We start from the raw sequence: 81,489 nt of genomic DNA on the forward strand, positions 1-81,489 counted from the left end.
GCGCGCGGTCTGCTCCGCAGACACGACGCGCCGCCACTACGTGGCGGAAAACGGCCACGCTCCGCGTGGCCCACTGGCCGGCTCCGCCGTCCAGTGCGTCCGGCTCCGCCGTCCAGTGCGTCCGGCTCCGCCGTCCGTTGCGGCCAACTCCGTTGTCCGCGGCCTGAATTGCTCCGCAATTCAGGCTACAGAAATTCGCTCCGCGAATTCCTGAACCTCATCGACTGCAGCGCCCGGGTTCCACCCACCAACCGCAACTGGGGATCCAACTCGGCTGCTCTCAAAAGGAGTTGACGAGTCAACACCGAATACTGACACAACGTAAAATAACGAAGTGTCAGATACGGATAACACAGGCCTCACGCCGCGAACCCGATACTCGACACATACTCGTACTCGCCCCACTGCGAACCCAGATCCACGACCACGTCATAGATCCACGCTTCATCCAGTGCCCGCGCATCCCCCGCCGCCCACGCCCGCACGATCCGGTCCCAGTTGCGCACGTTCAACGAGCGGTAGTCAATGACCCGCTGACGCGGGCGCGGAACCTGGGACTGGTTGAGCGGGTGGAACTCGACGCGGGTACCGCGGCCTTGGCGGTTGAGGCGTGCCAGCAGGTACCTGGCCACGTTCGCGCGGCGCACCGTCCGGTACGCCGCCTCGATGCGCTCGAGGTTCTTCCTCGACGGAGAACGCTTGCCCTCCAGCCACGCCTTCAGCGTACGGTCCGTCACCGTCAGACCCGCCTCACGAGCCGCCTGCCTCGCGTGGCCCGTGCGCGTGAGGTAATGCAACCGCGCCATCAAGCCCCGGCGTTGGGTGACCGGTGTCGCGATGAAGTCCGCGAGGCGGTCGAGCTGACGGGCCACCGCTTCGAAGCCCTTGATGCCCTGGGCACCGAACTTGCCGAACTCCTTGTTTCGTTCCGGCATTTGCTCACCCTCCGCGCCTGGACTCCTGTCACCGCCGTCAGTTCTGACAACGGCACAAGCCCTGGAGAGGAAACGGCTGCCGAGAAGCGACCGACGTTGCCGACATTGCCTCAAAGAGCCCCGCTGAGCCATTCGCACACGCGTACCTATGCGTGCACATGACCCCACGGACAACAAACCAGCACCTGCCCCAACCCACCCGGACCCAACTCGGCCAAGGGCCCGGTTCCGGAAGGGGGTCGGCGGAGTGGTGCTCAGCGGGCGCTCGATCCCGGCTAGGCGCGGGGCGGCGGAGGATGATCCTCCAGGTCGGTTCCTCCTGTCGCCAATGGCCTGCCGACCCGCGGATTCTCCTTGCTTCCTGCGGCCGGAGAGACCCCTTGGGCCGCGCCTGCCTCGTACTTGAGCGCCCTGGCTCTCCGTCACCGGAGGTGGTTGTGTTCGCCGCGGCGTGAGGCTCGATCAGCGCTCACGTCCACGGCTCGTACCACCGTCATCCGGCACGGGTCCGCACACACGGTCGGCCCTCGCCGACGCGAGGCCGGTCCGGAGGACCTCGGGGCCGATCCATCGCTCACTCAACCGAGGAGTACTCATGATCACGGCAGTACTGGACGACTTCGAGCAGTCGACGGTCCAGGCAGAGGACGTCTTCGACCTCGATCTGCAGATCGAGGCCGGGCCGGTTGTCGCTCCCGACGCTGCGATCACCGGCACGTGTATCTGCAGCATCCTCAAGACCAACTGCACCTGCTGAAAAAGCAGTTCAGAGCGTGTCTGCAGTGTGTTGACACACCCCTCAGACTCAGGAGAATCCCATGATCACTTCTACGCTCGACCCCATGGACGCCGCGGACGCCGCCTCCGGGGACGTCTTCGACCTCGACCTGCGCATCGAGGCAGGCCCCGTGGAGGCCCAGGGCGCCTGGTCCGTCTCCAGCTGTATCTGCATCAGCTCCACCACGCAGGCCGGTAACTGCTGACGCCTGTGGCGAGCCCGGCCGTTCGCGCGCCTCGGCCGCGGACGGTCGGGCAGGAGAACCGGCCCCTTCTCCACCCTCTGTCCCGCAGTGCCGAAGTGCCGAAGTCCCAGGAGAGGAAGGGCATTTGATGTCCTCGTCGCCAGGCCCGCGCTATCGCCCCACGTCGGTCGCCATGCTCCGTAGCCCGTTGCGCGGTGGTCCCCGTCGCATCCCCGCTGCGGGGCCGAGGCCGGTCACCGACGACATCTGCCGCGAGGTGCTGCGGGCTGCCGCCGCCGACGCCGTGTTCATGGAGGCGCTGCGCGTGGCCAGTCCCACGCTGGCGGACCTCGCCGAGGCGAGCACCGCGCCGGGCGGTCCGGCGGGCAAGTCGTCGGCGCAACTGCGGCGCGCGGCCCTGTCCATCGCCCGCTACGAGGCGCGCATGCGCTCGCGGGCGACTCCCTTCGGTCTGTTCGCCGGGGTGGCCCCGGTGCGTATCGGGGCCGCGCCCAAGGCGGTCTGGAACGAACCGGCGCGCAGCCGCACGCGTGTCGACCTGGCGTGGCTCGCAGAGGTCATACGGAAGGTCGAGGGGGATCCTGCGCTGTTCCCCCGTCTCACCTTGCACGCCCACGCCGGGCTGGTCCGGCGCGGCGGCCGCATCGCCGTGTGCGCGCCCTCTCGCATCGACGAGGCGCCGGGTGGTGGGGTTCACGAATCCCGCAACGAGGTCACGGTCCGGATCACCCCCGTGGTCGAGGCGGTCCTCGAACTCGCCGCGCATGGCGTGGAGTCCGGTGTTCTCGTGAGTGCGCTGGAGGAACGTTTTCCGCAGGCTGCTCCGGGTGCGGCGGCGCGCATGGTGCGCTCGTTGACCGATCAGGAGTTCCTGATCAGCACGTTGCGACCGGCGCTCGACGGCTCGGACCCGCTGGCCCAGACGCTGCGTGCTCTTGAAGCGGTGACCGGCCGGTCGGGCGAGGCGCCGCCGGTTCTCGGTGCGTTGCGGGCGGTGGCCGAGGCCCGGGACGCCTACGACTCCGCGGCTTTTGCCGAGCGTGCGGAGGCGTTCGCCACGCTGGTGCGGCGGATGCGTCGGGTGCATGACGGGGAGCGCCTGGTCCATGTCGACATGCGGCTGGGCACGGATGTCACCCTGCCGCGGGAGGTGGCCGAGGAGGCGGCTCGCGCCGCGCGGGTGCTCTGGCGGCTGTCACCGGCCGGGGTCGGTGCACCGTATCTGCGCTCGTACCACGGGGAGTTCGTGGAGCGTTACGGCACCGGGCGGGTGGTGCCGCTCGCCGAGCTCCTGGACGACACCACCGGTCTGGGTCCGCCCGCCGGGTACACCCGTCCGGGCGGCTCGCGCGGTGAGCCCGCGCTGCTCGCGCCGGAGGACGACCGGGCGGACCGGCTGCTGGCCGCGTGGGCCGCCGAGGCCCTGCGCGACGGTCGACGGGAAGTGGTTCTCGACGATGCGATGGTGGACCGGCTGGCCGAGTTGCGCGGCACCGACCCGGCCTGGCGGGCGCCGAGCAGCTGCGAGTTCTTCGGTACGCTCCTCGCCGACTCCGAACAGGCCCTGGCGCAGGGCGAGTTCCTGCTCGCGGCGGGTGTGTTCACCGGCCCGCGCGCGGGCTCCAGTTACGGACGCTTCGCCGGGCTCCTGGACACCGTCAACGACGAGCTCGCCGAAGCCTGCCGCCCCGGCGACGGTGAACCGGCCGTGCTGACCGTGGCCTTCCACCCGCGCTCGATGCGGGCCTCCAACATCGCCAACAGCCCCACCCCCGGCACCTACCGGCTGTCCCTGGGCGTTCCGCCCTCCCCCTCCGCCGCCGAGCTCCGCCTCGACGAGATCGGTATCACTGCCGACGGCAGCCATCTGCACGTCCTGCACCTGCCTACCGGCCGGCGGCTGAGCGCCCAGCAGCACACCGCCATCGACAACCACCGCCAGGCGCCCGACGCGGCCCGGCTGCTCCTCGAACTCGGCAACGCCAACCGGCGCATGCTGCGCCCCTGGAGCTGGGGCACGGTGGCCACGGCGCCCTACCTGCCCCGGGTCCGCCACGGGCGCACCGTCCTGGCCCCGGCCCGGTGGTTGCTCGACGAACTGCGTGGCGGCAGCGACCTGGAGCCGGCTGCCTGGGCCGCGGCGGTCGCCGACTGGCGGCGCCGCCTGGACGTGCCCCGGCACGTCGTGCTCGGCCACGCCGACCGCTGGCTGGCCCTGGACCTCACCGACGCCCTCCATCTGGAAGTGGCGCGCGACGAGATGACGAAGCACGCCGACACTGTCGTACAGGAACCACCCGGAGGGCAGCCGGCGACGGACAGCTGGCTGCGCACCCCCGAGGGCGACCCTTGTCTGCCGGAGTTGTCGATCCCGCTCGTCCGCGACCCGGCCGTACGCGATCCGCGGCCGCACCTGCCCTCCGCGCCACGGTCCGGTGCCGCGCGACAGCGTGCCGCCGTGCCGGGCGGGGAGTGGCTGTACGCCAAGCTGTACCTGCCGGGCCGGCACACCGACGCGTTCCTGTGCGAGCAGTTCGGGCCATGGCTGCGCCAACTGCCGGAAGAGGTACGGGACTTGGTGGACCGGTGGTTCTTCATCCGCTACCGCGACGGCGAGGACCATCTGCGCCTGCGCTTCCACGGCCTTGCCCAGGGGCTGTGGCAGGGGCTGCTGCCGCAGCTGCACGAGGCGGCCGGGCGGTGGACGGCGCGGGGTCTGGCCGGCCGTCTGGTCCTCGACACCTACGAGCCCGAGTGGGAGCGCTACGGCGGACCCGAAGCCCAGTGCGCCGCCGAGGAGTTCTTCTGTGCCGACAGCGGGGCCGCCCTCACGCTCCTCGCCTTGGCCCGCACCCACGGCACGGTCTGGGACAAGGACACGCTCGCCGCGATCGCGCTGGCCGACTGCGCGACGGCCATCGGCCGGGCCCCGGAGGGAGCCGATGCCTCGGACGGCCGTCCGCTCGACCCCGCGGCCGCCTGGCTGGAAGGCTGGTCGGGTCCCGGGGACCTGCCCGTGGAATTCCGGGCCCGGCGCCGCGCGTACCTGCGCCTCGTCGACCCCGTCGGCGGCTGGCCGGAACTGGCGCAGCGCCCCGAAGGGCCCCGGGTGCGCGCGGCGCTCGACCGGCGTGCGGCGGCCCTGCGCGCCTACCTGGCCCGTCTTGACGAGCTCGCCGCGACGTCCTGGACACCGCTGGAGACGGTCGTCCCCAGCCTGTTCCACATGACCTGCAACCGTCTGCTCGGCCCCGACCGGCCGCGCGAGCGACGCGCCCACGCCACCGCCCGCGCCTGTCTGGCGGGCAACGCCGACCGACGGAGGCACCTCGGATGAGCATCCCCGTCCTGGCTCCCGAGGACCGGCCCGCGCCCGACGCCGTGGCCGGGGTCGTCCAGCGGGTCGCCGACGCACTCGCCCGCCCCGACGGGCTCGCCCCGCATGCCCCGCCCGGCGGGCGCAGAGCGGCCTCGCTCGACGGCAGCGCGGGCGTGGCGCTGCTCCACCTCGAACTCGCCCGGCACGATTCCGCCCACCTGGGGGTCGCCCACGCGCACGTGGCCGCGGCCGCTCGCTCACTGACCGCGGACGCCCGTGCCGTGGGTCTGCACTCGGGGCCCGCCGCCGTTCTGGCGGCCGTCCAGTGTTGCGCCCGGCTCGGCGGCCATTACCCCCAACTGCGTGTGAAACTCACGCAGTTGGTGGCCGAGCAGCAGCTCGTCCTGCTGGCGCGCGAGCAGGCGCAGGCCGAGCGTGACGGCGGTGTCCGGTGGGCGGCGTACGACGCGATCGTGGGACCGGTCGGCACCGGCCGCACCCTGCTGACCGCCGTCGTCGAGGGTGGCACGGGCGAGCGCGCCGCCGCCGAACCCGCGCTGCGGGCCACACTGGACCACCTGGTGCGGCTGACCGTTCCGGTCGAGCGTGCGGGGCACCGGATACCGGGCTGGTGGGTGCCGGGGCACTGCCTGATGACCGAGGCGGACCGTGAGGACTTCCCGCGCGGGGAGGTCAACACGGGCCTGGCGCACGGGATTTGCGGCCCGCTGGCGCTGCTCACCCTCGCCGCCGAGCAGGGCGTCACCGTCGAGGGCCACCTCGATGCCATACGCACCATCGGCGACTGGCTCGCGGCACGGGTACGCAACGACGCGGCGGGCCCCTACTGGGAGCCGCGGCTCTCCTTCGACGACGAGGTGGCAGGCGGCCGCACCGGGGCCTCGGGGCACGAGGGCGCTCCCACCATGGCTTCCTGGTGCTACGGGCCTGCCGGTATCGCCCCCGCCCTGCACCGCGCGGCCCGGCTGGCCGGCGACGACCGGTGGCGTCGCGTCGCCCTTGACAGCCTGCACGCGATCTTCCGCCGCGACGAGGCTCCCTGGCAGCTGAGCGGGCCCACCGTGTGCCACGGGCTCGCGGGGCTGCTCCCGGCGCTGTGCCGCCTGGGCCGGGCCGAAGGGGACGCGGGTCTGCTCGGGCACGCGAACACCGTGGCCGGGAGCATCGTGCAACTGGCCGAGGACGACGCGCCGTTCGTCTTCCGCCACCTCGGCGTCGCCGATCCCAGCACCTGGCGGCGGGGAAAGAGTCTGGAGCGGCTCGACGCGCCGGGGGTTCTGGAAGGTGCCGCAGGCGTCGCGGCGGCCCTGCTCGCACTGTCCGAAGCCGGCGGCGCGTACTGGGACCGCGTCCTGCTCCTGTCCTGAACCTGCTCGCCCCTCACACCCACTGCCCACTGCCCATTGCCCGCTTGCCACCTGCCGCTTGCCGCCTGCCGCCTGCCGCCTGCCGCCGAGGAGACCGCGTTGACCACCTCAGCCGACACCCCGACCGCCGCCGCGACCGACCTCCCGGCTGCCCCTCCGGGGCTCCCCCTCCCCCGCAAGCAGCTGCTGCTCGTCGGCACCGGCGCGTTCGACGTGATTCACCTGCCGTACTGGGCGCTGACCTTGCGGGTGAAGTTCGGCTGGGACGTCCGCGTCTGCCTCACCGCGTCCGCGGACGCCCTGGTCTCCCGGCGCGCCATCGCCGCCGCGTCCCGGAATCCGGTGAGCGGGCCGGACTGGGACACCGAGCGGGGCCTGGTGCCGCACCAGGAGCTCGCCCAGTGGGCGGACCTGGTGGTGGTGCTGCCCGCCACCACGAGCTTCATCGGCAAGTGCGCCGCGGGCATCCCCGACTCGCTCGCTCTGACCGTGGTCCTCAACAGCCCGGCCCCGGTCGTGATCGGCCCCTCCATTCCCGAGGTGGCCCTGAGCCGCCCAGCCGTCAGGCGCAATCTGCGTACGCTCGAGGAGGACGGCTTCCACGTCGTGCCGCGGCGCAGCGGCATCTCGGTCCACGCGGGCGCGGCGGCCGACGGATGGAGCTGCAGTCTGGGCGCGGCATTGACCACCGCGGCCAAGGCACTGGCGTCCCCAGGGCATTGATCCCAGACCTACGTGGATGACCGGCCGGGGCGCTCAGCCGGGCCGTGGGCGGCTCCTCAGAACGCAGCGAGCCGGTCCACCACCAGCTCCACCCTCCGTTCGGCGTCTCCCGCCGGCAGTCGCCCCGCTCGCGTGAGGGTCGCCAGGCCGTGCAGGGCCGCCCAGAACGTCTCGGTGAACAACGCCGGGTGGACGCCGTCGCCGGCGACCTCGCCGAGGCACTCCAGCATCGCGGCGAAGGCGTCCTTCAGCGGCTGCGGGGTGTCCTCGCGGGCGTAGGCCAGACCGCCGTCGAGCTGGAACAGGGCGTCGTAGACCGCCGGGTTGTCCGCGGCGAAGTCCAGGTACGCGCGGGCCAGCGCGGTGACCCGGGCCCGTGGGCCGTCCGCGGCGGAGGTCGCCGCCCGCATGGCCACGGCCATTTCGGAGGCGCCCTCGAGGGCGACGGCGCCGATGATTTCGCGTTTGCCGCGGAAGTGGCTGTAGAGGACGGGCTGGCTGTACTCGATGCGCTCGGCGAGCTTGCGGGTGGTGACCGCGTCCCAGCCCTGCTGCTCGGCGAGTTCGCGGGCCGTGGCCACGATGAGGCGCTCGCGAACCGTCCGTTCGCGTTCCTTGCGTTCTTGTACCGACATAATTGAATCCTAGCACCGCTAGACAAGCGAGCGGCAGTAGGACTAGCGTTGCCTCATCAGCTAGCAACGCTAGATACCCGGAGGGGTCATCATGCTCAACGCACTTGAGGTCATCACCACCGTGAGCGTCGGCCTGATGGTGGGTGTGGAGTTCTCCGTCGCCTTCGTCATGAACCCGATCTTCAGCGCCCTGCCCGACGACAGCAATCAAGCAGCCCGCAGCCACGGCGGCCGCATGCTCGGCGCCCTCATGCCGGTCTGGTACATCAGCTCGGTCATCCTCGTCGCCATCTGGGCGATCGCCGGGCGGGACCACGACGGCACCGGGCTCGTCATCACCTCCGGCGCACTGCTGATCGTCAGCGTGATCATGTCGCTCCTGCTGCTGGTCCCGATCAACAACCAGGGCAAGACGTGGACCGCCGAGAACCGGCCCGCCGACTGGAAGCAGCAGATGAGCCGCTGGGACCGCTACCACTACGCCCGCGTCGCCGTCATCGTCGCCGCCTTCGCCTTCCTGGTCAGCGCCCTCGTCTGAGCCCGCGCACTCACCCAAAGCCCGACACCGACCGACTCGCGAGGAGAAGAACCATGTCGCTGAAGAAGATCAACACCGTCCTGACCGCCGCCATCACCCTGTTCGTCCTCTACCTCGGGCTGTCTTTCATGCTGACTCCCGAGACCTCCACTCAAGGCGTCGGCCTGCCGCACTGGCCCTCCGGTGACGGCGGCGGCTTCCTCGTCATGAAGGGCCTGCGCGAATTCGCGATGGGCCTGGTCCTCGGCATCCTGCTGCTGACGGGCCACCGTCGCGCCCTCGGCCTGGTCCTGCTGATGGAGGCCGTCGCCCCGTTCGGCGACATGATCAACGTCTTCACCCATCACGGCTCCGCCGCTGCCGCGCTCGGCATCCACGGGCTGACCGCGGCGCTGATCGCGGTCACGGGCCTGCTGATACTGCGCGAGACCAGCACGGCCCGTAAGACCCTCGCCTCGGTGCCCGCCCAGCAGCCCGCCCCGCAGAGCGTCTGAGACGTAGGCCTCAAGTGGCCGACGGCGTGCGGGAGTTGGGGGAACCGTGAACGTGTCCGACCAGGATCGCCCGTTCGGCCGCGGTGGCCCGGGCGGTCCACGCCGGGGCGAGTGCCGCGTAGGTGGTGACGTCGTGCCAGTGGCCCTGGGTGTGGAACAGCTCGCGCAAGGTCGCCTCGGGGTGCAGGCCCGCCGCGAGCATGACCGCGCCCATCCGGGTGTGGTCGGCGCGGTGTCCGGCCCAGATGCGGTGCAGGCCCAAGGGGCCGAAGCCGTAGGCCATCAGGAGGCGTCCCGCTTCGTGGCCGTGGCCGCGGACGGGGGCGTCCGGGAGCAGGACCAGGCTGGTGAGCATGGCGTTGCGGCCGTACTCCTCGACGAGCAGGCCCATGGTGCCGATCATGTCGTCCTGGCCGGGTGGGCAGACGGCGAGGGTGTGTTTGCGCCGTGGGTGCGTGTAGGGCTGGGCCAGGCACTGGGCGAACGCGTCCTGGGCCTGGCGGGCGTCCATGCGGTCGATGCCGAGGTAGCGGGTGAGGAGCGGGTGGGTGTGGATGCGTTCGAAGGGGGCCAGGTCGGTGGCGCGCATTTCGCGCAACCACAGGTGTTCGCCGTGCAGTTCGGGCAGGTGGTTCGTGCGGTTCATGAGGCGGCCGCTCCCGCGAGGGCGCGCTCGGAACCGATGAGTTCTTCGAGGTCTACGTAGTAGCGCCCGGACGCCACCGGGGCGCCGAGCAGGATGCGGCGTGCGGTGTCGGTGACCAGGGCGCCGCCCAGCATCACGCCGCTGGCCAGCTGCGGCCAGCTCGACAGTGTGTGTCCGATGCGGCCGAGGGCGTCGGTCATGGCGGGGCTGAGACGGGACTCGTCGCAGATGCGCAGGAGGTGGGCGAGGGCGGCCTGTGCGTCGAGGGCTCGTACGTCGTGGGCGGTGAGGTCGCCGTCGCGGCCGTGGAAGAGCGGGCGGTCGGGTTCGAGGTCGAAGCGCTCGACGTCGAGCAGACCGCGGTCGTTGGCGTCCATCAGGACGGGCACGCGGTGCCGGCGTGCGTGTTCGCGGGCTGCCGTCTTGACCCAGGGGGTGTCGCACTCCTCGACCAGCAGGTCGAGGGGGTGGTCGGGGTCGCCGAAGAAGGCTTCGGCGGTGTCGTCGGTGAATCCGTCGTGCCACAGCTCGATGTCGAGGTAGGGGTCGATCTCGTACATCTGCCGGGCGCACAGCACCGTTTTGGGCAGGCCGAGGTCGTGCACGCCTGCGCGCAGGCGGTTGAGGTTGCTCAGTCCGAGGGTGTCGAAGTCGGCGAGGCGGAACGATCCTCCTACGCCTTCCATGGCGCAGGTGAGTGCCGCGCTGTTGCCGACGGACAGGCCGATGACGCCGATGCGCCGGCCGAGCAGGTGCTGCTGCTGGGCGGTGGTGATCTTGTCGCGGTTGCGGTCGGTGCGGACCCGGCGGAACTGCGGGCGCGGGAGCAGGTGCACCAGGCGGCCCGACCACGGGTACCACGCCCAGGTGCCGTATCGGCTTCGCTCCGCTCCGTCGGTCAACTCCTCGATTGTGCGCGTGAGTTGATGACCCGTCAGGTTCTCGCCCGGGTGCAGGCAGCGGGCGAGTTCGGCGAGTTGGTCGTCGATGCGGTCGTGGCGTTCGCGTACGGCGCCCGAGGTGAGCAGTGCGTCCAGTGCGGCCCTGTCGTCGGTCTCGGCGGGGTGCAGGAGGACGGGGCGGGCGGCGGTTTCCCGCCCTGGGTGTCCCGGCGCCGGGCGCGGCTCATTGCCCGGGATGTCGGAGTACGAAGTGGTCACGAAGCGGGAAGCTACCAGCGCCTGATCTTGGAAAGCCCTTGCACAAGGGGGCGCGTACGGTCGAATTCACGCGCGGGTGTTCACCACCTCGCGCCCCTGCCCGCCCCCGGCACGGCTGAGGCCCGGTCGGCGCCCCTCCGGTCATACGGATGGCGTCGGCCGGGCCTTTGATCGGATCGCGGGTCAGCCGCGCGCGTCCGCCAGTTCCTCGGTGAGGGGGTGCGTGGCCAGTGCCGTGACCTGGATGTCCGCGTAGGGGCGGATCGGCAGGGAGGCAAGGACCTTTTCCAGGGCGTCCGCGTCGGGGGCCGACCAGATGCCGACGTTGCCGCGCTGGCCGGGCATGCGCCAGATGTGCTTGAGCACGCCGGTGGCCATGAGGTCGTGGGCGTGGGCGTGTTCGCGCTTGACGATCTCGGCGCGCTCCTCCTCGGGCAGGTCGTACACGCGGGAACCGTCGAGGTGGATCATGAAGTCCATGGGAGTCCTCCTTGGTGGGATGGATTCTCGATGTGCCGTCAGGCGGGGCGGCCGGTCTCGGCCTTGGCGTTCTGTGCGGGTTCCACGGGGTCCGCGGGGTCCGCGTGGTGGTGGCCCGGCGGCAGGAAGCGGGCCACGGCGAGCATCGTGGCCACCAGGACCGCGGCCCCGATGATCAGGCTGATGCGCATGCCCCTCATGAAGTGGGTGGAGTCGGCGATCAGCGCGCCCAGGAGGGCGACGCCGATGGCCCCGCCGAACTGCCGGGCCGCGCTGAGGACTCCGGAGGCCAGGCCCGCCCGCTCGTGCGGGACGGACTCCAGCATCGCTGTCGTCAGGGGCGGGATGGCCAGTCCTCCGCCGATGCCCAGGGGAACAAGCAGCAGCAGGAGAAGGGGAGTTGGGGTGTCCTGGGTGACGAAGAGCAGTCCCAGGATCCCCAGGGTCTGGATGATCTGGCCGAGGAGCAGCGGGAAGCGCGGCCCGTGGCGGTTGGTGAGTTTGCCGGCCAGGAGGTTGACCACGGTGGTGAAGGCCGTCATCGGGATGAACATGAGGCCTGCCACCAGGGCCGAGGCGCCGCGGTGGTCCTGGAAGAAGATCGTGAAGACGAAGACCAGGCCGTAGTAGCCGAGGTTCAGGGCCAGTCCGGCGCTGGTGCACACGGCCACCGCGGGGTTGCGGAACATGCTCAGCGGTACCGCCGGATTGCTCTGGCGGGACTCGGCCGCGAGGAACACGGCCGCGGCGACGACCGCGACCACGAATCCGGCGACGGTGCCCACGTCCGTCCAGCCGTGGGAACCTCCGTTGATCACCGCGAACACCAGGGCGGCCAGGGCCAGGACGGCCGTCACCTGGCCGAGCGGGTCCATCGGGGCCGGGCGGCGCGGGGACTGGGGGGCGCGGAGCATGCCGACGAGCGCGACGATGCCGACGGGGATGTTGATGAAGAAGATCCAGCGCCAGCCGAGTCCGGTCGTCAGTGCCCCGCCGACGACGGGTCCCGCGGCGACCGCCGCGCCGCCGCCGGCCGTCCACCACGCGATGCCGCGGGCGCGGTGGGTGGGCTCGTCGTACGCCTGGCGGACCAGGGCGAGCGAGGCCGGCATCATCACCGCTGCCCCCGCGCCCTGGATGGCGCGGGCGACGATGAGCACATCGAGGCTGGGCGCGAGCCCGCAGAGCACGGACATCAGGGTGAAGACGGACAGGCCGATCGTGAAGGCGCGGCTCGCGCCGATGCGGTCCGAGATGGCACCTGCCGACAGCAGCAGCGCCGCGAAGAGCAGGGTGTACGCCGTCACCACCCATTGCAGTGCCGAGACCTGGCCGTCCCACTGCGCGCCGATGCTCGGCAGGGCGACGTTCACCACCGTCGTGTCCAGCGTGATCACGAAGAACGCGAGGCAGGCCACGAGGACGGTGGCGTTGGGGCTCAGCCTCGGCCGGACGTCAGCCGCCGTTGCCCCGGGGGAAGAGCCAGCGGCAGGTCGCCTGCTCACAGTGTCCTTTCGAAGTGGGCCCTCACCGAGTCCAGGGCCGGGGCCACCGTCGATTCCTGGTCGTAGAAATCGAACTGGCTGCCCGTCGTCCACTGCAGTTCCTTGGGGGCCGTCAGCGCCTCGTGGAAGCGGCGGGCGCCGTCCGGGACGGCGGCGTCGGGGCTGTGCAGCATGTACGTGGGTGCCGTGCACCGGGAGGCGACCGCGATGGGGTCGAAGGTCAGCCACTCCGGCCAGCTCATGACGGCGAACCGGTTGCCCCACTGCGGGATGGCTCCCCGGTCGGCGTTCAGGTAGTAGTCGAACGGGCCGTACATGGCCGCCCGTTCGTCGGTGTCGCTGGCCGCCGGGATGTAGTCGACCTCGCCCGTCGCGTCGTACTTCGCCCGGGCCGCCTCGCCCAGGGCCATCCGCTCGCGGATGCCGTCCACGCCGCCGTAGATGTCCTGGACCAGGGTCGCGTCGTGCAGCCACGGGGCGACCATGGCGACGGAGCGGATCTGCGAGGTGCGGGAGCCGGCGACCGCGACGTATCCGGCGCCGGCGCAGATGCCGAGCGCGCCGATGCGGGAGGCGTCCACGTCGGGCCTGGACTTCAGGTAGTCGACGGCGCTCACGATGTCCGCGATCTTGCGCTCGGGCGACTCGAAGTTCCGCGGGTCGCCCTTGGACGCCCCGTAGCCGCGGAAGTCGAAGGCGAGGGCGGTCAGGCCGCGCCGGGCGAGCCCGGCGGCGTAGTGGCCCGCCATCTGTTCCTTGACCGTGAGCCACGAGCCGACCACGAGCACTGCGGGTAAGGCGGCTCCGGCCTGCTGCGACGCCGGCTGGTAGAGGTCGCCGCGCAGGTCGACCCCTTCGCTGGGGAGTGCCACCCCCTCGACGCGCACATCACCGTTGGGGTTCATGGGGGTCTCCCTTCCAGGTCCTGCCAGCGCTCGCTGCGCTCCTCGATGCATGGTAACCAAGTCGATTGACTCACTGTCAAGTCAAGAGTCATTTTCTCATGATCGAATATGACTGGCTTGTTGACATCGCGTTCGTGGCGCGGTCACTCTCGATCGATCACCGAACAAGGAGTCGACTATGACGACGCAGGGTCAGCTCGCCCCGTCGCGCGACGCCCAGTCAGTGGGGCGCTACTTCCTGGACCGGATCGGGGGCGGCCAGCTCGACGCCGCGTTCGCCTGCCTGGCCGACGACGTGGTCATGGAGATGCCGTTCGCCCCGCCGGGCAGCCCGACCCGCCTCGAGGGGGCCGACGCGCTGCGCAGCCTGTACACGGGAGTCGTGGGCGCGGCCCAGTCCATCGAACTGCCGGTCAGCACCACCTGGCCGTTCGCCGACCCCGAGTGGGCGCTGGTCGAGTACTCGGGCCGGATCGTCCAACCCGGCGGGCAGGAGTACACGAACGTCTACCACGGCCTGTTCCGCGTCGTGGACGGGAAGATCAAGGTCTTCCGGGAGCTCTACGACACCTACCGGTTCGCCGAGCAGGTGCCCGTCGAAGCCCGCCGGGCGATGTTCCCGACCACCGACTCGACCACCGACTCGACCACCGACGAGGGGTGACCGCGATGACCGGGACCGCCGCCCGCGCCCTCGGCGTGGGAGTCCCCCTGTCCGGAGCGTGGGCCACCCCCGCCACCCAGGTGCGGGTCGCCCAGCAGGCCGAGGCGCTCGGCTACCAGTCGCTGTGGACCTTCACCCGGCTGCTCTTCCCGATGCAGAGCAACGACGCCGAGTGGTCCTCCGACTTCCAGCCCGCCTTCCACCACGGCGTGGCCGAACCGCTCATCACGCTCGGCTACCTGGCCGGCCGCACCGAGCGGATACGGCTGGGCATCTCCGTGCTCAACGCGCCCTTCTTCGCCCCCGCGGTGCTGGCCAAACAACTCATCCAGCTCGACCGGGTGTCGGACGGGCGGCTCGACGCCGGACTCGCCCAGGGCTGGTCCGAGGAGGAGTTCCGGGCGGTCGGCCTGCCCATGGAGCGACGCGTCGCCCGCACACTGGAGTACGTCGAGGTGCTGCGCCGCATGTGGGAGCAGGACCAGGCGGAATTCCAGGGCGAGTTCACCGAGCTGCCGCGCACCCTGGTCCGCCCCCGCCCCGTCCAGCCGGCCTTCCCGCTGCTGCTCGGCGGCTCCACCGAGAAGGCCTTCACACGGGCGGGACGGCTGGCCCAGGGCTGGGTCAGCCCGGGCTTCGTCGGCGTCGCGGAGGTCGCCGAGGCGGCGACCGGGGTCCGCGCGGCCGCCGAACGCGCCGGGCGCTCGCCCGAGGACATGCGCATCGTCGTACGGGCCACCGTCTTCCTCGGCCCCGAACTCGCCGCAGGGCGCGCCCCCTTCCACGGTTCGCTCGGCCAGATCCGGTCGGACATCGAGCAGATGCACGACGCCGGAGCCACCGAGGTCTTCCTCGACTTCAACTTCGATCCGCGGATCGTCGGTCCCGACGCGGACCCCGCCGACTCCCTCGGCCGGGTCGAGGAAGCCCTGGGCGCGCTCGCTCCCGTCGCACTTCCCGCCGCGCGCTGAGGCGTGCACCAGGAGACTTTGGAGAGACCATGATCGATGCGATTTCGCGGCTCGTCGCGGGCTGCCGGCCCGACGGCACCTCGGTGGTCGAGGCGAGCGGGCCCGTCACGCCGCTGAGCGTGGGTGCGCTGCCCGGCGTCGAGTTCTACCAGGTCTGGGGGCGCAACGACGCCCCGGCGATAGGCGACGGCGGCGCCGAGGCGGCTTTCGCCCCCTACTTTCCCGGGGTCGAGGGGACCCGCTTCGTGATCCTGCGCTGGCCCCCGGAGACCGGGCGCGGCCCGCAGGGCGATCCCGAGGCGCTCTCCGCCGAGGTCGAGCAGGTCTTCCCCGGGCTGCTGCAGGCGCTGGCGCCGGACGAGAAGGGGCACCACGCGACGGACACCGTGGACATGTCGATCGTTCTCGAGGGCGAGCTCTGGCTGCAGCTGGAGGACGGCTCCGAGACCCGGCTGATGCCCGGCGGTTGCGTCGTCCTGCGCGGCAACCGGCACTCCTGGTCCAACCGCAGCGCCGAACCGGCCGTGATGGCCAGCATCTTCATCGGCGCCAACGACGGGCTCCGCCAGGCCAGTTGACCGGTCTCCTCAGCGTGCGCCTGCCCGGTCGGTGGAGGTGAGTCGGCCGGGCAGTCCCGCGTCGTTCAGGGCCTGTTGGTACGCGCCCGTGGCCTCGGCCGCGTACCCGTGCTGCTGCCAGATGTCCGCGATCCGGCGCCACGCGGCGGCCGACGAGCGGGCCGCGGGCAGCTGGCCGAGCTGCTGCTCCGCGGCTCGCAGCGTCTCCTGCGCCTGGCTGCTCTCCCCCGCAGCGAAACGGGCCTGGGCCAGCACGGCGCGGGCCTCCGCCGACTCGGTGCGCGGTTCGTCGCGCAGCAGGCCCAGCGCCTTGGCCGCGTGCTGCTCGGCTTCGGCGGTGCGGTCCAGGCGCAGGCACGCGAGCGCGAGTGCGGTCTGCGCGGAGGCCTGCTCCAACACCGTTCCCACATCGACGAGTTGGGCGTGTGACCGCTCCAGCAGCTGATGGGCGCGCTCGGGGTCGCCGGGCTCGGAGGCGAGCAGCAGCGTTCCGAAGGCACCCGAGAGCAGGGCGTGGTGGCGTACGTGGTCGCTCTCGGCCAGCAGTGCGCGGGCCCGCTCGGCCAGGGCGAGGGCCTCGTCGATACGGCCCTGGGACTGTGCCACCAGCGCCGCGTTCCAGTAGGTCTCGCGCTGTGCGGTGCGGCCGCCGCGGTCGTCGGCGATCCGGATCAGGCGGTCGGCCACGAGGCGGGCCTTGGCCAGGTCGCCGCGGGCCCGGTAGCAGCCGACCAGCACGGCGCCGAGCTGGATGTGGTCGTCGGTGGCCTCGAGGCCCAGGCGGTCGAGCCGGCGCAGGGCCCGCTCGCCGATCTCGACGCTGAGGACCTGGTCGCCGAGGGCCTGGTGGCAGCGGCACAGCGCGGTGGCCAGCCGGCTCCACTCCGCCGAACCGGCTACGCACGCGGGGTCCTCGTACAGCAGGGTCAGGGCCTGGACGGCGGCCTCGAGGCGGCCGAGCTGCTCCAGGGCGAGCGCCTGGCCCAGGCGTGCGCGGCGCACGGTGGCCTCGGGCAGGACGGGCGTGGAGGCGAGGACCTCGCTGTAGGCCTGCAGGGCCTCCCCGCCCGCGCCGTTGTGCAGGGAGAGGTCGGCGAAGGACGCCTTGAGCTCCAACTCCCGTGTCCGGGTGTCGTCCTGGCCCGTGAGCAGGTAGCCGGTGGTGCAGCCCAGGCGCTCGGCGAGGAGGGCCACGACCGTCGCGGAGGGGGTTCGCTTGCCGGATTCGATCAGCGAGATGTAGCTCACCGAGACGTCGTCGCTGGCGAGGTCCTGCTGCTTGAGCCCGCGTGCACGGCGCAGTTCCCGCAGCCGTCGGCCGGTGCCTTCACCGTCTTCGGCGGTGCTGTCCACAGTGTCTCCTCGGGGCCTGCTGGGTGTGCGGTCGGCGGGGCGAGTCAAATTTTACAGGAAGTTTGACAACTGTCGCCATTTCCGGTGAACGAAGTCACAGCCGGGGTGCTGCCCGTGGCCACGCATCGCGACTTCAGGATGTACAACGCCCCTTTTCGCGGCCTCCCCCGGCCTCTGGTTATGGTCACGGCGAGTGACGACAGTGCTCGGGTTCGAGACGGGAGCGGGGCATGTTCCGACCGATGCGGCGTGCGGCCTTCTTCGACCTCACCCATCCGGAGCGTCCCGGGCACCAGGACGCGGCCCTGTGCAGCGCGCTGGCGGACCACCGGGCGGCGGGGGACCTCGTGGTCCTGGTCGCCGACGCCCACCGGCTGCTGCCGAAGCGGCTGTCCGCCGAGGGGACCCTGCTGCGGCTGCCCCCGTCCGCGACCGGCGACATGGACAAGTGCACGGCGGTCGTGGAGGCGATGACGCGGCTGTGCATCGACCCGGCCAGCTGTTTCGGCTACGGAGACCTGTGCGCCGGGACGGGGCTGCTCAGCGTCGTCGGCAACCCGCGTGTCATCGCCTGCAGCGCGGACAGCAGCAGGCTCGCCCAGGAACGGGGCTGGCCCGTCGTCGTGCCGCCGTCTCCCGTCTAGACCTCAGGAAGTCGCCATGCATGTGCAGCAGCCCGCCCCCTCGTCCCGGTTGCGCGTCGATCTGCTCACCAAGGAATTCCCTCCGGAGATCTATGGAGGCGCCGGTGTCCATGTCGCGGAACTCGCCGGGGAGTTGGGCGCACTGGTCGATCTGCGGGTGCACTGCTTCGGTGCGCCGCGCGAGGCGCCGCACGTGAGCGCGTACGCGGAACCCGAACTGCCGGGGGAACCGAACCCCGCGCTGCGCACCCTCGGGGTGAACGTCGAGATGGCCGCGGCGTGCGCGGGCGCGGACCTGGTCCACAGCCACACCTGGTACGCCAACGGGGCCGGCCGGCTCGCGCAGGTGCTGTACGGCGTCCCCCATGTCGCCACCACCCACAGCCTCGAACCGCTGCGCCCCTGGAAGGCCGAACAGCTGGGCGGCGGCTACGCGTTGTCGTCCCTGGTGGAGCGGTCGGCGCTGGAGAGCGCGGACGCGCTGATCGCCGTGTCGCACGGGATGCGCGCGGACATCCTGCGCGTGTATCCCGACGTCGACCCGGACCGGGTGCACGTGGTGCACAACGGCATCGACACCCGCGCCCACCGGCCCGACCACGGCACCGCGGCGCTCGAACGGCACGGGGTGGACCCCGACCGGCCCATCGTGCTGTTCGTCGGCCGCGTCACCCGGCAGAAGGGGCTGCCCCAACTGCTGCGCGCCGCCTTCGAGTTGGACCCGCGCGCCCAGCTCGTGCTGTGCTGCGGGCAGCCGGACACCCCCGAGATCGGGGCCGAGACCGCGGCGCTGGTCGACGAGCTGCGCCGGGTGCGCGACGGGGTCGTACGGATCGACGGGATGCTCGACCGGACGTCCCTGCTGCAGTTCCTCACCCATGCGTCGGTGTTCGTCTGCCCGTCCCTGTACGAGCCGATGGGCATCGTGAATCTGGAGGCCATGGCCTGCGGCACGGCCGTGGTGGCCACCGCGACGGGCGGCATACCCGAGGTCGTCGCGGACGGCGAGACGGGACTCCTCGTACCCATCGAGCAGGAGCAGGACGGCAGCGGCACCCCGCTGGACCCCCGGCGGTTCGCCGCCGACCTCGCGGCCGCGGTGAACCGGCTCCTGGCCGATCCGGACCACGCCGCCCGGCTCGGTGCGGCCGGGCTCGCGCGGGCGCAGAAGGAATTCGGCTGGGACGTGGCGGCGCAGCGGGCGCACGCCGTGTACCGCTCGGTGCTTGACCGCCGGCCGCAGCTGTCCCGTACCGCGACCTCATGATGTGTGTTTGATTTCTTTGACCCGGCCACCGCTTTCGCAGATACCTTCAGGAACATGTCTCAAACGACTTCCGCGCACCAAGTAGAAGGCGTCCCGGACAATTCGAGTTCCTCGTACGGAAATTCCCCGTTCGAGGGCAGGGAATTGAAATCCGGGGGGTCCGCTGCATCCTCCGTGGAGTCCTCCCCGAAAAGCGGGGCACGGGTCACGACCCTGGAGCTCTTCTTCGACCTCGCGTTCGTCTTCAACTTCACCCAGCTCGCCCGGGTGCTGAGCCGGGACATGACGCTGCGCGGAGTCGGCCAAGTACTGCTGATCTTCTGGCTGTTGTGGTGGATGTACGGCGGGTACGCGTGGCTGACCAACCACCTGCCGCCGCACCGCAGGCACCACCGGATCCTGCTGCTGCTCGGCATGGCCTCCTTCCTCGTCATCGGCCTGGCCACGCCGAACGCCTTCGACGGGGACGGCGTCGCGTTCGGCATCGGCTATCTGGTGATCGTCTCCGTGCACGCCGCGCTCTTCGCGTTCGGCGGCACCGGGGCGGCCCGCACCATGCTGCGCATCGCCCCGTTCCACGCCGTGGGCGCACTGCTGCTGATCTGCGCCGGCTTCCTCGACGGCTGGGTCGTGTACGTGCTGTGGGCCGCGGCCGTCGGCCTCGAGGTCATCGCGCCGGTGCTGACGGGCGTGTCGGGCTTCGAGCTGAAGCCGGGCCACTTCGTGGAACGGCACGGACTGCTCATGATCATCGCGCTCGGGGACTCGTTCCTGGCGCTCGGCATCGGCACCGACGGCGGGCAGGCGGGGCCGTCGGTCGTGACCACGGCGGTCCTCATCTTCGTCATCCCGGCCGGCCTGTGGTGGGTGTACTTCGACGAGTCCGAGAAGGCCTGGCGGGCCGAACTCGCCCTGGAGCGCTCGGATGCGCTGCAGCGCTCGCGCCTCGCGCTCGCCGCGTTCTTCTACGCCCACGTCCCCATGCTGCTCGGGCTGATCCTCATCGCCGCGGCCGTGAAGAAGACCATCGTGCATCCCTACGAACCGCTGGCCACGGCCCCGTCCATCGCGCTGGCCGGCGGTGTCGCGCTGTACCTCGGCGGCATCGCCTGGTTCCACGGGATCCTGAAGATCGGCCCCCAGCGATTCCACTTCACCGCCGCGCTGCTCGCCGTCCTGGCCATTCCGGTGGGCCATTCCGGATCAGCGGTGGCCGAAGTCGTCCTGCTCGGTGTCCTCATAGGCGCCGCCCTGCTCAGCGATCATCGCTGGACCCAGAAAATGGCACACCTCTATCACTGAAAGAAGAAGACCCCATGAGTTCTGTGGCCGACCGGCTTGACATCATCGAGACGTGCACCCGCATGGGCTGGTACATCGACCAGCGCGAGTGGGAGTCGCTGGGGGACGTGTTCAGCGACGAGATCATGCTCGACTACACCAGCCTGAACGGCGGTGAGCCGGGCCCGGTGTCCAAGAAGGACCTGATCGGCGCCTGGTCGGGGCTGCTCGGCCAATTCGCCGCCACCCAGCACCTGTTGAGCAACTTCCTGGTCGACGTGCAGGGTGACAGCGCCGTCACGACGGCGATGTTCCAGGCGACGCACCGCATGCCCAACGAGCACGGCGGTCCCCTGTGGACGCTCGCCGGCACCTACCGCATCGACCTGGAGCGGACGGCCGACGGCTGGCGGATCAGCGGCATCGTCATGACCGCGACCTGGGCCGACGGGAACCAGCACCTGTTCGCCCGCGCCGCGCAGGCCCAGTCCGAGAATTCCTGATCCGAACCGGGCGTGACCGAGCGGTCCCGAGCGGTCCCGAGCGGCGATATCAGAAAGTCGACCATCTGTTTCTTGCTGGCTCCCGAGTTTCTCACTCAGGATTTCTCTGGAATTCCTTCCCTTTCTAGGAGAGTTCATGAGCAACGCCACGGAAGAGACCAGGAAAGTCGTTCAACGGTGGTTCGACGCACTGACATCGGGCGACTTCGAGACCGCACTCGACACGCTCGCCGAGGACGTCGAGTGGATCAACTACACGCCGGTGCCCGGCTACAACGACGACATGAAGTGGATCGGCAGCTACCGCGGCCGGGACGCCGTCCTCGAGACCCTGAAGATCTTCACCGGTGCCGTGGACGTCCGCTTCGAGAAGTTGGTGAACCTGGTCGTCGACGGCGACCAGGCCGCGGGGGTCATCCACGAGATGTCCACCGTGCGGGGCACCGGCGTCGAGTTCGAGATCGAGTTCATCCAGTGGCTGACGGTGCGCGGCGGCAAGATCACTCGCTGGAAGTCCTACACGGACCCGTCGCAGATCATCCGGGCCCTGCGGGGCGACGTGTCGGGGCAGGAGGCCGCCTGATGAGTGCCGAGCTGATCGCCGCCGTGCGCGAGCGGGACACCGCGCGGGTCACCGTTCTGCTCGCGGCCGGCGCCGACGCGCGCCACCGCGAGCCCGGCACCGGGCTCACCGCCCTGATGATCGCGGCGGGCCAGGCGGACGCCCCGACGGTCCGGGCCCTGATCGACGGCGGCGCCGACGTGCTGACCGCCGACAGCCGGGCCGGTGCGACCGCGCTGCACAAGGCGTGCCAGGGCGGCAGCCTCGAAGTGGTGCGGGCGCTGGTGGAGGCCGGGGCCTTCGTGGACGCCGTCGCGCCCACCACCGGGCACACCGCTCTGATGGACGCGCTCTGGTACAAGTACCCGGACATCGCGGCGTACTTGCTCGACCAGGGCACCGCGCTGCAGGTCTACACGCACTACGGCTTCTCGCTCGAACAGCACTTCGCGTACGAGCTGAACGTCAACACGTTCGGCAAGGACCGGCTGCTCGAAGCCGAGAAGCACCTCAACGCCCGCCGGGCCGGGGACGAGCGTGCGGTGGCCGAGCAGGAGCTGATGGCGGCGACCGCGGAGGGCGACACAGAGCGGGTCCGCAAGCTGCTCGCCGCGGGCGCCTCGGTCGACGAGCGCTCCCCCAACCTCAGTGGCTTCAACGACAGTCACACCCCGCTGCTCGTCGCCTGCCGCGACGGGCACGACGAGATCGTGCGGCTGCTGCTCGCGGCCGGTGCGGACGTGAACGCCGTCGAGCCGACCTTCGGTGCGGTGCCGCTGCACAAGGCCGTCTACAACGGGCACGCCGGCATCACCGCCGACCTGGTCCGCCAGCCCGGCGTCGACCTCGACTTCCAGGGCGCGACCAACGGCTACAGCCCGCTGCACGACGCCCTGTGGCACGGCTACGAGGACTGCGCGCGCACCCTCGTCGAGGCCGGTGCCCGGCTCGACCTGCGCGGCCACGACGGCAAGACGCCGCTCGACCTCGCCGTCGAGGTGTTCGGCGCCGACCATGCGCTGACCGGGCTGATCCGCTCGCATGCCGCCCGCTGACGGTCCCCTCAACAGCCCTCCACAGACACGGAGTTGAAGCATGCTGTTCTACGTCCAGATGAAGTGGAAGCACGAGGGACGCATCACCCTCGACGAGCTGTGGGAGCTCGAACAGGACGAGGCGGTGCACGCCCAGGAGACGGTCGACTCCGGCTTCTGCGTGGGCATCTGGAAGGTCGCCGCGCAAAAGCGCGTCATCGCCATCATCGACTCGCCGGACGCCGAGGAGCTCGACCGCACCGCGCTGGGCCGGCTGCCCATGCGGGAGTACCTGGAGTTCGAGACCGTCTGGCCGCTGCGCGACTACCTGGGCTTCGCCGAGGACGTCAAGCAGCGCTACAAGGTCTGACCACGGCAAGGAGTTCGAGTACGTGAACCGGGAACGCACCCGCACCGCCCTCGTCACGGGCGCCAATCGCGGCATCGGTCTCGAGACCGTCCGCCAGCTGGACCTGGCCGGCCTCGACGTCGTACTGGCCGCGCGTGATGTCGCGCGCGGCCGGGCCGCCGCGCGCTCACTGGGCCAAGGGCGCATCCGCGTGGAGGAGTTGGACGTCACCGACGCCAAGAGCGTGGCGGCGTGCGCCCGGCGGCTTGCCGAGGACGGCGTCGACGTCGACGTCCTGGTCAACAACGCCGGGATCTACCCGACCGACTCGTTCTTCTCGCTCGACGAGGACACCCTGACCCGGGCGCTGGACGTGAACCTCATGGGGGCGTTCCACACCTGCCGGGCGTTCTGCCCCGGCATGGCACAACGCGGCTACGGCCGGGTGGTGAACGTGTCCTCCGGGCTCGGCGCCCTCACCGAGAACGTGCCGTCCCCCGCGGCCTACGGCATCTCCAAGGCGGCGCTCAACGCGCTGACCCTGGTGGTGTCCGCCGCGGTGCCCACGAGCGTCAAGGTCAACGCGGTCTGCCCGGGCTGGGTCCGCACCGACATGGGCGGCCGCTCCGCCCCGACCAGCGTCGAGGAGGGCGCCGACACGGCGGTCTGGCTGGCGCGGCTGCCGGACTCCGGGCCCACCGGCGGGTTCTTCCGCAACCGCAGACGGATCGACTGGTGACCGCGGCCCGGGTCGTCGCGGTGGCCGCGGCGGTGGTCGTGCTGGCCCTTGCCGCGACCGTCGCGGCCAGCGACTATCTGCGGGCCGCGGCGAGGGAAGCCGTCCGCGACACCCCCGACGCGCACGACCCGGCGGCCCTGGCCGCGCTCGACCCGGCCGTGCGCGGCTATGTCGAGGCCGTCGACTCGAGGGACGTGAACGCCCTGGTCACGGTCTTCGCCTCGCAGGCGACCGTCGACGACACCGGGCGCAGCTTCCGCGGCCGTGCGGCGATCAGGGACTGGGCCGAGGGCGAGGTCATCGGCGGCCGGCTCACGGTCCTGCGCACCACGCCGGGACCCGAGGGCCCCACGGTGCTGCTGCACTTCGACCCGGCGGGGATCATGGCCGGTTTCCGGGCCCGGTACACCTTCGACGTCGACCACGACCTGATCACCCGGATCACGCTGCGCTACGCCTGACGCGCCATCAACCCCGAGGAGACGCCGTGCCGTACCGCCCCCTGATGTCCGCTCTCGCGCTGGCCGCCCTGCTGGTCGCCGGCTGCTCCGCGGGCTCCGAGAAGGCCGAGAGCCCGCCGGGCGCCACACAGGTGACGCCGGACGCCGCGCAGGAGTCGGCGAAGGAGTCCGGCACCGTGACCGAGGGCCGCGCGGACACGGCGGTGGACCCCGCCGCCCAGGCCTACGTCGACGCCGTGGCCGCCGAGGACCTCGACGCACTCGTGGACGCGTTCCACGCCGATGCCCAACTCATCGACGTAGGACGGAAGTTCAACGGTCGCGACGAGATCCGCGCGTGGGCCGACGACGAGGTGATCGGCGGCCGGCTCACCGTCCTGAAGAACACGCCCAAGAGCAACGGCACGACGCTGCTGGTGCGCTTCGCCCCCGGCGGCACGGGCGGGTTCGAGGCCAACTACGAGTTCGACGTCCGCGACGGCCGGATCGCCAGGCTCAATCTGCAGTACGCCTGAGCGCGCCCTCGCGACCTGCTTCTCCCCCCTCACCAAGGAGTGGCTCTGCCATGAGTACCGCCACCGCACCGGGGCCCGGCGAGACCCGCGGCACGCTCGCCCTGGGCGCCCTCGGCCTGGGCGCCTTCGCCATCGGCACCGCCGAGCTGGTCATCGTCGGCGTCCTCAACCTCATCGCCGACGACCTGGACGTCTCCCTGAGCACCGCGGGCCTGTTGGTCACCGCGTACGCGCTCGGCATCTCCATCGGCGGCCCGCTCGTCACGGCGGCGACCATCAAGGTGGCCCGCCACACGCTCCTGTGCGCGGCGCTCGTCGTCTTCGTCCTGGGCAACCTGGCCGCCGTCTTCGCCGGGGCCTTCGGCATGCTGATCGTCGCGCGCGTGCTGTGCGGGGCGCTGCACGGCCTGTTCCTCGGCGCGGCCTCGGCCGTCGCCACCGGTCTGGTCGCCCCCGAACACCGCGGCCAGGCCGTCGGCCTGGTCTTCGGCGGCATCTCCGTGTCGACCGTGTTCGGGGTGCCGCTGGGCACGCTGCTCGGCCAGAACCTGGGCTGGCAGGCCACGTTCGCCGGGGTCGCCGTCCTCGGCGTCGTCGCCCTCGTGGTGATCATGATCTGGGTGCCGGCCGTCAGGAGCGGCGGCTCGGGCGGTCTCGGCTCGCAGGCCCAGCACGCCTTCCACCCCCGGGTGCTGGCGATGCTGGCGGCCCAAGTCCTGCTCATGGGCTCGCAGTTCGTCGCCTTCACGTATCTGGCGGCGTTCCTGGAGGACGTCACCGGCATCGACGGTGCCATGGTGAGCGTCTTCCTGATGATCTTCGGTGTGTTCAGTGCGATCGGTACGTTCGCGGGCGGCAGGTTCGCCGACGTGAACGCCTCGCGGACCCTGCTCGTGGGCAACCTCGTCCTCATCGTGGGTCTGCTCGGCCTGTACGTCTTCGGGGAGAGCCGGCCGATGGTCGGCGTGGCCCTGGCGGTGTGGGGCGTCGTCGGCTTCGGCGTCACCCCGGCGCTCCAGCTGCGCGTCATCTCGCTGGCCGGGGAGGGCGCCGACCTGGCCGCCACGCTCGGCGCGTCCGCCGCGAACGTGGGGGTGGCCTCGGGCGCCGCGGTCGGCGGCTGGGCCCTGGCCACCTTCGGCATCGAGGACGTTCCGCTGACCGCACTGGTCTGCGCGGTCCTCGCGCTGCCCGCGATCTGGGCCACCCGGTTCCTCAAGGTGCCTGCCGTGCAGGCACCTTCGGCCGGTTCCGCGGCGGCCGCCGCGAGCGACACCACGCCTGTTTCCACCGGCAGTTGAGCGGTGCCGCGGGCCTGGTCCGTTGCCGCGCGCGTCCCCGGGCGCCGCGGCGACGGGCCTCGCGCCGTTCGGCCGCCGCTCAGCTGCCGCTCAGATGCCGCTCACCCGGGCCACCGAGAACGGCAGGTCGAGGGTGGCGGAGCCGAACTGTGAGCGCAGCACGTGCAGCGAACCGCCGCTGCGCACGAGCGCCGTGGGGTGTTCGAGGGCCGGGTCGGTGAGCCGGCTGGTGACGGTCGCGGACGTGCGGTCCGCGGAGAGCGTGAGCCGGCTGATGCCGTCCGAGCCGAACTGCACGGCCCACAGCTGGTCCTTCTCCCAGAGCAGGCCGTCGGCGGAGACCGGAGCGCCGCCGGTCACCGTCACCTTGCGGACGCCGCCGGTGGCGGGCTCGAGCCGGAACAGCTCGCCGGAGGCCATGTCGGCGGTGATCAGGTAGGTGCCGGTCGCGTCCGATTCGATGCCGTTGAGGGTGATGGCACCGTCCGGGTGCGGGGCGACGACGCCGTTCAGGTCGAACCCGGTGGCCAGGGTCGCCGTGCCGCCGGAGGCGATGGTGTCCTCGATGGTGGCGGCGGGCAGCCGGTAGACGAGCTGGAGCAGCGAGTCGGTGACGTACGCGGTGCCGTCGGGCGTCAGGTCGATGTCGTCGAGCAGCGACGCGGCGGGGGTCGGGCTGACGAAGCGGGCCAGGCGGGTGCCGTTCGCGGTGTCGTAGACGGTCACCCCGCCGGCGTCGTCGACCCAGAGCCGGCCGTGCCGGTCGACCTCGGTGCCCATGGCCTGGGTGCGGCCGTCCGTGCCCGCGGGCAGGAACACGGTGGCCTCCGGCTCGCCTGCGCGGGCGCGGTAGACCGCTCCGGTGGTGTACGAGGTGACGTACAGGTCGCCGGTTCTCGGGTCGGTGGCCATGCTCTCCGGGTAGGCCTGGTTGCCGGGCAGCGCCACGGCCCGGTCGACAGTCAGGGCCCGGGCGCCCGAGGCGTCCGCGCGGGCGTCGGCTGCCGGTGCCGCGATCCCTACGGCGAGCGCGCAGGCGAGGGCGGACGCGCAGGCGGTGAAGCGGCGGCGGGCGTGGGTGAGCTCCATGGGTGGTCCTCTTTCGGAACGGCCAGGTGCCGGGCGTGTCCCGGCGGGCGTCGAGGACCATATGGCTGGATCCGGACCGAAAAGGGGGCCCGCGAAGGGCCCCGCACGACGACAAGAACGTAAAAGAGCGAGGTCAACTACCTGATGAGGCACGGTGGTTGAGCGCGAGATCACCTTCCGGAAGACGGCGACTTTGGTACGTGATGGACGACGTTCCGCATGGTGGGGAGGGTTCCGTTTCGGCCGGTCGCCGGGTACTCCCTGCCGCGCCACAGGATGATCCGCTGCGCGATCGGCTCCGTGAAGCGGGCCGCCAGGGGGCCCATGACGACGAGCAGCAGGACGTACGCGGTGGCCAGCGGGCCGAGGGAGGGGTCGACGGCGCCGGCCGAGACCGCGAGGCCTGCGATGACGATGGAGAACTCGCCGCGCGCGACCAGGGCGCCGCCCGCCCGCCACCTGCCCCGCTGGGCGATGCCGGAGCGCCGGGCCGCCCAGTAGCCGGTGCCGACCTTCGTCAGGAGGGTGAGCACCGCCAGCGCGAACGCGGGCGCAAGGACCGAGGGGATGGTGCTGGGGTCGGTGCTCAGGCCGAAGAACACGAAGAACACCGCGGCGAACAGGTCGCGCAGCGGCATCAGCAGGTGGTGCGTGTTCTCCGCCACCTCGCCGGACAGGGCGATGCCGACGAGGAACGCGCCGACCGCCGCCGACACCTGCAGCTGCTGGGCGATCCCGGCGACGAGCAGTGTCGTGCCCAGGACGACGAGCAGCAGCTTCTCCGGGTCGTCGCTGGACACGAAGCGGGAGATGACCCGCCCGTAGCGCACCGCGACGAGCAGGACGGTGCCGACCGCGGCGAGCGCGATGGCCAGGGTCACGCCACCGGCCAGCCAGCCCGAACCGGCGAGCACCGCCGTCAGGATGGGCAGGTAGAGCGCCATGGCGAGGTCTTCGAGGACGAGGATGCTGAGGACGACCGGGCTCTCCCGGTTGCCGAGCCGGCCCAGGTCGCCGAGCACCTTCGCGATGACGCCGGACGAGGAGACCCAGGTGACGCCCGCGAGCACGACGGCGGCCACCGGGCCCCAGCCGAGCAGCAGCGCGGCGGCCGCGCCGGGCAGCGCGTTGAGCAGAAAGTCGACGCCGCCCGCGGGGGCGTGGGTCTTGAGGTGGCCGACGAGATCGCCCGCCGTGTACTCCAGGCCGAGCATCAACAGCAGCAGGACGACGCCGATCTCGGCGCCGACCTCGATGAACTCCTCGCTGCCCGCCAGCGGGACGATGCCGCCCGCGCCGAACAGGAGGCCCGCCAGCAGGTAGAGCGGGATCGGCGAGAACCGGAGCCGTACGGCGAAGCGGCCGAGCAGGCCGAGCGCGAGGACGACCGCACCGAACTCGATCAGAAAGACCGCGGAGTGCACGTGATCAGCTCCGCTCGAGGATCTCGTGGGCGCCGTCCACGCCTTCCCGGGTGCCGATGACGATCACGATGTCGCCGCCGTGCAGGCGGAATTCGGGCCCCGGTGAGGGGATCGCGTGGGAGCGGCGCATGACGGCGACGATGGAAGCCCCGGTGTCGGTGCGCATCCGCGTCTCCCCCAGGGTGCGCCCGTTCCAGTACGAGGTGCCGGTGATGGTGACCTGTTCGGCGAGGAGCCCGAAGTCGCTGGTGTGCAGCAGGTTCGGGTTGTTGTGGCCGGGCAGCAGGGCGTCGGCGAGGGACAGGGCCTCGGCTCCGGTCAGCGGCAGCGACAGGCCGCAGGAGTCCGGGTCGTCGTCGTGGTGCACGTTCAGGGTGCGGGTGCGGTCGCGGTGCGCGATCACCGACAGGGTGTCGTGGCGCCGCGTGGTGAGCTCGTACTGCACGCCGATGCCGGGCAACGGGGTGGTCCTCAGACGGGGAGCAGGCATGGTGTCCCTTCCTTGGCTGCGGGCTGCTGGCGGCGGCGCGTCATTGCTTGCGCAACCACACGCCGCCCAGGGGCGGCAGGTCCACGCTCGCGCTGGCCGGCAGGCCCTGGAGGGGGTCGGCTGCGGCGTGGATGCGCCCGGGGTTGGTGACGCCGGAGCCCGCGTAGTGCGCCGCGTCCGTGTTGAGCACCTCGCTCCAGTGGCCCGCCTCGGGCAGCGCGAGGCGGAAGTCGCGGCGGACCGTGGGCTGGAAGTGGAAGACGCACGCCAGCAGTTCGCCGCCCTCGCCGCGGCGCACGAAGGAGTAGACGTTGTCCTCTGCGGCGTCCGCGTCGATCCAGGCGAAGCCCTCGGGGCGGGTGTCGAGGCTCCACAGGGCCGGGTCGGCGAGGTAGTGGCGGTTGAGGTCGCGCACCAGGTCGCGCACCGCGCCGTGCGGTTCGTGCCGGAGCATGGACCAGTCCGGGCCGCGGTCGTGGGACCACTCGGTGTCCTGGGCGAACTCCTGCCCCATGAAGAGGAGTTGCTTGCCGGGGAAGGCCCACATGAAGGCCAGGTAGGCGCGCAGGTTGGCCAGTTGCTGCCAGCGGTCGCCGGGCATCTTCGTCAGCAGCGAGCCCTTGCCGTGCACGACTTCGTCGTGGCTGACCGGCAGCGTGTAGTTCTCCGCGTACGCGTACACCATCGGGAAGGTCATCGAGTGGTGGTGGTGCTGCCGGTGCACCGGGTCCTTGGCCATGTACGACAGCGAGTCGTGCATCCAGCCCATGTTCCACTTCAGGGCGAAGCCGAGCCCGCCGTGGTCGGTGCGCCGGGTGACGCCGTCCCAGGCGGTGGACTCCTCCGCGATGGTCACCGCTCCGGGGCAGCGCCTGGGCACCGTGGCGTTCATCTCCTGGAGGAACTCGACGGCCTCCAGGTTCTCGCGGCCGCCGTACACGTTCGGCAGCCAACTCCCCTCGGGGCGCGAGTAGTCGAGGTAGAGCATGGACGCGACGGCATCCACGCGCAGCCCGTCGACGTGGAACTCCTCGCACCAGTACACCGCGTTGGCGACGAGGAAGTTGCGCACCTCGGCCCGCCCGTAGTCGAAGACGAGCGTGCCCCAGTCGGGGTGTTCGCCGCGGCGCGGGTCCGGGTGCTCGTACAGCGCGGTCCCGTCGAAGCGGGCCAGCGCCCAGTCGTCCTTGGGGAAGTGGGCGGGGACCCAGTCGACGATGACGCCGATGCCCGCCCGGTGCAGCGCGTCGACGAGGGCGCGGAAGTCGTCGGGGCTGCCGAGGCCGGCCGCCGGGGCGTAGTACGAGGACACCTGGTAGCCCCAGGAGCCGCCGAAGGGATGCTCGGCCACCGGCATGAACTCGACGTGCGTGAAGCCCAACGCCTTGACGTACGCCGGGAGTTCGGTGGCGAGCTCGCGGTAGCCGAGGCCCGGCCGCCACGATCCCAGGTGCACTTCGTAGACGCTCATCGCGGCCCGGTCCACGGTGCGTTCGGCGCGCCGCGCCATCCAGTCGCCGTCGCTCCAGGTGTGGCGGGAGCGGAAGACGACGGAGGCCGTGCCCGGTGCCGCCTGCGCCGAGGCGGCGAGGGGGTCCGCCTTCTGGATCCAGCGGCCGTCCGGGGTGAGGATCTCGTACTTGTACCGGCAGCCCTCGGCAAGGCCGGGCACGAACAGCTCCCACACGCCACTGGCGCCGAGCGAGCGCATCGGATGGGCCCTGCCGTCCCAGTGGTTGACGTCGCCGACCAGGCGCACGGCGCGGGCGTTCGGGGCCCACACGGCGAACGCCGTGCCGGCCACCGGGCCCCGGCCCGACTCGTGCTCGCACACCCGGGCCCCGAGCACCTGCCACAGCTGCTCGTGGCGGCCCTCGCGGATCAGGTGCAGGTCGAGTTCGCCGAGGGTGGGCAGGAAGCGGTAGGGGTCGTCGTACGCGTACACGTCGCTGCCGTAGTGGACGCGCACCCGGTAGTCGGGCACGGCCGTGCCCGGCAGGCGGCCGGCGAACAACCCCTCGCCCTGGTGCGCGAGTTGGGCCAGCAGGTCGCCCGACGGCGTGGTCAGCCACACCTGGTCGGCGAGCGGCCGCAGCACGCGCACGGTCACGCCGTCGGCGCCCGGGTGCGGGCCGAGCAGCGCGTGCGGATCGCTGAGGTCTCCGGTGGCGAGCCGCTTGAGGTGGGTGGCGGCCAGGGCGGTGGGGCGCTGTGCGGTGGTCACGACTGCGAAGTCCCGTCCGTGAGTATGTGGGCCACTCGATGCTGGGGATCGAGGCGTACGTAGTTGTCGCGGCCCCAGCGGTAGTTCTCGCCCGACAGGGCGTCGCGCACCGCGAAGGTCTCGGAGCGCTCCAGGCCCAGTGCGGGCAGGTCGAGGGTGACGGTCGCCTCGCGCGTCCCGTGCGGGTCGAGGTTGAGCACCACGAGGACCCAGTCGTCGCGCTCGCCGCGGGCGGCCCGTTTGGAGAAGCAGGTCACCGCGTCGTTGTCGGTGCGGTGGAAGTGGAGGTTGCGCAGCTGGTGCAGGGCCGGGTGCGCGCGCCGGATGTCGTTGAGCGCGCGGATCAGCGGCGCCAGCGAGTCCCCCGCGGCCTCCGCGCCGGCCCAGTCGCGGGGCCGCAGTTGGTACTTCTCGGAGTCCAGGTACTCCTCGCTGCCGGGCCCCATGGGCACGTTCTCGTACAGCTCGTACCCGGCGTACACGCCCCAGGTGGGTCCGGCCGTCGCGGCGAGCACCGCCCGGGCCGCGAAGGCCGCCCGGCCGCCGTACTGGAGGTAGGCGCCGAGGATGTCGGGGGTGTTCACGAAGAGGTTGGGCCGCAGGTAGGCCGCGCTCGGCTCACCGCCGAGGCCGGCCAGTTCGGAGAGGTAACTCTCCACCTCCTCCTTGGAGTTGCGCCAGGTGAAGTACGTGTACGACTGGTGGAAGCCGACGCGGGCCAGGGCGTGCAGCATGGCCGGGCGGGTGAACGCCTCGGCGAGGAAGAGCACGTCGGGGTCGCTCGCGTGCACCGTGTCGATGAGCCGCTCCCAGAACGCGACGGGCTTGGTGTGCGGGTTGTCGACGCGGAAGATGCGCACTCCGTGGTCCATCCAGTGCCGCAGCACGCGCAGGACTTCCGTGAACAGCCCGTCGGGGTCGGTGTCGAAGTCGACGGGATAGATGTCCTGGTACTTCTTGGGCGGGTTCTCGGCGAACGCGATCGAGCCGTCGGCCCGGTGCTGGAACCACTCGGGGTGCTCGGTGACCCAGGGGTGGTCGGGGGAGCACTGCAGGGCGAGGTCCAGGGCGACTTCGAGGCCCAGTTCACCGGCGCGCGCGACGAAGTGGTCGAAGTCCTCGAGGGTGCCGAGGTCGGGGTGGATCGCGTCGTGTCCGCCCGCGGCCGAGCCGATCGCCCAGGGCGATCCCGGATCGTGCGGCCCCGCTTCGAGTGCGTTGCCCGCGCCCTTGCGGTGGGTGGTGCCGATCGGGTGGACCGGCGGCAGGTAGACCACGTCGAAGCCCATGTCGGCGACGGCCTCGAGGCGTTTGGCGGCGGTGCGCAGGGTGCCCGGCCGCGGCGGCTCGGCCACGCCGTTCACGGCGGCGGGCACGACGGCTCCCTCGGAGCGGGGGAAGAACTCGTACCAGGCGCCGTACAGGGCGCGTTCGCGGTCGACGCGCAGCGGCAGCTCGGGCGAGCGGGTCAGCAGCCGGCGCAGCGGGTGGGCGGTGAGCAGGGCGGTCACGGGGGCCGCGGTGGCGGCGGCGAGCCGTTCCTCGGCGTCCAGGCGCCCGTCGCGCAGCAGCACGGCCGCGTCGGTCAGCCGCAGCGCGTCGTCGGTCTCGACGGTGGCGGCCACCTCGTCGAGGAGCAACGCGCCCTCCTCCAGGACGAGTTCGGTGTCGATCCCGGCGGGCACCTTGATCTCGGCGGCGTGCCGCCAGGTCGTCCAGGGGTCGGTCCACGCCTCCACGCGGTACGTCCAGTCGCCTTGCCGCCCGGCGGTGACCCACCCGGTGTAGCGGTCGGTGCCGGGGGCCACCAGGCGCATCGGGCTCCAGTCGCCCGGGCGTCCGTCGGGGTCGGTGAGCACGACGCCGGCGGCGACCGCGTCGTGCCCTTCCCTGAAGACGGTGGCCGAGACCGCGAACTGTTCGCCGGGGACGGCCCGGGCGGGGGTGCGGCCGCCGGCGCCGTCGTCGATCTGTGGCGCCACGTCCACGATGGGGATGCGGCCCACACGTGCTTCGGCGGCCGGGCGCGTCGCGTCGCGCTGCATGGGCTTGTCCTCCATGGTGCTCGTGCGTCCCGCGTGGTGCGGACGACTGCGGTGTGGGGCGGCGGCGGTGTCGGGCGGCGGCTGACTCGGGCGGCGGCTGTGTCGGGCGGCGAGGACGGTCAGCGGCGGATCGCGGTGGTGCCGTTGCTGACCTCCGAGATGATCCGGCGGTAGCCCGACACCAGCGGATGCTGCGGGTACGCCGTGGAGAACACCCGCTCCCCCGCGAGCTGCGCCATTTCGGGCGCGTACGGCAGGACCGTGGTGACGCGGGTGCGGTACGCGTTCTCCACTTCGCCGAGCAGTCGGTCGCCGACGGCGCCGCCCGGGGCCATGTTCACGGCGATGCTCATGGCGCCGAACCCGAGCCGGCCGGCCAGGGCCGTGGTCTCCCTGGCGCCGACGAGGTCCAGGCGGTCGGCCCGGGTCACCACGACGAGGGCGTCCGAACTCGCCATCGCGGTCACGGTCTCGTTGTTGAAGCCCGCGTGGGTGTCGAGCAGCAGCACGTCGAGCGCCAGGGTGTCGATGAGCCGGTCGAAGCCCTCGCGCAGCAGGCCCACGTCGTAGCCGCGGCCCATGATCTCGTTGACCCCCGTGGTCTGGCTCCTGGCCGGGACCAGGAAGAAGCCGTCGTGCCCGACGTTCTGGTCGACGGCGTACGCCGCGTCCTCGATCTCGCAGCGGCCGATGAGGTAGTCGGTGAGCGAGCGCCGCGCGGGGAGCGCCGCGTCGCCGAACATCACGTCCAGCGCGGGTGTCTGGATGTCGGTGTCCACCAGAGCGACCCGCAGGCCCGAGGAGGCAAGCAGCAGCCCGAGGTTGGCGGCGGTGCTGGATTTGCCGGTGCCCCCTCGGTAGGAGTGCACCGTGATGATCTGCGACATGTTCTCCACCTGACGGTTTCTGGGGGTGGGCGCACCGGCCGGTGAGGGGTCAGTCGGCGGCCCCCGCGGGTGCCTGCCAGTGCACGGCGAGCATCGTGATGTCGTCGGACTGTTCGGCCTGGCCGACGAAGTCGCTCAGCGCGCCGTCCATGTGGTCGAGCAGTTCCTCGCCGCGCACGGTGGCCTCGGTCAGCTGCTCGACGAGGAGGTCCTCGCCGAAGAAGCGCCCGGTCTCGGAGCGGGCCTCGGTGACCCCGTCGGTGTAGATGAACAGGGTGTCCCCGGGGCCGATCTGGGTGTAGCCGAGCGAGAACGTGCAGTCCGGGATGACGCCGACGACCGGGCCGGTCGGCTGCAGCAGCACCGGTTCGGCGCCGCTGCCGCTGACCAGGACAGGGGGATTGTGTCCGCCGTTGATGTAGACGAGGTTGCCGGTGACCGGGTCGAGGACGCCGAAGAACATGGTGGCGAAGTAGCCCTGCTTCATGTGGTTGCGCGTCAGATAGCTGTTGGTGCCCACGACCGCGTTGAGCAGGGGGGTGGCGCCCACGACCGGGATGGCGCGGGTGTGTTCGGCGCTGCCGGGCTCCTCCCCGATCAGGTCCGCCGCGATGAGGTTCTGCAGGCCGCTCTGTTCCGCGGTGTGCCGCAGCAGGGAGCGGATGAGTGCCATGAACAGGGCCGCGCCGACGCCCTTGTCGCACACGTCGGCCACGACGAGGGCGAGGCGGCGCCGGTTGACCAGTTCGAAGACGTCGTAGAAGTCTCCTGCGACGGTCCGCGCGGGCCGGTAGCGCACCCGGATGTCCCAGCCGTCGGGGCTGGGCAGGAACTCCGGCAGGAACCCCAGCTGGATCTCCCGGCCTATCTCCAACTCCCGTTCGTAGCTGAGCAGTTCGGCGTGTGCGGCGACTTCCTCCATGTTCCGGTTGAGCTCGGCGTGCTGATGGCAGTCGCGCAGCCGGGCCTCCACCAGGACGGGGTGGAACGGCGGGAGCAGATAGTCCGAGCCCGCGCGCACGTGTCCGTCGAGCAGGTGCAGATCGTGCTCCGCGTACGCCACCACGGTGGGCTGCTGCCCCTCGTCGGCGAGGCGCCGGGCCACCGATCTGACGGTGTGCGGCGACAGCGTCGCGTCGGCGAGCAGCGCGGTCACCGGGGGCATCCGGCCGCGCGAGGCCGCCAGCACGTCGCCGGGTGTGCAGGTGAGCGACTCGGCGCCCACGGCGTCCAGGGCCTTGGCCAGTTGGGCCGGCACGTGCCGCCGCTCATCCAGTATCAGGACTCTCGTCTGCGCCATCTCCGCCTCGTCTAGTCCGCTGCCGGCCGGCGCATCACGAGGGTGCTGACATTGCGCCCCGCGACGAGCTCGTACTCGAAGGTGTCCACCGCCGTGAACGCCAGGAAGACTCCCAGTCCGCCGATCTCCCGCTCCGCGAGCGGCACGTCACGTGCGGGCTCGCGCATGCCCTGGCGCGGGTCGAACGCCGGCGCGTCGTCCTGGAAGCGCACCCAGACGTCGCCGGGGTCGATCCCGCCGTCCACGGTGATCTCGCCGGGTTCGCCGCGGTATCCGTGTACGACGATGTTGGTGGCCAACTCGTCGGCGGCGAGGCGCAGTCGGTACAGCGAGCTGTCCGAGAGGCAGGCCTGCTTGCCGAGGCCGAGGACGAACGCGGACACCGGCTCGAGCGAGTCGACCGTCGCGGGAACACGGAGTCTGGTGGCCGCCGCGGCCTCGAAGTCGAACGTCATCTCGGTGCGTCCCTTCAGGCGTCCACGAGATCGATGCTGTGGTCGAATCCGGCGAGCCGGATGGTCCTGGCCACCGGCTCGGACGCGCCGACGACGGCGATGCGCACCTCGTCGCCCATCTTCTGGCGGGCGAAGACCAGGGAGCGCAGGCCGGCGCTGGAGAGGTAGCCGAGCTGCTCGGCGCGGATGACGAGTTCGACGGCGCCGCCGTCGGCGGCGCGGCCGACGGTGGCGTGGAACTCGCCGGCCGTGGAGGCGTCCAGCTCTCCCGAGAGTTCGATGGTGGCGACCTTGTCGTTGATCCTGAGGCGCACGTCGAAAGCCACGATGGTTCTCCTTCTGGGTCAGGTGGTCGCCGGAGGGGCCGCGCGTCCCACGAGGACGACCGCGGAGTGGGCGCCCAGGTGGAAGCGCCCGGGATGCTTCAACTCCGGTTCGCCGCCGACCGGGTGGACGGCGGCGTGGGTGTCGGCGAAGAGGTGCCAGCGCTGCCCGTCGGGCAGGGCGGGCAGCTCCAGGTCGTGCGCCTCCCAGTGCGCGTTCACGGCGACGTACACGTGGTCGTCGCTGACGCTGCCGCCCTTGGCGTGCCGGCCGCACCGCATCATGGCGAGCACCCGGCCGTGGTCGGCCCAGTCCGGGGCCCAGGCGCCGACGCCGTGCCAGCTGACGTCGGGGTAGCCGCTGCCGACGCGGTCCGTGCCGGTGGGGTGGTCGCTGGTGCGCAGGACCGGGTGGGCGTGCCGGAAGGCGATCAACTTGGCGGTGAAGTCGAGGAGTTCGGCGTTGTCCTCGACAAGTGACCAGTCGAACCAGGACAGTTCGTTGTCCTGGCAGTAGGTGTTGTTGTTGCCGAGCTGGGTCCGGCCGACCTCGTCGCCGGCCAGGATCATCGGGATGCCCTGGCTGGTGAGCAGGATGGTCAGCAGGTTCTTCATCTGCCGCAGCCGCAGCTCGCGGACGTGCGGGGAGGCGCTGGGCCCCTCCTCGCCGCAGTTCCAGCTGTTGTTGTCGTTCGCGCCGTCGTTGTTCTGCTCGCCGTTGGCCTCGTTGTGCTTGTCGTTGTACGAGACCAGGTCGGCCAGGGTGAACCCGTCGTGCGCGGTGATGAAGTTGACCGACGCCGACGAGGTGCGGCCCTGGTACAGGTCGGGCGAGCCCGCCATCCGGGTCGCCAGCTCGCCGACGAGCCCCGGCTCGCCCTTGACGAAGCGGCGCACGGTGTCGCGGTACTTGCCGTTCCACTCCGACCAGCGGCCGTAGTTGGGGAAGTTGCCGACCTGGTAGAGGCCGGCCGCGTCCCAGGCCTCGGCGATCAGCTTGGTGTGCCGCAGGATCGGGTCGTGCGCGAGCTGTTCGAGCAGCGGCGGGTTGGGCAGCGGGGTGCCGTCCGGGGCCCGGTCGAGGATGGCGGCGAGGTCGAAGCGGAACCCGTCGATGTGGTACTCGGCGACCCAGTGGCGCAGGCAGGAGAGCACGAAGTCCCGCACCACGGGGTGGTTGCAGTTGACGGTGTTGCCGGTGCCGCTGAAGTTGTAGTACTCGCCGTGCGGCGTGAGCATGTAGTACGTGGCGTTGTCGAGGCCGCGGAACGAGATGGTCGGGCCCTGCTCGTTGCCCTCGGCCGTGTGGTTGAAGACGACGTCGAGGACGACTTCGATGCCGGCCCGGTGCAACTCCTTGACCAGCGACTTGAATTCGTCGGCCTGCATGCCGAAGGCGCCGGTGGCCGCGTAGCCCGCCTTGGGGGCGAAGAACGAGACGGTGTTGTAGCCCCAGTAGTTGTGGAGCCGCTCCCCGGTGACCGGATCGGTGCGGGGATTGTCCAGCTCGTCGAACTCGAACACGGGCAGCAGTTCCAGGCAGTTGACGCCCAGGGCCTTGAGGTACGGGATCTTCTCCCGCATCCCGGCGTACGTGCCGGGGGCCGACACCTGCGAGGAGGCGTGCCGGGTGAAGCCGCGCACGTGCGTCTCGTAGATCACGAGGTCCTCGGCGGGGATGCGCAGCGGCCGGTCGCCGCCCCAGTCGAAGTCGTCGTTCAGCACCTGTGCGCGGTAGTGGTAGACGTTGTCCCAGTCGGGCTCGCGGCCCCACACCTCGCGGCCTGAGATCAGCCGCGCGTAGGGGTCGCTGAGCACCTTGCCCGCGTCGAAGCGGTCGCCGCGGGCGGGGTCGAAGGGGCCGTCGGCGCGGAAGCCGTACTCCAGGTCCTCCGCGTCGAGCCCGAAGACCGTCATGGCGTACACGCTGCCGATGCGGAACTCCGGCGGGAACTCCAGTTCGGCGCTGGGCCGGGTGGCGCCGCGCGTGAAGAGCACCAGGCTCATCGAGGTCGCGCCGTCGGAGTAGACCGAGAAGTTGACGCCGCCGGGCACCGGCGTCGCCCCGTACGGGAAGGGCCGTCCTGCCCTGACCCGGTACGGGCCGATCCGGTGCGTCGGGAAGGCGTCGATCCGCTCGCGCAGTTCCTGGGCCGGGCCGGGGGTGCTCATCGGCCCGCACGTTCCAGTTCGGCGTCCAGGTCGTCGGCGACCCGGAAGAAGTCCAGGAACCCGGTGGCGGACATGACGAACGAGACCTCCTCGGAGAGCCCGACCAGGGTGATCTCCGCGTCCAGTTGCTGGGCGTGGCGGTGCACGATGAGCAGGGTGCGCAGGCCGGCGCTGGAGATGTACGAGATCCCGGTGAGGTCGATCAGGACCACCGCGCCCTGCCCGACGAACGGCAGCAGCTGGGACTGCAGTCCGCCGGAGGTGGTGGAGTTGATCTCGCCCTCCAGGGCGACGACGGTGGCGCCGGCGAGCACCTGCGAGGAGACCTTGACGGTCATCCCTTCACCTCCGTACGGGAGTTGGCTTCGAGACGGACCCTGACCTTGACGCGGCCCGAGGTCTCGGGGAGGCGGACGGTCAGGGCCTGGGCGTTGAAATCGGTGTGTTCGGCGCCGTCGACCTCGACGGCGGCGATGCGCACCGCGGTGGCGGGCAGCAGATCGGGGGCGACGCGCAGGACGCGGTCCGCCAGCTGGGCGGGGTCGGGCTTGAACCAGAAGTCCATCGGCTTGCCGCCCCTGAGCAGGTTGTTGTAGACGGCGGCCAGGTAGCACAGCTCGGCCGAGTGGTACATCGACATGGAGTGGCTGCCCTTGAGGCGCTCCACGCCGAGGAGGTAGGGCAGGCCGCTGGCCATGGTGTTGAAGTAGACGGCGCCCTCGTCGTGGTCGAGGAAGAACGCGTTGTAGAAGGACTGGGCGTCGCGCGCCTCGGTGCGGAAGTCCACGCGTCCGGTGACGCCGTGCAGGATCAGATAGGCGAGGATCGCCTGCTCCTGCTGCCACCACGCCTTGCGGTCGTGCCAGGCGAAGCGGAACCGCTCCTCGCCGTCGACCTTGATCCGCTCGACCACGTCGTACCAGCCGCCGCGCTGGCGGTCGCTGCCGACCTCGGGCATGGACTCGCCCAGTGAGACGGCCGTCTGCAGGTAGGCGTCCTTGGGGCGCAGGGAGTTCATCCGCATCAGGTTCCAGGCGATCTTCAGGTTGTGGCCGACGACCGCGCGGTTCTGCTGCCACCCGTGGGTGGTGTCGGGCGACCAGTCCTTGTGGAATCGTTCCTGCACGAACGGGCTGTTCTTCAGGTCGGGGAAGCGCTCGACGATCGTGTCGAAGGTGTACTCGAGCATGTCGGCGTACTTCGGATCGCCGGTCGCCAGATACAGGTTGATCAGGTACGCGGGCGCGTGGTCGCCGACCGAGTTCCAGTTCTTGCGGGCCCTGTTGGGCCCGAGCGAGGAGTGGTCGGGGCTCAGCAGGATCGGGTCGATGTGCGAGAAGTAGCCGCCGTCCTCGGGGTCGAGGTAGAAGCGGTCGAAGAGCCGGATGGTGGCGTCCGCGTCCGCCTTGATCCGCGGGTCGCCGGTGATCCGGTAGGTCTGCACGGGCCCGGCGAGCGCGTAGATCTGTTCGTAGGCGGGCAGCGCGTCGTAGTCGTCGGAGAACTCGGACGTGAACAGCTTCGTCTCGACGTCGCCGTCGACCTTGAGGCCGTGGTACCAGTACACGACGTTCTCGTCGGTGTCGACGAACCGCATGTGCGCGCGCAGGTACTCGGTGCCGCGCTCGGCGACCTCCAGGTACTCGTCGTCGCCGGTGAGCAGGAAGGCGGAGGCCATGCCGTAGACGAGCCGCGAGATGGTGTCCGTCTCCTGGACGTGGCTCGCGGTCTTGTCGCCGCCGAGCCGGATCTCGGTGCGGTAGTCGGCGAAGTCGACGGGCCCGTCGCCGAACTGGGCCTTGCGGTAGAAGGCGGCGATCTCCCGGATCTGCCGGATCCACCAGCCGGCCTCCTCGAAGCGGAAGTCCTCGGGGTCGCGCCCCACGAAGATCAGCCGCTTGGCCTCGAAGCGCAGCGTCGCGTGGTGCGGATAGAAGACGCCGTACGCGAGGACGAAGGCGCCCGGGGTGAGCAACTCGTCGACGTGGCCCGTGGCGTCCTGGTAGGGCTCCCCCAGGTTGTGCAGCAGCTCCGCGCTCGGGCCGCCGTCGAGGCTCACGTCGAAGGACCGGCCGTCGGCGGTGACCAGGGTGACGACGCGGGCGGCGCTGTCGAAGGCGGACACCCGTCCCGCGATGGTGTCCGAGAAGGTGAAGTCGACGTTCCTGACGCTCTCCGGCTGTACGGACATGGCTGTCACACCCCTCGCAGTACGAGTTCGTCGATGATGGTCCTGGCGAAGAGATGGCAGTGGTCGCCGGTGCGGGCGGTCACCAGGTCGCCGTCGACGACGACGTCCTGGTCGACGTAGTTGGCGCCCATGTTGCGCACGTCGCCGAGCAGGTTGTTGTGGCAGACCACCTTGCGTCCGCGCACCACGTACGGGATCGACGAGGCCAGCCACATGCCGTGGCAGATGATCCCCTTGAGCACGCCCGAGCGGGCAAAAGCGCGGCGCAACAGGTCGGTGGCGGGGGCGAGTTGCTCGATGTCCTCGGTGTAGCGCAGCCGGTCGGCGACCATGCCGGACGGCACGATCAGCGCGCTGTACTCGCGCAGCCGCCGGTCGCTCAGGTCCTCCAGGCTGCGGGTCACGGTCAGCGGGGCCCGGTGCTCGTGGCCGGTGAAGGTGATCGACTTGTTGCCCCACATCCGGGTGACGAAGTCGACCCGGGCGCCCTCTTCGGCGAACCGGCGCTGGTAGTAGGCGATTTCGGGCTCGTAGAAGTCGCTCTCCGTCAGGATCGCGATCCTGCGCCCGCTGAGCGCCCCGTCACGGGACGGCACGTCGGCCGGATCAGACACGGTCTCCCCCTTCGGTGGTCCGCAGGTCGATGAGGAACGGCTTGTCGTCCGCGAGCATCCGCTTGACCGCGTCGCCCACCTGGCCGTGCTCCTCGACCCGCAGGGCCTCGACCCCGAATCCGCCGGCGATCTGCGCGAAGCCCAGCTCGGGGTGGGAGAGGTCGAACGGCGTCGGGTACGCGTGCGGGGCCACGTCCCGCTCCCGCCAGTACTGCTCGATGTTGTTGTCGAGCAGCTTGTAGCTCTGGTTGTTGCAGACGACGAACTTGGCGCCGATGCCGTGCCGTACGGCGGTGTAGAGCGCCTGGAAGGTGTACATGGAGCCGCCGTCGCCGGTGAAGCCGATCACGGTCCGCTCCGGGTGGGCCAGCTTGATGCCCAGCGCGCCGGGGATGCCGACGCCGAGCGATCCGCCGCGCGTGGCGAACCAGTGGCCCGGCCGACGGCCCGGCAGATGCGCGTTGAGGGCGCCCGACGCGGTCAGCGCCTCGTCGAAGACCATCACGTCGTCGGGGACCTGGCCCGCCAGTTCGCGCAGGAAGGCGTGGAGCAGCGATCCGTCGTCGGCCGGCGCGGTGGGCTGCTCGGCGCGGCGGGCCTCGAGCCGTTCGTACGCCGCCACCTGGTCGAGCTCGGACAGCATCCGGTCGAGCTGACCCGAGAGCGCACGGAGCGTCTCCTTGGGGTCGGCGACCAGGCCGAGCGTGACCGGGTGGTTCTTGGCTATCTCGTAGTCGTCGAGGTCGATGTGGACGATCCGGGCGTCCGGGCGGAACGGGTCACCGGTGTCGGGGAAGACCTCGGGGAAGGTGTACGTGCCGACGACGAGGACCACGTCGGCGTCCCGCACGGCGGCCGTGCTGACGGCGCCGAACATGTGGCCGAGGTCCCCGCGGTAGAGCGGGTGCGTGACGTCCAGGTTGACCTCGGAGTAGTTGACGCCGTAGACGTCGGCGCCCAACTGCTCGGCCACCCGCACCAGTTCGTCCTGGGCGCCGGATGCCGAGACGCCGTCGCCCACCAGGACGACCGGCCTCTCGGCGCCGGTGAGCAGCCGGGCCGCCTGCGCCACCAGCCCGTCGGCCGGGACGGTGCGGGTGCTGGGGGCCGAAGTCGGCACGATCTGCTCGGAGTTGAGCGCGTCGAGCACATCGAGGGGAAGCGCCACGAAGACCGGGCCCATCGGCGGCGTCATCGCGATCTTCATCGCCCGGCGCAGCACCCGCAGCACCGAGCGCGGGTCGGTGACCCGTGTCGCGTACTTGGTCACGGGCTTCGCCATGGCGACCAGGTCGGCGGCCATCTGGGCGTCCATGGACTCGTACTGGACGCCCGACTCCCCCGCGATCGTCAGGATCGGCGAGTGGCCGCGCTTGGCCTGGTACAGCATGCCGATGGCGTTGCCGAGGCCGACCCCGCTGTGCAGCTGCAGGAGCGCGGGCCGGCCCGTGGCCCGGGCGTAGCCGTCCGCGATGCCGACCGCGACGGTCTCCTGCAGGGTCAGGATGTACTGGAGGTCGTCATAGTCCTCCAGCGCGTCCAGGAATCCCTGCTCGACCGTCCCTGGATTGCCGAACATGAACGGAATTCCGTCGGCGATGAACTGCTCGATGATCGCCGCATTTCCCTGCCTGGCCCCTCGCCCCATGTCTGCCTTCTCTCGATTTCCCCATCGGTGCCGAGCAATTACCAGCCGAAGCGGCGCAGGCCGTCCTCGAGCACCTCGACGAGCTTTTCTCCGGTCAGATAGGAATCCGGCGTCGAACGCCCGGTGATGAACGGGTAGTCGACGAGCACGGAGGTCTCTTTGCCGAAGTTGCCGATGTAGCGGCCCTCGGGTCCCGTGGCGTCGCGCAGGATGTACTCCAGCGGGTACGGCGGCGGGCCGATCACGAAGTCGGTGCCGAGGAACCCGGTCCCGTCCTTGTAGTCGTACTCCTTGCAGTGGCCCGTGACGTGCTTGCCCCAGATGATCGACTTGCGGTCCTCCCAGTCGCGGGCGAAGGCCAGCGGCGCGACGCCGTAGCACTCGGCCGCGATCGGCTTGTCGGCGCGCAGGAAGGCCAGGATGATCTGGTGCACCCGCTCGTTGTTGGCGAGGTCCACGACCGGGCCCGAACCGCCGACGATGAGCAGCGCGTCGTACTCCTCGAGCTCCTGCGCCACGACCTCGACCGCCCGGTGGTAGGCCTCGAGGCCGCGCAGGTAGTCGTCGTCCGCCGTGTAGGGGCGCTCCGGGATCCAGCGGGAGATGTCGATCGGGTCGTCCAGGCGGGTGGAGGCATCGACCTCCTGGGTGAGCTTGGCGACCTCCTCCGAGGTGACCGAGCGGCCGAGCGGCGGGTCGATGTACTCGGGGTCCATCGACGGCGGCAGCGCGTGCGCGCGCCTTCCGGTCGGGGTGGCGAACTCCACCTCGTAGCCCCGCTGGTCGAAGTGGTGCAGGGGCCCGACGAGCTCCTCGCCCCAGTAGCCGTACTCCGACAGGATCACGAGGATCTTCTTGGCGTTCTTCCTGGGCACGCCGACTCCTTCGGTCTTCGGTTCGGGATGGGTGGCCGGGCGCCGCGACGGAAGGGGGCGGCGCCTCAGCCACCGGATCAGGGGGATCAGCGGGATCAGCGGGCCTGGGGGCCGATGATCCAGTTCTCCTTGGCCGCGACGGAGAAGACGTACTTCTGGTCGACGATCTCGTCGCGTGCGGCCTTCACCTGCTCGGTGAAGTAGGGCGAACGCAGCGCTTCCTCAAGGGCGTTCACGTCGTCGAACCAGAGCTGCTCGACGCTGTCGAAGGCCGCTTCGCCGAAGACGTAGGCGCCGTCGACGGTGTGGGCGTGCAGATAGCGCCGCAGCCCCGGGATGCCCTTGACGACCGTGGCGTACGCGTCGAGGGACTGCTTGCGGTAGTCGTCGAGGGCGAGGCCCGGGCGCCGCTTCTGCAGCACGGTGAGCTTGACCCACTCCTGCCCCTTGGCCAGGGGCGGCCCCGCGACGATCTCGTGCGCGGTGGTGTCGACGACGAGGGTCTGCCAGAACGCGGCCCAGTTGGGCTCGTCGAGCCGGGCGCCCTGCAGGAACTCCTCGGTCTGCAGCGAGGCCAGCTGCTCCTCGCCGTTGGCCAGGAAGATCTCCGCGATGCCCTGGTGCGGCAGCGCCGGCTCACCGAGGTTGCCCTCGATGTCCACCACCGTGTCGACCATGTACTTGCGGATCTGCGGAATCTTTGATGCGTACTGCACCGCGTGGACATTTACCCAGTAGTCCTGGAATTCCTGTGCGGTCATGCCCGGCTTGGGCGCCGCCAGAATGAACTGGTGGATCATCAAATTCTCCTTTGGACGGGCTCGTTCATCATGTCCAGCGGTCATCGAGAAGGCCAAAGAAGGAAAATCGACTTTCTGAACTGTCAACTCCCCCGAATAAAGGGAGCAGTCAGCCGATGAACCGGCTGCCGTGGGCGAGCCTGCGCACCGCGGCGAGCGGAATGGGCAGCCACTCGGGCCGGTTGCGGGCCTCGTAGAGCGCCTCGTACACGGCCTTGTCCGCCTCGAACGCCCGCAGCAGTACGGGGCTCGTGCGCGGGTCCTGGCCGCCTGCCGCGGTGTAGCCGCCGCAGAACGCGCGCCTGCTGTGGACGGCCCAGGCCGAGGCCCGGCGCGCCATGCGGGTGGCGTGGACGTCGCGCGCGCTCTGCTCCCCCGGCGCGGCGCCGAGGATGTCGCCGAGGGCGTGGTGCGCCGCGTAGTCGAAGGACCGCAGCATGGCGGCGACGTCGCGGACCGCCGGCTGCAGTCGGCGCCGCTCCTCGAAGGGGTGCCCCGGCTCGCCCTCGAAGTCGATCAGGACCCAGCCGTCCGGGGCCCGCAGCGCCTGGCCGAGATGGAGGTCGCCGTGGATGCGCTGGATCGGCAACGGGTCGCCGCGCCGCACCACTTCGCGCAGATCCTGGTACGCCGTCTGCAGCCCGCGCGCGTACGGCGTGAGGTCGGGCACCTCGACGAGCGCGTCCTCGAGGCGGGCCGCCAGGGCGTCGGTCAGCTCCACGGCCTCCGGCAGGCTCAGCGGGCGGGCCGCCAACTGCCCTGCCAGCGCCCGGTGCACCTGCGCCGTGGCCCGCCCCAGGGCGAACGCCTCGTCCGTGAAGCCGCCCAGCGGCGCAACGGCCGCGCAGGCGCCGCGGATACAGGACTCCGCCTCGGCGGTGGCGATGCTCCAGCCGTCGCCGCGCGCGGGCACGAACTCCTGGAGGATGCACAGCGTGGCCGGTTCCGCGCCCTGCCATCCGGCGGTCTGCGCCCAGGCCAGCGGCGCCGCGCTCGGCACGTCGCCGGCCCGCTCCAGTGCGGCCAGCATCTCCAGCTCGGTGTTGGCGCCCGGCAGGATGCGGCGCAGCACCTTGAGCATCATCCGGTCGCCGAAGGCCACCGAGGTGTTGGACTGCTCGCCGGTCAGCGGCCTGGCCCGCAGCCCGGCCGGGATCACCGCGCCGGGGACGTGGTGGTATTCGAGCGCCCCGCACGGCTCGGCCGCGACGAAGCGATCGAGGAGCGCGGACAGCAGATCGGGGTCGAAGCTCGCCTCGTAGAGCGTCAGGCGGCGTCCGTCCGGCGTGCGGGCGGTGCCGATGACGGCGTCGTCGGGCACACCGGCACCGGCCGGTCCTGGCACGGCGCCGACGAGCAGCTGGTAGCAGGCGCCGTCGTCGGTACGGAACACGGTCTGCAGCAGCGCGGGCCGGCCGGGCACGACGACCTCGGCGAGCAGGGGCGTCACCTCCGACAGCCGATGGCCCTTGCCTGCGTACCAGCGTCTGCGGGGCAGCCAGTCCGGCAGCAGCCGGCACAGCTCGTCGACCGTCGCGTCCAGGTCGCCGGCGCTCAGCGCGTCGGTCCTGCGGGTGCGGGGCGTCGTGGTGGACGGTGCGGTCCCGGTCATGCGGCGCTCACCTTCGTCTCGTGCGAGGGGGCGAGCGTGACCCGGGCGGCGGGTGCGGTCGGGTCCTGCGCGCGCGACGGCGAGAGCAGGGTCGCGGCGTGCGCGAGGGACACCATCGTCATGTGGTGGTGCCAGCCGCGGTAGGAGCGGCCCTCGAAGTCACGGATGCCGAGTCCGTCGCTCACCTCCGCCAGGTCGCGCTCCACGCGCCGCGAGAGCATGGCCGTGCGGTACACGGTGCCGAGTTGCGACTGCGCGAGGTTGGAGAGCCAGAACTCGCTCGGGGAGCGCCTGCCGGGGTCCGCCCAGGCGGCCAGCAGGACGAGGTCGAGGCGTTCGGGCTGCCCGAGGACGGTGGACCCCTTGCGCAGTGCGACGCGGGCGGCGCCCACCGACGTGGCGCGCATGGTCTGTTCCGTGTGGTCGAACCACTCCACCGGCATGCGCTGCTTGTGCAGCGCGGAGAGCAGCCCCGCCGAGCCGACCCAGCCACCGGCCCGGTCGGCGGCGGTGCCCGGCGCGGCCTTCGGTCCCGGCGGCACGGGCGTGATGGTGGACGGGTCGACCCTTACGACGAACGGGATCTGACGAGCCGTCAGCTCGGTGCAGACCGGCTGCGGCGGCGTCTCCCGCAGATCCATCACCACCGGCCGGCCGCGCAGCCCCCACTCCTGTGCCATCTTGCTCACCGAGTCGACGGCGCACTGCTCGGGCGGGCACGATCCGACGCCGGTGGGGATGGAGGCGCGGCGGCGCATGTCCTCCTGGTCCGTCCAGCACTCGGGCAGCGCCAGCTGCCAGTCCACGGGACAGCTTCCGCGGTCCCCGGCGAGCCAGACGCTCATCGCCTGCTGGCAGTTGACGATCCGTCCGATCTGCGAGACCCACTGCCGCTCCACGCCGACGGAGTGCTGGCCCACCTTCGGGATCACGAGGGGCTGCACCACCCAGGCGCGGGGCTGCGCGCGCTCGATGAGCAGCCGCGCCAGGTCGCCGCGGACCGGATCGACGTTCCACGGCGACTTGCTGATGAATTGGTAAAGACTCTGCTCGGCCCCGCTGCCCGCGCCATTGGCGAGAGCGCGCATGGTCTTCTTCCCGCGAACGGCGAGCAGCCCGCGCACATAGACCTCGCCCCAGCGCCGCTGGTCGCTTCGCGGAATGGAGCGCAACGCGGTGAGAACCTGGGCGAATTCGTCCGGTGAAATGTCGTCGGGAAGCGTCTGCCGGTCTTCTGCGGACACTGTTCTCCCCTTCCATCAATACGTCGGCCGCGGCGAATGAGCGGCCACGGGCGAAAAGCGCGGTGGTGGACACGGAGCCGGTGAAGGGCGCGACGGCACGGTCACCGGCCCCGTGTCACCCGCCTGCCGGTGACGGGGGAATCCCGGCAGGTCCGGTGGCGCTCAGGCGCCCGTCAGTGGACCGGCCCCTGGTACGCGGGGACGCGGTCGGGGATCAGCCGGTCGAACAGCGGACCCCAGTCGGTGGGCTCGTCGCCCGGTTCGTTGTAGAGCTCGAAGGTCGTCCCGCTCGCGGACGGCAGGCGCAGGGACTGCACGCACGCCTCCGCGACGGACTTCCTCGACACCCAGCCGTTGCCGCGGTCGTGCTGCTCGAGACGCACCCGGGCGCCCGCGGCGTCGCCGTCCGTCAGCCAGCTGGGACGTACGACGGTGTACGGCAGTCCCGAGGCGCGTACCTCGTCCTCGCCGCGCAGCCGCCAGTCGAGCAGCCGCCCGTAGGCGTTCATGGGGTGCTCGCGCCGCGTCACGTAGATCTGGCTGACCAGGACGACGTGCGGGCGCCGGCCGCCGTCGGCGGCCGCGGCGAGCACGTTGCGCACCCCGTCGTAGACCGTGCACTCGGGGCTGTGCGGACCGGAGTCCGCGGTGCCCGGCTCGACGGCGAACACGATGCCGGAGCAGTCGCGCAGCGCGGGCCCCAGCGAGTCCGCGTACCGCACGTCGGCACGGCACGTCTCCACTCCGAGCGGCAGGCCCGCGGACTGCGGGTCGCGGCTGATCACTCGTACGTGATGGCCTTCCTCGATCAGCCGGCGGGTGATGATCACGCCTGTCCGGCCGGCGCCTCCGATGACTGCGATGGGGCTGTGCATGGTGCCCTCCAGGGATGCCGGGGATGAGCGCCGTCACACCCAGCGCAGGATGTCGTCGGCGCGCCTGAGCTCGGTCTGTGCGGGTACGCCGGCCAGCGCCGGAACCCGCAGTCGGGGGTACACGGTGACCCCGCAGAATCGTGATCCCGGCCAGAGCACGGCTCCGTCGCCGATCGCCGAGAACTGTTCGAGCCGCAGTGGCCGTACGCGCTCCGAGAGCACCTGGGCCATGGGGCCTATGTAGGTGTCGGTGATGTCGGCCCAGCTGCCGACCACCGCCGACTCGCCCACCGCCGAGCGGGCGAGGGTGGCGCCCTCACGGATCTCGGCTCCGTCGCCGACGTCCGTGTGTGCCAGGCGCACCCCGGGTCCGATCTCGACGTCGCGGCCGATCCGCACGCCCGGGCCGATCGAGACCGAGCCGTCGTCGATCTTCTGGGCCAGCGTGGTGCCGGCGACGTCGTCCTTCGTCTGCAGGCTGGTCTCGTGGATCCAGCAGCGCGGATCCGTCCGGTCGGGGGCTGCCATCAGCTGGTTCATCTGCTCGTACGCGCCGTCGAGCACGAGCTGCACCGTCTGCAGGTAGTCGGGCACGTTGCCCATGTCGCCCAGCCGCCCGATGGTGTGCGTGGCCACCGGTACGCCGCGTTCGACGAGGTGGGGCAGGAGGTTGCCGCCCCAGTCCAGACGCTGGTGGGACTGGCGGAAGAGCTCCGGCTCGCGGGCGAGCATCCGCAGGCGGGCACAGTCCACCAGGTACATCCCGGCGTTGGTCGCGAGCGTGGCGGCCGGATCGACGGCCGTCCGCGGGAAGAGGGAACCCAGCTCCGCGATCCCGGGCTTCTCCACGAAGCCCTGGACCAGGCCGCGTTCATCGGTCCGCATGACGCCGTACTTGCCGGCGATCTCCGCTGCGGTACGGGCCACGGACGCGACCGTGACCACCGCGCCCTCGGCGCTGTGGGTCGCCTCCATCGCCGCCAGGTCGAAGTCGAAGAGCGAGTCGACGGGCAGCACGAGCGCCCGGCCCTGCAGGTCCCACTGTTCGAGGTTGTGCAGGGTGGCACCGGCCGAACCCACGTTGTACCGGTCGAACCGGGAGCGCGAGTAGGTGATGTCGACGCCGTAGCGCTCGCCGTGGCCCAGCAGGAGCTTGATCTGGTTGCGGTTCTCCAGGCCGTGGGTCACCACGTAGAACCGGCGCATCCCCTGCGCCCGGCAGGCGTCCATCATCCACTCGACCAGGCGTCGCCCGACGAACGGGATGAGCGCCTTGCTCCGGATGTAGTCCGAGGATTTGAGAGTGATCGGTTTGGCCCGCTCGCCCCTGCCGCCGGCCAGAATGATGCCAACTGTTTCCTCGTCACGGTTCACGCCCACTGCCCCCCGCGAATGTGAATGATGCGTGTTGGTTTCCCTTTTCCGGGTGCGCCAGGACGCCGCTAGTGCGGAGCGGCAGTCCAGTTCTCGTCGTCCTCTGATTGCGCAAGGGGCGCGGGCACCCTGCACGGAAATAAGACCGAAACCGTATGCCTTTGCATTTCCATCCTTTCTGCTCGACGGAAATGGCACCGAGCCCTTCCGCCTCAAACAGCATGGCTGGGAAAAGGCTGGAATCCACGGACAGGTAGGGTCGTGATCGCGCATTGCGGGAACCAGCAAGGGGAAAAAGTGTGCAGAGATCCGGACATAGGACCACAAACGAACGTCGTCCCTCTGTGCGAGCGCGGGCTGGATTGCTATCGCCACGCACTGGCGGAGGGCCTCGCGTCCGACGAAGTCCCGGACTGCCTGGCCGAGTTGGGCCTGATGCGACGACAGGCCGAAACCGGCAACCGCTGGGTCGCGGTGCCGCCGGACATCGCCGCCCACGACCTCACCCGCCCGCTGGAGCGCGCCATCCTGGCCCAACAGCACACGGTGGCGGGCATTTACGACGCGCTGTCCGCAGCCGAGGACGTGTACCGCACCGAGCAGCGCGCCTCGGCCGCGTCGGTGCGCCTGCTGCACGGCGCTGACGTCATCTACGCGGCGCTCGAAAGGGCCTCCGACGCCTGCCGCGAGGAACTCCTGACGGCGCATCCGGGCGGGGCCCGCGACCCCGACGCCCTGGGCAAGACACTGCCGCGCACCCTGCGCCTCAACCAGCGCGGGGTGCGCCAACGCACGCTCTACCAGCACTCGGTGCGCGCGCACGGCCCGACGCTCGCCTACATCGAGCGCGTGACGAGCGCCGGCGCCCAGGTGCGCACGCTGGACGAGGTCGTCGACCGGCTCATCGTCTACGACCGGTCCATCGCCTTCATCCCCGACCCCCGCTACGACCAGCAGACGACCGCGCTGGCCGTCGAACACCCGGCACTCATCCACTACCTCGTCAAGGTCTTCGACCACGCCTGGCAGCGCGCCGAGCCGGTCACCCTCGACCAGGGCCACCGGCTCCCGCTGCTGACGGACGAGACCCGCAGGGCCGTGCTGAAGCTCATGGTCGAGGGCCACACGGACGCGGGGATAGGCAAGCGCCTCGGCATCAGCAGCAGGACCGTGTCGCACCACATCAAGAAGGCCTCGGACCTGGTCGGCGGCCGCAGCCGCGCCCATCTCGCCTATCTGCTGGCCCGGTCCGAGCTCCTGGAGCCGCCGGGCGCCGACTGACCCGGCAGCCGGGCCCGTCCGGAGCGGCCAAGTCCGGCCGCTCCGGCGCACGTTCATCGCCGTAGCCCTTTGACGGTCGAGACCACCCGATGGGCGTCGGCGGCGAGATCGCCGCTCGGCGTCACCGCCAGCACGTCGCAGCCGGGCATCAGCCGGCTCAGCCGCCGACGGACCCCGTCCGGCTCCCGATTGCCCCCGAGCACCACGAACCGGTCGTGGTGACGGGCCAGTTCACCCGCCGCCGCCGACAGATGGCTGTCGTCGACGTACACCAGGTGCGCGTGCGCGGGCCCCGCGGCACGCTCCCGGGCCGCCAGCGCGAGCCGGGTGCCGTCCTCACCGACCGAGACCAGGCAGACCCCCGCGTCGGGGTGTTCCCCGAAGTCCCGGGACAGGTCCCAGACGACCGAGGGGATGTCCCCGTCGTCGGCCCCGGCCCAGTCCGCCGTCACATCGGCGGGCGCCCCCGCACCGATGCGGATGTGGTGCGGCCGCCCCGAGCGTGCCGCGGCGCGCACCACCGCCCTGATCTCCTGTACGCCGCTGGGCGCCGCGATCCGCACGCGCGGGGTGCGCAGCAGCTCCGCGGGATCGACCTGGGAGTCCGGCACCACGACCGACGCCCCCGACTGCAGGTGGGCGAGGGCGAGACGGGGCAGCCGCTCCGCCCCGATGCCCGTCCCCAGTCCGCACACGAACACCCTGAACCCCGCGGTGACGAGCCCTTCGACCATGTTCACCATGGCGGTCTCGACGCTCCCCAACTGGAAGAACCGGTCCGGGTGAGCCGTCTCGAAAGGGTGTCGGGCACCGCCAGGCAGAGCCTCCACACACACCACTCGGCCGTCCTCCGCGCCGATCTTTGCCAGTTCCTCGCGGTAGACGTCCTCCGCGAGGATCGCTGGAGCTCCCATGGCGAAAACCCCTTTCAGGGAAGGTGAATAAATAGAACGCTCTCTTTGTTTTTTCGGCAAAGAACTGCTCCGCACACCCACACGGACACCGGAGCCGTTCCCTGGAAGTCAGACACCCTCGGTGACGATGCCGCGCCGCACGAACGGCAACAGCCGCGCCAGGGAGCCCCCCGCATCGAGCCCCTCCGCCATGGGGGAGCCGCGGTACACCTCGACCGCAGTCAGGAGATGCACCACCAGGCTCGCTGCCTCGAGGGGCCCGGCGTCCTGGTGCAACTCCCCCGCCTCGTCCGCCTCCCGCAACAGCCGGCGAAGCGTCGGCAGCCAGGCCTCGCGCCAGCCCGGCACCGCCTCCGGCCGCTCGCGCTCCAGCAGTGCCGCCGCTCTCACCACCGCGCTCTCGTCAAGCAGACCGGCGACGCACTGCAGCAGGGAGATCGCCGCGGCCAGCGGAGAGGCCTGGTCCGTCACCGCGCCCGCGGTCCGCGCGCGAGTGAGGGCCGAGGCCTGCTCCACCACACCCTCGGCGAGAGCGCGCTTGCTGGAGAAGTGGAAGGTCAAGGCACCCATGGAGACCTGTGCCGCCGTGCTGATGGCGGACAGGGTGGAGCCGTCGTAGCCATTCGCGTCCATGTCGTCGGCGGCAGCCACGATCAACGCCTCGCGCGTGCGCGCCGCTCGACTCTGAGTCACCACGCGTCCACACCTCCAAGGCTCCTGCCCGCCATCCGACCCCTACCTGAAGGACGATAGACGGGTTCGCGAGCAAAAGCAAAGCGATCGTTCTATTTATTTTGGCGCCCGCTCAGCAGGTGTGCCCCATCCCCCACACGGCGCGCGTGGCGGGGGACGGGGCACGACTGGAGCGGACTTCAGGTCACTTGGTGGTCACACCGCCGTCGACGGGGACGGCGGCTCCCGTGACGAACGACGACAGGTCACTGCACAGCCAGGCCGCGGCGCGGGCCACCTCCACCGGGTCGGCCAGGCGCTTTTGCACCGCCGCGTCCATGAAGACCTGTTCCAGGTGCGGTGACGCGTCGAGGACCCCCTGCAGCATCTCGGTACGAGTGGCGCCCACGACCAGGGCGTTCACCCGGATCCCCTGGTCCCCGTAGTCCAGCGCGGCCCCCTTGGTCATACCGATCACGGCGTGCTTGGCCGCCACGTAGGCGGTCGAGGCGCCGGTGGCCACCATGCCGGCCGTGCTGGAGGTGTTGACGACCGAACCACCGCGGCCTCCGGCGAGCATGGCCGGGACCTGGTGTTTGAGACAGTTCCACACCCCCCGCACGTTGACGTCCATGGTTCGGTCGTACGTCTCGTCGTCCATCTCGTGGACCGGCAGCCCCGCGGTCGCGTACCCGGCGTTGTTGAAGGCGGCCTGCAGTCCGCCGAAGGTGTCGACCGTGCGCGCGACCGCATCGGCCACGTCCTGTTGCCGTGTCACGTCCCCGCAGACGGCCAGCGCCCGGCCGCCTTCCGCGGTGATCTCCTTGACGAGCCCGTCCAACTGCTCGGCCCGGCGGGCCATGATGCTCACCGCGGCGCCTTCCCGCGCGAAGAGCACGGCCGCGGCGGCGCCTATCCCACTGGACGCTCCGGTGATCATTACGGTCTTGCCCTGCAGCATGTCGCCCATTTCGTACCCCGTCCCCGCCCGCGGCGGTCTTGTCGTGGATGATGCGTACAAGTCGCTGACCGGCCCGTCCGGTTCGTGTACCGAATGACGAACCCCGCTCCCCCGCTCGCGGCCCTCATGGCCTTCGGGGCGCGGTCCCCGTCCCGGAACTCCCGCGGCCGGCAAGGTGATTGCGGTACCAGGGTGCTGCGGCGGCGAGGCGGGCCAGTGGGCCGGGTCCGGGCGGGCAGTCGGCGAGCCGCCAGATCTCCGAGCCGCGGTACCAGTGGTCCTGCGCCAGCAGCGCGAACTGACGCTCGCTCACCCTGCCGGGAGACTGCCGCAGTTGCGCGAGGCAGGCCTCCCAGGTCCAGTCCTCCGCCGCGGCAGGCAGCACTCCGAGATCCGCCAGCCGGGCCATGAGGTCACCGTTGCGCACGGGGTGCGGATGGCTGGCGTGATGGACGCCGGTGTCGACCTGGCGCGCCCCGGTGGCCAACGCGGTGACGAGCCGGGCCAAGTCGTCCGCGTCCACCATCGACAACCGTCCCCGCCCCGAGTCCCAGCGGGCCGGCACCTCGTCCAGGAGATCGGCAAGGGCGGGCACCACCCACCGGTCGCCGGCACCCAGGATCAGGCCCGGGCGCAGCACGATGCCGCCCGCGGCCAGGGCCGGGCCCTCACCCGCGAGCCTGGTGCGGCTGGCCGCGGAGACCGGCGCCGGCGTGATCTCGTGTGCGGCCGGCCCGTCGTGCGGCCCCGGGCCGTACACCGCCGCGGTCGACAAGTGGACGACGCGGGGCACGCCGACGCGCCGGGCCTCGGCCATGAGTGCCGTGGTGCCCCGGACGTTGACCGCGGCGCACTCGCTCTCCGGGCCGGAAACCACGGATGCCAGGTGGATCAGCGTCCCCACGCCTTCGGCGGCGCCGCTCAGCGAGGCCGGCTCGGACAGGTCCGCGGTGTGCCAGGTCAGTCCGTCCGCCCTCGGCAGGTCCGCGGCGGCGTCCCGGGTCAGCGCCCGGACCTTCGCTCCGCCGCCGACGAGTCGACGCAGCACCTTCGAGCCGATGAACCCGGTGGCTCCCGTCAGCAGAACGTCCGGCCCGCTCACGCCGTGGCTTCCTCCTCCGTACCCGGCAGCTTCAAGGTGGCGCTGATGTGGTGCGAGGTGAGCGCGGGCAGCATGCAGCGCCACATGTCGCCGAGCCGCTTCGGCAGGTCGGCGCGGCCGCAGGCGACCTGGGACATGATCTGCGTGCCGGTGAAGGTCGCGACCAGCATGGAGGCGAACGCGGCCTCGTCGACGCCCGGCATCAACTGCCCCTGCTCCCGGGCCACGACCAGCTCCTGCCGGAACCGCTCCGACCACCACTCGTAGATGGCGTACTCCTGCAGACCGAGTTCCGACTGCTCCACGGCGAGCCGGACGCCTGCCCGGAACAGCGTGTTGTGCTGCATCTGGCTGGCGAGGTACCCGGTCATGTCCACCAGCGACTGCAGGCCCTGGGCCTCCTCGGGGAAGGCCAGGTCGTTGGCCTGCTCCTGGATCACGACCCGGGCCAGAGCCTCTTTCGACTTGAAGTGGAAGTACAGGGAGCCGGCGGTGACCCCGGCACGCTCGAGGATCCGGTTGATGCTGGCACCCGCGTATCCGGACTCGTCGAACACCTCGGCCGCTGCCCGCAGGATGCTCTCCCGGGTTTCCACGGCCCTCTGCTGCGTTGGTTGCCGCACCGTACCTCCAAAGAAAAACGAACGCTCTCTAGATTACGTAGCCAGCCATGAAGCGTCCAGAAAGTCTTCACAAGTGACGGATTTAGACCGATTAATTCTGATCTAGCCCCTAGCCCGCCTCAGGCCACGCTCGAGAGCAGATCGAGAACTTACCAATCCTTTGCATGGACGGGGCTTGGAAGAAAAAGAACGCTCGTTATGTTTGAGGGACTCGGCAAACATACGAGCTAGGGGAGAGGTCCGTATGTCCAGCACCACCCACTCGATCACCCAACCTGCGGGACGCAGCGCGGCCTGGGCCCCGGTGTCCAACGAGCACGTGCACAAGCTCGCCGGGCACGAAAGGCTCCTGCACGGATGGCGCCGCACCGGAGCCGACAGCTACGTGGTCGCCGCCAACTGGCCCGCACAGCACAGCTTCTACGGCACACGAGCCGGCCTGCACGATCCCGTGATCCTGGTCGAGTCCGCCCGCCAGTGCATACCGCTGCTGAGCCACCTCGCCTACGACGCCCCCATGGACCACCGCCAGACCTGGAACTCCACGTCGTACGCACTCTCACCCGCGGCGCTCGCCGCCACCTCCGACACCACCGAGGTCGAACTGCACATCGACTGCAAGGAAGTCACCCGGCGCAGCGGCCGACTGTCCTCCCTGGTCATGGAGGTCGACGTGGTGCGGGACGGCACGCGCATCGGCACCGCGCACACCCGCTTCGCGAACCACCCGCCGGCCCTGTACCGGCGCATACGCGGCGCGCGCTCCGACGTCCGCCGAGCCATGGAACAGGCGATCCCGCTCGTCCCGCCGCTGGCGCCGGTGCACGTCGCACGGGACGACTTCGCCGACGTGGTGCTCTCCCCCACCGACACGAAGTCGCGGTACCAGCTCCGCGTCGACCTGAACCACCCGGTGTTATTCGATCACGCGGTCGACCACGTTCCTGGCATGCTCCTCGTCGAGGCAGCACGGCAGGCCGCCCACGCCGTGCACCATCCACAGCCCATGGTCATCACCTCCGTGGAAGCGGTGTTCATCCGCTACGGAGAACTCGACGCCCCCTGCTGGATCCAGGCCGAGCCGGTGGCGGCCACCGCACCCGGCCACGAAAGCGTGCACGTCACCGCCCACCAGGGCGACCACATGATCTTCACCGCCACCGTGACCGCACAGCCCCTGCGAAGCTGACCGGCGCGCAGCCTCACCCCACACGCAGCACAGAGGCGGCGCTCCCACGCGCCGCCTCTTTCCGCTCTCAGACGATTCGGAGCACGGGTGGCCACCGCAGAGTCCACAGCCGTCGCGGCCCTGGGCGGCATCGCCCTCGCCTTCGCGGCCGGGCTGCTCCTCACCCCGCTGTGCCGCCGCATCGGCCAGCCGGCCGTGGTCGGGGAGATCACGGCCGGCATCTGCCTGGGCCCCAGCCTGCTCGGACTCCTGCCCGGAGACCTGCCGGCCGTGCTCTTCCCCACCGAGGTCCGCACCTCCCTCGGCGTCGTCGCCCAAGTGGGCCTGCTCCTGTTCATGTTCCTCATCGGCTGGGAGTTCGACCCCGGCGCGGTCCGGGGCCGCCTGCGGACGGCCGGAACCGTGTGGATCGCCTCCCTGGCCGTCCCGCTGGTCCTGGGCACGGGGCTCGCATGGACCTTGTACGGCTCCCATGACACGGTGCACGGTCGCACGGTCCCGTTCGGCGCCTTCGCCCTGTTCGTCGGCGTCGCCATGTCCATCACGGCGTTCCCCGTCCTGGCCCGCATCGTGGCCGAACGCGGCCTGCAGGCAACGCACATCGGCACCCTGGCCCTCGGACTCGCCGCCATGGACGACCTGGTCGCCTGGTGCCTGCTCGCGGTCGTCGTCGCCCTGGCCGACGCCACCGGTGCGGCCGGATTCCTCGGCGTCATCGGCTGGTCCGCGCTCTACCTGGCCGCCATGCTCGGCCTCGTACGTCCCCTGCTCGCCGCCGGCGCAGCCCGCCTGCGCCCGCGGCACGCGCCCTACGCGGCGTCGCTCGTGGCGACCGGCACCTTCGCCTCCGCCGTGCTCACCTCCCACATCGGCATCCACGCCATCTTCGGCGCCTTCCTGTTCGGCATGGTGATGCCAAGGACCGAGCACGCCACCGAGCTCCACCGGGCCGCCCGCCCCGCGATCGAAGGCGTGAGCACGATGCTGCTGCCCGTCTACTTCGTCGTGACCGGCCTCTCCGTGGACCTCACGTCACTCACCTCCGACGGCCTGCTGCAGACCGCGGCGATCACCGCCGTCGCCTGCCTCGCCAAACTCGCCGCCGTCGCCGTCGCGGCCCGCCTGTCCGGCATGGGATGGCGCAGCGCCACCGCCCTCGGCGCCCTCATGAACACCCGCGGCCTCACCGAACTGGTCCTGCTCAACGTCGGGTTGGGCATGGGCCTGCTCACCGTGCAGCTGTTCTCGTCGATGGTCGTCATGGCCCTCGTCACCACCGCGCTCGCCACGCCCGTGCTCGACGCCCTGTCCCGCCGGGACGACTCGTCCGGCGCCACCGCCGTGACCGTACGACAACCATGATCGTTGTGCTCCACCGGCGGTGTCGTCAGGTGCGAAGGAAAGGCTGCGGTGGTCGGCTGGGTCACGGTGGGCATCGGGGCCGCGGCCGCGCTGTGCCCGGTGTCGGGGCACGTGGGCGTGGCCGTCGACGTCGGCCCTGTCGGAGTTCGGGCGGACGTGGTGGTGTGCGCGCCCGATGAGGCACCGGCCCAGGAGGCACAGGCTCCGGCCCCGGCACCGCCCGCCGCGGCGAGCGCATCACCGGAGCCGTCGCCACTCCCGACGACAACTCCTACGCCGACGCCGGTGATCCCGCGGGCCCCGCACGATCCCGCCCCGCCGCCGACACCACCCGCACCCCAACACCCCGCCGCGCACGACCAGTTGGAAGCCGAGAGGCCTGCCCCTCCGTCCCCTCCGTCCCCTCCCCCACCACCCGTGCAGCCCCGGCCGAAGACCGTCGTGCGCGCCGCCGCCTTCCGCTGGGTGCCGCGTACCTCGTACCGCAATCGGGCGCAGCGTCCCGCTCCGCCGGGCATGTCGACGACCATGAGCACCGTCGTGGTCACCACCCCCGCCGTGCTCGCCGCCGTCGCGCTGCGGCCCGGATCCCGGCGCCGCCGCAGCAGTTGAAGCCCGCCCCCTGACCACTCCTGGAGTACCGCCGTGCCCGAATGGCTGATCTACACCCTCGCCTCACTCGTCGTCTGCGCGCTCGTCGTCGTCGCCACCGTGATGCGGCACCGCCGCGTCGACGCCGACGAGGACACCTCCGAGACACCGGACGTGCTCGAGTACATGGTCATGATGGTGGGCGTCGTCTACGCCATCGTGCTCGGCCTCGCCATCGCCGGGGTGTGGGAGGCCCGCAGCGCCGCCGAGGACACGGTGCAGCGCGAGGCGCAGGCGCTGTACGAGATCGACCAGCGGCTCGACGTCTACCCGGACGACTTCCGTACCCAGGTGCGCGGGCACATCGACGCGTACGCCCGGCATGCCGTCACCGCCGAGTGGCCGGCCATGGAGGACGACGTCCAACCGGGGGCCGCAGGCGGCGAGTTGCTGGGGCAGATCCGACACGACCTGGCCCACCGCGCCCCCGCCGACGAGCTGCAGGCGCAGGCCTACCAGCCGCTCCTGGACCAGGTCGCCGCGGCCGACGACGCCCGGCACCAGCGGCTCGACAGCGCCGGGACGACACTGCCCGGCGTGGTGTGGTTCGGCCTGGTCGCCGGCGGGGCCGTCACGCTCGCCCTGCTGTACGCGCTCCAAATCCGGCGCTCGACAAGGGAGTTGATGCTCGCCACGGCCTTCAGCGCGCTCGTCGTGTTCCTGCTGTTCACGGTCTGGAGCTTCGACGCTCCGTTCGGACGCTCAGGCACCGACGCCGCGCAGCCGCTCCTCGATCTGTACGCGGCTAGCGCGTGAACCTCGCGGTCGCCTGAGGGGTGAGGTGGCGGGCCAGGGTTTCCAGGGCCGCGGTGACTTCCTTGCGGGCCTGGGGCGTGCTGTCGGCGAGGGCCGTGGTGAGCGCGTCGTCGATGGTGGTGGCCCTGACTTCCTTGACGCGGGCGGAGAGTTGGGGTGCCTGGCGGATCAGGGCGCGGCGGCGGTCGGTGGGGTCGGGGGTGGTGGTGACGGCGCCTGCTTCTTTGAGGCGGGCGACGGAGGTGGAGACCTGGCTCTGCGGGAGGCCGGTGCGGGTGGCGATCTCGCTGGCGGCGGTGTCGGGGTGGGTGGCGATGTCGCTGGCGACGATGAGGACGGCCCGGGTCGATCCGGCGTGGGCGGCGCTGCCGCCTTCGGGTTCGGGCATGGCGGCTTCGCCGATCTTCATGAGGGTGCGTCCGAGGAGGAAGAGTTCGACTCCGTTCATGGGGCTCAGATTACATCTCAGGTGATGCATCTTTATTAATGCATCTCTATTGATGCATCTAAATAGATGGGTTACGTTGGTGGCAGGCGCCCGGGCACCGCCGGGTGGGCGAAGGGGGCATCTGTCATGCGCAAGTGGCGAGCGAATCCGTGGGCCGTCCTCGTGACGCTGTCGCTCGGGTTCTTCATGACCCTGCTGGATCTCACCATCGTGAACATCGCGATCCCCGACCTGATGACGGGCCTCGGCGCCTCCCTCGGGCAGACCCTCTGGGTGGTCAGCGGGTACGCGCTCGCCCTGTCCGCCCTCGTCATCACGGCGAGCCGGCTCGGTGATCTGCACGGGCCGCGGAACCTGTTCGCCATCGGGCTCGCCGTGTTCACCCTGGCCAGCCTCGCCTGCGGACTCGCTCCCACCGCGGGGGCCCTGCTCGCCGCCCGCGTCGTGCAGGGGCTCGGTGCGGCGCTGCTCACGCCGCAGACGATGACGCTGATCGTCGCCGTCTTCCCGGCCGAACGGCGCGGCACCGCCATGGGTATCTGGGGCACGGTCGCCGGGCTCGCCACCCTGTCCGGGCCGACCCTGGGCGGCTTCCTCGTCTCCGCCCTGGACTGGCGCTGGATCTTCTTCGTCAATCTGCCGGTCGGTGTCGCCGCCCTGGTCCTCACGTTCCTGGTCGTGCCCGACATCCGGCCGGGCCGCGCCCACCGCCTCGACCTCGTCGGCGTCGTCCTCGCCACCGGCGCCCTGTTCTGTCTGGCCTTCGGCCTCCAAGAAGGCGCGAACTACCACTGGGGCGCGGGGATCATGGGGCTCATCGCCGCCGGATGCGCCCTCGCCGTCGGCTTCCTGCTGCACCAGCGCCGCCGCCAGGACCGCGAACCCCTGGTCCCCTTCGCGCTGTTCCGCGACCGCAACTTCACGTCGATGACCGCCCTGGTCGGCCTCGTCTCGATCGCGATGCTCGGCCTGGTGCTGCCGTTCAACCTGTATCTGCAGTCGGTGCTGCACCTGAGCGCCGTCAAGGCCGGTCTTGTGCTGGCTCCTTCGTCGGTGGTGTCGATGGTCCTCGGCCCGTTCGCCGGGCGCCTCGCCGACCGCATCGGCGGCAAGTACGTACTGCTGAGCGGGCTCGGCTGCTACGCCGCCGGGATCGTCGCCATCGCCCTGATCGCGGCGCCCGGCACCGCCTGGTTCGCCTTCGTGCCCGCCACGCTGCTCACCGGGCTCGGCGTCGGCTGCATCGTCGCGCCGATGTCCACGGAGGCGATGCGGTACGTGCCGCGGCATCTCGCCGGTGCCGCCTCCGGGGTCAACAACACGGTGCGGCAGATCGGTTCGGTGATCGGCGCCGCCGCCGTGGGCGCACTGCTGCAGGGGCGTCTTGCCGCCGAGCTGGCCGGCGGCAAGACGTACGCGGCCGCGTTCACCGCGGCCCTGCACACCACGGCGATCCTGCCGGTGGCCGTGCTGGTGCTGGGCGCGCTGACGTGCCTGATGCTGCGGGCCCGTACGCGTACCCGTACCGCTCCGGCCGGGGTCAGCGGGTCCGCAGAGTGTGCCCCAGCAGGGGCAGCAGCCGGTCCCAATGGCGTTGCAGCGCAGCGGAGTTGAAGGCCGCGGTGTCGGACATCGTGAAGCCGTGGACGGTGTCGGGGTAGATCTCGGAGGTGTGGTCGAGTCCGGCGGCGTCCAGGTCCTGGTTGAGCTCGTCGAGTGCCTCGGGGGTCAGGTCGGTCGCGGCGTGGCCGAAGTGGACCCGGGCGGTGATCTTGGCCAGGCTCTCGGGTCCGTCGGCCGCGACGGGGGCGTGGAACGCGGCGAGGGCGGCGACCTGGCCCGGGTGGGCCGCGGCGGTGCGGGTCGCGAGCAGGCCGCCGAAACAGTAGCCGGTCACCGCGACGGGACCGGCGGCGACCTCGGGCCTGGCAGTGAGGAACCGGAGGTAGGCGTCGGCGTCGCGCAGGGTGTGTTCGGCGGTGTGCGCCCCGACGAGGGGCATCAGGCGGGCGACGATCGAGGGCCTGACGTCTTCTCCGATGTACGCGGGCAGGTCGATCAGCGGTGCCGGGCCGTTGCGGTAGAAGAAGTTGGGGACGAGGACGTAGTAGCCGTGGCCGGCGAGTTCGCGGGCCAGGTCGCGCAGTACGGGCCGGTCGCCGAGGGCGTCCGCGTACATCAGCACGCCCGGGTGCCGCTCGCCGTCGTCGGGGTGTGCGGCGAAGGCGTCGGCGCTGCCGTCCGCGGTGGGGATGTTCAGTGTCGTGAGGGGCATGAGGTGGTCTCCTGTCGTGGTGGGCGTGTCGAGCTGCTGGCATCAGCACGACAGGAGGTGCCCGCGCGGCGCTCAGAGCAGCGCCGGGGCGTCAATCCGTGTGTGGCTCAAGGCCGTCCCGGTGATCATCGCCGCACAACGTAACCCACCGGGCGGCTCGGCGCCAGCCCTCGGCTCACGGCGGCGGGTCCGACAGGCGGTGGGTCATGAAGGGGCGGGACGTGATGAACTCCCGGAATTTCAGGGCCCCTTCGGACAGGTGGGCGTCGCGGCGCCACACCAGGGTGAGCACGCGGTGGCAGCCCGGGGCGTCCACATGGGACCAGGCCACCGGGACGCCGGTCACGATCGGGGACTGTCTGGCGGTCGACGGGATCAGGCCGATGCCGAGGCCCGCGCTGATCAGGACCTGGCTGACGCTCGGCTCGTCGCCCTCGCAGGACAGGGTCGGGGTGAGGCCCTCGGCCGCGAACAGGCGGTCCAGCAGGGCGCGTTGCCAGTGGCCCTTGCGGGTGGTCACGATCGGCTCGTCGGCGATCTCGGGGATCGTGACGCTCTCCCGCCCGTCGAGGCGGTGGCCGCGGGGGACGGCGAGCAGCACTTCTTCGCGGTTGAGCTCGACGGTCTCCAGGTCGGGTCCGGTCAGTGGCTGCGAGGCGACGCAGAAGTCGACCTCGCCGACGCGGAGTTGGCGTTGCATCTCCTGTGCGGTGGACTGGTAGAGGCGTACGTCGGCACGGGGGTGGTCGGCGCGGAAGCCGGCGAGGACCGTGGTGACGGTCAGCAGCGTCTCGCAGGCGAGGGAGACGCGGCCGAGCCCCAGTTGACCGGCCTCGCGCACCGCCCTGGTGGCGTCGTCGAGGCCGCTGAGGGTGCGGTCGACGTGGCGCAGGAACAGCTCCCCGTGTTCGTTGAGCCGGATGCCGCGGCCGCGGCGCTCGAACAGCGGGGAGCCGAGTTCGGCCTCCAGGCGGGCGATGGTGCGGCTGAGCGAGGGCTGGGCGATGCGGAGTTCTTCGGCGGCGCGGCTGATGTGCTCGAAGCGGGCCACCACCTGGAAGTGGCGCAGTTGCAGGAGATCCACGGACCGCCCCGCTCAGACCCTGTACTGGTCGGGGACGAAGAAAAAGTCCCCCGGCTTGGCGTGGATCAGGCGGTCGCCGTCGTGGCGGCCGACGGTGCCGTCCAGGACGTAGAACGATGCGGACATCGTCCGGTGGGCGTGCGCGCCGAGCCCGTCGGACGTGCGGGGCATGTCCCAGCGGTAGAGCCCGTACTGTCCGTCGGTCGAGTCGCCGCCGAACGCGTGACGGAGCTCTTTCGGACAGGGCTTCGGATGGGGCTTCGGATGGGGCTTCGGATAGGACATGCCGCCTCCCGTCGTGTACGTGGGCAGATGTGCCCTGCGCGATCACGTTAAGGCGGTTGTCTGCGTCGGGCCCTGCGATCGGGGAGATCGGGACGCGCCCGCCGAGAGCGGCCGGTCTCAGCCGAGGCCGGGTTCCGCGATCCGGAGCAGGAGCGCGTGCAGCGTCTCGCGCTCGGACTCCGCCAGCGGTTCCAGGAGTTGGCCGGTGACGCGCAGGCCCGCCTCGTCGGTGTCGCGCAGGAGGTCGCGGCCCTTGTCGGACAGGACGACGATGCGGCTGCGCCGGTCCTCGGGGGACGGCCTGCGCTCGGCGAAGCCCGCCTTCTCGAGGTCGTCGACGAGTCCGACGATCGCGCTCGGGTCGTAGCCGAGCCGGGTGCTCAACTCCCGTTGCAGGGCGCCCTCGGAGGTCGCCAGGAAACGCAGCAGCGCATAGTGCCGAAGGCGCAGCCCCGACTCCTGGAGCGAGGCGTTGAACAGCTGGCCCGCGCGCAGGCCGAGCCGGTACAGGAGATAGCCCGTGTCGGCGTGAAGGCCGCGCATCCATGGCTCGTTCGCGTCGATGGGGGCGGGGTTCATGGGCCTGTCTCCCTGGTGCTTCTCGGTTCCGAGTTCTGAGTTCTGAGTTCTCGGTTCTGAGTTCCGAGTTCTGCGTTCTCGGTTCCGAGTTCTCGGTTCTTGCGTCCGGGGGCAGTCTTGCGCACATCCAGGGTGGCGACAACTATTGACGTCACCAATTATTGCTCTTAGCTTCCTTCTCGTTCCAACCTGCGTTGCTCAGAAGGGACTTGCACGTGTCCATCGATCTCACCGGCAAGGCCGCCGTCGTCACCGGCAGCGGCCGGGGCCTCGGCCTCGCCTACGCCCATGCCCTGGCCGCCCACGGCGCCTCGGTCGTCGTCAACGACATCGACGAGGCCGTCGCCGACGCGGCCGTGAAGTCCATCAGGGAGGCGGGCGGCACCGCCGTCGCCGAGGTCGTCGCCGTCGGCACGGCCGAGGCGGCGGACCGGCTCGTGTCCCGCGCCGTCCGCGAGTTCGGGCGGCTCGACGTCCTGGTCACCAACGCGGGCATCCTGCGCGACAAGGTGCTGTGGAAGATGACGGACGACGACTTCGACGCCGTGGTCACCACGCACCTCAAGGGCACCTTCACCTGCGCCCGCGCCGCCGCGGTGCGGATGCGCGAGCAGGGCGAGGGCGGCACCCTGGTCCTGGTCGGTTCGCCCGCGGGCCAGCGCGGCAACTTCGGGCAGACCAACTACGCGGCCGCCAAGGCGGGGATCGCCGCCATGGCCCGTACGTGGTCGATGGAGCTGGCCCGGGCGGGCATCACCGTGAACGCGATCGTGCCGGTCGCCGCGACGGCGATGACCGAGACGATCCCCGCGTTCGCCCCGTACGTCGAGGCGCTGCGCGGCGGCGAGCCGCTGCCCGCCTTCCTGCGCAGGGGCGAGGGGTTCGGCACGCCCGAGGACTGTGCGGCGCTCGTGCCGTTCCTCGCCTCGGACGCGGCCCGGAACATCACCGGGCAGGCCATCGGCATCGGCGGCGACCGGGTCACCCTTTGGTCGCATCCGCGGGAGGTCAAGTCGGCCTATGCGGACGGGGGTTGGACCCCGGACGCGCTCGCCGACGCCTGGTTCACCTCGGTCGGCGCCGAACCGGAGACGGTCGGCATCCCCGCGCCGCGCGTCCCGGAGGCGTGATGAACCCGCCCATGGACGTGAGCGAGCTGGTGGCCATCGACGTCCACACGCACGCGGAGGTCTCCTCGAAGGGGCACGCCTCCCTCGACGACGATCTGCACGCGGCCTCCTCCGCGTACTTCAAGGTCGAGGGCGAACGGAAGCCGACGCTGGACGAGATGGCGGCGTACTACCGCCAGCGGCGCATGGCCGCCGTGGTGTTCACCGTCGACGCCGAGTCCGCGACCGGCACCGCGCCCGTCCCGAACGAAGAGGTCGCCGAGGCCGCCGCCGCCAACCCGGACGTGCTGATCCCGTTCGCGTCCCTCGACCCGTTCCGCGGGAAGGCGGGTGTGCGTCAGGCGCGGCGGCTCGTCGAGGAGTACGGGGTGCGGGGCTTCAAGTTCCATCCGTCGATCCAGGGGTTCTTCCCCAACGACCGTCTGGCCTACGGGCTTTACGAGGTCATCGAGGAGACGGGGGCCATCGCCCTGTTCCACACGGGCCAGACCGGCATCGGGGCGGGCGTGCCCGGCGGGGGCGGCATCCGGCTGAAGTACAGCAACCCGCTGCACGTGGACGACGTCGCCGCCGACTTCCCGCACCTCAAGATCATCCTGGCGCATCCGTCGTTCCCCTGGCAGGACGAGGCCCTCGCCGTCGCCACGCACAAGCCCGGGGTGCACATCGACCTGTCCGGCTGGTCGCCGAAGTACTTCCCGCCCCAACTGGTGCAGTACGCCAACACGTTGCTCAAGGACAAGGTGCTCTTCGGCTCCGACTATCCGGTGCTCACGCCCGACCGCTGGCTCGCCGACTTCGCGAAGCTGGACATCAAGGAAGAGGTCCGGCCGAAGATCCTCAAGGAGAACGCGGCCCGGCTGCTCGGCCTCAGCACTGGCGTGGGAACCAAGCCCTGACGGGAGTCGGTATGCGCAACGAGGGACTGGGGTCGTGGCCCGCACGCAGGGCCCGCAAGACCCCGCACCGCACCGCACTGATCCACGAAGGCAGCACCTGTACGTACGCCGCACTGCACGAGCGCACCACGCGGCTCGCGCACGCGCTGCGCGGGCTCGGGGTGCGGCGCGGCGACCGCGTCGGCTACCTCGGCCCGAACCACCCCTCCTTCCTGGAGGCACTGTTCGCGTGCGGGCTGCTCGGTGCCGTTTTCGTGCCGCTCAACACACGCCTGTCGACGCCTGAACTCACGTACCAGACAAGGGATTCGGGCGTCTCGGTACTGCTGCACCCGGCGGCGGCCGCGGGCGGGTCCCTGCCCGAGGCGCGCCTCGCGCTGGCGGCGGACGGTCCGGCGTACGAGGAACTGCTCGCCGGTGCGTCCGACGCCCCGCTCGACGAGCCGGTCGGGCCCGACGACGTCGCCCTGATCATGTACACCTCGGGCACGACGGGACGCCCCAAGGGCGCCATGCTCACCCACGCCAACCTCACCTGGAACGCGGTCAACGTCCTGGTCGACCAGGACCTGCTCGCCGACGAGGTGGCCCTGGTGACCGCGCCGCTGTTCCACACGGCGGGCCTGAACATGCTCACGCTGCCGACGCTGCTCAAGGGCGGCACGTGCGTCCTGGTCGGCGCGTTCGATCCGGCGCGCACGCTGGAGGACATCGCGCGGCACCGTGTCACCTTCATGTTCGGGGTGCCGACGATGTTCGACCAGCTGACCCGGCAGGCGGGGTGGGCGGACGCCGATCTGTCGTCGCTGCGCCTGCTCAACTGCGGCGGTGCGCCCGTGCCGACGCCGCTCATCGCCGCCTACCAGCGGCGCGGGCTCACCTTCCTGCAGGGCTACGGCATGACCGAGGCCTCCCCCGGCGTGCTCTTCCTCGACGCCGAACACGCGGTCAGCAAGGCGGGTTCGGCGGGGGTGCCGCACTTCTTCAGCGACGTGCGCGTCGTACGGCCCGATCTGAGCCCGGTCGACGTCGGCGAGACCGGCGAGGTGGTGGTGCGCGGGCCGCACGTCATGCCCGGGTACTGGGGGCTGCCCGAACAGAGCGCGGCCGCGTTCACCGACGGCTGGTTCCGCAGCGGGGACGCCGCGCGCATCGACGCCGACGGGTACGTCACCGTCGTCGACCGCTTCAAGGACATGATCATCTCCGGGGGCGAGAACATCTACCCGGCCGAGGTCGAGGACGCGCTGCTCGCCCATCCCGACGTCGCCGAGTGCGCGGTCATCGGCGTACCGGACGAGAAGTGGGGCGAGGTCGGCCGGGCGGTGCTCGTGCCGCGCGCGGGCCGCTCCCCCGACCCCGCCGAGGTCCTCGCCTCGCTCGACGGGCGCCTGGCCCGCTACAAGATCCCCAAGTCCGCCGTCCTCGTGCCGGACCTGCCGCGCACGGCCTCGGGCAAGCTCGTCAAATCCCGGGTGCGCGAGCGCTACGGCACTCTCTGATCCTTCCTTTCGATCTTCCGGCCTTTCGATCACTCAACTCCCGTAAGGAACAAGCACGTTATGGGCTCCATGGGCATCACCGTCAACGGCCTCGGCGAACTGAAGAAGCTCGCGGGCAGCGACCTCGGCACCAGCGACTGGCTCGAGATCACGCAGGACCGCATCAACACGTTCGCCGACGCGACCGGCGACCACCAGTGGATCCACGTCGACGCGGAGCGCGCCGCCGAGGGCCCCTTCGGCGTGCCGATCGCGCACGGGTATCTGACGCTGTCCCTGTTCATCCCGCTGTTCACCGCACTCCTCGACGTCCAGGGCGTCACGACGAAGGTCAACTACGGCCTGGACAAGGTGCGTTTCCCCGCCCCGGTGAAGGTGGGCGCACGCATCCGCCTGACCGCGCGGCTCGCGGAGGTGGAGGAGGTCGCCGGGGGCGGGGTGCAGATCGCGGTCGACGGGACGATCGAGATCGAGGGCGGCGCGAAGCCGGCGGCGGTGCTGCGGAGCCTGTCGCGGTTCTACGCCTGACCGGCCTGGTCCGCATGCCACCGTACGCTGGCGCCGTGACCCACGAACTGACGCCCGAATTGGCCGCGACGATCGAGGACGCCTTCGCGCGTCGCGACCGGGCGCACATGCAGCCCACGATCGACTTCTTCGAGCAGCTGCTGGTCGAGCACCCCGGGAATCCGTACGTGCTGTACGAGGTCGGCGGCTCGTACGACACCGATGGGCAGGAGGAGAAGGCCGTCGGGTACTACGAGCGGGCGTTGCCGGGGCTGAGTGGGGAGACGCGGCGCAAGTGCTTGTTGCAGTACGGCAGTACGTTGCGCAACCTCGGGCGGCTCGAGGAGTCGCTGCGGATGTTCGACGAGGCGTGTGCCGAGTTTCCCGAGTCGGATTCGCTGCGGGTCTTCCGGTCGCTCACCCTGCATGCCGCGGGGAGCAAGGACCAGGCGTTGGCCGCGCTGCTGCTGGTGATCGCGGACCGCGTGGACACTCCCGAGATCAAGCGGTACGAGGCCGCCGTGCGGGGCAACGCCGCATATCTGGCCGGTCTGTAAGTACGTACGAGAAGGGCGGCGCACTCCGACGTCGTGTCGGTGTGCGCCGCCCTGGGGCGGTAGCCACGGCAACGCTTACTTCGGGTCGCTGTTGAACTTCGCGGCCGACCAGCGGTAGCCGAGGATCGCGAGGCCGACGCACCAGGCGAGGGCGATCCACCAGTTGTTGCCGATCTCGGTGCCGAGGAGGAGACCGCGGAGGGTCTCGATGGCCGGGGTGAAGGGCTGGTACTCGGCGATCGGCTGGAACCAGCCCGGCATCGTGTCGGCCGGGATGAAGGCGCTGGAGATCAGGGGCAGCAGGATCAGCGGCTGGGCGCTGTTCGCGGCGGCCTCGGCGTTCGGGCTGGCCAGGCCCATGCCGACGGCGATCCAGGTGAGGGCCAGGGAGAAGAGGGCGAGCAGGCCGAAGGCTGCCAGCCACTCGAGGACGGTGGCGTCCGTGGAGCGGAAGCCGATCGCGACGGCGACCGCGCCGACGAGGACGACACTCATCAGGCACTGCAGGACGCTGCCGACGACGTGCCCGATGAGGACGGAGCCGCGGTGGATCGCCATGGTGCGGAAGCGGGCGATGATGCCCTCGTTCATGTCCGTGGCGACGGAGACCGCGGCGCCGATGACGGTGCCGCCGATCGTCATCATCAGGATGCCGGGGACGATGTAGGCGATGTAGTCGGAGCGGTCCGAGCCGCCGATGCCGGCGCTCATCACGTCGCCGAAGATGTAGACGAAGAGCAGGAGCAGCATCACCGGGGTGAGCAGCAGGTTCAGGGTGAGCGACGGGTAGCGGCGGGCGTGCAGCAGGTTGCGGCGCAGCATGGTCTTCGAGTCGCGCACGGCAAGGGCGATGGTGCTCATCGGACTGACTCCTTGGCCTGGGTGGGGATCTTGTTGTCGCCGGTGAGGGCGAAGAACACGTCGTCGAGGTCGGGGGTGTGCACGGTGAGCTCGTCGACCTCGATGCCGGAGGCGTCCAACTGGTCGAGGAGGGAGCGCAGTTCGCGCTGGCTGCCGTCGCTGGCGATGGACAGGGCCAGTGCCTCGTCGTCGCGGGAGACGTCGTGGGAGACGTCGTGGGAGGTGTCGGCAAGCGTGTCGGCCGCGGACTGGTAGGCGTCCGGGTCGGTGAAGCGGAGGCGGATGTGCCCGCCCGGGATGAGCCGCTTGAGTTCCTCGGCGGTGCCCTCGGCGGCGATCTTGCCGTCGTTCAACACCGCGATCCGGTCGGCGAGTTCGTCGGCCTCTTCCAGGTACTGGGTGGTGAGGAAGACGGTGACGCCGTCGGCGACGAGTTCGCGGATGATGTTCCACATGTTGTGGCGGGAGCGCGGGTCGAGGCCGGTGGTCGGCTCGTCGAGGAAGATGATCCGCGGGTTGCCGACCAGCGTCATGGCGATGTCGAGCCGCCGCTTCATGCCGCCCGAGTAGGTCGAGGCGGGCTTCTTCGCGGCGTCGGTCAGGTCGAAGCGCTCCAGCAACTCGGCCGCGACGCGCCGCCCTTCGGCCTTGGACAGGTGGTGCAGGTCGGCCATGAGGAGCATGTTCTCCTCGCCGGTGATCAGGCCGTCGACGGCGGAGAACTGTCCCGTCACGCCGATCGCGGCACGCACCGCCTGCGGGGCGGTGGCCAGGTCGTGGCCACCGACGTGCAGGTCACCGGCGTCGGCGGTGATGAGGGTGGAGAGGATCTTGACGGCAGTGGTCTTGCCGGCGCCGTTCGGGCCGAGCAGGGAGAAGATCGTGCCCTCGGGGACCGTGATGTCGATGCCGTCGAGGACGGTCTTGTCTCCGTAGGACTTGCGCAGCCCGTGCGCCGCGATGGCCTGGGTGGTCATGACGAGTAACTCCTTGGACGCTGCGTCGGGTTCAGAGGCTGCGGGCGGTGATGTCGCCCTTGTTGGTGGTCGCCCTGATGGTCAGGGCGGGGGTGCCGTCGGTGTTCTTGAGGGTGTTGGTGATCCGGCCGGAGGCGGTGCCGGCGTCCAGGGCGGCGGAGACGCCGTGGGCGGCGCCGACGGTGACGTTGCCCGCCAGGGTGTCCAGCGTGAGCACGCCCGCCGCGGCCTCGTTGACGGTCACGTCGCCCTTGTGGGTGCTGATCTCGCCGGAGCCGGTCAGCCGGCCGACCGTGACGTCGGAGTCGAAGGCGGTGAGCCGGACGCTCGCGGCCGCCTCGATCTCGACCGCGCCCTGGCCGCCGTCGAAGGCGACGTCGCCGAGCGGACCCGCGCCCCGGAACTCGGCGGCGGCGGCCTTCGCCTCGACGCTGGAGCCCGCGGGCAGCTGGACGGTGACCTCGACGGCGCCGGAGCTGCCGAGCAGCCGGTTCTTCGCCTCCGGGTACCGGACGCTCAGGACGCCGTCCGCGTAACCGACCTCGATCTGCTCGGCGGCCTTCACGTCGCGGCTCTTGCCGGCGTCGGCGGGCAGGACCTGGACCGTGGCGTCGGACCGGTCAGCGGCGATGAGGTGGATGCGCCCGGCGGCAATGTCGAGGACGGCGTTCACGGGGGCGGTGGTGTCGAACTTCTGCATCGTTCTCTCCTTGGCTCTGCGTTCCTGCTCGCTGTTTCCGATGAGTGAAAAGCTACGTTGCTTTCCGAGAGTCTTCAACAGCTTCGTTGCATGAAAGTGCAGTAACTGCAGGTGAGAGCAAGGAAATTGTTGCAACGGAATGCGCTTTAACGCAACGGCGCGCACGCGCTACGTTGCAATGGGCCGTGAGTTAACGCTCTGCCGCTCCTCGACAGGCCCTCTAGGCGCGCGCCGTAGGTTGGACCGCACACTCGACGCCGAGGATGTGATCGCGTGTCCCCCATCGCCGCCGCTGCCTTCGAACCCCTGGTGTTCCAGCGCTGTCGCTGGTGCCACACCCCCTCGTTCCGCCGCGTCCTGTGCCCGGCCTGCGGCTGTGGCGAGCTCGACGAGGAACGCAGCGCGGGCCTGGGCGTCGTACGCAGCATCAAAGTCGTACGCAGCACCGCGGCCGCACCGCAGGCGGTGGCCGTCGTCGAGCTCGAGGAGGGCGTGCGGGTGCGCTCGACCGTCATCGGCGGCCCGTGCGGCCCCGACGCGGTGTTCGTCGGGGACCGCGTCGAGGTGATCGCGGCCCCGGGATCGGCGCCGCACCGCCCGACCTTCCGGCTCTCGGGTTCTCCGCTCGCGCGCTGAACTACCCCTGGATCAGGCCGAGTCGGGCCCGTGGAGGTACACCGGAAGTTCCGGGTGGCCGTTCATGAGGAACGTCGGCAGGGGCGCGAGCCGGTCGGGCTCGACGGCGAGACGCAGATCGGGGAAGCGGTCGAACAGGGCGCGCAGGGCGATGGTGGTCTCCAGCCGGGCGAGGGGCGCGCCGAGGCAGTAGTGCACGCCGTGGCCGAAGGCGAGGTTGTCGCGGCGGTCGGCGCGCAGCACGTCGAAGGCGGCCACGTCGTCGCCGTAGGCCTGCGGGTCCAGGACGGCGGCGGCGAAGGAGACGATGATGGCGTCGCCCTTCTTGATGAGCACGTCGCCCAGTTCGATGTCCTCCAGCGCGTAGCGCAGCGGCATGAAGGCGGCAGGCGGCTTGACTCCGAGGATCTCGGTGACCACGTCGTCCCAGCTCGCGCGGGACTCCCGGACGTGGGCGAGCTGCTCGGGGTGGGACAGCAGCGCCGCGCCCGCGCTCGTGACGATGGTGGCGACCGTCTCCAGACCGGCGCTCAGGATGAGCCGCAGGGTGTCCAGGAGTTCCAGTTCCGTCAGCCGGTCGTCGTGGTCACGGGCGCGCAGCAGCGCCGAGGTGAGGTCGTCGCCGGGCTGCTCGCGCTTGGCGGCGATCAGCCGGGTCAGGATCTCCACGGTGTCCTGGTGGGACCTGGCCATCTCCTCGGCGGTGGACGCGCTGCTGAAGCCGACGTCGATGATCTCGCACAGCAGTTGCTCGTCCGTCCCGTCCATCCCGATCAGTGCGCAGATCACCTGGAGGGGCAGCCGCTGGGCGTACTGCGCCCGCAGGTCCACCGGCTCCCCGGCGGGCCGGGCCGCCAGTGCGTCGAGGAGCTCGGCGACCCGGGCCTCGATGTCGTCGCGCAGGGCCGCCACGCGCCGCGTGGTGAACACCCCGGCGACCAGCCGGCGCAGCCGCGCACGGTTCTCCCCGTACGTGGTGAGCATGTTCTGCCCCATGACCCAGCTGTACAGCGGCCACTCCAGGGTGATCTCACCCTCTGCGAAGGGCGGCCAGTGCAGGTGGGCGTCCTTGGACACCCGTGGATCCAGGGCGAGTTGCTTGACGTACCGCTGGTGGACGACCGCCCACGCGAGGACTCCGCCCGGCAGTTCGACCTGGGTGGCCGCGCCCTGCTCGCGCAGCATCGCGGCCTCGCCCGCCTGGTCACGGCCTAAGACGTCCAGCGCATAGGGACACGCAGAGATTTCCATTCCCCCACTACTCCTTCGAACGGCACGGTGGCGGCCCCTGTCGATCTGCCGACAGGGGCCGCCACCGATGGTGCCCGGTTCTGCTTGTGCTGGTCGTACCGGGCGTTCTGCCTCTTCTAGTTCTCGATCAGGATCCGCACGGCCCCCGAGGGGCAGCAGTCCGCGGCGCGACGCACGGTCGCGTCGGTGGCGTCGACCGTACGAAGAGGGGTCACGCGCCCGTCGTCGTCCTGGTCGAAGTCCTGGGGTGCGATGAGGGCGCACATGCCGGCGCCGACGCAGCGGCTCGGGTCAACGACGAGTTTCATGGCGTTACTTCACCTCCCAGGTCACCGGCAGGTTCCAGACGCCGTAGATGTTCTCCCGGGTCCGCATGGGTATCTCGTCGGCCGGGGCGGCCAGTTGCAGCGTCGGGAAGCGCTCCAGGAGCGCGGGGATGGTGACGCGCAGCGTGACGCGGGCGAGCTGCTGGCCCAGGCACTGGTGGACGCCGTGCGAGAACGCCAGGTGGCCCGAGGGCTTGCGGCGCAGGTCCAGGCGGTCCGGGTCGGGGTACTTCTTGGGGTCCCGGTTGCCCACCGCGAGGGAGAACACCACCGTCTCCCCGCCCTTGATGGTCTCGCCGCCGAGCTCGACGTCCTCGAGGGCGGTCCGGTACGCCATGTCCGCGACGCTCAGGTAGCGCAGCAGCTCCTCGACCGCGTCGTCGGCCAGGGACGCGTCGGCCATCAGCGCGGCCAGCTGCTCGGGGTGGTCGAACAGGACGAGCATGCCGGTCGCGATCATGTTGGACGTGGTGTCCATCCCGGCGCCCAGCAGGAACGCGCAGAACCCGGCGATCTCGTCGAGGGTCAGCTCCGTGGCGGCCAGGTCGCTGAGCATGTCGTCGGTCGGGTTCGCCCGCTTCTCCACGACGAGGCTGTGCAGGAACTCGTGGACCGCGTTGTGCGCGACCCCGCGCTCCTCCAGGCTGACGTCCCAGCTCATCACCGTGCGGGCCTGCGCGAGGAACTCCTCGCGGCGGTCCTCGGGGACGGCGAGCAGTTCACAGATCGTCAGCGACGGGACGGCCTCCGCGAACACCTTCACCAGGTCGACCGGAGGCGTCAGCTTCTCCATGGCGTCCAGGTGCTCGATCGTCATCTTCTCGATGCGCTCGGTCAGCAGCCGCATGCGCCGCACGGTGAACAGGCCGGTCACCGCCTGGCGGATCCGGGTGTGGTGCGGCGGGTCGATGCCCGACGGGTCGCCGACCAGCGCGGCCGGCAGCGTCTCGCCCTCCTCGACGAACGGGAACGGCAGGTGCCACAGCTCGTAGCGGGCGCTGAAGCGCTTGTGGTCCGCGAGCACCTTCCGCATCAGCTGGTAGTCGGTGAGGATCCAGGCGTAGTGGCCGTCCGGCAGTTTGACGCGGTGGACCGGGGCGGAGTGCTGCAGTTCCCGCCATGCCGGGGACGGCTCGATGGGGCTTTCCTGGGTGCGGGTCCCGGGCTGCAGCATCAGCTCGATCAGCTGCTCGGTCATTCTTACACCCTCCATGGCAACGGAGTTGTGGGCGATGTCAAGGCTCTTCAGTCCTTACGTTTCGTTGCTGGCCCGAACCAGGTGGTGAGGGCGGTCTCCAGCGCGGACGTGTCGGGGGTGCCGTCGGCCGCCCACGCGGTGTGGCCGTCGGGGCGCACGAGGACCGCGGACGGCGCGGGGATCTCGCCGACGGCCGGCACGAGCCAGGTCTCGTCGGCGCTGCGGGCCTCGACGAAGTCGACGCGCTCGGCCCAGGTCCGCGCGAGCGCCGCCACCTCCGCGCTGCCGCCCAGGTCGAGCAGGACGGGGCGGGCGGCGTGCAGCAACTCGTGGATGCCGCCGATGCCTTCGGGCGTCTCGAGGTCGGCGTCGGGGACCCGGCGGCCCGCCAGCTGGTGGCCGCCGTCGGCGGGGTAGCGGATGTCGAGCGCGGTGAGCATGCCGACCAGTTGCCGGTTGACGTCGTCGATCACGAGGAGCGAGCCGAACACCTCGCGCAGGGCGTCGGTCTGCGGTCCCGGGCGGGCGAGCGCCGACTGCGCCCGGGTGTTGAGCAGCACGCGCTCCGCGACGGGGTGACGCTCGTCGTGGTAGCTGTCCAACAGGCCCTTCGGGGCCCGCCCCTGGACCTCGGCGGCGAGCTTCCAGCCCAGGTTGACCGCGTCCTGGACGCCCATGTTCAGGCCCTGCCCGCCGGCCGGGAAGTGGATGTGCGCCGCGTCGCCCGCGAGCAGCACCCGGCCCTTGCGGTACTGGGCGGCCTGGCGTGCGGCGTCGTTGAACCGGGAGACCCAGCGCGGCTTGTGCATGCCGAAGTCGGTGCCCGCGAGCCGGATCAGGGACTGGCGCAGCTGCTCGAACGTCACGGGCTCGTCGCGGTCGGCGACGTGGTCGTACTCGGAGGTGATCACCCGGTACCAGCCGGGCTCGAAGGCGATCGCCGAGTAGTCGCCGCCCGCGCAGCGCCGCACCCAGACGTAGTCCTCGGGCAGGTCGGGGAGTTCGACGTCGCCGATCAGGGCGGTCATGGTGGGCTCGGTGCCGGGGAAGTCGATGCCGGCGAGCTTGCGCACAGTGCTGCGTCCGCCGTCGCAGCCCACGAGGTAGCGGGCCCGCAGCGTCGCGGGTCCCGTGTCCTGGCCGCTCGGCCCGACGCCGCTCGACCCGACGCCGCTCAACTCGACGCTCACGCCGGTCTCGTCCTGCCGGATCCCGCTCACCTCGGCGGACCTGCGGATCCGTACGCCGAGTTCGAGGGCGCGCTCCTCGAGGAGCCGCTCGATCTCGGACTGCAGGATCATCAGCGGGTGCGCGTGCCGGGACTCGTCCGGGTCGAACTCGAGGTAGAGGCCGGAGAAGTGGCCCACCGGCTGCAGTTCGCCGGCGGCGAGGAAGCGGTCCAGGATGCCGCGCTGGTCGAGGACTTCGAGGGTGCGCGAGTGCATGCCGCCGGCCCGTGACTCGCCGGTGCGCTCGGGGAGCCGCTCGGCCACCACCACGTCGACGCCCGACAGCCGCAGTTCGCAGGCGAGCATCAGGCCCGTGGGCCCGGCGCCCGCGATCACCACGTCGGTGTCCGTACCGGTGTCCGTACCGGCGTTCGTCACGTCGTTTCCCTCCCGGTCAGGGGGCGGTGGTGCCGGCGAGCAGCCCGTCGCGGACGACGTGGGCGACCTCGGCGACTCGGTCGAAGAGGTAGAAGTGGCCGCCGGGGAAGACCCGCAGGTCGAAGTCGCCGGTGGTGTGCTCCCGCCAGCTCTCCGCGGCGGTCAGCGTCACCATCGGGTCGTCGTCCCCGACCAGGACGGTCATCGGGACGGCGAGGGGCTCGCCGCCGCCCCAGCGGTAGGAGCCGAAGGCCCGGTAGTCGCCGCGCAGCGCCGGCAGCACCATCTCCTGGATCTCGGGGTCGTCGAGCAGATCCCGGTCGGTGCCGCCCAGGTCGGCCACGTCGTTGAGGATGGCTGCGTCGTCGAACAGGTCGTAGCGGACCTTGTCGCGGACTGCGGGACCGCTGCGGCCGGAGAGGAACAGCCGCTGCGGGGCGGGCAGTTCGTCCCGGGCGAGGCGCATGGCGGTCTCGAACGCGACGAGCGCGCCCATGCTGTGCCCGAACAGGGCGTAGGGCCGCCCGCGGTCCGCGGCCAGCTCCGCGGCAACCGCCTCGGCGAGCGGGGCGACGGCCGTGAACGCCTCTTCGTCGTAGCGGTCCTGGCGGCCCGGGTACTGGACGGCCACGACGTCGAAGTCGTCGGCGAGTGCGAGCGCGAGGGGCCGGTAGGCCGTCGCGGAGCCGCCCGCGTGCGGGAAGCAGACGAGCCGCGGTCCGTCCCCCGCGGGCGTGGTGAAGCGCCGGAACCACGTGCTGTTCACAGTTGGTGTCCCTTCGTCTCGTCCGCGCCGGACCGCATCTGAGCGCACGCACGAGACTCCCGCGCCATCCTCGACGGGGGCTCGGACAGCGCTGGAGGGCTTCGAGCGGACCCCTGGTCCGCGGCCGGGGCACCCGCCCCTACCAGGCCGCACGCGCGGCGTCGAGCGGCCCTCCAGTTGCCCTCGACGGGCCGCCGCCACGCTGGCGCCGCGGGCAGCACGACCAGGGAAGGACCGCCCCGGTGCGGCCGACCCAAGCCCCGGCACCCACCTCCCGCCCTCGTTGACGAGCGGACCCGCGCGGACACGGGCGGCACGTTGGACCACGACTGCTCACGCCTAGGAGAGCCATGGCAACTCGGTTGTTCACCTCGGAGTCCGTCACCGAGGGCCACCCCGACAAGATCGCTGACCAGATCAGTGACGCCGTCCTGGACTCCCTCCTGCGCGAGGACCCGACCTCCCGTGTGGCGGTGGAGACCCTGATCACGACCGGCCAGGTGCACATCGCCGGGGAGGTGACCACCGCCGCCTACGCCGACATCCCCGGCATCGTCCGCAAGACCGTCCTGGACATCGGCTACGACTCGTCGGCCAAGGGATTCGACGGCGCCTCGTGCGGCGTCTCGGTCTCCATCGGCGCCCAGTCCCCCGACATCGCGCAGGGCGTCGACACGGCGTACGAGAAGCGCGTCGAGGGCGCCTCCCGCGGAGAAGAAGGGGACGAGCTCGACAAGCAGGGCGCCGGCGACCAGGGCCTGATGTTCGGCTACGCCGCCCGCGAGACGCCCACCCTGATGCCGCTGCCGATCGACCTGGCGCACCGGCTCTCGCACCGCCTCGCCACCGTGCGCAAGGACGGCGTGCTGCCGTACCTGCGTCCCGACGGCAAGACCCAGGTCACCATCGAGTACCAGGACGACCGTCCGGTGCGCCTGGACACGGTCGTCGTCTCCTCGCAGCACGCGCCCGACATCGACCTCGACCAGCTGCTGGCGCCCGACGTGCGCCGCCAGGTCGTGGAGCCCGTCCTCGCCCTGCTCGCCGAGGACGGCATCAAGCTGGAGACCGACGGCTACCGCCTGCTGGTCAACCCCACCGGCCGGTTCGAGATCGGCGGCCCGATGGGTGACGCGGGCCTGACCGGCCGCAAGATCATCATCGACACGTACGGCGGCATGGCACGCCACGGCGGCGGCGCCTTCTCCGGCAAGGACCCGTCGAAGGTGGACCGCAGCGCCGCGTACGCGATGCGCTGGGTCGCCAAGAACGTCGTCGCGGCGGAGCTCGCCGAGCGCTGCGAGGTGCAGGTCGCGTACGCGATCGGCAAGGCGGAGCCGGTCGGTCTGTTCGTGGAGACGTTCGGCACCGAGCACATTCCGCGCGCCGCGATCGAGCGGGCCATCGGCGAGGTCTTCGACCTGCGTCCGGCCGCCATCATCCGCGACCTGGACCTGCTGCGGCCGATCTACTCGCGCTCCGCCGCCTACGGCCACTTCGGCCGTGAGCTGCCCGAGTTCACCTGGGAGCGCACGGACCGTGCCGACCAGCTCAACGCCGCCGCGGGTCGCTGACCGGCCGGACCGAACGGGACGGGAGTTCCCATGCGCATCGCGGTGACCGGCTCCATCGCCACCGACCATCTGATGACGTTCCCCGGCCGGATCGCGGACCAGCTGATCCCCGACCAGCTGGACCGGGTGTCGCTGTCGTTCCTGGCCGACGAGCTGGAGGTGCGTCGCGGCGGGGTCGCCGCCAACATCTCCTACGGCCTCGGCGGGCTCGGGCTCTCGCCCGTGCTCGTCGGCGCCGTCGGCAGCGACTTCGCCGAGTACGAGGTGTGGCTGAAGGAGCACGGCGTCGACACGGGCGCCGTGCACGTCTCCGCGCACCGGCAGACGGCCCGGTTCCTGTGCCTCACGGACCAGGACGCCAACCAGATCGCCGCGTTCTACGCCGGCGCCATGGCCGAGGCCCGCGACATCGACCTCGGCCTGCTCGACCCCGCACCCGACCTGGTGGTCGTGGCGCCCGACGACCCCGAGGCCATGGTGCGGCACACGGAGCGGTGCCGGGCCCTCGGCATCGACTTCGTGGCCGACCCCTCGCAGCAGCTGGCCCGCCTCGACGGCGAGCAGACGCGCACGCTGGTGGCCGGGGCACGCTGGCTGTTCACCAACGAGTACGAGTCCAACCTGCTGCGGGAACGCACCGGTTGGAGCCACGACGAGGTCCTGGCCCAGGTGGGCGCCTGGGTCACCACGCTCGGCGGCGACGGCGTCCGGATCGAGGCCGCGGACACCCCGGCGCTCACCGTGCCCGCCGTCGCCGGAGCCCACGTCGCCGACCCGACCGGCGTCGGCGACGCGTTCCGCGCGGGTTTCCTCGCGGCCCTCGCGCAGGGTCTGAGCCGACTGCGCGCGGCCCAACTCGGCTGCTCACTGGCCTCGTTGGCGCTCGCCGCGGTCGGCTCGCAGGCCTACGAGGCGGACCCGGCCCGGCTGCTGGCGGTCGCCGCCGCGTCCTACGGCACGGAAGCCGCCGACGAACTGGCGGCACATCTGGGAGTCGCACCATGACCACGGTGACCGCGGGCGCCGAGACGCTCCGCACGGCGCTCGCCACGCGCGTGGTGGTCGCCGACGGGGCGATGGGCACAATGCTCCAGGCCCACGACCCGACCCTGGAGGACTTCGAGCAGCTGGAGGGCTGCAACGAGGTCCTGAACGTCACGCGCCCCGACATCGTGCGCTCGGTCCACGCCGCCTATTTCGACGCGGGCGTGGACTGCGTGGAGACCAACACCTTCGGGGCGAACCACTCGGCCGCGTCCGAGTACGACATCGCCGACCGGGTCCACGAGCTGTCCGAGGCGGGTGCCCGGATCGCCCGCGGGGTCGCCGACGAGTTCGCCGCCGAGGACGGCCGCCCGCGCTGGGTGCTCGGCTCGATCGGCCCCGGCACCAAGCTCCCCACCCTCGGCCACACCGGTTTCACGACCCTGCGGGACGGCTTCCAGGCCAACGCGGAGGGCCTGCTCACCGGCGGCGCGGACGCGCTGCTCGTGGAGACGACGCAGGACCTGCTGCAGACCAAGTCGTCCGTCCTCGGCGCCCGTCGGGCCATGGCGGCGCTCGGCATCGACGTCCCGCTGCTGGTCTCGATGGCGTTCGAGACGACGGGCACGATGCTGCTCGGCTCGGAGATCGGCGCGGCGCTCACCGCGCTCGAACCGCTCGGCATCGACATGATCGGCCTCAACTGCTCGACGGGCCCCGCCGAGATGACCGAGCACCTGCGCTACCTCACCCGGCACTCCCGCATCCCGCTGCTGTGCATGCCGAACGCGGGTCTGCCGGTCCTGACCAAGGACGGCGCGCACTTCCCGCTCGGCCCGGAGGGCCTGGCGGACGCGCAGGAGACGTTCGTCCAGGACTACGGGCTCTCGCTGATCGGCGGCTGCTGCGGCACCACGCCCGAGCACCTGCGGCAGGTCGTCGAGCGGGTGCGGGGCGTCACCCCGCCCGCGCGCGATCCGCACCCCGAGCCGGGTGCCGCCTCCCTCTACCAGACGGTGCCGTTCCGGCAGGACACCGCGTACATGGCGATCGGTGAGCGGACGAACGCGAACGGGTCGAAGAAGTTCCGCGAGGCGATGCTGGAGGCCCGCTGGGACGACTGCGTGGAGATGGCCCGCGACCAGATCCGCGAGGGCGCGCACATGCTCGACCTGTGCGTGGACTACGTCGGCCGCGACGGCGTCGCCGACATGAAGGAACTGGCGGGTCGTTTCGCGACCGCCTCCACGCTCCCGGTGGTCCTGGACTCGACCGAAGTGCCCGTGATCCAGGCCGGGTTGGAGATGCTCGGCGGCCGCGCGGTCATCAACTCCGTGAACTACGAGGACGGGGACGGGCCCGAGTCACGGTTCGCGAAGGTCACCGCGCTGGCCCGGGAGCACGGGGCGGCGCTGATCGCGCTGACCATCGACGAGGAGGGCCAGGCCCGCACCGTCGAGCACAAGGTGGCCATCGCCGAGCGCCTCATCGAGGACCTGACGTCCAACTGGGGCATCCACGAGTCGGACATCCTCATCGACACCCTGACCTTCACCATCTGTACGGGTCAGGAGGAGTCCCGGGGTGACGGCATCGCCACCATCGAGGCGATCCGCGAGCTGAAGCGGCGCCACCCGGACGTGCAGACGACGCTGGGTCTGTCGAACATCTCCTTCGGTCTGAACCCGGCCGCCCGCGTCGTCCTGAACTCGGTGTTCCTGGACGAGTGCGTGAAGGCCGGTCTCGACTCGGCGATCGTGCACGCGTCGAAGATCCTGCCGATCGCGCGGTTCGACGAGGAGCAGGTGCAGACCGCCCTCGACCTGATCTACGACCGGCGGGCCGAGGGCTACGACCCGCTGCAGAAGCTGATGGCGCTCTTCGAGGGCGCCACGATGAAGTCGATGAAGGCGGGCAAGGCCGAGGAACTCCTCGCCCTGCCGCTGGAGGAGCGCCTGCAGCGGCGCATCATCGACGGCGAGAAGAACGGCCTGGAGGCCGACCTCGACGAGGCCCTGACGACCACACCCGCCCTGGACATCGTCAACGACACGCTCCTGGAGGGCATGAAGGTCGTCGGCGAGCTCTTCGGCTCCGGACAGATGCAGCTGCCGTTCGTGCTGCAGTCCGCCGAGGTGATGAAGACCGCGGTGGCCCATCTCGAGCCGCACATGGAGAAGTCCGACGCGGAGGGCAAGGGCACGATCGTGCTGGCCACCGTGCGCGGCGACGTCCACGACATCGGCAAGAACCTGGT

Annotated in this window: 82 protein-coding genes; 36 read left to right on the top strand and 46 right to left on the bottom strand. The window is 71.0% G+C overall.

Translation table 11 applies throughout. From position 1 onward, the window contains the following. Window positions 1-359: 359 nt before the first annotated feature. Entirely contained in the window at window positions 360-935 is a 576-nt protein-coding gene (locus tag ACIBUY_RS40485; protein WP_399155353.1) for a transcriptional regulator, read from the bottom strand. Between the two features lie 595 nt (window positions 936-1,530). Here ACIBUY_RS40485 and ACIBUY_RS40490 point away from each other — a divergent pair. The 5 genes from ACIBUY_RS40490 (at window position 1,531) to ACIBUY_RS40510 (ending at window position 7,348) form a co-directional block, all read left to right on the top strand. Continuing rightward, window positions 1,531-1,692, top strand: a complete 162-nt coding sequence (locus tag ACIBUY_RS40490; RefSeq protein ID WP_365576185.1) for an FDLD family class I lanthipeptide — start codon at window positions 1,531-1,533, stop codon at window positions 1,690-1,692. A gap of 61 nt (window positions 1,693-1,753) precedes the next feature. Next, window positions 1,754-1,918 (top strand): FDLD family class I lanthipeptide, encoded by a 165-nt coding sequence (locus ACIBUY_RS40495; protein WP_365576187.1) that lies wholly within the window; start codon window positions 1,754-1,756, stop codon window positions 1,916-1,918. Window positions 1,919-2,045: 127 nt separating this feature from the next. Next, window positions 2,046-5,255, top strand: coding sequence for a lantibiotic dehydratase (locus tag ACIBUY_RS40500; RefSeq protein WP_399155354.1), 3,210 nt, complete (start codon window positions 2,046-2,048; stop codon window positions 5,253-5,255). After that, entirely contained in the window at window positions 5,252-6,625 is a 1,374-nt protein-coding gene (locus tag ACIBUY_RS40505; protein WP_399155355.1) for a lanthionine synthetase C family protein, read from the top strand. The genes ACIBUY_RS40500 and ACIBUY_RS40505 overlap by 4 nt, the downstream gene beginning before the upstream one ends. Window positions 6,626-6,724: 99 nt before the next feature. Further along, window positions 6,725-7,348, top strand: coding sequence for a flavoprotein (locus ACIBUY_RS40510; RefSeq protein WP_399155356.1), 624 nt, complete (start codon window positions 6,725-6,727; stop codon window positions 7,346-7,348). 56 nt (window positions 7,349-7,404) lie between these two features. Here ACIBUY_RS40510 and ACIBUY_RS40515 read toward each other — a convergent pair whose 3' ends face one another. Then, window positions 7,405-7,983 (bottom strand): TetR/AcrR family transcriptional regulator, encoded by a 579-nt coding sequence (locus tag ACIBUY_RS40515; RefSeq protein ID WP_399155357.1) that lies wholly within the window; start codon window positions 7,981-7,983, stop codon window positions 7,405-7,407. 91 nt (window positions 7,984-8,074) lie between these two features. Here ACIBUY_RS40515 and ACIBUY_RS40520 point away from each other — a divergent pair, with 91 nt between their 5' ends. Further along, window positions 8,075-8,521, top strand: a complete 447-nt coding sequence (locus ACIBUY_RS40520) for a DUF1772 domain-containing protein (protein ID WP_365576197.1) — start codon at window positions 8,075-8,077, stop codon at window positions 8,519-8,521. Between the two features lie 53 nt (window positions 8,522-8,574). After that, entirely contained in the window at window positions 8,575-9,015 is a 441-nt protein-coding gene (locus ACIBUY_RS40525; protein ID WP_399155358.1) for a DUF4267 domain-containing protein, read from the top strand. 10 nt (window positions 9,016-9,025) lie between these two features. Here ACIBUY_RS40525 and ACIBUY_RS40530 read toward each other — a convergent pair whose 3' ends face one another. The 5 genes from ACIBUY_RS40530 to ACIBUY_RS40550 all read right to left on the bottom strand — a co-directional run bounded on the left by ACIBUY_RS40530 (window position 9,026) and on the right by ACIBUY_RS40550 (window position 13,711). Beyond that, on the bottom strand, window positions 9,026-9,661 hold the full coding sequence (locus ACIBUY_RS40530) for a GNAT family N-acetyltransferase (RefSeq protein ID WP_399155359.1): 636 nt from the start codon (window positions 9,659-9,661) through the stop codon (window positions 9,026-9,028). Then, the gene (locus ACIBUY_RS40535) at window positions 9,658-10,821 is read right to left on the bottom strand and encodes a ThiF family adenylyltransferase (RefSeq protein WP_399155360.1); all 1,164 of its coding nucleotides are present in this window, start codon (window positions 10,819-10,821) and stop codon (window positions 9,658-9,660) included. Before ACIBUY_RS40535 ends, ACIBUY_RS40530 begins: the two co-directional genes overlap by 4 nt. A 183-nt stretch (window positions 10,822-11,004) precedes the next feature. Then, window positions 11,005-11,301 (bottom strand): muconolactone Delta-isomerase family protein, encoded by a 297-nt coding sequence (locus ACIBUY_RS40540; protein WP_365576205.1) that lies wholly within the window; start codon window positions 11,299-11,301, stop codon window positions 11,005-11,007. 38 nt (window positions 11,302-11,339) lie between these two features. Then, window positions 11,340-12,719 (bottom strand): MFS transporter, encoded by a 1,380-nt coding sequence (locus ACIBUY_RS40545; RefSeq protein ID WP_399155361.1) that lies wholly within the window; start codon window positions 12,717-12,719, stop codon window positions 11,340-11,342. An 83-nt stretch (window positions 12,720-12,802) separates the two neighbouring features. After that, window positions 12,803-13,711, bottom strand: a complete 909-nt coding sequence (locus ACIBUY_RS40550) for an alpha/beta hydrolase (RefSeq protein WP_399155362.1) — start codon at window positions 13,709-13,711, stop codon at window positions 12,803-12,805. Between the two features lie 178 nt (window positions 13,712-13,889). Between ACIBUY_RS40550 and ACIBUY_RS40555 the strand changes: the two genes are divergently transcribed. Genes ACIBUY_RS40555 through ACIBUY_RS40565 form a run of 3 tightly spaced genes read left to right on the top strand, consistent with a single transcriptional unit; the run spans window position 13,890 to window position 15,924 of the window. Beyond that, window positions 13,890-14,375: a nuclear transport factor 2 family protein gene (locus ACIBUY_RS40555; protein ID WP_399155363.1), complete on the top strand. Its 486-nt coding sequence runs from the start codon at window positions 13,890-13,892 to the stop codon at window positions 14,373-14,375. Between the two features lie 5 nt (window positions 14,376-14,380). Next, complete coding sequence (locus ACIBUY_RS40560) at window positions 14,381-15,346, top strand: TIGR03619 family F420-dependent LLM class oxidoreductase (protein WP_365576213.1); 966 nt, start codon at window positions 14,381-14,383, stop codon at window positions 15,344-15,346. 29 nt (window positions 15,347-15,375) lie between these two features. After that, window positions 15,376-15,924 carry a cupin domain-containing protein gene (locus ACIBUY_RS40565; RefSeq protein WP_399155364.1) on the top strand — a complete coding sequence of 183 codons (549 nt, stop codon included), beginning with the start codon at window positions 15,376-15,378 and terminating at the stop codon, window positions 15,922-15,924. A 9-nt stretch (window positions 15,925-15,933) separates the two neighbouring features. Here ACIBUY_RS40565 and ACIBUY_RS40570 read toward each other — a convergent pair whose 3' ends face one another. Beyond that, a complete protein-coding gene (locus ACIBUY_RS40570) occupies window positions 15,934-17,277 on the bottom strand; it encodes a helix-turn-helix domain-containing protein (RefSeq protein WP_399155365.1) in 1,344 nt (447 codons plus the stop codon). 230 nt (window positions 17,278-17,507) lie between these two features. Between ACIBUY_RS40570 and ACIBUY_RS40575 the strand changes: the two genes are divergently transcribed. From ACIBUY_RS40575 to ACIBUY_RS40625, 11 genes are all read left to right on the top strand, one after another. Further along, window positions 17,508-17,921, top strand: a complete 414-nt coding sequence (locus ACIBUY_RS40575) for a hypothetical protein (protein ID WP_399155366.1) — start codon at window positions 17,508-17,510, stop codon at window positions 17,919-17,921. A gap of 16 nt (window positions 17,922-17,937) precedes the next feature. Beyond that, entirely contained in the window at window positions 17,938-19,188 is a 1,251-nt protein-coding gene (glgA, locus tag ACIBUY_RS40580; RefSeq protein ID WP_399155367.1) for a glycogen synthase, read from the top strand. Between the two features lie 174 nt (window positions 19,189-19,362). Next, on the top strand, window positions 19,363-20,490 hold the full coding sequence (locus ACIBUY_RS40585; RefSeq protein ID WP_365576223.1) for a low temperature requirement protein A: 1,128 nt from the start codon (window positions 19,363-19,365) through the stop codon (window positions 20,488-20,490). Between the two features lie 14 nt (window positions 20,491-20,504). Next, a complete protein-coding gene (locus ACIBUY_RS40590) occupies window positions 20,505-20,972 on the top strand; it encodes a nuclear transport factor 2 family protein (RefSeq protein ID WP_365576225.1) in 468 nt (155 codons plus the stop codon). Window positions 20,973-21,108: 136 nt separating this feature from the next. After that, window positions 21,109-21,555 carry a nuclear transport factor 2 family protein gene (locus ACIBUY_RS40595; protein WP_365576227.1) on the top strand — a complete coding sequence of 149 codons (447 nt, stop codon included), beginning with the start codon at window positions 21,109-21,111 and terminating at the stop codon, window positions 21,553-21,555. Beyond that, window positions 21,555-22,589, top strand: coding sequence for an ankyrin repeat domain-containing protein (locus tag ACIBUY_RS40600; RefSeq protein WP_399155368.1), 1,035 nt, complete (start codon window positions 21,555-21,557; stop codon window positions 22,587-22,589). Before ACIBUY_RS40595 ends, ACIBUY_RS40600 begins: the two co-directional genes overlap by 1 nt. Window positions 22,590-22,629: 40 nt before the next feature. Then, on the top strand, window positions 22,630-22,938 hold the full coding sequence (locus tag ACIBUY_RS40605) for a muconolactone Delta-isomerase family protein (RefSeq protein WP_351027658.1): 309 nt from the start codon (window positions 22,630-22,632) through the stop codon (window positions 22,936-22,938). 22 nt (window positions 22,939-22,960) lie between these two features. Further along, entirely contained in the window at window positions 22,961-23,656 is a 696-nt protein-coding gene (locus ACIBUY_RS40610; protein WP_399155369.1) for an SDR family NAD(P)-dependent oxidoreductase, read from the top strand. Next, window positions 23,653-24,117 (top strand): nuclear transport factor 2 family protein, encoded by a 465-nt coding sequence (locus ACIBUY_RS40615; RefSeq protein ID WP_365576232.1) that lies wholly within the window; start codon window positions 23,653-23,655, stop codon window positions 24,115-24,117. Before ACIBUY_RS40610 ends, ACIBUY_RS40615 begins: the two co-directional genes overlap by 4 nt. Before the next feature lie 26 nt (window positions 24,118-24,143). After that, on the top strand, window positions 24,144-24,632 hold the full coding sequence (locus ACIBUY_RS40620; RefSeq protein WP_365576234.1) for a nuclear transport factor 2 family protein: 489 nt from the start codon (window positions 24,144-24,146) through the stop codon (window positions 24,630-24,632). Between the two features lie 50 nt (window positions 24,633-24,682). Then, window positions 24,683-25,933 (top strand): MFS transporter, encoded by a 1,251-nt coding sequence (locus tag ACIBUY_RS40625; protein ID WP_399155370.1) that lies wholly within the window; start codon window positions 24,683-24,685, stop codon window positions 25,931-25,933. 90 nt (window positions 25,934-26,023) lie between these two features. Here ACIBUY_RS40625 and ACIBUY_RS40630 read toward each other — a convergent pair whose 3' ends face one another. The 20 genes from ACIBUY_RS40630 to ACIBUY_RS40725 all read right to left on the bottom strand — a co-directional run bounded on the left by ACIBUY_RS40630 (window position 26,024) and on the right by ACIBUY_RS40725 (window position 49,575). Beyond that, the gene (locus tag ACIBUY_RS40630) at window positions 26,024-27,022 is read right to left on the bottom strand and encodes a superoxide dismutase (protein ID WP_365576238.1); all 999 of its coding nucleotides are present in this window, start codon (window positions 27,020-27,022) and stop codon (window positions 26,024-26,026) included. A gap of 170 nt (window positions 27,023-27,192) precedes the next feature. Then, the gene (locus ACIBUY_RS40635; protein WP_365576240.1) at window positions 27,193-28,446 is read right to left on the bottom strand and encodes a cation:proton antiporter; all 1,254 of its coding nucleotides are present in this window, start codon (window positions 28,444-28,446) and stop codon (window positions 27,193-27,195) included. Between the two features lie 4 nt (window positions 28,447-28,450). Then, entirely contained in the window at window positions 28,451-28,936 is a 486-nt protein-coding gene (locus tag ACIBUY_RS40640) for a TrkA C-terminal domain-containing protein (RefSeq protein ID WP_365576242.1), read from the bottom strand. Window positions 28,937-28,976: 40 nt separating this feature from the next. Then, window positions 28,977-31,160 (bottom strand): 1,4-alpha-glucan branching protein GlgB, encoded by a 2,184-nt coding sequence (gene glgB, locus ACIBUY_RS40645; protein ID WP_399155371.1) that lies wholly within the window; start codon window positions 31,158-31,160, stop codon window positions 28,977-28,979. Continuing rightward, the gene (locus ACIBUY_RS40650) at window positions 31,157-33,220 is read right to left on the bottom strand and encodes a maltotransferase domain-containing protein (protein ID WP_399155372.1); all 2,064 of its coding nucleotides are present in this window, start codon (window positions 33,218-33,220) and stop codon (window positions 31,157-31,159) included. The genes glgB and ACIBUY_RS40650 overlap by 4 nt, the downstream gene beginning before the upstream one ends. Window positions 33,221-33,324: 104 nt before the next feature. After that, on the bottom strand, window positions 33,325-34,092 hold the full coding sequence (locus tag ACIBUY_RS40655; RefSeq protein WP_365576247.1) for a MinD/ParA family protein: 768 nt from the start codon (window positions 34,090-34,092) through the stop codon (window positions 33,325-33,327). Window positions 34,093-34,141: 49 nt separating this feature from the next. Continuing rightward, window positions 34,142-35,392, bottom strand: a complete 1,251-nt coding sequence (locus ACIBUY_RS40660) for a SpoIIE family protein phosphatase (RefSeq protein WP_365576249.1) — start codon at window positions 35,390-35,392, stop codon at window positions 34,142-34,144. Window positions 35,393-35,403: 11 nt separating this feature from the next. Beyond that, on the bottom strand, window positions 35,404-35,847 hold the full coding sequence (locus tag ACIBUY_RS40665; RefSeq protein ID WP_365576251.1) for an anti-sigma regulatory factor: 444 nt from the start codon (window positions 35,845-35,847) through the stop codon (window positions 35,404-35,406). 14 nt (window positions 35,848-35,861) lie between these two features. After that, window positions 35,862-36,173 (bottom strand): anti-sigma factor antagonist, encoded by a 312-nt coding sequence (locus tag ACIBUY_RS40670; RefSeq protein WP_365576253.1) that lies wholly within the window; start codon window positions 36,171-36,173, stop codon window positions 35,862-35,864. Window positions 36,174-36,191: 18 nt separating this feature from the next. Continuing rightward, entirely contained in the window at window positions 36,192-38,342 is a 2,151-nt protein-coding gene (glgX, locus tag ACIBUY_RS40675; RefSeq protein ID WP_365576255.1) for a glycogen debranching protein GlgX, read from the bottom strand. Beyond that, window positions 38,339-38,680 carry an STAS domain-containing protein gene (locus tag ACIBUY_RS40680; RefSeq protein WP_365576257.1) on the bottom strand — a complete coding sequence of 114 codons (342 nt, stop codon included), beginning with the start codon at window positions 38,678-38,680 and terminating at the stop codon, window positions 38,339-38,341. The genes glgX and ACIBUY_RS40680 overlap by 4 nt, the downstream gene beginning before the upstream one ends. Beyond that, window positions 38,677-40,533 (bottom strand): AGE family epimerase/isomerase, encoded by a 1,857-nt coding sequence (locus ACIBUY_RS40685; protein WP_365576259.1) that lies wholly within the window; start codon window positions 40,531-40,533, stop codon window positions 38,677-38,679. Before ACIBUY_RS40685 ends, ACIBUY_RS40680 begins: the two co-directional genes overlap by 4 nt. A 5-nt stretch (window positions 40,534-40,538) precedes the next feature. Then, window positions 40,539-41,147: a DJ-1/PfpI family protein gene (locus ACIBUY_RS40690; protein WP_399155373.1), complete on the bottom strand. Its 609-nt coding sequence runs from the start codon at window positions 41,145-41,147 to the stop codon at window positions 40,539-40,541. Further along, the gene (locus ACIBUY_RS40695; RefSeq protein WP_365576263.1) at window positions 41,140-42,795 is read right to left on the bottom strand and encodes a thiamine pyrophosphate-binding protein; all 1,656 of its coding nucleotides are present in this window, start codon (window positions 42,793-42,795) and stop codon (window positions 41,140-41,142) included. Before ACIBUY_RS40695 ends, ACIBUY_RS40690 begins: the two co-directional genes overlap by 8 nt. Before the next feature lie 38 nt (window positions 42,796-42,833). Beyond that, the gene (locus tag ACIBUY_RS40700) at window positions 42,834-43,670 is read right to left on the bottom strand and encodes a type 1 glutamine amidotransferase domain-containing protein (RefSeq protein ID WP_365576265.1); all 837 of its coding nucleotides are present in this window, start codon (window positions 43,668-43,670) and stop codon (window positions 42,834-42,836) included. A 95-nt stretch (window positions 43,671-43,765) separates the two neighbouring features. Further along, window positions 43,766-44,470, bottom strand: coding sequence for an EthD domain-containing protein (locus ACIBUY_RS40705; protein ID WP_399155374.1), 705 nt, complete (start codon window positions 44,468-44,470; stop codon window positions 43,766-43,768). Window positions 44,471-44,579: 109 nt separating this feature from the next. After that, complete coding sequence (locus ACIBUY_RS40710) at window positions 44,580-46,082, bottom strand: maltokinase (protein ID WP_399155375.1); 1,503 nt, start codon at window positions 46,080-46,082, stop codon at window positions 44,580-44,582. Beyond that, on the bottom strand, window positions 46,079-47,326 hold the full coding sequence (locus ACIBUY_RS40715) for a transposase (protein WP_365576271.1): 1,248 nt from the start codon (window positions 47,324-47,326) through the stop codon (window positions 46,079-46,081). The genes ACIBUY_RS40710 and ACIBUY_RS40715 overlap by 4 nt, the downstream gene beginning before the upstream one ends. Window positions 47,327-47,499: 173 nt before the next feature. After that, complete coding sequence (locus ACIBUY_RS40720; RefSeq protein WP_365576273.1) at window positions 47,500-48,201, bottom strand: SDR family oxidoreductase; 702 nt, start codon at window positions 48,199-48,201, stop codon at window positions 47,500-47,502. Between the two features lie 33 nt (window positions 48,202-48,234). Continuing rightward, window positions 48,235-49,575, bottom strand: coding sequence for an NDP-sugar synthase (locus ACIBUY_RS40725; protein ID WP_365576275.1), 1,341 nt, complete (start codon window positions 49,573-49,575; stop codon window positions 48,235-48,237). Window positions 49,576-50,010: 435 nt separating this feature from the next. Here ACIBUY_RS40725 and ACIBUY_RS40730 point away from each other — a divergent pair, with 435 nt between their 5' ends. Next, the gene (locus ACIBUY_RS40730) at window positions 50,011-50,856 is read left to right on the top strand and encodes a helix-turn-helix transcriptional regulator (protein ID WP_365576277.1); all 846 of its coding nucleotides are present in this window, start codon (window positions 50,011-50,013) and stop codon (window positions 50,854-50,856) included. Window positions 50,857-50,909: 53 nt separating this feature from the next. Here ACIBUY_RS40730 and ACIBUY_RS40735 read toward each other — a convergent pair whose 3' ends face one another. From ACIBUY_RS40735 to ACIBUY_RS40755, 5 genes are all read right to left on the bottom strand, one after another. After that, a complete protein-coding gene (locus ACIBUY_RS40735) occupies window positions 50,910-51,770 on the bottom strand; it encodes a transketolase (RefSeq protein ID WP_365576279.1) in 861 nt (286 codons plus the stop codon). A 108-nt stretch (window positions 51,771-51,878) separates the two neighbouring features. Beyond that, window positions 51,879-52,466, bottom strand: a complete 588-nt coding sequence (locus tag ACIBUY_RS40740; RefSeq protein ID WP_399155376.1) for a TetR family transcriptional regulator — start codon at window positions 52,464-52,466, stop codon at window positions 51,879-51,881. Window positions 52,467-52,647: 181 nt separating this feature from the next. Further along, window positions 52,648-53,403 (bottom strand): SDR family NAD(P)-dependent oxidoreductase, encoded by a 756-nt coding sequence (locus ACIBUY_RS40745; RefSeq protein WP_399155391.1) that lies wholly within the window; start codon window positions 53,401-53,403, stop codon window positions 52,648-52,650. Window positions 53,404-53,527: 124 nt separating this feature from the next. Then, on the bottom strand, window positions 53,528-54,505 hold the full coding sequence (locus ACIBUY_RS40750; RefSeq protein ID WP_399155377.1) for an NAD-dependent epimerase/dehydratase family protein: 978 nt from the start codon (window positions 54,503-54,505) through the stop codon (window positions 53,528-53,530). Next, window positions 54,502-55,101 carry a ScbR family autoregulator-binding transcription factor gene (locus tag ACIBUY_RS40755; protein WP_365576287.1) on the bottom strand — a complete coding sequence of 200 codons (600 nt, stop codon included), beginning with the start codon at window positions 55,099-55,101 and terminating at the stop codon, window positions 54,502-54,504. The genes ACIBUY_RS40750 and ACIBUY_RS40755 overlap by 4 nt, the downstream gene beginning before the upstream one ends. A 271-nt stretch (window positions 55,102-55,372) precedes the next feature. Between ACIBUY_RS40755 and ACIBUY_RS40760 the strand changes: the two genes are divergently transcribed. The 4 genes from ACIBUY_RS40760 (at window position 55,373) to ACIBUY_RS40775 (ending at window position 59,086) form a co-directional block, all read left to right on the top strand. Further along, entirely contained in the window at window positions 55,373-56,317 is a 945-nt protein-coding gene (locus ACIBUY_RS40760; protein ID WP_365576289.1) for a ScbA/BarX family gamma-butyrolactone biosynthesis protein, read from the top strand. 87 nt (window positions 56,318-56,404) lie between these two features. Continuing rightward, window positions 56,405-57,679: a cation:proton antiporter gene (locus tag ACIBUY_RS40765; RefSeq protein ID WP_365576291.1), complete on the top strand. Its 1,275-nt coding sequence runs from the start codon at window positions 56,405-56,407 to the stop codon at window positions 57,677-57,679. A 48-nt stretch (window positions 57,680-57,727) separates the two neighbouring features. After that, window positions 57,728-58,291: a hypothetical protein gene (locus tag ACIBUY_RS40770; protein ID WP_399155378.1), complete on the top strand. Its 564-nt coding sequence runs from the start codon at window positions 57,728-57,730 to the stop codon at window positions 58,289-58,291. A 33-nt stretch (window positions 58,292-58,324) separates the two neighbouring features. Continuing rightward, on the top strand, window positions 58,325-59,086 hold the full coding sequence (locus tag ACIBUY_RS40775) for a hypothetical protein (protein WP_399155379.1): 762 nt from the start codon (window positions 58,325-58,327) through the stop codon (window positions 59,084-59,086). Here ACIBUY_RS40775 and ACIBUY_RS40780 read toward each other — a convergent pair. Continuing rightward, window positions 59,076-59,534 (bottom strand): MarR family winged helix-turn-helix transcriptional regulator, encoded by a 459-nt coding sequence (locus ACIBUY_RS40780; protein WP_399155380.1) that lies wholly within the window; start codon window positions 59,532-59,534, stop codon window positions 59,076-59,078. The two genes, ACIBUY_RS40775 and ACIBUY_RS40780, sit on opposite strands and share 11 nt — an antisense overlap. Window positions 59,535-59,660: 126 nt before the next feature. Between ACIBUY_RS40780 and ACIBUY_RS40785 the strand changes: the two genes are divergently transcribed. Next, window positions 59,661-61,148 (top strand): DHA2 family efflux MFS transporter permease subunit, encoded by a 1,488-nt coding sequence (locus tag ACIBUY_RS40785; RefSeq protein WP_399155381.1) that lies wholly within the window; start codon window positions 59,661-59,663, stop codon window positions 61,146-61,148. Here ACIBUY_RS40785 and ACIBUY_RS40790 read toward each other — a convergent pair. From ACIBUY_RS40790 to ACIBUY_RS40805, 4 genes are all read right to left on the bottom strand, one after another. Next, window positions 61,075-61,809, bottom strand: coding sequence for a dienelactone hydrolase family protein (locus ACIBUY_RS40790; RefSeq protein ID WP_399155382.1), 735 nt, complete (start codon window positions 61,807-61,809; stop codon window positions 61,075-61,077). The genes ACIBUY_RS40785 and ACIBUY_RS40790 overlap by 74 nt on opposite strands. A 175-nt stretch (window positions 61,810-61,984) precedes the next feature. After that, window positions 61,985-62,893 (bottom strand): LysR family transcriptional regulator, encoded by a 909-nt coding sequence (locus ACIBUY_RS40795; RefSeq protein ID WP_399155383.1) that lies wholly within the window; start codon window positions 62,891-62,893, stop codon window positions 61,985-61,987. 12 nt (window positions 62,894-62,905) lie between these two features. Beyond that, window positions 62,906-63,064, bottom strand: a complete 159-nt coding sequence (locus ACIBUY_RS40800; RefSeq protein WP_399155384.1) for a hypothetical protein — start codon at window positions 63,062-63,064, stop codon at window positions 62,906-62,908. A gap of 231 nt (window positions 63,065-63,295) precedes the next feature. Next, window positions 63,296-63,757, bottom strand: a complete 462-nt coding sequence (locus ACIBUY_RS40805; RefSeq protein ID WP_365576307.1) for a MarR family transcriptional regulator — start codon at window positions 63,755-63,757, stop codon at window positions 63,296-63,298. A 215-nt stretch (window positions 63,758-63,972) separates the two neighbouring features. Between ACIBUY_RS40805 and ACIBUY_RS40810 the strand changes: the two genes are divergently transcribed. The 5 genes from ACIBUY_RS40810 to ACIBUY_RS40830 all read left to right on the top strand — a co-directional run bounded on the left by ACIBUY_RS40810 (window position 63,973) and on the right by ACIBUY_RS40830 (window position 68,352). Then, window positions 63,973-64,887 (top strand): SDR family oxidoreductase, encoded by a 915-nt coding sequence (locus tag ACIBUY_RS40810; RefSeq protein WP_365576309.1) that lies wholly within the window; start codon window positions 63,973-63,975, stop codon window positions 64,885-64,887. An 11-nt stretch (window positions 64,888-64,898) separates the two neighbouring features. Continuing rightward, the gene (locus ACIBUY_RS40815) at window positions 64,899-65,786 is read left to right on the top strand and encodes an amidohydrolase family protein (protein ID WP_399155392.1); all 888 of its coding nucleotides are present in this window, start codon (window positions 64,899-64,901) and stop codon (window positions 65,784-65,786) included. An 11-nt stretch (window positions 65,787-65,797) separates the two neighbouring features. Then, complete coding sequence (locus ACIBUY_RS40820) at window positions 65,798-67,288, top strand: long-chain fatty acid--CoA ligase (RefSeq protein ID WP_399155385.1); 1,491 nt, start codon at window positions 65,798-65,800, stop codon at window positions 67,286-67,288. A gap of 69 nt (window positions 67,289-67,357) precedes the next feature. Next, on the top strand, window positions 67,358-67,816 hold the full coding sequence (locus tag ACIBUY_RS40825) for a MaoC family dehydratase (RefSeq protein ID WP_365576341.1): 459 nt from the start codon (window positions 67,358-67,360) through the stop codon (window positions 67,814-67,816). Between the two features lie 35 nt (window positions 67,817-67,851). Further along, window positions 67,852-68,352: a tetratricopeptide repeat protein gene (locus ACIBUY_RS40830; RefSeq protein WP_365576313.1), complete on the top strand. Its 501-nt coding sequence runs from the start codon at window positions 67,852-67,854 to the stop codon at window positions 68,350-68,352. A 75-nt stretch (window positions 68,353-68,427) separates the two neighbouring features. Here ACIBUY_RS40830 and ACIBUY_RS40835 read toward each other — a convergent pair whose 3' ends face one another. Genes ACIBUY_RS40835 through ACIBUY_RS40845 form a run of 3 tightly spaced genes read right to left on the bottom strand, consistent with a single transcriptional unit; the run spans window position 68,428 to window position 70,890 of the window. Next, complete coding sequence (locus ACIBUY_RS40835) at window positions 68,428-69,213, bottom strand: ABC transporter permease (protein WP_365576315.1); 786 nt, start codon at window positions 69,211-69,213, stop codon at window positions 68,428-68,430. Next, window positions 69,210-70,190, bottom strand: a complete 981-nt coding sequence (locus tag ACIBUY_RS40840; protein WP_399155386.1) for an ATP-binding cassette domain-containing protein — start codon at window positions 70,188-70,190, stop codon at window positions 69,210-69,212. Before ACIBUY_RS40840 ends, ACIBUY_RS40835 begins: the two co-directional genes overlap by 4 nt. A 31-nt stretch (window positions 70,191-70,221) precedes the next feature. Next, entirely contained in the window at window positions 70,222-70,890 is a 669-nt protein-coding gene (locus tag ACIBUY_RS40845; RefSeq protein ID WP_399155387.1) for a DUF4097 family beta strand repeat-containing protein, read from the bottom strand. A 273-nt stretch (window positions 70,891-71,163) separates the two neighbouring features. On the opposite strand from ACIBUY_RS40845, the gene ACIBUY_RS40850 reads away from it, so the two are divergent. Continuing rightward, window positions 71,164-71,526: an OB-fold domain-containing protein gene (locus tag ACIBUY_RS40850; protein WP_365576321.1), complete on the top strand. Its 363-nt coding sequence runs from the start codon at window positions 71,164-71,166 to the stop codon at window positions 71,524-71,526. A 12-nt stretch (window positions 71,527-71,538) separates the two neighbouring features. On the opposite strand, the gene ACIBUY_RS40855 is transcribed toward ACIBUY_RS40850, so the two are convergent. From ACIBUY_RS40855 to ACIBUY_RS40875, 5 genes are all read right to left on the bottom strand, one after another. Continuing rightward, a complete protein-coding gene (locus ACIBUY_RS40855; protein WP_399155388.1) occupies window positions 71,539-72,777 on the bottom strand; it encodes a cytochrome P450 in 1,239 nt (412 codons plus the stop codon). Between the two features lie 116 nt (window positions 72,778-72,893). Further along, on the bottom strand, window positions 72,894-73,085 hold the full coding sequence (locus ACIBUY_RS40860) for a ferredoxin (RefSeq protein ID WP_365576325.1): 192 nt from the start codon (window positions 73,083-73,085) through the stop codon (window positions 72,894-72,896). A gap of 4 nt (window positions 73,086-73,089) precedes the next feature. Beyond that, a complete protein-coding gene (locus ACIBUY_RS40865) occupies window positions 73,090-74,301 on the bottom strand; it encodes a cytochrome P450 (protein WP_365576327.1) in 1,212 nt (403 codons plus the stop codon). A 47-nt stretch (window positions 74,302-74,348) separates the two neighbouring features. Beyond that, entirely contained in the window at window positions 74,349-75,908 is a 1,560-nt protein-coding gene (locus ACIBUY_RS40870; protein WP_365576329.1) for an FAD-dependent monooxygenase, read from the bottom strand. Window positions 75,909-75,924: 16 nt separating this feature from the next. After that, a complete protein-coding gene (locus ACIBUY_RS40875) occupies window positions 75,925-76,674 on the bottom strand; it encodes an alpha/beta fold hydrolase (protein WP_365576331.1) in 750 nt (249 codons plus the stop codon). A 350-nt stretch (window positions 76,675-77,024) separates the two neighbouring features. Here ACIBUY_RS40875 and metK point away from each other — a divergent pair, with 350 nt between their 5' ends. The 3 genes from metK to ACIBUY_RS40890 form a co-directional block, all read left to right on the top strand. Next, window positions 77,025-78,248 (top strand): methionine adenosyltransferase, encoded by a 1,224-nt coding sequence (gene metK, locus ACIBUY_RS40880; RefSeq protein WP_399155389.1) that lies wholly within the window; start codon window positions 77,025-77,027, stop codon window positions 78,246-78,248. Window positions 78,249-78,278: 30 nt separating this feature from the next. Further along, window positions 78,279-79,253, top strand: coding sequence for a carbohydrate kinase family protein (locus tag ACIBUY_RS40885; protein ID WP_365576335.1), 975 nt, complete (start codon window positions 78,279-78,281; stop codon window positions 79,251-79,253). Then, window positions 79,250-81,489: homocysteine S-methyltransferase family protein (locus ACIBUY_RS40890; protein WP_399155390.1), on the top strand; the 2,240-nt coding region annotated here is incomplete at its 3' end. The genes ACIBUY_RS40885 and ACIBUY_RS40890, both read left to right, overlap by 4 nt.

This window comes from Streptomyces sp. NPDC050085 (assembly GCF_044460595.1).
GTDB lineage: Bacteria > Actinomycetota > Actinomycetes > Streptomycetales > Streptomycetaceae > Streptomyces.

Coding starts and splice junctions, on each gene's coding strand:
- ACIBUY_RS40485 (WP_399155353.1), bottom strand. CDS start 935: ATGCCGGAACGAAACAAGGAGTTCGGCAAGTTCGGTGCCCAGGGCATC.
- ACIBUY_RS40490 (WP_365576185.1), top strand. CDS start 1,531: ATGATCACGGCAGTACTGGACGACTTCGAGCAGTCGACGGTCCAGGCA.
- ACIBUY_RS40495 (WP_365576187.1), top strand. CDS start 1,754: ATGATCACTTCTACGCTCGACCCCATGGACGCCGCGGACGCCGCCTCC.
- ACIBUY_RS40500 (WP_399155354.1), top strand. CDS start 2,046: ATGTCCTCGTCGCCAGGCCCGCGCTATCGCCCCACGTCGGTCGCCATG.
- ACIBUY_RS40505 (WP_399155355.1), top strand. CDS start 5,252: ATGAGCATCCCCGTCCTGGCTCCCGAGGACCGGCCCGCGCCCGACGCC.
- ACIBUY_RS40515 (WP_399155357.1), bottom strand. CDS start 7,983: ATGTCGGTACAAGAACGCAAGGAACGCGAACGGACGGTTCGCGAGCGC.
- ACIBUY_RS40520 (WP_365576197.1), top strand. CDS start 8,075: ATGCTCAACGCACTTGAGGTCATCACCACCGTGAGCGTCGGCCTGATG.
- ACIBUY_RS40525 (WP_399155358.1), top strand. CDS start 8,575: ATGTCGCTGAAGAAGATCAACACCGTCCTGACCGCCGCCATCACCCTG.
- ACIBUY_RS40530 (WP_399155359.1), bottom strand. CDS start 9,661: ATGAACCGCACGAACCACCTGCCCGAACTGCACGGCGAACACCTGTGG.
- ACIBUY_RS40540 (WP_365576205.1), bottom strand. CDS start 11,301: ATGGACTTCATGATCCACCTCGACGGTTCCCGCGTGTACGACCTGCCC.
- ACIBUY_RS40550 (WP_399155362.1), bottom strand. CDS start 13,711: ATGAACCCCAACGGTGATGTGCGCGTCGAGGGGGTGGCACTCCCCAGC.
- ACIBUY_RS40555 (WP_399155363.1), top strand. CDS start 13,890: ATGACGACGCAGGGTCAGCTCGCCCCGTCGCGCGACGCCCAGTCAGTG.
- ACIBUY_RS40560 (WP_365576213.1), top strand. CDS start 14,381: ATGACCGGGACCGCCGCCCGCGCCCTCGGCGTGGGAGTCCCCCTGTCC.
- ACIBUY_RS40565 (WP_399155364.1), top strand. CDS start 15,376: ATGATCGATGCGATTTCGCGGCTCGTCGCGGGCTGCCGGCCCGACGGC.
- ACIBUY_RS40575 (WP_399155366.1), top strand. CDS start 17,508: ATGTTCCGACCGATGCGGCGTGCGGCCTTCTTCGACCTCACCCATCCG.
- glgA (WP_399155367.1), top strand. CDS start 17,938: ATGCATGTGCAGCAGCCCGCCCCCTCGTCCCGGTTGCGCGTCGATCTG.
- ACIBUY_RS40590 (WP_365576225.1), top strand. CDS start 20,505: ATGAGTTCTGTGGCCGACCGGCTTGACATCATCGAGACGTGCACCCGC.
- ACIBUY_RS40595 (WP_365576227.1), top strand. CDS start 21,109: ATGAGCAACGCCACGGAAGAGACCAGGAAAGTCGTTCAACGGTGGTTC.
- ACIBUY_RS40600 (WP_399155368.1), top strand. CDS start 21,555: ATGAGTGCCGAGCTGATCGCCGCCGTGCGCGAGCGGGACACCGCGCGG.
- ACIBUY_RS40605 (WP_351027658.1), top strand. CDS start 22,630: ATGCTGTTCTACGTCCAGATGAAGTGGAAGCACGAGGGACGCATCACC.
- ACIBUY_RS40625 (WP_399155370.1), top strand. CDS start 24,683: ATGAGTACCGCCACCGCACCGGGGCCCGGCGAGACCCGCGGCACGCTC.
- ACIBUY_RS40630 (WP_365576238.1), bottom strand. CDS start 27,022: ATGGAGCTCACCCACGCCCGCCGCCGCTTCACCGCCTGCGCGTCCGCC.
- ACIBUY_RS40640 (WP_365576242.1), bottom strand. CDS start 28,936: ATGCCTGCTCCCCGTCTGAGGACCACCCCGTTGCCCGGCATCGGCGTG.
- ACIBUY_RS40650 (WP_399155372.1), bottom strand. CDS start 33,220: ATGGAGGACAAGCCCATGCAGCGCGACGCGACGCGCCCGGCCGCCGAA.
- ACIBUY_RS40655 (WP_365576247.1), bottom strand. CDS start 34,092: ATGTCGCAGATCATCACGGTGCACTCCTACCGAGGGGGCACCGGCAAA.
- ACIBUY_RS40660 (WP_365576249.1), bottom strand. CDS start 35,392: ATGGCGCAGACGAGAGTCCTGATACTGGATGAGCGGCGGCACGTGCCG.
- ACIBUY_RS40665 (WP_365576251.1), bottom strand. CDS start 35,847: ATGACGTTCGACTTCGAGGCCGCGGCGGCCACCAGACTCCGTGTTCCC.
- glgX (WP_365576255.1), bottom strand. CDS start 38,342: ATGAGCACCCCCGGCCCGGCCCAGGAACTGCGCGAGCGGATCGACGCC.
- ACIBUY_RS40680 (WP_365576257.1), bottom strand. CDS start 38,680: ATGACCGTCAAGGTCTCCTCGCAGGTGCTCGCCGGCGCCACCGTCGTC.
- ACIBUY_RS40685 (WP_365576259.1), bottom strand. CDS start 40,533: ATGTCCGTACAGCCGGAGAGCGTCAGGAACGTCGACTTCACCTTCTCG.
- ACIBUY_RS40695 (WP_365576263.1), bottom strand. CDS start 42,795: ATGGGGCGAGGGGCCAGGCAGGGAAATGCGGCGATCATCGAGCAGTTC.
- ACIBUY_RS40705 (WP_399155374.1), bottom strand. CDS start 44,470: ATGATCCACCAGTTCATTCTGGCGGCGCCCAAGCCGGGCATGACCGCA.
- ACIBUY_RS40710 (WP_399155375.1), bottom strand. CDS start 46,082: ATGACCGGGACCGCACCGTCCACCACGACGCCCCGCACCCGCAGGACC.
- ACIBUY_RS40720 (WP_365576273.1), bottom strand. CDS start 48,201: ATGCACAGCCCCATCGCAGTCATCGGAGGCGCCGGCCGGACAGGCGTG.
- ACIBUY_RS40730 (WP_365576277.1), top strand. CDS start 50,011: ATGCGACGACAGGCCGAAACCGGCAACCGCTGGGTCGCGGTGCCGCCG.
- ACIBUY_RS40735 (WP_365576279.1), bottom strand. CDS start 51,770: ATGGGAGCTCCAGCGATCCTCGCGGAGGACGTCTACCGCGAGGAACTG.
- ACIBUY_RS40745 (WP_399155391.1), bottom strand. CDS start 53,403: ATGCTGCAGGGCAAGACCGTAATGATCACCGGAGCGTCCAGTGGGATA.
- ACIBUY_RS40760 (WP_365576289.1), top strand. CDS start 55,373: ATGTCCAGCACCACCCACTCGATCACCCAACCTGCGGGACGCAGCGCG.
- ACIBUY_RS40780 (WP_399155380.1), bottom strand. CDS start 59,534: ATGAACGGAGTCGAACTCTTCCTCCTCGGACGCACCCTCATGAAGATC.
- ACIBUY_RS40785 (WP_399155381.1), top strand. CDS start 59,661: ATGCGCAAGTGGCGAGCGAATCCGTGGGCCGTCCTCGTGACGCTGTCG.
- ACIBUY_RS40790 (WP_399155382.1), bottom strand. CDS start 61,809: ATGCCCCTCACGACACTGAACATCCCCACCGCGGACGGCAGCGCCGAC.
- ACIBUY_RS40800 (WP_399155384.1), bottom strand. CDS start 63,064: ATGCCCCGCACGTCCGACGGGCTCGGCGCGCACGCCCACCGGACGATG.
- ACIBUY_RS40805 (WP_365576307.1), bottom strand. CDS start 63,757: ATGAACCCCGCCCCCATCGACGCGAACGAGCCATGGATGCGCGGCCTT.
- ACIBUY_RS40815 (WP_399155392.1), top strand. CDS start 64,899: ATGGACGTGAGCGAGCTGGTGGCCATCGACGTCCACACGCACGCGGAG.
- ACIBUY_RS40820 (WP_399155385.1), top strand. CDS start 65,798: ATGCGCAACGAGGGACTGGGGTCGTGGCCCGCACGCAGGGCCCGCAAG.
- ACIBUY_RS40825 (WP_365576341.1), top strand. CDS start 67,358: ATGGGCATCACCGTCAACGGCCTCGGCGAACTGAAGAAGCTCGCGGGC.
- ACIBUY_RS40835 (WP_365576315.1), bottom strand. CDS start 69,213: ATGAGCACCATCGCCCTTGCCGTGCGCGACTCGAAGACCATGCTGCGC.
- ACIBUY_RS40840 (WP_399155386.1), bottom strand. CDS start 70,190: ATGACCACCCAGGCCATCGCGGCGCACGGGCTGCGCAAGTCCTACGGA.
- ACIBUY_RS40845 (WP_399155387.1), bottom strand. CDS start 70,890: ATGCAGAAGTTCGACACCACCGCCCCCGTGAACGCCGTCCTCGACATT.
- ACIBUY_RS40855 (WP_399155388.1), bottom strand. CDS start 72,777: ATGGAAATCTCTGCGTGTCCCTATGCGCTGGACGTCTTAGGCCGTGAC.
- ACIBUY_RS40860 (WP_365576325.1), bottom strand. CDS start 73,085: ATGAAACTCGTCGTTGACCCGAGCCGCTGCGTCGGCGCCGGCATGTGC.
- ACIBUY_RS40865 (WP_365576327.1), bottom strand. CDS start 74,301: ATGACCGAGCAGCTGATCGAGCTGATGCTGCAGCCCGGGACCCGCACC.
- metK (WP_399155389.1), top strand. CDS start 77,025: ATGGCAACTCGGTTGTTCACCTCGGAGTCCGTCACCGAGGGCCACCCC.
- ACIBUY_RS40885 (WP_365576335.1), top strand. CDS start 78,279: ATGCGCATCGCGGTGACCGGCTCCATCGCCACCGACCATCTGATGACG.